Origin of the sequence: Halalkalibacter alkaliphilus, from assembly GCF_023555415.1 — a bacterium.
GTDB lineage: Bacteria > Bacillota > Bacilli > Bacillales > Bacillaceae_D > Halalkalibacter > Halalkalibacter alkaliphilus.
Genome location: NZ_JAKRYL010000018.1, coordinates 1 through 91,292, shown reverse-complemented (window position 1 = coordinate 91,292; position 91,292 = coordinate 1). Strand labels below are relative to the sequence as shown.

Below are 91,292 nucleotides of genomic sequence, written 5' to 3'. Positions count from 1 at the left end.
AAAGGGGTGTCTCAAAAGGTCTGTTTTTGACCATTTGAGACACCCCTCATCTTTGTTCCGGACTTTGGGACAGTTCTAAAAAAATGATTCAACTTTTAGTTAGGTAATCAGTTTTTCAATTTCCGCTTTAGAGTAGTTTCCATCTACCCCAGGTTTTAATAGTAAATAATCTATGATTTCTTCATTGCTTATTTTAACATATTGTTTTAACCCTTCAATAATCATACTTAGGTATTCATTAGAAGGTTTGGAAAATGGAACATCTAAATCCCAATCAGCTGTAAAAGTATAGATAGGTATCCCGTCTTCTTTTCCTAGAAATAAGATTGTCCCGTACCAAGAATCTCGAAGTGTTTCATATCTATTTGATTCTACTCTCTCTAGGTTAATGTCTAATTCAAGGCCGTTATTTTCTTGCTTTACCACATCCATAAATTGTTCTTCCGTAATTAAATACTTTCTGCTATATGTTTTGTATTGTGGGACTTTTGTTAATCCAATAAATCCAACCCCTTGATTTTGCCACCGCTTAGAGTTCTTAGCAAAATATAAAGGGTAATTCATAATAAATGTTGCCTCATCTAGTGGAAGTGACTTGTCTCTACACCCCACTTCCACTTTTTCTGAGCCTTCAGGTTTTCCACCTAGGATATAACATAAAAATCGTTCTCTACTTAAGTTAGAACCATAACTCGCGTACCAAACATATTTCTTACCATTACTCACTTCCATCACTTCCTGTTATGAAATCACTGTTTGCAACCCTGCACTCAGCGATAAAGTCTGTAAAAATTTGTTGCATTCTTACATCTTCAGTCGCCATTTCTTCCGGATGCCATTGAATCCCTAATAGTAAAGGATGTTTTCTTACTCCCTCTACTGCTTCAATGACACCATCTGCTGACATAGCTACTTGTGTAAGATCGGTTGATAGTTGATCGATTGACTGGTGATGCATACTGTTAACCCGGATGTTCTTAGTGTTGATCATTTTATATAGCCTGCTACTTTCAGAAATTGAAACTTCGTGAGTCGGCTCTGACCGTTCAGCTTGTTGGTAGTGATTCATTGCAGTTGGATTAAATTTTTCGATATCTTGAATAACAGTCCCGCCTAATGCGACATTTAACATAGTGATCCCTCTACAAATTCCTAAAATAGGCCTGTTATGTTTTAGCGCTTGTCTTACAATCTCTATTTCCAGTTGGTCGCGTCTTCCATATGTTTTTTGGATTTTAGGATCAGGGGCTGCACCGTACGAATGCGGATCAATATCTTCACCATTGCTTAATATAATGCCATCACATACAGATACCCACTCTTCTGCTAACTCAACTGTGCCTATTGGAATGACAATAGGCACCCCACCACCATCTATTACCGCACGAATAAACTTTTCATGTAAATTAATACTGCGAATTTGATTATGATTAACCACGGTACTGGTTATACCGATAATTGGTTTGGAGTTTCTCAATTGTAAATCTTCTCCCACTTTGTAATTCTTTTGTGTTAGTTTAAGCGATCTAGGATGAAACCATTCGTATTTGTGGAATAGAACATGCCGTATTACATTAGGGATTTTTCGCAAAAAAAGAAAGGGGGTGTCTCAAAAGGTCTGTTTTTGACCTTTTGAGACACCCCCGAAGCAATGAGCGAAGTCGCTACATCTTTTAAAAGCCTTGAGAGGAGTGGGTTTCTCCTTTCAAGGCGCGTAGCGAACGGAGCCATTGCCACCTCTGTTCCGGACTTTTAGGAAAACCCCATATCTATCATGCTATTTTCTCTCTATAACCTCTCTGCCTTCTGCTCCAACAGAGATGCCTGAGTTCGTTGAGGCATTTTGATCTTCTACACCTAGCTTTGGTTTTTTCGCACCTCCAAGATATGGGGTCTTATGCTTTTCTTGAATTTTACTGATTTTATCGTAATCTTGATTCATCAAATGACCTCTCTTCTTTTTGTAAATAATCATCTTCAGATCATTAGGTTTTATTATTTCGATTTATTTATACCCTCTATGCATCGTGATCCCAATAAAACTAAAGGTGCTCTCCCATAATATGAAAGAACACCTTGTATATATACAATTAAAACATTCCACTTTCTTTTAGTCTATCCACGGCCAATCTCAACACGTCTTCTTGTTGAACAAGAGAAATGCGTGTATAGCTTTCACCTTCAGATCCAAAGGCGACTCCAGGTATCGTTACAATTCCGGTTTTATCCATTAATTTATAACTAAACTCTTTTGAGCTATAGTTTTTCGGCGTTTTTGCCCAAATAAACATGGAAGCACTTGGTCGATCAACATTCCAGCCTAAAGAATGTAAGCCATCAACGAGAATGTCACGACGTTGTTTATAAATCTTTCTAAGTTCGTCGCTAAAATTATTGGTGTTTTCTAATGCCCGAATTGCTGCATATTGAATTGGCAAAAACACACCAAAATCGAGGTTTGATTTCAACCGATTTAATCCTTCAATGACAAACTCATTCCCTACAACATATCCAATTCTACATCCTGCCATATTAAAGCTTTTTGATAAAGAGTTAAATTCAATTCCTACCTCTTTCGCTCCATTAACAGATAAGAAACTAATTGGTTTTCTATCGTAATATAACTCAGAATAAGCAAAATCATGAAGGACAATAATGTTATATTTCCTAGCAAAATCAACAACCGTTTCAAAAAATTTCTTCGTCGCCATAGCCGGTACTGGATTTCCTGGGAAGTTTAAGATCATCATTTTTGCTTTGTGGCGAATTTCTTCAGGAATTGAATCCAAGTCTGGTAAAAATTGATTTTCCCGTCGAACTGGCATCGAATATGGAACAGCTTCGGCTAATGAAATTCCTGCATCATACGCTGTATAACCTGGATTTGGAACTAGGATTATATCCCCTGGGTCTGTAATGACTGATGGGAGATGTACGAGTCCATCTTGTGATCCCATGACCATCAAGGCTTCTTTTTTATGTTGAATAGAGACGTCATATTGTCTGTGGTAATAGTTTGTAACAGCAGTAAGAAACTCTGATGTTCCTTCTAGAGAATAACGGTACAAATTCGGGTCCTTTACTTTTGAAGCTAGCTCTTCCATCACAAAACTAGGAGGAGGCAGGTCGGGGCTACCAATACTTAAGTCAATCATTTGTTGACCCTCTTGTATTTTTTTATTTTTATATGTGTTTAGCTCATTAAAAATACTCGTCTGAAAAGCATTCATCTTTTTAGATAAAGCAATCGCCATGATACATTCCTCTCCCTTGGCAAATTCTATGTAATGTTTAATATTATATCAGTAATTGGAGAAACTGTAAGTCTTACCCGTTGAAAAAGAAAATGGGGATGTTCCAAAGGGTTCTGCATTTGACCTTTTTGCACATCCCCAAAGCCATTGCCAGCTCTGTTCCGGACTTTTAGAATTCCCTTAGATAAAATTACGACTCAGTAGATCAGGACGATTCTCCCTCAGGCTTTATGTCTAGCTCACTTTCACTTTTAATAGAACCTTCACTTTCTTTATATACAGTATGAGTATTTCCTCTTGACATAAACGTTTCAAGCATACTTTTTAAATCCATTCCCGTACTTTCTTTCAGGCTTTCTTGCAATCCAAGCATTGTCTTTGTAATATTGTTCGTAATTTTTGCAGCCCCACTAGAATCAGCGCCACCCATGTCGATGACTTTCATTTCTTCAATTTGAGAAAGAGGTTGTGCTACTTCATGTGCATATTTTGGTAGCATCTCAATGAACATTTCAAGAATTGCGGCTTCACCGTACTTTTCCATTGCTTGAGCCATAAGTTCCTTAGCTTCCGCTTCAGCACGTCCTCGTTCACGAATAACATCTGCCTCAGCAAGCCCCTTTTGTTTCTCAATGGCCGCTTTTGTCTCGCCATCAATTCGAGCTTTGTCTGCTTCCGCTTCTGCTTTTGCCTTAATATCGTAGGCGTTTGCGTCCGCAACTGTTTTCCGACGCTTTTGCTCTTCTACTTCAAGTTCTACTTGGCGCTGCCTCTCAATATACTGAATTTTCATTTCTTCTTCCTTCACTTGTTGAGCAAGTCTAGCTTTTTCTAATTCATAAGCCTGTTCTGACTTCGCTCTTGCACGCTCTGTTTCTTCTTTAATCTGTGCTTCTTTTATATCTTTTTCTTTTTGAGATTCCGCTATTGCAGTTAACCGTTTGTTTTCTTCGTCTTTTGCTATTTGATCATTTTTTGCTTTATACATACGTGTTTCTTTCTCAGCATCCGATTCAGCCATATCAGCCTTTTTCCGTATCTCTGCAATTCTAGGTCTTCCTAAATTATCAAGATAACCATTTTCTTCATCTGCATCCCGCAAATCGTCTAAGCCAAAAGAAGTAATCTTAAACCCCATGTTATCTAATTCTTGTTGGGCAATGTCTTGTACTTGATGATTAAATGATTCACGATCATTGTTAATCTCTTCAACCGTCATTTTTGAAAGAATCGCCCTTAGGTTTGTTCCTAACACCTTCGATACTTCCTCTTCAATTTCGTCTTGTTTCTTTCCTAGAAATTGCTCAGCATAATTAGCAATTCCAATTAGTGTATCAGCAATCTTCACAGATGTGATCGCATCAGCTATAACAGGAACACCTTGAGATGTATAGACCTTTGGTGTGGTCAATTTGATCTGAAATGAGTTTAAATCAACTGGAGTACATGTTTGGAATAACTTTAACCTGATTCCTCCGCCACGAACAATTTTTAAACTACGACCGTTTTCATCACCAAAGATGCGGGTATCCTCTTTTGGGTCCCCTAACTTAGGCCCTGTAATAATTAATGCTTGATTCGAACTTGCTGTTTTATAGCGTCTTTTATAAATAAAAAATGCTATGCCGCTCCCAACTAAAAGAATGAAAAGAAGCGCCCCGACCAAAATAAACCAAATAATGCTCATCATAAGTATCCCTCCTACAAAAAGTAATTGACTCCACCCCCATAAAAATTGGTGGGCACTGAAAAAGTCTTTTTTAGCAGATTCGAGGAAGCAACAATGGCTCCACACGTTGCGCGCCTGCTATGAGAAAACCACTCATAGCAAGCTTTAAGACAAAGCAACGGTTCCGCTCATTGCTTAAACGCCATTGAAAAAGGTCAAAACCATACCTTTTTCAATGGCCTCTAAAAATTGTCTAAGACTAGCTTCATGAAAAATAGTGAGTCACGTCTGTAATACCTACGAGTTTAAAGGAGAAAACTTGCACACTTTTTGAATCGTTTACCATAAAATTTCCAACTTATTTAGAGAAGGGTAATTTTTGTCAAAGAAGTAAAAAGACTGGTACAATATGAACGATACATACCTTTTCTCGGGGAGTGGTGACACATGCAATATAAAACGGTTGGAAAAAGTGGGTTAGTTGTGTCCGAATTATGTCTTGGTACTATGACATTCGGAAAAGCTACACCGGAAGATGAGTCTATTACAATGATTGCTCAATTTCTAGAAGATGGCGGGAACTTCATTGATACAGCAGATGTTTATGTTGGTGGAACATCTGAAGAGATCGTCGGTAAGGCAATTAAAGAAAAGCGCCAGGATATTATATTAGCCACAAAAGTACGTATGAAAGTAGGAGACCGTCCTAATGACGTTGGTTATTCACGTAAACGAGTAATGGATGGAATTGAAGCAAGTTTAAAACGATTACAAACAGATTATGTCGACCTGTACCAGCTTCATGTTTGGGATCAATTAACGCCTATTGAAGAAACATTGCGAACACTTGATGATTTAATTTCATCTGGAAAAGTACGGTATATTGGTTGTTCTAATTTCTTGGCTTGGCAATTAATGAAATCCTTATCAGTCAGTGAACAAAAAGGCTTTGCTAAGTTCATCTCCATACAACCGCAATACAGCTTAGTCAATCGAGAAATGGATCGAGAAGTTATGTCATTATGTATTGAAGAAGGAATTGGTGTTCTTCCGTGGGGACCTCTTGGAAGTGGCTTTTTATCGGGAAAATATGAAGGGTTAGAAACTCCAACTTTGGGTCGCTTGTCGCAAGGGCTCGAGGGAGAATCAAGCTGGGAAAACAAAGGACTTGCTCGTAACTTTCATATCGTTAACAAAGTAAAAGAAATTTCAAAACAAATAGGAAAAACGCCAGCGCAAGTCTCGTTAAATTGGCTATTAATGAAAGAAGGTGTTACGTCTCCAATATTTGGCGCTCGTACACTTGAACAATATAAAGAAAATATTGGTGCAACCGGATGGAGGCTTTCAGAAGAACATTTTAATGAACTTGATGAAGCGAGTGCCTTGCCTTCAGAATATCCAACTCGTTTTATTGAAAAATTTCGTAGGGAACTTTAACATGGCTGATCAAAAAGGTGCATAGTCTTGCCCTTTTTGATCTATTTTTTGTTATATTGAAATTGCTTTAAATCGACCTTGTTGCTAATAACCGAGACCCCTTCTCCTTCTAGTGCCATCGTTTGATTTATTTGTAACTCTTCATCATGAAAGCTTATTTCTCCTTTGGCGTTTATCACTCTGTGCCATGGCAGCTTATACTTCTTACTCATTGAATGAAGAATACGAGCAACCTGTCTAGCTGCTCTCGGATTACCAGCTAGTTTGGCAATTTGCCCATATGTCATCACTTTTCCTTTTGGAATGTGTACGATTATGTCAATTACACGCTCAGTAAATGGTTGCATCTTTTCTCTTCCTTTCCTTTAGAAAAAGAGCAATGGAAATTTGAACTTATTCCACCGCTCTTTCGAATGTTCGATCTTTATAAGCTTTATTTTTTCGTTAATTCAATTGCTTTTTTAATATCTTTAAATGAATTTGATTTTCCATACATTAATACCCCACCACGATAGATTCTGGCACCGAAAATAGCAAGGATGACGATTGATACAAGCAATACAACAATGCCTAAAATTGGTTCAACAGGAGGAATGTTTAACATGCCAACCCGAAGGAACATAACCATTGGTGTAAAGAATGGTATATATGAGGTAACTGTAACGAATGTCGACTCAGGCATTCCTAATCCAAACATGGCGATAAAGAATCCAATCATAACTAAGAACGTCATCGGTAAAATCATTTGCTGTACATCTTCAATTCGACTAACAAGTGAGCCTAATAATGCTGCAAGAGTAGCATATAGAAAATATCCCAACAAAAAGAAGACAATGGCATAAATTATTATCGCAGCTGATAGATCACCGAAACCAAACACATCAAAGAATCCTCCAACAAGTGCCTCTTGGTTTCTCATTATCGATAAGTAGCCAACTAAAAGCAATACCGTTAACTGTGTTAACCCAACAAATCCAATCCCAATTATTTTTGCAAACATTTGCTTAACGGGTGAGACACTTGAAATCAAGATTTCCATGACTCGTGAAGATTTTTCCGTAGCAACTTCAGTAGCAATCATGTTTGCGTACATGATGACTGAGAAATAAATAAAGAATAATAGAATGTATACAATTCCTCTTGCCTGATTTAACTCCTCTGCTGACCTAGCTCCTTCATCGAGAGACTCTTGGGTAAACATTACAGGTGCATTAAGAAGCGCTAATTCCTCCATTGATAGATCCAGTTGAGAAGCCGCAATAGTTGATTGGATATGCCCAAGTGCAGCTTGGAGAGTAGAAGTAATTACATTTCCAGATAATGAAGGAGATATATAGACCGCTGTTGGTAATTGATCTGAACCAAACGATAAGATTAAAAGTCCTGCATACGTTCCTGCTTCTACTTCCGTTTCTAATTCTACTCGTGAAGCTGTTGTTAATACCAAATCTATATTCTCATTTAACATATTCATTTCATCTTCAAGAACTGGAAATAATTGACCTGTTTCATCAATAATGGCAACTTGATCCGTTCTGTCTTCACCCTGAAAGGAATCTATGATTAGTCCAATATTCGCCATAATAGCGATTCCTGCCGCTAATAATATCGTTGTCACAATGAAAGATTTGGCCTTTAGTTTAGAAAGATACGCATGTCCAAGCATGATCCAAAAATTACTCATAAGAAGTCCCCACCTTTTCAATGAAAATATCATGCAAAGAAGGTTCCTCTAGTTCAAACTTCCTGACAAAGCCTTTTGAAACGACTTTTTTAAACACATCTTCTGCTATAGATTCCGATTCAACTTGTAAGTGGATACCTTCTGTTGTTTTTTTCGACTTTAAGACACCAGGTATTGCCTCTAACATGGATAAGTCGAAATCAGCATGGATAGAAATATTTTTCTTCCCAAACGAACGTTTAATAGACCTTAATTCGCCATGAACAACAGGTACACCGTGATGCATAATACAAAGGTTTTCACATAATTCTTCAACATGCTCCATTCGATGACTTGAGAAAACTATTGTCGTTCCACTTTCTTTTATTTCTTTTACCGCTTCTTTTAATAGTTCTACATTAACAGGATCTAAGCCACTGAATGGTTCATCTAAAATGAGAAGTTTTGGTTTATGTATAACGGCTGCAATAAATTGAATTTTTTGCTGATTACCTTTTGAAAGTTCTTCAACTTTTTTGTTCTTGTATTCCGGTACATTAAAACGCTCTAGCCAAAGGTCCAACTCTTTTACTATCTCTTGTTTTTTCATTCCTCGTAAGCGAGCAAGATAAATAATTTGGTCAATTACTTTCATTTTTGGATATAATCCGCGTTCTTCAGGGAGATAACCGATCTCTGGTGTTGTGGAATAATTAATTTCTTTTCCATCCCACGTAATCTTCCCCTCAGTCTGATCTAACAAACCTAATATCATACGAAATGTAGTGGTCTTTCCGGCACCATTTGCACCTAAGAAACCAAACATCTCTTTGGCTGGTACTTCAAGTGATAAATCATTCACTGCGGTGAAGGTGCCAAATCGTTTTGTGACGTTTTTTAATAATAAAGTCATCCTTACCCAATCCTTTCCCATTAATAGCTATAGCCATTCTACCATTATTTTGAAGTTATCGTAGATTCATATTTCTTTTTTACGTACAAGCAAAAGAAAAGTTTCAACTATTTTACCAATAGGAATAGGGATTGTCCTTAAAGAGGTAGTTTTCTTTGAGGACAATCCCTAAATTAATGAAAGGAATCGATTTCTTCTCTCGAAACGAAATAGAGAACGAACGGAGTCTTTATTTCATTACGAATTATTTTCATGTACCACAAAACGTACGATAAGGCCGATTTGAAGGCTCAGGCAGCTTCGAATATTCAACTTGCTCAGGGGAGTGAGCATATGGATCAGAAAGAACACTAAGAAGTCTCTCCATTACACCATAATCTCTTTTTTCCACCGCGACATTTAGTGCTTCTTCTACTCGGTGGTTTCTAGGAATGATCGCAGGGTTGCTTCGTTTCATCAATTGTTGAGAATCTTCTTTTGATTCCACTTGTCTGCTTCGTCTTTCCTGCAGTCTGTTATACCATTCATTAAATTCCTCTTTTCCAGATAGAATCGTATCCCCGAACTTTTCAAAAGTTAAAGCAACAAATGTATTCGTATAGTCAGCGCGATACGTATCCATGATGCTAAGGAGTTCATCAATTAAAGATTCATCCTGTTCCTCTTTAGTAAATAGCCCTAGTTTTGCCCTCATTCCATTGAGCCAATGAGTGCGATACAAATTAGCAAATTCTGAAATGGCATCTTGAGCTATTTCGACAGCCCGCTCTTGATCGTCATGTAACAACGGTAATAATGATTCAGCAAATCTTGCCAAATTCCATGCACCTATTTTGGGTTGATTGCCGTACGCATACCGGCCGTGAATATCAATCGAACTAAATACGGTTTCCGGATCATACGAATCCATGAAAGCACAAGGGCCATAGTCAATCGTCTCACCGCTTATTGTCATGTTATCTGTGTTCATCACCCCGTGAATAAAGCCAACTAGCTGCCATTTAGCAATAAGTGAAGCCTGACGTTTTATTACCTCCTTCAAAAGAGAAAGATAACGGTTATCATCCATTTCAACGTCTGGAAAGTGCCGTTGTAGTGTATAGTCGGCTAACATTTTTAGTTCATCGGTTGAACCCCATTTTGCGGCATATTGAAACGTACCAACACGTAGGTGACTCGCTCCGACACGAGTAAGAATGGCACCAGGAAGTTCCGTTTCCCGATATACAGACTCACCAGTTGTCACTACCGCTAGGCTCCGAGTTGTAGGAATGCCCAATGCATGCATTGCCTCACTCATAATATATTCCCGAAGCATCGGTCCTAAAGTCGCTCTGCCATCACCTCCGCGAGAGTAAGGCGTTCTTCCTGAACCCTTTAGTTGGATATCAAAACGCTCCCCTTGAGGAGTCATTTGTTCACCTATTAAGAGAGCTCTGCCATCACCTAACATGGTAAAATGTCCAAATTGATGCCCTCCATAAGCTTGGGCTAGTGGAATAGAACGATTTGGAGTCTGATTGCCAGCGAAAACTTCGACACCCGTATCACTCTGAAGGTCCTTGCTGTTCATTCCTAACGATTCTGATAAACGTTCATTAAAAATCACTAATTCTGGCGAACGTACTGGGTTTAAATCAATTGTAGAAAAAAACACTTTAGGAAGCTGAGCATAACTATTATCTAAATTCCATCCTGTTTCATTGTTTGAATTATTAGCTGTATCTGTCATTATATCTCCTTTAAAAAACTTATCTTTTGCCGTATGATTTACCTGTTTAAGGTTAGCTTTTATAGTCTTTGCTTCAGTTCTTTGATTATTCTAGCCTTGGTTACTATTAAAAGTCATGATGTAAGAGTTGATATTATGGAAAACGCCAGCTATGAGAAACAATTCATAGCTGGCGTAACGTATGTACTAGTTATATTTCGAAATCAACGCCAATGCTGTCCACTCTTCCAACTTCTCTAATAAAAGCTGCTACAGCTTGGTGTTCGGCGTTTTCCACATATGCATCAAGTGCAGCTTTGTCCTCAAATCGAACAGTTAGCACAACTTGATATTCCTTGCTTTTCTCAGCAATATTTAGCCCAGCTTGAAGGTCGACAATCCCTGTTAAATGGTTCTTTAACGCTTTAAAACGGTCTACTACTTCTTGTAACTGCTCTGGAGTTGTTGTGTCTCCAAATTTCACTAAAACGGTACGATTAATCATACTAATTCCTTCTTCCTGCTTTTCTTTTATTTGCCAAACTATATTTTAACGAACAATAGGTACAGATGCAATAATCATGCTTTAGGTATACTCGGCTCGATACCGATTAACAAAAAACCGATTATTTCGACAGGCGAAATGGCTGAGGGTATGGTATAATTTGTATATCCTTGTTTGTTTATAAAGGGGTTTAATTATATGTATACAACAAAGTTTTTACGTTTAATGGAAACATTTTTTATCGGTCTTATAGGCGGCTACTTATTTAATCTAGGTAATCTCCCTCTGCCTTGGGTGTTAGGGCCATTAACCTTTGTTATGCTTTGGCAAGGGTTCACAAAACGACAAGCCTATTGGCCAAGTACAGTTAAAAATAGTGGATTAATTGTTCTTGGTATTTATTTTGGAATGTACTTTACTGTCCAAACTTTCTCATCTATAGGTCCTTATCTGGTAACCTTTGTTGTGTTAACCGTTGCTCTTATCGCTGCAAGTATCTTTATTAGTTCTGTTATTACAAAGTGGATCGATGTTGATAAAATCACTAGTGCATTCGGCTCTATTCCTGGGGGTTTAACCGAAATGGTTATTGCTAGTGAATCCCTGAATGCGCGATCTTCGTTAGTTGTTATTTTTCAAACCGTACGTTTGATTACGGTCTTATTTGTTGTTCCAACAACGATTATCTTCTATTTCACTCAAGTTGGGGCATCTGTGTCAGGCCTCTTCCAATCAACCGAACCTGCGGTTGGTGGTTGGAGCTATGCTTGGTTTATCCTTCCTGTCCTTGCTGGATGGCTATGTCGAAATAAAATTCCAGCTGGGATCGTAATAGGTCCCCTTGCATTAACTGCAATTCTAAATATAAGTACGATTGACTTGCCATCTGTTCCTAACACCTTTTTAATCCTTGCCCAAATGGCTGTAGGAATCGGCCTTGGTAAAAACATCTCCTTTTCTGATTTAAAAATGGGCGGTAAATATAGCCTTGTTTATTTTGGGGTGTCTGTCAGTCTGATTACTATATCTTTTGGATTAGGTATCTTATTAGCTCAATTGACATCTTTAGATCTTGCGACAGCGATATTAAGCATTGCTCCAGGAGGGTTAATTGAAATGGTGTTAACTGCATCCATTGTAGGAGCAGATCCAGCCATTGTCAGTGCCTTTCAACTTGTTAGAATCCTCCTCATTATTACGTTCGTCCCGCCATTTTTAAAATGGTATTTTAGAAAAAATGTGAAACAAAATGCAGCGTAACAAAGAGGGAGTCTCAAAGGTCTGATTTTGACCAATTTGAGACTCCCTCTTTCATGTTTGAAAATATGTCAGTCTGAGATAAATAGAACCGTATATTCTCCATACCCCTCATTTTTTAAATTTTCCTTTGCTATAAAACGCAAGGCTGCAGAATTAATACAATATCTTCTTCCCCCTAATTCTTTTGGTCCATCCTCAAACACATGCCCAAGGTGCGAGTTCCCTATTTTGCTTCTTACTTCGGTCCTGATCATTCCGTGTGACTGATCTAGTCGTTCTATTATATGAAAAGATGCAAGCGGTTGGGAAAATGTTGGCCAACCGCACCCACAGTCATACTTATCCGTTGAAGAAAACAATGGTTCTCCTGAAATAATATCAACGAAGATCCCATCTTTTTTAAACTGGTCATATTTGTTTTCAAACGGAGGTTCCGTGGCACTTTTTTGTGTAACGTCATACTGAATAGGTGTTAATTTTTTAAGACGAGGATCCTCTTTTTTCACTTGCCAATATCGGTTGAAAAAAGCATTTCTACCAGAGCATTTGTAAAGGTGATAATAGTGAAATGGTATCTTTTTATAATAAAACTGATGCTTTTCTTCAGCGCGATAGAACGGTTTGGCTTCCAACAAACAGGTCACAATAGGTTTATCGAATAAATCGCTATTTTCTAATTTTTCTTTAGACTCTTGTGCTTGTGTTTTTTGTTTTAGGTTATGGTAAAAAATAGCTGTTTGAAATGGTTTTCCTTGATCCTTGAATTGCCCAGTCGCATCTGTAGGATCAATAGCCCTCCAAAATACATCTAGTAATTTAGAATACGGTAGGACTTCCGTATCAAAATAAATGCGAACAACAAGCCTGTGACCAGCTTCTCCTGACAAAACGTCGTTATGAGATGGATATTCTGTCTCTCCTCCAGAATATCCTGCTGTTATTTCCGTGACTCCTGGCAATTCAGCAAAAGGCTGCATCATAAACCAAAAGTGTCCCCCTGCAAATATTGCACATTCTTCCATAGAATTCTCACCTTTACCACTTTAATTTATTGATAGTTTCTTTTAATAATCCAGTATCATGATCATCAAGACCCCAATAATGAATCTCTTCATTTAGTTCTCCTAATGTTCCAAATTCACGAACAAACCCATTTAGGCGAGCAGCAATGGTTGATTTTACGAATGCATCATGCGATTGAAATAACTGAAGTACGGATTCATAAGCTTGTTTATATCGTTTCAGGTAATATTTTTGGTGTTTTTCCTCCGCAAGAAAAAAATGTTCAAAGGGTTTCAACTCTGTCTCTAATTCTGTTTTGAGACGTTTCTCGATCCTATTTTTTACAATAGTCGCTTGGTCTTTTTGTTTTTCGTTCCGATACAAGACAAGAGACATGTATTGACGTCCCCCATACCCATCTTTTCTCGGACGGTGGTGGCTCCAAAATACATCTAATAATTGTTCAAAGCTTACCAACGTAGGGTCAAAATCTAATTCAACAGTTTCTGTGTGGTCGCCCATTTGTCGATACGTTGGGTTATTTTTCGTACCTCCTGCATAACCGACACGCGTTTGAATGACACCTGAAAGATGCCCGAACCGAGCATCAGGTCCCCAAAATCAACCCATGCCAAGAGTTATGGTTTCAACAACAGGAGTGTTTCGAGAAAATTGACCATCGTTCATCTTTACACCTCATTTTCCTTTGTTTTATGAATGAATGTACATTGTTCCTCTCATACTAAATAAATCTATTGTTAGTAAAGTAGGTGAGAAGTTATGTACTTTGGGAGTCATGTCAGTATTCGAAATGGATACTATTCTGCCGCAAAAACGGCTCATAGTCTAGGAGCCACGGCCTTTCAATTTTTCCCTAAAAATCCACGGAGCATTACTGTCAAAGACTTTGATAAAGACGATGCACAACAGTGTGCAACTTTTTGTTCTAAGCATAACATAAAGTCTATAATACATACTCCTTATCCGACTAAACTGATTCCCGAGGATCAAGAACTAGAACAGCAGATTATTTTATCATTAATAAACGATTTAGAAATAGCTGAAGCCTGTGGTTCCATTGGAGTTGTTGTTCATTTTGGTACGACAAAAACGTTACCACCATTAGAGGGTTACAAGAAAAAAATTGATATACTTAATCAAGTGCTATCGCAGTTTAGTGGAGACGCACAATTGCTCATAGAAAATAACGCTGGGGCTGGTTCGGATATGGGAATCACGCTAGAAGAGTTATCTCAAGTTCGGAAGTTAACTGACTATCCAGAAAAGATAGGATTTTGTTTTGATACATGTCATGCATATGCAAGTGGGATATGGAACGGGGATAATTGGAAAGAACTTGAGGAAAAAGCCATAGACTTGGACTATCTCCCACATTTAAAAGCCATTCACTTTAATAATTCAAAATACCCATTCTCTTCACGAAAGGATCGACATGCCAATTTAGTATCTGGACACATAAAAGAGGAGCAGCTTCGCGAGCTCCTCACATCAAGCCAACTAACAAACATCCCCTTTATTATAGAAACGCCAAAAGATGAAGGGACTAAACATAAAACAGAAATTCAGTGGATGAAGGAAGAAGCATTATCTTGATTCTAGCTGTTAAGTTATTTCTCCACTTTATATTGAAAAGAGGGCACTGGAAAGGTTATTACCTTTGGAGCGCCCTCTAATCGACTAGTTTTCATTTACGTTGTTCGCTCGAAATGTAGTCGCACTTGTACGAATAATTGAAAAAACATTAACCAGTAAACAACCTGCTGCAAAAAGAGCTAACAAGATAAAACCTGAGCTATATGTTCCCGTCACTTCTTTTACCATCCCCATCACAAGTGGCGGGAAAAAACCTCCAATCCCACCGATCGCACTAATAATTCCAGTGACAGCTCCTGTATTATTAGGAGAAACAGCCGGAACAAGTTTGAAAACTGCACCATTCCCTGCTCCTAATAAAAGAGCCATCACTATACAGCTGATACTAAAAACAGAGAAATTGTCCAAGCTAATTGCCATGATAGAGGCACTTAGAATGATTCCGCTAAAGAGAACGATGATAACTTGATTAGCTCCTAATTTATCCGCCAAATACCCACCTATTGGCCTGATAAGCGTAGCTGCAACCACAAACACAGCTACATTTAAACCAGCATCTACTGGTGAAAAATGAAATGTTTCTTGCAATAAAGTCGGTAAATAAAAACTAAATGCGACAAAACCGCCAAAAGTTAAAAAGTAATATAAGGATAATACCCAAGTAGCCTTATATTTTGTAACAGAGAGTGCTTCTTTTAAAGTTTTAACTTCTTTTGGTTTTGGTAATTCTTTTGTTCCTATCCAAAAAACGACGGTCATGATACTAAGGGCAAACGCCAGTCCCCAAAATGCCCATTGTAATCCAAAAAAATTCACAATTGAAGGAACTGTAAAGGATGCAACGGCAGTTCCTAAATTACCAATACCAATAATCCCTAAAACCAACCCCTGTTTTTCAGCTGGAAACCATTTTGTCACATACGTTATCGCTATTGTAAAAGTTGTACCTGCCATCCCGATTAAAAACGCCCAAAAGAGTAAAGCACCATAGGAGTTTGCAAAGCCAGCAGCAAACATCGGAAGCACGCTAAAAAGCATTGTTAACGTATATACTTTTCTTGCCCCGTATTTATCTGCAATAATTCCCATTGGAATACGCATAACAGATCCTAATAAAATTGGTATGACAATAATAAAACTTCTTTGGGTCTCGGTTAATTGATATTGTTCTTGTAAAGTCGATGCCATTGGTGAAAATACCGACCAAACGGCAAATGAAATCACCATTGCAACGGTTGATAATACTAATGCAGCTGTTTGTCCACGAGCTTGCACCTAAAACCCTCCTCTAGCTGTTTAAAGAAATATTTGATTTATATGTTTATGATTAGCATAGAGTAAAGTCTAGTTTAAAAATTCTAAATTATCTATTATATTGTCAGATATTATTACAAACTATTTAATTTGGAGTTATTAACTTAATACCAATTTAAAACCGTATAAAGCTTGTTCTTTCTAGGGTTTGATTTTTAATTTATAGAGAAGTTTAATGCGTATGTTAACTTCTATAACACACATTAAAGCAATCCTTTTATGATTTTTTCCGAATCGGAAGTTTATAAAATAGAAAAAACAGTTAGCAAGGTAACCCTAACTAACTGCTTCTCTAAATCGTACAAATTTCAACTGGGCAATCGCCACATTGCAAAAAGTCTTTTAAATACTGAATATCACGGATAACAATGTGATTGTTCTCATAAAAAATGATTTCTTCTTTTTTTAACTCATTCATCATGCGGTTTACCCCTTCACGGGTAGTACCGATATAATTGGCAATTTCAACATTAGTTAAATTTACATTGATTAAGACGCCTTCATCATGCTCTACTCCATAAGAGTTACTAAAACGGATGAGCGTTGAGTACAAACCACCCTTTTTACCACACAAAATAAGATCACGAAACTTTGACTGTGTTGATTGATTTTGGATGGCTGACCACTTCATAAACGCTACAGCTAGTTCTCCATTCTCAATAAATAACTTCTCGATTATCGAACGATCGTAACGTATCAATTCAGCATCTTCTTCTACTGTTGCTGTTACAGCAACAGATAATTCATTAAATAAGCCTGCCTCACCCACTAATTCATCTCTTTGAAGAAGGCTCAAGGAGAATTCCTTTCCCTCTGAAGTCATCTTACTTAATCGAATCAAGCCTGACAACACTAAATACATGTATTTTGGGGCATCCCCTTCGGAAAAAAGAACAAAACCTGATTGCACCTTAATTTTCGTTCCTTTTGAAAGCATTAATTGTTTATTTTCTGCACTTAACTGTTCAAAAAAATGGACCATTTTTTGTTCTTTTTTTTCCATTGTTTCACCCTCACAATTTTAAGTTAACTTTATATATCCTAACACCTATAGAAAAGGAAGTAAATTGGATTATTATTATATAGTTAATATTAGGTATTAAGGGATTTTAGATCCATTAAAGTAAGTCCTGTTAAATCTTAACAGGACTTACTTTAATGTTTAAAACTTGTTAAAGTTTAATTTCGCCTATTCAACTATTTGTTAAAAAATTAAATAGGCATTTAAATTGTGAGTTAATATTAGATTTTCAGAATTATAAGGAAAGAGAGTATCACTTTACTATATATATCCAAGTAAGCTTGAAAAGGGGTATAAAATAAAAATCTATTTCCGAAAACTTGGAGGCAATTGGTCCCTCACTATCGACATCGGTAGTTCGGAGAAGACCTTTTCTTTTCTTGTTTAGTCCGTTTCACTTGTATGAACGAGTTTAAGCATTTTTTCTTTCAATTTTCCTTTTTGGATTTTCCCACTCGCTGTAACTGGAAACTCCTCCACAAACACCACTTTAGAAGGTACTTTGTACGTTGCAATAAATGTTTTGACGTATTCCTTTATTTCATCAGGAGTACAGCTTTCCCCTTTTTTCAGTTTAATAACGGCACAAACTAATTCACCTAATACTTCATTTGGATAACCGACAACAGCACATTCAAGTACTTTTGGATGTTTTGCTAATACCCCTTCAATTTCCTGTGGATAAATATTGTATCCACCACGGATAATCATTTCTTTTTTTCGTCCTACGAAACGAAGATAGCCTTTTTCATCTAAAGAGCCAAGGTCACCTGTATAGTACCATCCATCTTCATCAAATACTTTCTTCGTCTGTTCTTCCATTTTATAATATCCCTTCATCGTACCAAGACTTTTACAAGCAATTTCCCCAACTTCTCCTACTGGCAACATTTCTCGATGTTCATTCACAATTTTCAAATTAACCCCGTCAGTCAATGGCCTTGCCTACTGTTTCCAAATAATTGATCTCTTCCTCATCGTAATCAGTAATCGTTACTGTTCCCGTTTCAGAGATTCCAAATGAGATTAACAGATTCAGTCCCATCTTCTCCCGTATAGCTCTTATTGTATCAGGTGGACAAGGAGCTGCCCCTACCATTCCTGTTCGTAGTGTCGATAGATTATATTGATCAAAATCAGGTAGATTTAATTCCATAACAAACATCGTTGGAACGCCTTGATGAATTGTCACTTTCTCTTCTTCAATTAATTGTAGTGTTTGCTCTGGTTGGAATTTTTCTTGAAGGATAAGTTTTGATTGTGCTGCTATTGATGCCATTAAATTACATGCAATTCCAAAAATATGAAACAATGGTGCAGGTACAATGAATACATCATCTGTTGTACAACGTAAACTAGCAGCTAATGTATTTCCAGATTGAACGATACTCCGATGTGGCAACATGACTCCTTTTGGAGCACCTGTTGTGCCGGATGTATAGAGAATACAAAAAATATCATTATCTACATCGATTTCAGGTAGAGTAATACTAGTATTATTTCCGTTTGTTATCAGCAAGGAACTAAATGAGATGGTAAGTTCATGTTCAAAACGGACCGATATGATTCTTTCAACGTTTGACGTCAGTTTCTCTAAACTAACATTTCTCTTTACTTTTTCACAAACAAACAATAGTTTCGGTCTAGAATTCTCAAGAATATAATCGATTTCGTTCTGACGGTAGTTTGGATTAAATGGGACAACAATCCCACCAACTTTTGCAACTGCAAAGAAAATAATTGGTGTTTCATTCCAATTTGGTAAGCAAACACCCACTCTGTCTCCTTTTTTCACCCCAAGCTCTATCAACTTTCCAACAAGTTTCTCAACTCTTTCATGTAACTGTTTGTAAGTAATCCTTTCTTGTAAATCATAAAGAGCTTCACGATCAGGTTTTAATTCAACGGCTCGAGTTAACAGTTCCGATACGGACAATTTATTGTCTTTTACAATCATTCAAACCGTTCCTCCCTTTTACCATTCTTTTAACTGCTTAGTAAGTTCTACCATTAGTTCCATCTTATTAATTTTTCCACTTGCTGTTTTGGGGAGATCTTCTAGAAACACTAACTGGTCTGGGATTTTATAGTTTACTAGTTTTCCTTCCATATAATTTTTCAAAGAATATTCATCTTCTACTCGATCTGGCTTTAACTTAATCACCGCACAGATCATTTCTCCTAATTTAGAATCTTCCATCCCAATTACCGCTACCTCTAAAATGCTTGAATGTTTGTATAAAACATTTTCTACTTCCTCTGGAGAAATATTGTAGCCTCCACGAATAATCATCTCTTCTTGTCTACCAATGATCGTAATATAATCGTGATCATCCATCTTTGCTAAATCTCCAGTATATAGCCAACCCTCTTCATCGATTCTCATGATTGTTTCTGGTAAATGAAAGTATCCTTTCATAACCCCAAAACTTCTTACTGCCAACTCACCAGTTACACCTCTTAACACTTCATTTCTAAATAAATCAACTATTTTTACCTCCGTCCCAGGAAGTGGTTTTCCGACAGTAGCCGAACGCAAAAGATCATCATCATATAAACTCGTTGCTGTAACACCGGCTGATGTTTCAGTTAAACCATATGAAACGATAATATTGCACCCCATTAAGGTTCGAATTTTTCTAACAACCTCTTCTGGACATGGAGCTGCAGCTACAATTCCTGTTCGTAACGTAGATAAATCAAATGATTCGAGCATTGGATCATTTAATTCGAGGATGAACATCGTTGGCACTCCATGATGCACGGTAACCTGCTCCTGTTCAATTAGGTTAAGTGCCTCTCTCGCCTGAAACTTTTCTTGTAAAACCATTTTTGCTGAAATAATTGTTGCAGTTATCATACTTGGAATTAATCCAAATACATGAAACAGCGGGACCGATACAAGGAACACATCTTTGCTATTACACTCCATTGCTTCTGCTGTTACATTTGCTGTATATATGGCATTTTTATGAGTGAGCATAACACCTTTTGGTTTATCAGTCGTTCCTGAAGTATATAAAATAGCAAACAAATCTTTGTCTGGATCTATTTTCACGTTAAGAGTTTCTTTAGAGTCTTCTTTTTCTACTAACTCCTCAAACAAATAGAAGCTTTTGTTATGACCACGAACCATGATTATTCGTTCAAGAGTGACGTAATTGTATTGTCCTTTAACATAATGTTTAAATAATTCTGTATGAGTAAAGCAATCGGAAAGAAAGACCGTACTAGCTTGACTATTTTCAAGGATATAAATAAATTCCTCACGACTAGAACGTGGGTTACATGGAACCAAAACTGCCCCAAGCATTGCTAAACTAAAATAAATGACAACCGTCTCGTTCCAATTTGGTAAGCAAACCATCACTCGATCGCCTTTTGTCACACCTAGCTGAGACAATGATGAAGCTAGTCGTAGACTCTCTTCATAGAGAGTCCGATATGACTTTCTTTCAAAGCCGTCAAATAATGCCTCCTTGCTAGGATGTTTATTTACGGCTTGCTCTAACACTTGATGTAAAGAAAGACTTCCATTCATAAATGTCCTCCTCGCTTATACTCTCTCCCAAATGGCTGCAATTCCTTGACCGCCACCAATACAAAGAGATGAAACTCCGTATTTTTTCCCACGACGCTTTAACTCTTTTAACAATGATAATGTAATTCTTGTTCCTGATGCGGCCAATGGGTGACCTAATGCAACAGCACCGCCATTTACATTTCCAATTTCCGGATCAAACCCTAACTCTTTTTGACAAGCAATGTATTGTGCAGAAAAAGCTTCATTAATTTCGATTAAATCAAGATCTTCTATTTTCATCCCAGCATTTTTCAATGCTTGTTGAATAGCCGGAACCGGTCCGATGCCCATAACTTTGGGATCAACTCCAACTACTGCATAAGAAACGAGGCGCGCTAAAGGCTTTAACCCCCTTTTCTCAGCGTAGTGACTAGACGTAAGTATGGCTGCTGCTGCACCATCATTTATACCGCTAGCATTTCCCGCCGTAACAACACCATTTTCGACGAATCTTGCATCTAATTTTGCTAATTCTTCTAGAGTTGTGTTCCTAGGGTGTTCGTCAGTGTCAACCGTTACATTTCCTTTTCTCTTCTTCACAGTAACAGGTACAATTTCTTCTTTGAAATATCCTTTTTCCATTGCAGCTAGTGCACGCCCATGACTTAGGCATGCATGTTGATCTACTTCTTCACGAGATAGCTCATATTGTTTTGCTAAATTCTCAGCAGTGACAGCCATCGTGCAATCTCCGTACGAATCATAAAAAGATTCCCATAGCCAATCTTCGGCACCCGTTTGTCCTAAACCTAATCCCCATCTTGCACCACGAATGACATGTGGTACTTGACTTAAATTTTCCGCTCCTCCGGCTAACGCAACTTGTGATTCACCTATTTGAATCAACCTTGCAGCTTGCACTATAGACTCTAAACCAGATCCACACAAACGGTTGATCGTTAAGCATGGAGTTGGAATGGACACCCCAGCCTTTAGCCCAACGTGACGAGCTAATACATGTGCATCTGTACTAGATTGCATAACATTGCCGAAAAAGACTTGATCAACTTCCTCTGCATTTATTTCCGAACGCTTTATTGCTTCTTTGGCTGTCAATGCTCCTAAATCTGTTGCCGTAATTTCTCTAAACGAACCACAAAATCTTGTAAAGGCGGTACGTGCCCCTTCAACTAGTACAACATCATTTTGTTTCATCTCATCATCTCCTGTTTTTAAATTTTATTAATTTGTGAACGTCGCCAATAATACTTCTTCAAACAATACACTCAACAAACTCTTTTCTCACACATGATAACGCTTTCAATTAATAGACTAAGACTATCCTATTAATTGTTGACATAGTTATACAAACTGTTAATTTAATAGATTTAGTGGTTGTCAGCTCTTTCCGATATGCTAATTATAAATTGTTAACTTTCAGAAAAATACCTTCATGATGTAGGAATTAACATTTCTTATTCCAACTTCTTGTAGGAGTAAAAAGCAAGGAGAATCCCCCCTGCTTTTTAGCTGCTGCTTAACATGATTTATTTACAAATTCGCATAATATAAATCATATAACTTATAGGCCATCATTAAATCGAATCGATGTTCTGCGAAGGCTAAAGAAACTTCTAGTAAGTTCTCAATTTTCTCTAATCGATATAACAAAGAACTTCGATGTATAAAGAGTTCCTCAGACGTATCTTTAATGCTGCCATTATTATTTAAAAAAACTCGCAAAGTATGAAACAAATCCATACTCTTTCCTTCCGAATATTTAAGCAATGGTTCTAAATGCTTTTTAATAAATAACATCGCAATTGATGAATCTTTTAAATGATGGAGGAGAGTGTACGAGCCTAAATCCTCAAACATTGCAAAACCAACATTTGAAAAATGATGAGAAACAACGCTCAATGCCTGAACTGCTTGTTGATACATCGTGAAGTAATCTTGGATGAATTCCGTTTTGCCACCTATTCCAACCAAGATCGTACTTTTATCTCCTTGTAGCAACAACCATTTCTTAAGTTCCTCATGCAATTTTGCCCAAAATACTTTAGGATTTTCCTTCTCTTTTTCAATGGGAACAATTAAGATCAAATCTCCATCTTTATTTGCCAACAATATATCTTGATCGTAAAACAAAATTCTTGTTTTTAACTGGTCCCAAAGCAGAGCTTTTTTTGCTTGCTGTTCAAGGATATTGTCGTTTGATACTTCTTCCCCAAGGTCAAGTGATACTACAGCGACCCTATGCTTGTTAAACAAATTCCATTGAAATAAGTTTGCATATTGGATGATACTTTCCTTATCCTCCACATTCTCTACAAGCAACTTATGAATAAAACTATCCTTTACTTGTTCCTTTGCATCCAATACAATCTTTTGTTTAATAAATTGAATCGATGCTATATTTCTAGCTAAATCTATACTTAATTTATAAAAATCATCAATTTCTTCCCCTGTAATATCAATGGCTAAATACCCTAGCAAATCTCCTCCTCCATCAACAGGCCAAACACCCATCTTCCGATCATCGTCTATTGAAAACCATAAATCTCGATTTTTCTTTTGATATACTTCAAACGTTGCTAATTCAGTAAGAGTATGTAAGTGATCATTTGTTAAGCCGTATAATTCATAGGCGACCGGCCTCATAAACCGGTCGAAAATCAAAACCGATTTTGAGAAAAGTTTACTGAGTGTTAAAACAATGCCATCAAAATTATCTTTCTCAACCGTTTCTTTAACGAGCGCTTGCTGATAATCCAATAAGTAATGAAGTCTTTGTTTATGATCTTTTTCATTATGGTAAAGACGTGCATTTTCTAACATCGCAGCAACATGGTTGGAAAGAAGCTCAAGAATTTCTAAATCTTCATTCGTAAATACATTACTGCTATGTTCAACATGTATCACACCAATTGTTTTTAAATCAATGAGCAGAGGAACTGTAAGTTGGTTACCACCGAGTGTTTCTAAGTACGGAAAATATTCTTTTAAGACATAATTTTCTTCAATCTGAATAATATTCGCTCGGGTTTGACTACCATAGGAAGGTGATTGCAATACAAAAGAATTTTCTTTTTCATTGAATAAATAAATACAAGCAAATTGAGCATTTGTGGATTTCCCTGCCCTTTCCACCAGTCTTTCAACAACTTGATCAATTTCGACATCTAATGTAAGGTTTTGACTCATCCACTCAATGTCACTAATTTTGCTTTTTTGGATTTCCTTTCTTCTAGATAGCGAAATGGCGACTGCTACATCTTTACCAAACTCAACAAATACTTTATCCATTTCATGTAAGAGTGGAACATATTTGTTGAAACCAAATACACAAAACCCATAATTATTAGGTTCATCTTTTAAAGGAACTGTAAACCAAGTTGCTACTTTTTCTTGTAATAATAGTCTTGTAAAATTACACTCAGTCTCCCTGTCTACCTTTTCAAATGTGATGCTCTTACTCAATAGTGTTGGCAAACACTGATTGACCCGTAATGGAAATGCATTTGAAATAGACGTGGCACATCCGCTCCAAACTTTTGATGTTAACCACTCTCCTTCTTTCAGAACAATTCCAACAAAATCACATTTAATTTCAGAACGAGAGGAGTCAATTAAATACTGCAACGTTTCTTCTTCCGTGTCGAATTTCACAAGTTGACGAGCTGTCATTCGCAAATGATTTTCTAACCGATTTAGTAACTTTTCACGTTTTGTCAGTATCATTATTAGCTCTCCTTTCTTTTCTTTTAAATAGGCTGTTTTCGCATACTTAGTTGTTTTTATGGGTTAGGCGTTCTTCACATGTTCTATCTATCGCGCTCCAGGTACTCGCCCTTTAAATAAAACGCTTACATTTTTTGGTTACTCTTTTGCTGTTTATAGTTATCTCTATATAATATTCTTTGTTTTTCTACAAATTCCTTCTATTCCATAACAGCGAAAAGATAATTATAATGAATAGAAAGCTTTCAAGTCCCTGGACAAAAAGACCAGGGACTTGATTTGTAGATGTATAGCTTTCATTTTCTTTCTTACCATTCTTTTAAACTTTTCTATGTTCATAGACACAATCGGTCATTCTGTTTCCGCTAATCCAATTTTTAGTGTTTCAACCTCCCTTTATCCCATTGCATTTTCACGAAGTTTTGCAGGTACAGGGATAGCTTTTGGTGTTCCTTCAAAACTAGTCCACGCTCGAACTTCCTTGCCTATTGCAACGATCATATCGTCTCTTTTAAAGATATGTTCTAGAAATACAACCTTATTTCGAATCTCAGTAATAGTTGAATAGACTGTAACAATATCTTCAAACAACAATGGAGTCCTAAATTGACAATTCGCTTCTAATAAAGGCATACCAACCTTTTCCTCAGCAAATAGTTTTGAAGGTTTAAAACCAATTTGACCAAAATAATGATGAGATGCTTCATTCATCCATTTATAAAAATTAGGATAGAACACGATCGCAGCTGCATCCGTATCTCCCCACTTTACTTCAAATGTATACTCTATTGTTTTCATTCAAATCCCCTCCGTTTTTTCTATATCTTTGTTAACTTAGTAGCGGCAGTTAACAAAAAAATTGACCGGGGGTGTCTAAAAAGGTCTGTTTTTGACCTTTTTAGACACCCCCGCAGCAATGAGCGGAGTCGCTACATCTTTTAAAAGCTTTGAGAGGAGTGGGTTTCTCCTCTCAAAGCGCGTAGCGAACGGAGCCATTGCCTCCTCTGTTCCGGACTTTTGGGACAGCCCCTGGTCAGGAACCCAGCCATCTACTATCCCACTTTGACAATGATAGCTGCACCATTGTCTCCTGCGGCACACCCTGTTGCTAATGCATATCCTCCACCTTTAAGTACAGTTTCCTCAATCGCTTCGATCAGCATTCTTCCCACTGTCGGTGCTTGCGGATGACCGAATACCAAAGAGCTTCCATAATTATTGATATTCATTGGGTCAATTCCTAGCTCTTGAGCAAGATACATATCATTCACAATAAATGGATTGTGATTTTTGATCGTTGTCATATGATGAATAGATAACCCTGCTCTCTCTAATGCCATTTTAACAGCTGGTACAGGTGCTGCCGGCATTGTGGCTTTCTCTGCTCTTGCATAGCCGTAGGAAATGATTTGAATTGGAATTGCAGAATCGGTGCTTAAAATAGCAGCATTTTCTTGAGAAGTGACAATTATTCCTGCATTTCCATCCGCGGGATGTGTTTGACTGCCAAACGTCAGGATGCCATCTTCGGTCGTTGGCTTTAATTTATTTAAAGCTTCTTTCGATGTTTCATTAACACCTTCATCAGCTTCAAGCAGTATCGTTTTTCGCTTAGAAATCCTAACTTCAACTGGCATCATATATTTTTTTTGAAACGCCCGATCGTCTTTTAACGAATCGGCATACTGCTCGTAGCGACGAAAAGTTAGTTCATCCGCTTGTTCCTTAGTAAACCCATTTTCTTTCGCAACTCTCTCTGCTGTACATATCATCCCTATTCCGGTTGATGGGTCACCAGCCATATTGTCCATATTCCAATTTTCCGAAATGACCTCACCACCAGGCCCTTTCGGATTTGGCCATACGGTATGTGGCCCATTGGAGCAACGGTCGACTAACATACAATACGCTGTATTTGCGTTTCCTAATTGAATTGCAGCAGCTGCATTATAGAGAGTAGTTGTCGATGTTGCGCAAGCATGCATTAACGTTTGTCCTGGAATATCCGGAGCTCCCATTAATGTGGAAGCCCAGGAAGCACCGTAAAATACCCTTTTTTGTCCTATTGTAATCCCTAAATAAAGATAATCCAATTCTTCATTAGGATCTAAATTTCTTGACTCAAACCATGCTTTACTACTTTTGGCACCTAGTTCTATAGAATGTTCATTTTGCAAAGTGCCTTGCCATTTACTAAACGGTGTTGAGTAATAACCTCCATATGGAATAAAGGCCTTATCAAACATACTCATCAGTACTTATGCCCTCCCTACTAGTTTGGTTTTAAACACTGGATGCTTCCCTTTTGTTACAGCAATTAATCCAGTTAGAGCATCTTCCGTTTTAAAAATCGGTACTAAACCGTCTAGTTCAAGCTCAATCCCTTCATCAATTGAGAGATCTGTTTGTTTATTAATCAGTTCATTCATTGTCTCAAGTGCGATTAACCCTTTATTCGAAAGAACTTTTAACGCTTTCTCTGCTAATTCATTCCTAACCCCTTCTGGTTTTTCACCATTTAACATACGCTCCACATTTTCATCAGAAAAAGCCTTTTTGAATTCTTCAAATGATGCTGGAATTTCTCGCTCTCCATATTTATTAAACTTTCCATTCGCCACGATCTTTTCAATCGCTGCTTCAGTATCTTTCATATCTACTAATTCCGTAACAATCCCCAATTCTTTTAGCACTTTTGCTGGAATCGTCTTACCTGTAAATGTATAATATTTCGTCAGCTCTTTCCCAATATGATGATTCGTTCGAAGCATTCCACCTAAACCAGGATAGATCCCTAATCCACTTTCAGGGAAGCCCATTGATCCTTGATGTGTTGCGACAATTGCTTGACATGCTAGCGCAAGTTCACTTCCTCCACCAAGAGATAGTCCGTCTAGTACAGCAATGGTTAGCTTCTCTGACATTTCGAATCTTCTAAATAACTCATGACCCTTTCTAGTAAACGCTACATTTTCCTCGATTTGATTCGTTTGAATGCATTCAATAAAATGTTTTATATCAGCACCTGCTACAAATGCTTTTCCAGCGCCTTGAATCGCAATTCCTTTTACTTTTGGGTCTTTCTCCGCCTCTTCAAATGCTTTTTCAAGTTGATTTACAACTACTGGATTTAATGCATTCATAGCTTCAGGTCGGTTAATCGTAATATAGGCAATGTCATTTTTCACTTCTAAATCAACATATTTAAACTCAAATGGCAATCCCTTTTCTGCCTGTTTTTTTAACACCTCAGGGAAGTGGAAGCCTGGACGTGATGTATATAGTTCTTTTACCATTTGACACGCTTCTTGAACACCAACTTTATTTATTAATTCAAACGGTCCTAAGCTCCATCTTAAACCAATTTTTGCCCCTCTGTCCGTATCCTCAATTGAAGCTACACCTTCGTCAACCTGTGCACCTGCCACACCAAAAATGGTTGCGTATAGATGGCGATTAATGGTCTGAAATTTGGTTTCATCTATTTCACCACTAAGATCCCAATCTTGTTTTAACTCCACTTGTCTTCTAAGGATATCCGCTGGAGAATAAAATTCACTTACTTCCTGCCCCATATATTCTGAGACATGTAATGCAATTGGGATTCCTGTTACATTCATTAATTCAAAAGGACCCATTCCAATTTCAAAACCTTGTTTTGCTGCAGCATCAATCGTTGCCGTATTAGCTACCCCTTGATCCAATAAATAAATAGATTCTGTCAGAAACGTCGAAAAGTAGCGATTGACAGCAAAGCCAGGTGAATCTTTTACAACAATACATGTTTTATTATGAAGTTTTCCTATAAAAAGCGTCGTCTCGATCGTCTCTTTAGATGTTCCTTCGTGCGGGATTACCTCTACCAATCTATTTTTTGCAGGATGATAGAAATAGTGCATGCCAATGAATTTCTCTGGTCGGTTTGTATATTTAGCTAGATCTCTTATATATATACCTGAAGTATTAGTCGCAAAAATCGTTTTCTCATCACATATTTTATCTAACTTGGCAAAAAGATCCCCTTTCACTTTTTCATCTTCAAAAACTGCCTCAACGATTAAGTCTGCATCTTTTAAAGCTTCATAGTCCGATGTTGCCTGAACTCGAGCCAATGTGTCTGACACTTCCTTCTCACTAAATATCCTTCTTTCTATGCCCTCATTAAGCATTTTCTCTATAATGGAGATACCTCTTTGAACTTGCTCTTCTGTTACATCAACTAATGTTACATGCAAACCTTCTTGCGCCATTTTTTGCGCAATTCCAGATCCCATATTTCCTGCGCCAACTACCCCAACTTTTAATGAATTTGTCATTTTCATCTTCCTCTCCTATATTTTTTTCATTTCAATCATTATCGCAATTGTATTTGTTCCATTAAATGATTCTGTAATTCTACCTTTCTAATTTTCCCTGATGGTGTCATCGGAAAATCTTGCACTATAATCAATTTATCTGGAACTTTATAATCAGCTACTTTCTCTTTAATAAACTGAAGCAACTCTTCCTCTGTTCCTTCAACACCAGTTTTCAGCTGAATGCAAGCACATGAGATTTCACCGAGAACTGTATCTGGCAGGCCTATAATAGCAATATCATTAACCTTAGGATGGGTATAGAAATACTCCTCAACTTCCCGAGGGTAAATATTATATCCACCACGGATAATCATTTCTTTTTTACGACCGACAATGCGAATATAACCCTTTTCATCGATAGTGACTAAATCACCAGTATAATACCAACCATCTTCATCAATGACTTCATGAGTCTTTTCAGGCATATTATAGTAGCCTTTCATCAATCCAAAGCTTTTACATGCTAACTCTCCAACTTCCCCTGCAGGTAATTCATTTTTAAATTTATCGACAGCCTTTACCTCTACACCAGGTAGTGCTTTTCCAACTGTTTCAGCTCGTAATTGATCATCATCATCAAAGCTAGTTAAAGATAACGTTGGCGATGTTTCCGTCATTCCATATCCAATAAGTACATTACACCCCATCTGTTCTCTTATACGTCTAATGATTTCAACAGGCGCAGGAGCTCCCCCCATTTCACCTGTTCGTAACGATGAAAGATCATATTTATCGAAATTCGGATGGTTCAATTCTAAAATAAACATCGTTGGAACACCTGGTTTGATTGTGACTTTTTCTTGTTCAATCAGTGATAGCGCTTTCTCCGGCTTAAAGACTTCCATCAGAACCATTCGACCAGCTGAGGCGACCGTACGTAATACAAACATAAGGCCCATCACATGAAATACTGGAGTTGGGAGTAAAAATACATCCCGTGGTGAACATTTCATACATTCAGCACCAGCAACAGCTGTATGTATCAAATTTTTATGTGTAAGCATTGCTCCCTTTGGTCTACCCGTGGTCCCAGAAGTATAGAGAATCGCAAAAACGTCCTCAGCTGCGTCTATCTCTACAGCGGGTGCGTTTGTCAGTTTCCCATTCTTTAATAGATTTTCATAGCTTAGTATGTCTTCACTTTCAAAGCGTACTGAAATTAGATATTCTAATTGTGGAGCACTTTCTTTTATTTCTTGGTATTGTTGAAAATGATCTATTTTATCAAATTCCTTTGGGAAAAAGACAGCTTTCGCACCTGAATTATTTAAAATATAGGTGACTTCCTCCTTTCTAAAACGTGTATTAAACGGAATTAGTACGGCACCTAATTTAGCTAAGGCAAAGTTAATCACTATAAACTCATGCCAATTTGGTAAACTAACTGCGACACGATCCCCTTTACAAATTCCTAACTGATGTAACCCTGATGCTAAATCTCTGGCTTCCTGATTTAATTCTTTATAAGTGACTCTTCTTTTCCCATCGTATATTACTTCTTCATCTTGTTTTAGCGATAAGGCGGACTCCAATAGTTCAGGCAAAGACATATGATATCGCTCTGTAAACATACTTTTCATACCACTCCTTTAAATAGCTCATTATGCGAAACCGCTTACAATAAACCATTCATCATAACACACTATTAACATTTTCACCTCTTCTAGTTTGTTGTTATGCTCTAAATTCTTCCTTCCTCATTTTTAACTTTAATATGTTTTTTTTTCTTAAACCACCTACATCGTGTAGGGAAAAACTTTTTTCTTTCATTCATTTTAACGATAACGTAAAAATAAGAGAAATCGTCAAAAAAGATAACAGGGGTTGATTATTTTTTTATCTCATACGATTTTATAACCCTAACTGTAACAATCAAAAAGGTATAAAAAACTGCACCTCCATTTGTTAGATTAACAAATGGGGTGCAGTTCACATTTACCACCTTCATTTCAACATTAACTAAGTAAATTTGGTAAAAACGTAGCAATTTCTGGTACAGCCATCAATAAGGCTACGAGAACAATGATCATAATTAGAAACGGCCATATTCCCCGAAAGATTTCCTCAACGGATACGTCTTTGACGACTCCTTTAATAATATACACATTCACCCCAACTGGTGGTGTAATAACTCCCATTGCGGCAACTAGGACTATAATGACACCAAACCAAATAGGATCATACCCTAGTGTATTTACAACCACCGGGTAAAATATAGGAATAGACAATAAGATTAAAGCCAAAGCATCCATGAAAAACCCTAATATTAAATAAATGAGTAAGATCAGAGCCATAATAACAAATGAAGGGAGCATCAGACTCTCAACCCATCCACCTATTTCAAACGGGATTCGACTCATAGTAATTAGTCGGCCAAACACAACCGCAGACGCAATTAGCAGCATAATCATAGCAGTAGTTCGTAGTGTGTCAAAAAGGGAATTCTTAAGGCCTTCCCAGCTTAACTGTTTTGTTAAAAGTGTTAGGACCAACACTCCACCTGCCCCTATTGCACCTGCTTCTGTTGGTGTAAACCAACCAGCAAATAATCCTCCCATAGATAAAGCAAAAATAACAATAACTTCCCACAGACCACCTTTAAGAGATTGATACCTTTCACTCCAAGTCGATTTTTTACCAGCAGGAGCAAGTGCAGGATTTCTCACAGCAAGTATATAGACCATGACCATAAATAAAATCATTAATATTATTCCAGGTATAATTCCTGCTAAAAATAGTTTTCCGACCGATTGTTCTGAAGCAATTCCGTATATAATAAAAAGCGTACTTGGTGGAATCAACACACCTAATATCCCGCCCGCAGCGACACTTGCGGTTGAAAGAGAGTTATTATAATGATGCTTTCTCATTTCTGGGACGGCAAGCGAACCAATTGTTGCAGCTGTAGCTGTGTTCGAACCTGATATCGCCCCAAAAAGACCAGCAGCTCCTTGCGCTGCAATTGCCAATCCACCAGGAAGATGACCTACTGTTCTATAAGCAAAATGAAACAATTTGGCCCCAATTCCGCCATATAAAGCTAGAAATCCCATCCAAACAAACATGGGAATTGCACTTAGAGTATAAGTTGAAAAAGAGGTATATATCTCCGTTGCAGCAACTTTTAATGCTACTGTAGGTGAATTTAAGAAGCTAATCCCTATAATTCCTGTAATTAACATCGTATAAGATACTGGCATACGCAACAATAAAAAAATAAAAAAGATAATGATAGAAATAAGACCTATTGTAACCGGTGTCATCGTTGTTCACCTTCTTCTGTAAATAGAGATAATACTTGCCCAACCACTACCAAAGCTAGCGCCCCAAATCCAACAGCCAGTAATAAAATAAATGGGTAATGAGGCCATCGGAGGGTAAGTGATACATCCCCTGAAGAGTGAGAAGAAATTGCGTATAATACAAGTTGCCTAGATACGAGGACAAGAAAAAGTGCAGAAATCGTACCAATAACGACATTGATTACTTTTTGTACCCTTTTAGGTAAACGATCAACAAAGATGCTAATGGATATATGCCCACCTTCTACAGCACAGTATGCAATAGATAGAGCAATAAGAGCAGTAGTAAAAAATAGGACTAAATCTAGTGTACCAGTGATTGGCGTGTTAAAAACTCTTCTAGAGATTACATTAGCTATAACTAACATAGCTGAAAGAAACAGGATGACAGCAGCTATATTTTCCAGACCTTTGCTTGCTTTATTTACGATGTTCACATATCCTTTGATCACCTTATCAACTCCCTCTTTAAGTAATATGAAGGGGAGCTGTCTCATAAGGGTCTGCCCCCCATTCCGAGATACAACTACTATGCACATTCAACCATGCGCACTATATTGTATTCTCAGGGGTCAGAAACTTAGTTTTGAGACAGCCCCACAACAGATAGACTACTAGTTATTTCCGAATTCTTCGTTATACTTCTCGGATAATTCTACTATTTTATTCATGATTTCTTGTCCGTTAAGACCTGCGCTGTTTAACTCTTCAACATGGCTTTCTACTAAAGGTTTTAGTGTTTCTTCCCAACGTTGCTCTTCTTCTTCTGATAAATGAATTTCTTCTACCCCGTGCTCATCAATGGCATACTGTAAGCCACTCTCAACGACATCTGTAAATAATTGAGCAGCATCCTTAAATGTTTGCTCATTTACTTCCCGAATGGCTTCCTGAATATGAGTTGGAAGTGAATTCCATTTATCTTTATTCATGGTCACAAAATGAACCGTGTTATACATTAAGTTTGAATGAGTCACATAATTTGTTACTTCAGCTAAATTAAAGCTCTTTAGGGTATCTGCTGGTAATAAGCTTCCATCTACAACTCCTCTTGATAATGCTTCATACGTTTCAGTAACCGGCATTGCAACAGGAGTTGCACCCAACTTTTCTAAAGTAGCTACGTTTGTACCACTTGCACGAATCTGTTTACCCCTTAAATCGTCCAATGATTCCACAGGTTCAGTTGTCATCAATACCCCAGGAGAAATCCCATAAATAAACATCAGTTCCGTATCTTGTAATTCCTCAGGCTGCAACTCTGCCACAAGATCACGAGCTACATAACTAGATACTGCACTATTTTCATATTTAATCCCACCTAGATACAAGGCATTCAAAACAGGCAACCTACCCGGATATAATCCAGAAACATCATGCCCGATGTCTGCAATTCCATCAGCCACACCTGAATAAACATCTCCGCTTCCTAACAATGATCCTCCTGGGTAAAGTTCAATTTTAACTAAGCCATCAGTAGCTTCTTCTATCGCTTTAACCCACTCTGGAAACAATTTAGCTTGTATTGGATGAGTTGCTGGAGCAAAATCTGCTAGTGATAGTGTAATTGGTTCCATCGTTTCTACTGCTTCATTTTCATTATCCGTGGAACTTTCATCGTTTGTAGTACTAGCGCTTTCGTTAGTTTGACCTCCACAACCTACAACTACAACTGCACACATCATAGAAATTAATAACAAAACGAAATAATTTTTTCTCAATTTCATTTTTTGACCCTCCATTTTTAGAATATTCAGCAAACAAATATGAACTTAGTATCAATCCTAACTATGACTAAAACTCGATATCATTATTTCCCCCCTTTTTTTAGTGCTTACTTATCCTACTTGTTTCCACACCTTGAAAAACGCCAATTTACTAGGAAAAGAACCTTCTTTTCTAGTAATCCCTTATCGTAGCTTTACTAACGAAAGTGGCAACTCCTTTCTAAATTGACTGCAATATTTTTTTAAAACAGTTCATAACACTACAATTATGTTGTCTCTTCTCATCAAAAAAAGCGCCATTTGTAACCGTTTTCAATAATTGGTATTTAAGTATTTCAATATTACGTTATGTTGAGATTATTATAAATTTTAAATTGGTGGAAATCTACCTACACCGCATACGAAAACTATTAATTTTTTTCATTATTTTTGCGGAAAAATCTCCATAATCCCCCCTTTTTGATGTTACCCACGTAGGAGGTAGGTTAAAAGTATAATCGTACGATTGTCAGTAACATCCGAGAAAAAGAAGATTTAACGAAACGAAAAATTACTACTTATCGGCCTTGACCTAGTTCCTTTGTTATCAGGGATCTCGAAATAGCAGACAAATAGAAAAAGGAAGCCTAACTAATATAGCTGGCTTCCTTGACTTGCTATTTATATTCAATTTTTCTCCATTTAAACATCGTTAGTAAGGCTACAACTGAAGAGATGAGTGCAACGATGGTGTTACGAAATACAAGGTCAAATTCTAAACCTAGATACGCTTCTATGGTCCATTGTAACATCACAACATTTACAGCTAATGCAATGAAGATAATGGTCCAACAAATCGTTTTAGCCATGTCGAATCTTCCTTCCCGCTGCATATACGATACCATTTTGGACTTCAATTTCAATCAATGGCAGCTCTCTTTGTGGAGGTCCAGCTATTGGATGACCATTATTTAAGTCAAAGTATCCTTGGTGGCAAGGGCAAAGCAGTACTTCGCTTTCCTTTTCATAAAAAACGGGACACATTAAGTGAGTACAAGCACTGTTATATGCTTTTAATTCACCTGCTTTTGTATGAACTAAAAGCGCCGGATCTTTTTCAGTTGGGTAATTAAAGGTAATTGATGAGCCCTTTGGTACGTCATCTAACTTGGCAATTTCAACAAGTTCTCGGTCCTCTTCAAAATCTCCCAAAAACGCTTTTACGGAAAAAGGCAGGGTTGAAAGGCCTAGTGCTACCGTTGCTCCGACTGCCGTTTTCAAAAAGGCTCTTCGATTAAATTTCAAGTCATCATAACGACTAACATTATCCTTTAAATTAATCATATCGTCTTTGCTTTGGTGTTTTTCTCTTTTGCATTTTATTTTATCAGTCATTGTGGACCTCCTCTCTAGTCTGAATACACTCCGAAAAATTCAGGTACATATTTCCATTTGTCATTTTCACTCGGCTTCTTGCCTTCAATTAAATTCATTTGTGTACGACGTCTACGTAATGATTGCATCTCTTCAAAATCAATAAAACGAATCGCTTCACTCGGACAAACAGATGCGCACATTGGTGCAATATCATATTTTGAGCGGTCGTAACACATATCGCACTTATACATTTTGTTTTCCTCAAAATCAAACTTAGGAATTCCGAATGGACAAGCAAATGTACAGTTACGACAACCAATACATTTCTCATCCATCGCAGAAAGGACAACACCCTCTTCTGTAATTTGGATCGCATTGGCTGGACATACTCTCGCACAAGCGGGATCCCTACATTGCATACACATCATTGGAAATGTTTGTCTGCTTTCAGTAAAGTCAATGTACTCTACATAATTCCGTTCTTTGGCATCGTGATCTCCACACTCTCGGCATGCCGCTTGACATGCGCGGCAGCCGATACATCGTTCAAATTCAAGGTACATAATTTTATTCATTGGAAGTTCCCCCAGTTAGCTTCTGATTTATACTTTTTCTAATTTTACTGCAGCTACTTTGAATTCTGGCATTCTAGAAACAGGGTCTAGGGCCGGATTCGTTAATTGGTTCGCGGCAAGTTCTTTCCCCCAGTGATAAGGAATGAATACTGTATCTTTGCGAATTGCCTTTGTAATTCTAGCTTCAACTGTCATTTTGGAACGCGGGCTTGTGATTAACACTTTATCCTTATTTGAAATGTTGTACTCACTAGCAAGTTCAGGGTGTATTTCAATATATGGCAACGGGCATTGTTCCATTAAAAAGTCAACACGTCTCGTTTGAGTTCCTGATAGGTAGTGAAAGACGACCCGACCCGTTGTTAAAATGTGTGGGTACTCTTTCGTCGGTGTTTCACCAGGTTCTGCCCAATCAACAGCCGCTAAGTTTGCTTTTCCGTCTTCTGTTCCAAACTTTTCTTTAAACATCGTTGGTGTACCCGGATGATCTTCGGAAGGGCAAGGCCAAAACACTCCATCTTCTTTATCAATACGCTCCCATGTAATCCCATGGTAATCTGCCTTTCCACCTTTTGATGCAATCCGTAATTCTTCGAAAATTTGTCTAGGATTTTCATAATTAAAGAATTTTCCTTTTCCCATTCTCTTTGCGATATCACGCATAATTTCCCAATCGGTTTTTGCTTCACCTAAAGGCTCCGTAACTTTTCGTACACGAATAACACGGCCTTCTAAATTCGTCGTTGTTCCTTCGTCTTCTGCCCAAGTCGTCGTTGGCAAAATGACATCAGCAAATTCAGCTGTTTCTGATAAGAAGAAATCACTTACGACTAAAAACTCTAGCTTTTTTAAGCCACTCCAAATGTGCTCTAGATTTGGTGCAGATACAGCTGGATTACTGCACATAATATGCATCGCACGAATGTTTTCATTTTGAATTTCATCAAACATCTCGTAAGCAGACACACCCGCTTTTGGCATTTCTTCAGGTTTGATTCCCCATACGCCAGCTACATACTTAACATGTTCAGGATTATCAATTTTTCTGTATCCAGGTAGTGCATCAGCTTTTTGTCCATGCTCCCTGCCGCCTTGCCCATTTCCTTGACCTGTAATCGTTGCTACACCTGAGGCGAATTTCCCAATCTGTCCTCTGAGCAATGCCATAGATGTGTAAAGAGTAACGTTGTCTACCCCTTTATTTTGTTGTTCGATCCCTCGGCAAAACGTTACAATTGAGCGGGGAGATTTTCCGTATATACGAGCAGCTTTAATAATTTTATCTTTCGCTACTCCTGTAATTGATTCTGTTAATTCAGGGGTGAACTTTTTCACCATCGCTTTTAATTCTTCATAGTTATTACATCTTTCGTTTACATACTCTTCGTCAACATATCCTTCTTCTACAAGCAAATGCATGATGCCGTTTGCTAGGGCCGAATCAGATCCTGGTTTTAGATCTAAGTGAACGTCAGCTACACGAGCTGTTGGTGTTTCCCTTGGGTCGGCTACAATTAACTTTGCACCTTTATCTTTTGCTTTCCATAACCATTGGATCATTGTCGGGTGACATTCAGCTGTATTTGATCCAGCCATAAACAAACAATCTGTATGCTCGAATTCTGGTAACGGCAGGCTCGATCCACGGTCAACTCCTAACGTTTTCATTAATCCACCGGCCGCTGAAGACATACAGAAGCGACCATTGTAATCTAGAAATCTCGTTCCAATACCAACACGAGCATACTTCCCAACTAAATAGCATTTTTCGTTTGTCATTGATACTCCGCCGAACACTCCAACTGCATCTTTCCCGTGTTCATTTTGAAGTCGTTTGAAATTCTTCTCAATTAAGTCATACGCTTCTTCCCAACTTGACTCAACAAACTGACCATTCTTTTTTATGAGTGGTTTTAAAATTCGCTCCTTGTGGTTAACCGTTTGATAAGCGGTTACCCCTTTTGGACACATTTTCCCAAGTGTTACCGGCCAATCATATCTTGGTTCAACTCCTACGACCTTCCCTGACTTTTCATTTACTCTGATATGCATTCCGCACTGCATTCCACAATAACAACAATGAGTTGTGACAAGTTTTTCGCCTGGCTTTTGTAAGTTCTTTACACCGTCTTTAACAAGAAATTCACTCATTTATTCGTCCCCCATTTTCTCATAATAAGAATCATCTCTCTTTTGACCGAACCCTGGAATATGAATGCCATTATTTGTTTGAATCGGTCCATTTGGAGAAGGTAAGTTTGAATTGATATTTAATTGCTTCATCACACGAATTCTTCTACGGCAGCTTGGGCAGTAATCAGCTAAATACGAACCATCAGCAAGCTGCAAGTCAAAACTTTGTACTCCAAGTATTTCTTTTACATCATTAATTTGATCATCATTACTATAAGGTGATTGACATGATTTACACTTTCTCGTATCAACACCTACTACTTCTTGATAGTTCATTGGGACCGCTGTTGCTAACGGTCTTACCGGAAGATGGAACAGCTTACCAAATGGGAAATATACTAAGAAAATCACAACTGTAATTTGGTGTATGAGAGCTAAATAGTTGTGCATCCATCCGCCTAAAAACTTATAAGAGACCGTTAGTATTAGCCCAGATACTGTAACCCACAGAAGGATATATAATGGAAATAAGTCGAACTCAACACGTTGCGTCACTTTGACATCTTGATTTTTCGAACGTCTAATAAGCGCCATCGTCACACCAATTAATACCATCATCGCTGTAATGTTCAATCCGTTGTACACTAGTTCAGCAAATATTCCATTTGCAGCCATAGAAATAGTCGGAATTCCCATCACAACGATCTGATAAGTTTCTGGATCAATAAGTTTAAAGTGCATCCATCCAAACGTTAATCCAAATGTAATCGCAAACGATCCAATACAGCCCCATGCAATCAACCAGTGCATAATGCCTCTATAAATTCCACGTTTGAAAATAAACTTTTGAAGAATAATGTTGTCAAAGGCAGTTTTTGCTATAGCCCTCCAATTCCTTTTCACTCGTTTTTTCTTCTTCATATTGCTGAAACTTCTTTTTAATACTTGATGGGTAGCTGGCCTTACAGCCCATGCGCATAAACGAATGGTCATCCCAATCGCAAAAACAAAAGATGAAATTAGATAGCCAAACAACATCATATCAACATGAGAAAATTGTCCGGTACCAACCCACATTAAGAAAATTAAGATCATAACTACGACAAATGAATACATACTCGCTTTTGAATAAAATGATTTTTCAATCTCGCTCATGTTGCCACTCCTTATTTGTAACACTTAATTTGATATGTTCATTGTAGATTTTCTGACTACAATTAACTGTGACGTTGATCACATTTCAAAAATTCAAGATGACAAACTTATGAACAACTAGTCAAAAAAACAAAAAAACGAGATACCTTTTTTGATCTCTCCAGGTCTCTCGCTTTCTATCATATTAAATTAATAAGCATGATCTTTTCTCAACTGTAAAACCTTTTGATAGTCCTCACAATTTCGAATACGGAAAGAATAAGACATTTGATCATTAATTGGTTGATCACTTAATCCATCTAGATTCATAACTTTAAATGAAACCTTCTCTAAAATCTTCATTAGTCCGACTTGATTATTCTCTACTAATTCTTTTGTAACATCCAAACACGATCGGTCATAAACTCCATGATACAATTGCAAATTTCCATTCCATTCCGGTGCGATCAATTGAACCCCGCTGTTGTTTTTTAGTTCTACCATACTAGTTACAACATCTGATCTAAGTAATGGCATGTCTGATGTTACAAGCCACAAAGACTGATTCTTTGACAGGGATAACGCAGCATGCATACCACTTAATGTACCAGCTCCTTTAAAGTAATCTGTGATAATCCGGATACTGTTTCCGAACATAGGCAAATATACGTATGGATTATTTGTGACAAGAATCACTTCATTACAAACCTTTTTCATTTCTTTTACTTGTCTCTCGATTAACGTTTCCTCACCTAACTTTAGTAAACTAATTAATTGATCATTATCTATTTTGTAACTTTCACTGTCTAATATGACACCAGTTAGCTCCATAGGGTTTCACCTCCTTGTACATCCACTATAAAACGAATTGAAGATTAATACTGTTAAGTGTGTCACACTTTATTTTTTGAAAAATATACGCCTAGTTTTGTTTAAGTGTGATTTTTATCACATTTTTCATTTTCGTTTTCTTCTATAATGAAGCTAACAGTTGTTAGGAGGGGTTTTATTATGACAAAACTAACGTTAGATCGGACTATTAATCAAAATACATTTCATCTTTCAGATAAAACATTAACAGCACTTACTGAAATTATGTATGAACAACATGTTGAAGCAGGTACGTATTTATTTTGGGAAGGTGACACAGCTGATAAGCTGTTTTATATAAAAAAAGGTAATGTAAAATTAACAAAAGCTACTTCAGACGGAAAAGAATATATATTAAATATGTTTGATAATGGTGACTTATTTGGTGAACTAAGTAGCTTCATGTCTATCAATTATAGCTATAATGCAATGGCATTAACAGATTGTGTCATAGGAGTGATCCAACAGAAAGACTTGGAAATCCTTTTATGGCAACATGGGGAAATTGCTGTTGAATTCTTGAAATGGACTTCTTTATTAAACCAGATTACTCAGTCAAAACTTCGAGATCTCACGTTTCATGGCAAATTGGGTGCTCTTTGTTCAACATTAATCCGTATGGCCAATTCATATGGAGAATCTTTCAGTGGCGGAATTCGTCTTAAAAAGAAAGTGAAAAATGGTGAACTAGGAGAATACATTGGAGCAACAAGAGAAAGCGTTAATCGAATGCTTTCAGACTTACGAGGAAAGGATATTCTTGCTCAAGAAAAAGGGTATCTTATTATTCGGGATCTCGATACATTAAAAGATATTTGTCACTGCGAAAATTGCCCATTAGAGATTTGCAGAATGTAAGACAAAATGAGGTTGACAATATGTCAGTCTCATTTTTTTGTCTAAAATAATCATAGATGTGATCATCATCACAGTTTTGTAACTGGATATTCGCTACTCTATTACTAAAGGAGTGATTATATTGTTAAGCGGAAATGTTATTGCGATTACAAGTGGAAAAGGTGGCGTAGGTAAATCAACCGTCGCCGTTAACCTTGCATTATCTTTAGCGAACCTTGGAAAAAAAGTAGCTCTTATTGACTTAGATATTTATGGATATAGCGTACCTAAAATATTAAATATTGATTCGAAACCAAAGACAATGAATAATAAAATCATTCCAGTTGGACATGAAAATATTACCGTCATGTCCATGGGATTTTTATTAAAAGGCAATGACCCTGTCGTCTGGCGAGGTCCCATGCTTGGCAAAATGATTGATCATTTTTTTGACGATGTCATTTGGGGGAAACAAGATTACGTCATTTTAGATCTCCCTCCAGGTACAGGAGATGTAGCTCTAGACTTGCATCATAAATTACCTAAGTGCCAAGAAATTATCGTAACGACTCCCCACCCAAATGCCGTTCATGTAGCTGAACGCGCTGGGATGATGGCTAAACAAACGAATCATACGATCATAGGCGTGATAGAAAATATGTCTTACTTCACGCCGCCTCATTCAAATGAAAAGTATCATTTATTTGGGAAAGGAGGCGGAAGCACTCTCGCCTCAAATTTAGATACAGAATTATTGGCATCTATTCCACTTGCGAATCCGCAGGCTGATGGTGAACCTTCTGTACTAATAACACAAGATCCTACTTTAGCTGATGAATACCGCGCATTAGCTGAAAGGCTAATTGAAAAACTAACATTAGAAGAAGTGATGAACTAAATTGCTGCCTGTTGAGAACAAACTCAGCAGGCTTTTTTCTAGTTTCTAAATGGATTCAGCAATTTCCATTAGGCCTTCCAAATCATAATCTTTAGACTGCTTTATACTACCGGTAAGTAGATACCCCCACCCCTTTTTCTTAAACATTAACGTATGAATGTGATCCTTGCTTTGAAAATAAGCCTTCGTTCCGTCTTTTAGGGTTACGACCTTATCCTCCGAAAATATGTGTTTTTCAATTTTACTCTCTGGTGCCAAAACTGAAATGATAAAATCTTGATGTGGTTTATTGAAGACACGCAAGTAATGTAATCTTAAATCCCCTTCTATTGTCAACTGACCAAATTTATGAGTCGGGCGAAACGGTAACTTTTTCGGTAGACTTACTTCTTTTCCTTGCTCTTGTTCAAAACGATTAATTGCTTTCTTTGCTGGGAGATAATTATTTCCTTGAATGAATTCATCAATTTGCTTGTCATCGTGTGGCTTTGCTTCCATGGAAGCCTCATTACATATAATAAGAAAGCTAATTACTATAAGTGATAGGAATATTTTAGTCATGGTACGATACATCTTTTGAACCTCCAATATGGACTTAATGGTAGTATGTGTTTTTACTTAAATGAATATTTATCCATCTAAGGTTAGTTTAAGATACTTTCTAATAGAAAAAAGCAGAAGCTATGCCTTCGTATAAAAGGCATAGCTTCTGCTTTTACATATTTATATTAGCGATAATTAATAAATTGCACATCAATTGACAAGTCTGCTCCTCTTATAGCAGCAATGATAGCTTGTAGGTCATCACGTTTTTTTCCAGTCACTCGGATTTGATCATCTTGTATTTGACTTTTTACTTTTACACCGCTATTTTTTATAATCGTGTTAATTTTCTTCGCTTGTTCCTTATCAATTCCTTGGATTAACTTTGCTCGTTGACGTACGGTCCCACCTGATGCCCCCTCTATTTTCCCATAATCTAAATTTTTAATAGAGACATCACGCTTAATCAATTTACTAATCAATACATCTTTTAATTGCTCTAATTTGTATTCATCATCTGAAACTAAAACAAGTTCTTCATTTTCAAGGGCAATACTACTTTTACTACCTTTAAAATCATAACGATTTTGGATTTCTTTCGTTGCCATTGTAACAGCATTTGTCACTTCTGACATGTCAATTTTTGAAACAATATCGAATGAGCTTTCTTTTGACATCATTTACCTCCACATATGTATTTCCTTTATTATAGAGTAAAAGCGGTAAGCTCTTCAACTAAAAGGCAAGCTGACAGTAGGTTTGTTCCTAATCAGTTTCAATTGGGTAATCTTTGTGAGTGATCCAATCACTCCAGCTTCCGCTATAAAGCTTTACATTTGAAAATCCAGCTTTTTTTAGAGCTAATACATTCGGGCATGCCGATACTCCTGATCCACAATAAACGATGATTTCTTTTGACTTAGGGAGATCTGAAAAATGATTAGCTAGTTCCTCACTTTTTTTCCACGTTCCATCATGCGATAAAACATCTTTCCAAAAATAATTTATAGCCCCAGGTATGTGTCCTGCAATAGGATCAATGGGCTCTTCAATTCCTTTATACCTATTTAATTCTCTAGAATCTATTAAAATACGATCTTTATCATTTAATTTTTCCAATACTTCACTAGCATCTACGAATGAAAACTCCTCGTTCAATCGTATCTGAAATGCTTTGGGGTCCATTTCTGGGGTGTCGGTTGTCACTTCATAGCCTTCTTTTACCCATGCAGAGAATCCTCCATCAAGAAGAGCCACTTCCTTGTGGCCAAGATGTTTCAATAACCACCAAAAGCGTGATGCAACCATTCCACCTTGATCATCGTATACAACGACTTTTGTATCTTTGTCGATTCCTATATTGCTTAATTTTAATGCTAAATCCCCTACTTTTGGTAACGGATGTCTTCCGCCGTGTTCCCTAATTGGAGATGATAAATCCTGTTCGAGATCTACATAGAAAGCTCCTGGTACATGCCCTTTTTCATATGCTATTCTTCCTGCCTTTGGATCACCTAGCTGGAAACGAGTATCTACGATTACAAACTTTGCTTGGTTATTTCTCAATTCATTATGTAACCATTTCGCCTGAACGACATCTTCCATTTTGAACACCTTCCTTATCATCCTGTTGTTATATACTATCTCACACTCTTTCGTTCATGACTAGATAATAATGGGAAAAATAGAAAAATCCCTGATCTTTACCGAGTTGACGGTAGGACAGGGATTTTTTAAAAGAAATTAGATCATAATCTTACACACATCATTTGTGAATTCAACAGGATCAGTAATTGGTAAACCTTCAATAAGCAAGGCTTGGTTATACAAAAGATTTGTGTAAAGGTTTAGCTTTTCTTTATCTGTCTCAAATGCTCTCTTTAGTGATTGGAAGACTTCATGATTCATATTAATTTCTAACACTTTGCTTGCTTTAATGTTTTGATTGTCAGGCATAGCTTGAAGAATTTTTTCCATTTCGATCGATACTTCTCCCTCTGTTGCTAAACAAACTGGGTGGGTTTTCAATCGTTTGGACACTCTGACGTCGGTTACTTTCCCAGATAAAATTTCTTTCATGGAATCAAATAATTCCTTATGCTCGTTTTCTTCAGACTTCGTTGTTTCTTGATTTTCATCTTCTTCGATTCCTAAATCGCCACTTGAAACTGATTTAAATTCTTTCTCTTTGTAACTTGATAACATTCGAATGGCAAATTCGTCGATATCCTCTGTAAAGTATAATACTTCATAACCTTTATCTGTAACGAGCTCTAACTGTGGTAATTTTTCAATTCGTTCGTGTGTTTCACCAGCAGCATAGTAAATATACTTTTGATCCTCAGGCATCCTAGATACATATTCCTCTAATGTGACCATCTTCTTTTCTTTGGATGAGTAGAACATTAACAGATCCTGCAAAGCATCTTTGCTGCTGAAGTCCGTATATACACCGTATTTCAACTGTCTTCCAAAAGATTTGTAGAATTGCTCGTACTTTTCTCGTTCTTCTTTCAGCAAGCTTTGCAGTTGACTTTTAATTTTGCTTTTTATATTTTTTGCAATTAGTTTTAACTGACGATCATGCTGCAGGATCTCACGAGAAATGTTGAGAGATAAATCCTCAGAATCGACCATTCCTTTTACAAAGCTAAAATGATCAGGGAGCAGGTCTGCGCACTTGTCCATAATTAACACACCATTTGAATATAGCTCTAATCCCTTTTCGAATTCTTTAGAATAGTAGTCAAACGGAATGTTTTCCGGAATATATAAAATGGCGTTGTATCTTACCGCACCATCTACACTAATATGAATGTGCTTTAACGGTTTATCAAAACCATAATGTTTTTCTTGGTAAAAATTCTCGTAATCTTCTGTTGTAAGTTCATTTTTATTTTTTCTCCAAATTGGCACCATGCTGTTAATCGTTTGCTCTTCTGTATACTCATCCCACTCATCTTCCGTGCCTTCTTTACGATTCTTTTGAGTCACATCCATTTTAATTGGGTAGCGAATGAAATCAGAGTACTTTTTAATAATGGCTTTTAAACGATAGTCTTCTAGAAATTCATCATAACTTTCATCTTCTGTATTTTCTTTTACTTTAATCGTTATTTCTGTTCCGACTGAATCTTTCGTTGTTTCTTCGATCGTGTATCCATCAGCACCATCAGATTCCCACTTGTAAGCCTTATCACTGCCAACTGCTTTACTAGTGACTGTTACAACATCAGCTACCATAAACGCTGAATAAAAGCCTACTCCAAATTGACCGATAATATCGTGACCATCTTTAATCTCGTTTTCATTTTTAAATGTCAGTGAACCACTTTTGGCAATCGTTCCTAGATTTGTTTTCAAATCATCCTTCGTCATACCAATCCCAGTGTCAGAAATAGTCAGCGTTCTCTTTTCCTTGTCTGCGACCACTTTTATGTAATAATCGTCTTGATTAAAGGTAATCGTCTCATCTGTTAAAGCCTTGTAATACATTTTATCAATCGCATCACTCGCATTAGAAATCAATTCTCTTAGAAATATTTCTTTTTGCGTATAAATAGAGTTAATCATCATTTCTAATAATCGCTTTGATTCTGCTTTAAACTGTTTTTTTGCCATGATTGTTCTTTCTCCTTTCATGTACCTAAATATAAATCAATAGAGTGAATCAAGATATTTAGCACTCTAATAGACTGAGTGCTAACCTCTATTTTTATTTATCACACCAGAAATAAGATGTCAATCCATTTCAAAAAATAACAACAAAAAAACACCTCACCGTTTGATGAAATGTTAAAAGAGTAATTATGTATTGCCGCATGTGCCGCTAAGCATATATCTACAGATTGTTCATCATTCATACATAATTGGCATGAACTCCCTAATCAAAGAAATATAGTAGCGTACAACGCAGCATAACGTATGTACAACATTCTGTGTTCTAACGTTCGATAAGCCATGTTTTGTACCTTTGTACTGCAAACGGTTTTACCCTCGTACTCCGGTGGTAATCATCTATCTACAGATAACAATTGCTATCTGTCTATCTCTCCGTTACAATTCCTTCGAGATAGTTCCCCTACCAAATTTGGGTTTCTCGCTCGTGGGGTTTACCGCGTTCCACCTCTTTCGTTTCCAAAAGAGCTTCGTCACTGTGGCACTTTCAGGGGTACTCGACCATGGCAATACTGCTGTAGGTGCTTTTCCCCGCCGTCAATCCAGTGTATACCAGATTGCCCTAGCTTATTTATTCACTAGGCACGAACACTACGATCATTTCAGATCGTGCGAGCATGGACTTTCCTCTACATCAAATGATGCAGCGATTACCTGAACGTTATTTCAGATGTTGTATTTGTAGTATAGCACACCATTTAATTCCGCGCAACTATATATAGTGATTATCAGAAAAAAGGAATGATCTTTTATTAAGCGAGCACTTACATCTTCGTAAATGCTCGCTTATTTTATAATTCTTCCTGCAAAATTTCTACAATAATTTCCAATAAATAATCCGCCGCCCGTTCTACTTCCTCCATAGAATTATCAATTCCGCCTATTTCTAAAAGCACAGATTGTTCAAAAAGATCTTGATTGTACGTATTTTGATTAAATGTCTGATTTCCTTATAACAGAACCCCTCTTGAAAGGTTAGGATATCTTTCACCTAACCGCTCATGTAGTTGTTTTGCAAAAGCTAAATTTTCTTCGTAGTCAGAATGATATTCACTTAGAAGTTTCTTTAATTTTATTATTTAGTTATGGCTATGCCGTCGATATGTTTTGTGGATTATAAATAATCCACAACCAAGTTTAACAACTTCAAATAATTGTCCGCGACAAACTAGCAGGAATGATGCGATAATTAGTCAATTCGTATGGTATTGCAATAGTAGCAGAGTTTTTATTCTCCCGAGACAGTAATACTTAATAAAAAACCAAAATCCTTAGCTATCCCACCAGAAGTCTAGCCTCCGATTCCATGGATAAGGCTCCACCCTTCCTGCGATCGCCCTTGACACTAAGGAATCCGAGGCTATGAGGTGCCTTTAGTGTTATCACATTTCTCTAGCACAGCTTCGAAGTCATTCCCTAGAACCTGTATTTGGTTTATGTCAAGTTAGGATATATGAAGAAACCATTAACGCAGACAGTCTCTTAAAGAAAGACATCACATCCAGCCAACATGTGAAGGGACCTCTGGTGGTGATTATGATAGTTAACCCGGAATAAAGCCTCAGTAATATGGTCCACTTACTATATTCCATACCAAAGTAGTTTGATAATATGTATCAGTATTTGTATTATGCTGGCTTGGTGAATGACTGAACTTTAATGAATCGGCCCCAAAATCAATATGATAAGTCCCCATCCCTTCGCCCGGACTTGCAGAAAGGATTTTCGTCGGAACACTTTCACTAATTTCATATGTTCTGTTTCCGAACCATTGTGGAGATTCTGATGACCCTTCACCTGCTCGAATTTTTGCTTCTTGAGTTATTAATGACAAATCCCCTGGAGACCACTTACTACTTACTTCTTTAGGCAATCCAATTTCTATCATTGGCATGATTTTAAGTGATAGTCCCCAGCCAGAACCTGAACCAGTAGCATCAACGATAGTTAATGAACCTGCATTGCCATAAGCCTTATCTTCCCCTTTTTCCATTCTAAGGGTCACGACCTCTTGTGATGATTCTACGTTTAGAGTCCCGCTAGAAATAGCAAATTTCACAGAAGTATTTTGAGATTTTACTTGAGAAGAATTTGCATATAACAAAAATATAAAAACTATAGGTATTAAAGTTACCAAAACTCCCCTACTCTTGGTACTTAGTGGATACAATGGCAGCACCTCCAATTAATGCTATCATTATATCTCAAATAAATTGCCAAATTATACGGTAAAATAAGGAAATATTATTTACGTCTAGTTCCTAGCCAATAAAAGAAGCCTGCAATGATAATACCTCCAATCGCCCACACCCACCAAGGAATGCTTATTGGAACAGGTTCGGGCGCATCTTCTCGTATTTCTTCAAATTCATTTATTTGTTCTCCTTCAATTTCAAATGTTCTCTCTGCTATTATGTCTTCTCCAAGTACATTTGCTGTTATTAAAACATTATAAACACCTGGTTCAAATGTAGCATAATCCCATGTAACTGGGTATCTTATTGCTGTTTTTGGAACCATTGTAAACGATTCAATCTCACCCTTAAATAACTCTTCTCCACTATTATTTTCTACTCTATAATTACCATGAGTGCCTCTTAATATCATTTGAGCATCGTTGGTTAACTCCATAAACAACTCAGGTCCAGATGGACGAACATTAATTCCTACATTATCAATGCTAAAATTAGGGGCAGATATATTAGGCAAATCTAGTTGTACTGCCAAAGTATACGTTATTTCATTTCGAATAATAAATCCGATATCTCCTTCCTCGTGTGAATTTATCTCCTCCAGTGTATCTTCACCGATAGATGCAAATAAAAGACCTCCTAAAAAAGTACCTTTGTCTGTTTCAGGAACTGCAATATGTATTGGAACTTCTAATGATTCATTTGCATTTAATTCAATGAATGGATCCACCAGAAGCAACTCTGACATAATGATGGAGCCGTCCAAAATCTTAGTATCGTCTAATTCTAAACTCTCTTCATACAAAATTCCCCCAGTAGGGGCCGTGTAAGAGTTTATTGGAAGTATATGAACAGTAATATTATGATCACGTTTGTTTTTTATACGCGCATATATCGTTTGATCTTCACCTGGTTTCACTTGTATGTGATAGTAACCGCTTACCCCTTCTATTTGGTTATCTGGCAAAATGGGTTCTATGACAAAAGGCGAATCCATTTCTTCTTGAGCATGGATTCTATTTAAGAGTAGACTAGTGTTAAACACACTAAAAACAAGAGAAAAAGTTACTAATACAGATAAAATACGACCTGTCACACAATCACTCCTTTCCACCGATAGTCTATCCAAAATAATGTGCATTTTATTTATTATAAAAAAAACAACCATGTTTTTAACATGGCTGCTGTTTGGATATTATATTTATTAATTAGCTGGACCTGATACAACGTTCCAAGTAAGTGTAGTACTATACTCTCCAGCTAATGCCGTATCTGGGCTTAACGTTAAAGATAAAGCATTTTCAGCGAATGAAGTATTGAAAGTCCCTTTTCCTTCTGCTTCAGGGGCATTAAGTAGCAATACACCCAAGCTGTTATCAATCACTCCACCGTTTGTTACAATTGCACTTTCACTAGAAGACCCTTCACCAGCAGTTACAGTTGGTGCTAAAAGTCTCATTGAATTTTCTGGTAAAGTATACTGATCAGTTGTTCTTTGTAAAGGTGATGCAGTTACTTTGACATTCCAGCCGTTTCCAGACCCTGTAGAGTCTACTACTGTTAGGTTATCTAAGTTAGCAGTTGTCGTTTGAACTGTACCACTTAATTGCAAACTAGTAAAGGTTGTCGAAGCTGGCACCTCTATATTTAAACTTCCTCCAGAAAATTGAGCAGTTCCGGAAGTTTCTGATGCGGCGAATGAAGTACTAGCAAATACACCAAAAGACAGTGTGAATACAGATAGAACAGTTACTAATTTTTTCAATTGAAATATCCCCTTTGAAGGTAAATTTTTGAGATAATCTATACCTCACTCACCTTTATCCTCTTTTTAGGCATAAAAAAAATTCTCACCAAGAACTTTAAATCTAATTATGGTAAGAATTGAAAGGAAGTATAAAGTAACTACTCCTTTTCATTCTTTAGCAACCTGTCAACCTTAGTAATAAAACTTACCTTAGGCACATGGGCTTTGCGTCATCGTCTTTCAACGATTTTGCCGTTTATAAAGGAATGAACAGTATGAAATTGTTCTATCAGATGGTGTGTGATATATCTTACATTGTTATATTAACTAGAATGGTAATTTTAATCTAGACATCAAAAGTTACCAACGTTACCAAAGGAAGATTTGGAAAAATCTTAAACACACTAAAACCGCTTCGGTCCTTTTCATAAGACATTATATCTTGGCGGTAGCCTAAACTTATTACTTCATGTATCGATGTTTAATCACTCGGAAATGGATTTTAAGTTCCTAACTAAGTACATGAAATTGTTGAACTAATACGGTAAAGCCCAGTCAAGAGTGAGGTTAACAAATCAAAAATAGTTTCAACGATTACGGTGAAAGCAGCAGAATTATATGAAGAGAAAGTGAACTTTGAAATTGAAAATTTAGAAACACACGATTTCATTTTTGAAAACTCATATTATACAGGAGAGGCTCATTGGTCGTTTTCCCTTGGTTAACATGTTAACATTAAGAAATGTCCCCTGAGTAAAGGACTAACAATGAACAAATTTATTCTGACATCAATCTTAATAACGATTAACTAGTATACAGGCTGTAACATTGAAAATTATTTGGATAACCTGGGTAATTGTTCACTGGATAATATCTAGAGTTTCCACAAGTCATGAGAAGATCATCTCCTTATTATTTCATCTTTAAAACTCTGGGCAGTAGCCCGGATCAGCGACATAGAAGCATTGATTTTTGCAAAATTCTAACTGAGTCATAGGGGATCTTGGCATCGTAGGGGTACAAGGATCTCGGTATGTTTGCCCCGGCTTGGATTAAAAAACCACAAATTCATTTCTGGCTCGAGGATTCCTAAGTCCTTGTAACAAATTCCTGGCCCTTTGGAGGTCTTCTTCTGTGGGACGCTGTGTATACAATGATCCATTTAAAACAGGATCGAAGTGAGGAATTCCAGTTCCCGGTATGGTTTGATTGAAAGCATGTCTGATATTGCGCAAATTTTTGAAGTCCGGATCACAGTCTGGCTCAACCCGATTGGCCACAACTGTTCCTACCAACTCCATCCCTTCAGCTTCCTCACCGATTGCCTCCGCCAGCATGAGCCTTGCTAACTCCTCCACGTGACGTATGTTTGATTCGCCTACCCATTTTCTCACCCCCTTTTGGCTTATACAAGTAACTTATTGCCTGAAGTACTTTTGGTAGTTTGCCTATCCTCCCAAACCTTGGAAATTGATCTTAAAAGTAAAGAGTCTTGTCTTTTTCCCTAGATTTTCACTTCACAAAAATGATTTATTAGCTAAAAACGATTATGTTTTTGATACCGTTACTATAAGTGAAGAGTTTCACAATAAAAATAGAAGAGCAAGCGTTGAAAAATGATGATCAACACCTGCTCTTTAATCAATTTGAATAAATATTTTAGAATTATATTTAAAACCTGTGAAATCACTTCTATTGAAACATTTGTGCGAATTTTCTGCATCGTTGCTTCTTCGATGTCTTCCACTCGGACACCGCAGATCATACCATAGATCAAACCCTGCGAAGGATTAGTTTAGGAGCTTCCGAAAAGTGTAACTATTGATATGTTACACATATTCAACTACTGTGCTTTTTACAATAGTCAAATAATAAATGTTTTAAAGAATACGATGAGCTTAAAAATTGCCTAAAATTGATCGCTTAAATTTCATGGAAAGGGATAAGCACATTTTACATATATTTCAAATGATCGTTTATTAACTTAAGGAGGCGTACTGTAATGGACTATTTCACAACTAGAAAACAATATTACCCTTATGTAAGTCCATTTAACCCTTGCCCACCGATAACAGTTAAGACATTTGTAACTGCCCCCAACTTATACCTTACTTTTCAACCGCCTAACTTACCACAATTTTCTCCTCATGAGGCATTACAAAAAGGAACACTTTGGAAGTATTTTTATGATCCCTATTATGGTCCTTATGAAAAAAGGGAGGGCTATACAACATGAGTCAAAAACAATTGCCACCTCAGTTTTACAAGCTTATGGAAGAACTGCAAGCAGTTGATTTTGTTTTAGTCGATTTAACATTATATCTAGACACACATCCAAATGATATGGATGCAATACAACAATTTAATCAAATGTCCGAAGTCAGACAACGACTAAAAATAGAAATTGAAAAAATTTATGGTCCACTACAACAGTATGGGAACAGTTATAGCAGCTATCCATGGAATTGGAACGAGTCGCCCTGGCCATGGGAGTTATAACATCATCAGAGGGGGTAGGTTTTCTTGTGGATTTATGAAAAGAAATTGCAATATCCAGTGAAAGTTAGTACATGTAACCCAACTTTGGCCAAATACTTAATTGAACAGTATGGTGGCGCAGATGGTGAGTTAGCAGCTGCTTTACGTTATTTAAATCAAAGGTACACGATTCCTGAAAAAGTAATTGGTTTATTAACAGATATAGGTACGGAAGAATTTGCGCATTTAGAAATGATTGCAACAATGATTTATAAGTTAACCAAAGATGCTACTCCTGAACAAATGAAAGAAGCTGGATTAGCAGATCACTATGTAAATCATGACAAAGCCTTATTTTACCAAAATGCAGCAGGCTCCCCCTGGACTGCAACCTATATTCAAGCCAAAGGCGATCCAATCGCTGATTTGTACGAAGATATTGCGGCAGAAGAAAAAGCAAGGGCAACTTATCAATGGATTATTGATATGTCAGACGATCCGGATTTAAATGATGGATTAAGGTTTCTAAGAGAAAGAGAAATTGTTCACGCCCAACGTTTTAAAGAAGCTGTTGAGATATTAAAAGAGGATCGGGATAAAAAGAAAATATTCTAATTAGTTATGTGTAAGTATATACAGACACATATATGCGCTATTCTAAAGAAGAAGTGGAAAGGATTACTTCCATTTCTTCTCTAATCCCGTTTATCCGTTACTACCTGCTCTTTTTTACTTTGCTCAGTTTTAACAGACGCTCTAATCCATTAACATGGCCATCAGAACCGTTATGCTCATTAAACTGTTGATATGGAAGAAGAAGCTTCCCATCAGTTCAGCGAACTCATGAAAAGCTTGTTCTAAACTACTTTCAAAAAATGTGGTCAAGTACCTTATTCGCAATGAAAAAAGCCATTCTCGAATATTAAATTTGTTACTGACAAACAATAATCTCCCTAGAAAATGAGCCTTTTTTTGCAACACATCGATCAACGATCTCAAAGCCAGCCTCTTCAATCACCGAATCGATGGGCTCTATTGTAACGATCACTACTTTTTTTGAAAATGTACGAGCGCTTTGGATCAGTTCTAGTTTTTCTTCTGATGTTATGACTGAACAAAGGTTATAAGGCATATCAATAATCGCAACATCATAACTCTCTGTCACATCTTTTATGTCTCCAAGAGTTACTTCTGTATGAAAACCAAAATAAGCGATGTTTTCTCGAGTACCAGGCAGCACAAGTGGATTAATATCTCTTCCAACAATATGAATTCCCATTGATAGAGCCTCTACTAGTACGGTTCCAATTCCACAGCAAGGATCAATCGCTTTTATCCCAGTTGAATTAGGGACAGCGATATTTACTACAGCTCTTGCGACACGGGTACTTAACGCTGTTGAATACTGATGAGGCTTATTTTGTTGCTGTAACCACACGGCTTCACTTTTATAATATCTCCCAAAAATCCACTCTCCGTCTACTTTCACAATCCCAAATAACACAGTTGGATGAATAAGGTCCACTTCGCCTTTTATTAAAATACCTATTTTACGCTCTATTTCCCTCCTCATATCAAAGCGAACAGCCTCCTTATTTGAATGAGAAGGATTTTTCACAAAGATGACTTTGAATGACTCGTCTATTTTGAAACCATCTATTTGTTTTGCTAACTCTTCAACTGTTCTCCCTCTATAGATAATATCAAGTCGTTCCTTCATAAATGGACTTCTGCTTGGATCAATTTTCACTTTGCTTATCTTTATCGATTCATTTGTATCCGATCCGAAAAAAGACCTCATTTCCATGTTACATAAATCTCGTTCGTCTTCATGGCATGAATAGGTATAAAGATAGCTCATTGGCTTTATCACATTCATTTCTCATATTCATCCTTTACATCTCTTTCTTTTGCCTATCATTATAAACGAAAAACCATTTTGCAGCGCGATTAATCCTAAAATAAGTTCTTAACCATTAAAAACATTACAGCAATTTGCGCACGATAAAAGCCTAAACAAAACTGTTTAGGCTTTTATCAATCTCTATAAATCCAGTTGTGACCTTACTTCCACTTCCTGTATGTATTTTTCGCAGACCCTGCAAATGGATTTGTTTCGTATGTTAGGTCTTTTCTAGCTTCTTTTTCTTCAAAATGGATACGTTTTCCTAATGATGCGAAAAGCCAAGCAAAACAACCAAAAATGACCAAGCTACCAAGAATGGTAACGGCAAATACCAAGTCATCCACACTAAAACCTCCACTTTTTAATATTTTGGTTCATCTTACCATACTCAGAACTAAATTTGTAGAATTTTTTGTAAATTATACAGATCAACCAAATTCTGATGTTAGACATGTATGATTTCAATGTAAGATCCGAGTAATTGTTCTTACTCTGGTTATATTACCATTGAAAGGGGTGCTATCTTTGTATAAAGCTTTTTTCGTATTCTTAGTCATTATGTTACTAATTCCAATACACATTCATGCTAAAGAAGACAATATTGTAGAAGTTTATGACATTGAGCATGATAAAATTATAAGTACACTTCCAGTTAATACATCCATTTTATCAATAACAGAAATGTACCTTGAAAATATAAACGATATTTATAAGAAGTTCAAACCTATGCCCCAAAAAGGAAAGTTAGTCCGAGTACCACTTGAACAATCTATATCACTAACAAATGATTGGGTACAAACTTCAGTCAGTGAAGTGATATTTATCATTCCATCTAATGATTCTCCACTTTTGTTGATTTTTGATAAAAATAATACACCTTATTTTTTCACTTTTGATAAAAGTATTGATCATTTATTAGAGGAATTAGATCTAGAAGGAAAAAGCTGAATAATCCTTTCTAATAGTCAGGTGCCAAATGGTGGTGTCCTGACTATTTAAGTTACTATAGAGCCTGTTTCGTATAATGGATTATATTACCAGAATAAGATTTCTAACTTACAAACATACTATCATTACAAAACAAGAAAGAGGTGTTTTAAACATGGCAAGTAATAATAACAGTTCAAATCAATTATTAGTACCAGGTGTCCAGCAAGCATTGGATCAAATGAAGTATGAGATTGCTTCTGAATTTGGTGTTCAATTAGGGCCAGACACAACTTCCCGCGCAAACGGTTCAGTTGGTGGCGAGATAACAAAACGCCTTGTTCAAATGGCCGAACAACAATTAGGTGGCTCACGCTAAACACATTAACGCTTACACATTCGTGTAAGCGTTTCCTTTTTATTTGAATTTATCTAGGGTATGCACCGAATACTTAAAACTTACAAATACAAACCATGTAGCTGGAATCAATTGGTCCTTTTCTTTTTTACTATTCTTCCATATAATTTCCTGTTGGAGGGAGGGAAATTAATATGGCGGAATTAAAACAATATATCTTCTTTGATTTCGAGATGCTCTGTTCTGATAAAGGTATGACATTTGAATCAATGGAAGCTATACGAATTGGTGCAGTTAAATATGATCTTAAAACTGAAAAGGTATCAACATTTGACCAGTATATTAAACCTACATCAACGAAACCACTAAGTCTCTTTTGTAAAAATTTAACAGGAATAGAAGATAAGCAATTAGTTAATGCAAATGATTTTAAAACTGTTTTTGAAGACTTTTTAACTTGGGTAGGTGGAATTAAAAAGTCACGGTTTTTCTCATGGTCGCCTAGTGATTTAAACCGTTTAAGAATAGATGCTGCTGAACATGCAATACCCAATTCAACAATTACAAAGATCGAAAAACGATACGTTGATTTCCAAGAAATTTTCACGAAGCGAGTTTCACGAACGAACGCTTCAGTTGAATCGGCACTACAACTGTACGGATTACAGTTTATCGGCGAAAAGCATAACCCTATGTATGATTCGTACAATACACTTCGTATCTATTTAAATTTCTTGCATACTCCAGTCGAATCAGATTTACTAATGCTGAAGCACTTTATCTTTGAGGAAGAACCGTATTCGGTAGCTCGAATCAACCTACAACTGAAAGATAAACTAATCTGTGATCTCTCATCACTAATCGATCACCATGACATTTTTCAAATGAAAGAAGCTCGTAAGTTACTTAAAAGAACGCGAAATTTAGTAAAGAAATACAATAATATACTAATCAATCGTTCAGGATTATTTGATAAAGAAAATGTGTTGCTCGTTGAGAAATTAGTAGTGTTTTATCATGACTTCTTACAAATTTTTGAAGAACACGATACGTGTTCATCAAAAGTATTGATTTTAGATGATTATATAGTTAAGCCAGTCATGCAGTTACAATTGAAGCGAGGATGAGAATCTTCCTTCATACATAGAAATCATTTTAAAATCTTATTTACTAATCAATAGGGACAAAAAAAACGTGCAATGATATCCATTACACGTTACATTTTTCATTACTGCGGTAAGACTTTAAAATCAATTTGTGCATTCATCTGAAACCCTTTTTTCTTTTGACCTTCCTCATCAGCTAAAAAGAAGTCAGCAAATCCGCTCACCACATAGTATCCACTTGGGAATTGATTCTCAGCAATTTTTTGCACAAAGGCTACATATTGTTTATCATCTTCTGAACTGTAACCACCACTCCCCTTATATTCTTCTTGATAAGGCTCCCCTTTTTTTAGAACTGTACTTACCAATGGTTCATTCATAAAATAATCAACTTTATAGTTACGTACCTTTTCAACTATTGGAAAGTGGAACGGTGAAGCCGCATGATAAATTGTAACCTCGTCCTTTTCACCTATATACTCTAATTCTGCATAGAGCGTTACTCGATCTCCTTGATTATACTCACCTCTTTCTGTAACTAGCCGATAAATAAAATCTCCTTCTTCCAATTCAGCATGAGTATTTGTGACTTCATATTCAGCTAATTCACCCCTTCGAGCAGCATTGTGGACACTACAAGCTGAAATGATTGTTACTAATAGAAGAAATCCTAAAAGCATTACTTTTCTCATCTTTATCACCCCTATGTACAACGAAATAAAAAGGTAAAAAGTTACCGGGACTAAAAAGAAAAGTGACTACATCACCATTGCTATATAAAAGCTTGAAGATATGTTCATTACATAAAAGAGACTAGTTACGCAAAAAATATATCTTGTATTATACACAAATTAAAACGAGGTGATGATCAAATGAGTAAGCGTTCAAAGTCTAAACGCAATATGATCAAAAGTAAAGATGCGGTACAACCAAGTACAGGAGAAGAGCGTATCACGATCTCAAAAGTAAATAGAGAGTTGGAAGATCAAAAAGAGTAACAGTATTAAGCCCCTCCTAGTGAGGGCTTTTAATTTAAAGAGCTAACTGAAAGTGAAATTTACTTTTCTCATTAATATCCTCTTCTCTCCCCTAAACAAATAACCTTAGCGCATTCCCAATAAAGATTAAACTATCTACTTTTAATACTTCTTTTACTTATTTGTGATTATTTTCACATACAGAGTTGCTTTAGTTTAATAAAATGAAAAAGAAAAGTATCCGTTGGTTCTTAGTTATGGGGTAGCTGGATATACCAAATCATTAATGAGAGGAGTATTCCGATGAAATCGATCGTTGCACAATATCCGGCTATAAAAAGATCAATTAGAAAGTGAGTGATCATCATTGAACAAGAAAAAAAACAGATGGCTGATTGCCTTATCAGCTGTCGCAATTCATTTATCGATTGGATCTGCGTATGCCTATAGTGTTTATTCAAATCCAATAGGACAAACTGTCGGATGGAAAAGTACTCAAGTAACACTTGCATTTACCTTAGCGATTGCCTTCCTAGGAATATCAGCCGCTACGCTTGGTCGCCTAGTTGAAAAAAAGGGTCCACGTACATCAGCGACAATCGCAGCTATTTTATTTAGTTTAGGTCAGGTTGGAGCTGGGTTTGCAGTTTCAATTCAATCACTGCCTTTGTTTCTTTTTATGTATGGTGTCATTGGAGGAATTGGATTAGGTTTGGGCTACATTTCACCAGTATCGACTTTAGTAAAATGGTTCCCTGACCGAAGAGGATTAGCTACAGGTATAGCTGTATTTGGATTCGGTGCAGGCGCGCTCGTAACTAGCCCTATCGCAGCCAGATTAATTGAAAGTGTTGGTGTTACGAATACTTTCTACATTTTAGGAACAACATACCTTCTTTTAATGTTAGCTGGTGCATCCTATATTGTTCGACCACCTAAAGGGTGGCTGCCTAAAGGATCAAATGAAATCAAAGAAAATGGCAGAAACGCATTAAAAGAAGATTTATCTCAACTTACTGCAAATGAAGCTGTGAAAACGAAGCGATTCTGGATGCTGTGGACGATGATTTTCATTAACATTAGTTCAGGTATCATGATTATTTCTGTTGCGTCTCCATTATCACAAGAAATGGTCGGGTTAAGTGTTGCATCTGCTGCCTCTATGGTCGGACTTATGGGGATTTTCAACGGTGGAGGCAGGATTGGATGGTCAAGTGTATCCGATTATATAGGACGGCCTACTGTTTTTTCTATCTTTTTTGTAATCCAAATCATTGCTTTTTTAACTCTTCCTATCGTTTCAAATGTCATTTTGTTTCAGCTCTTAATTTTTCTTATTATGACAACGTATGGAGGAGGATTTGCTGCTCTCCCGGCTTTTATAGGAGATATATTTGGTACGAAGGAATTAGGAGCAATTCATGGATATATTTTAACAGCCTGGTCTTTAGCTGGTGTGGTCGGTCCAATTGCAGTGTCCTATATTCATGAAGCTACAGGTAGCTACACTCCGGCATTCTTTCTCATTACCATCATGTTAATTATTGCTTTAATCGTTTCTGTTATGATTAAGCTCGATATTAAGAGAATTAAAAAGAATCAAGCAAACAAATTTTTAAAAGCGGTCTAAGGATCAATCAGTGAAACGTGCTAATTTGCAGCACGTTTCATTTCTGTTTTATAAATAGTTGTATAACGAACATATATTCGTGTATTATATAAGTAAAAATGGTGGAGCTGGTAATGTATGTTCGATAAGGATGATGAACATTTAGCTAATCAATTTATTTATTTGCCATTAGTGAGAAAAGTACTTGAACGAGATCTGCATTTTTTACGAAATGCAAAATTAAAATTCAATGAACCTTATATAGATTTCGTCGAACAAGTCATCATACAAATTGGCAAAGATTTAGGTCAGGTCAAAAAAGAAATGTTTCAGAGAAGACTCAGTGTTTATAACCAAGGAAAAGTTGGAGAGTTATCAGTATATTTATTTGTGTGTAAAGGTTATCGTAGAGAAGTTAGATTGTTTCCACATTTAATGAAGCAATCAGTTGAAGAATATGTAAGGAAATATTTTAACGTCATGAAGAAAAATGCGTGAGAGGAATGGGTTTCTCCTCTCACAGTGAGTAAAAAACAGCGTCAATGTCGCTTAATATAGCTTGTTATTGATTATTTAGATTCTCTTTTTAACATCTTCTCTAATTGATTCAATAAGGTTGTCAGATAAATTGGCTGGCAAAGATGTTTCATCTTCAAAAACCCACGTATTAATGACTTCAAGGTCTGATTTATTAAAAGTAATACTATAATCTTTATTATTTTGAGAAAATGCTGCTGTCACTGACTCCTCACCATCGAATCCGTCGTCAATAATCATGTCTTTAATTTCATATGCCATAATGTACTATCTCCTTTTCAGCTGCAATTATGTGTATAGATTTTACTTATCCCAATTCTTTATACACTCTATTTCAGAAGACAGTATAATACGCCAACGCTTACAAATCTTACCTTAAACGAATCATATCTCGGAATAATGATCATTTATTTGCTATCTGGATACCTCTCTTGTAGAAATGTTACAGATTGTTTAATCAACGCAACCAAAACATCTGTATTGATATCGGCAACTTTATTTATATAAACACACGCCTTACCGGTTGTGTGCTTTCCAAAATCAGATAGCAACGCCTCCCTTTTTTGATCGCCCGTTGCAAAATACAAGCTTATTTTAGCTTTTCGAGGAGAAAATCCTACTAATGGTGCATCGCCTTCATGGCCAGATTCGTACTTATAATGGTAGGAGCCAAATCCAATAATACTCGGCCCCCACATCTTTGCTTCATATCCTGTAGCTTCAGTAAATAGTTCAAGTAATTGATAGGCATCTTGACGTTTTTTGACACTCTCGACTTTTTCAATAAATTCAATAACACTATTGTCAGTTTCTTTAGTCTTCTGTTCATACATAAAATGACACCTACCTTCTTCTTATTTGTTGTTTTTTTCCTTATTTTTCATTTTACCATAATTGTCATTTAGTTAATAAGTAGAAGAAACTCTTGTTAATCAATAGTAAAATAATTGGATAAAAGTTGTACAACAAGACAATCTAATGATAACAACAAATTTTGAAAGGTTGGTTAGGATACTGTTTTTATATGTTTTTATATGTTTTCTCCCATTACTGCTCGGTATAGGTATATGGATTATTTTACAAAAGAAATTTGGTTCTGGCTCGGATCATTTTTTGGCTGCATTTTCTGGGCTAACTATCATAATTGGATTATATGCTCTACTCATTATCTTTGGGTACGACCTTCTTCATTTGTTTTATTAAATAAATATAAATAGACCGAACGGACGACTTATCGAGGTCATTAGTTAAAATTACATTTTCTTTGGAGTTTATATAAAAAAATCGAGTCTGAATTATATTCAGACTCGACATTCAAACTCTATTCTAAATTCTCAGCCATTTCTAGAAACACTTCACTTGAAAGATCAGCTCCGCTACCAGCTAATTCAAACAATAAACCATCTTGTTCCCAACTAAGACTTATAAAAAAGCCCATATCGAGAAGAGTTGCTTCGTTTCCTTTTACTGTCACTTCTTCTCCTTCGATGAATGCCTGATCGAAAAATGGATCATTTTCTATTGGCATCACAGAGAACAGGAAGCTATTATCAAGATCCTTTTCATAACTGATCATTACCATTTCCATCGCTTCATCGTATAAGCTATCCGTTAATTCATATCCTTCAGGTAGTCCTTGTACTTCTGGAATATGGTATTCTACGATCTCTTGTATTTCTTCAATACTTAATTCTTGATACTCTCCAAATAGCTCAAGTCCTTCTCCATCGAAATCTAAAAATGCCGCATCTTCTTCTACAGCATTTTCCTTAACTTCTACAGGGATTTCGATTGGAGCAACACCATTCACATTGGACATTTTTACAGTGCCACTCATGCTTAATGGCATCGTAAAGCCGTCTTCTTCAATGAGTAAATCAGCATTAAAGATTTGTGTTGTTTGCATGAACGTGTTTTTATCAATATGAATTTCCATGCTAAAATCATTGACCTGGATAGCATTCATCATTTCTTCCTTAGTAGCATCGTCGTTGAATTCGCCCATACCTGATTTCAAATAATCCTCAATTAAAACGCTGTATTCGTCCCCTTCACCAGAAAGGGTTAATACATACACATTGTTTTCTTCCACCATTGTAAACTCTTCACTAAAATCTAATAATTTTCGCATTGCTTCTTCATTCAGTTGATCAAAATCTTCTAAGCCCATCTCACTTGCCTCGACCTTCATCCATTGGCCGAACATGCTCATGTAAACAGTCTCCTCGAGCGCATACGCCTCAATTTCCATCGACATTCCAGGCATGCCCATATTCATCACTAAATACATTGCGTCTGGATTGTGTGTCACATCGCCTGATAATGTCATGTTTGTTTCCATTTCCATCATGCTAATTGCCATATCCATTTCCACTGAATAACTCTCTAAATCTTCAACGGCTTCAATTGATTTTCCTAGAACATCAGTTTGACTAAACGTCTCCGTTCCACATGCCGTTAAAGCAAAAAACGAAAGAACAGTAAGTAAAATAGCAAGACTTCTCATAACCTGCCCCCTCCTCTCTAAATTGAGTTGCTACCAAAAATAACAACCTATTTATGATAACATAGATTACCATTTTTTTCTTGCAATGCATGTAAGTTACATCACAAAGTTAAATACAGGAACAAATCGGTGAAGAAGTTGTGCTGTTGCTATTATCTGCACCGTCCGCTATGGAATATCATCCTCGAATAGGCTTTAATACAGTTGATAATGGGTTTAAGATAGCTAGAAAACGAACATGATAGAGAATTAGTTGAACAGAGTAGCAATAACCCTTCGACCTCACACACCACCTCTAACAATTGATTTTATTTTCTTTAGCTTTTTTGGATTAAATTTTATTTTTAGCGAGGAAGTAGACCAATGATGTACTGTTCAAAAAAAAATGTATTTTTATACTTGGAAGTTCGTCCACTCATTCATATAACTAAAACATACTGTATAGTATCCTGTTGAAATGGAGGTGACGTATTTAATGGATCAGCTGGCAATGGCGTATCAAGGACAGATGGTTGAAGTTAGAGATGCTTATGGTGGAATTCATACTGGTATTATCGATGGTGTTAATCAACGAAGAGGATTATTTCTTCGAACATCCCCCTTTAGAAGGATATTTATTCCCTTCTTCTTAATCACTTCCCTTCTCCTTTTACGACGTTTTTTCTAAAAGATTAACTAAAAACTTCATTTAGAATCGGATACTACAATAACAAATATTTAGCAAAATGTAATATCACATTTTGCTTTTACAATTTAGAAGAGCAGAAAAATGCTCTTTTTCTTATTTCTTTTTTATTGTTTCTAACGGCGAAATGACTATATTTATTTAATCATAAATATAGTCATTTAACTAAAAATATATTATTTTTATCAACCATTGATTTATTTGAATTTATATTTAGTCTTTTTGCCCCCATATAACTCCCTATTAAACAGTCCACTTAGTTTCTAATTGCTCAACTTTAGGTTAACAGTTACATCGGCCCTGAATTCTTGCTATTTTACTTAAGATAAAATCATCTCTTACCTATATTTACTAACCGTTTTTCTCCATTTTCTATACATTTTGTAATCTATCTTTTTTACACTTAATAAAAAACTATCTAATAGGCCTAGTTTCTTTAAACCTTTAATTAGACGTTTAGGTTGAGGTCGAACTCTTGTAAACGACTTTACATGGTCGATAACCTTTATTTTTTCATTGTTAATAACGATAAAATGACGTAAATAGATATCACGATCAGTAAATTTTAAACGTTCCATTTCTTTATGGATTGCTATAATCTCTTTTGTAATTGATTCAGGCATTATTTTCTTTTTCTTTAAGTAATCTTCTAACGTAATTCCATCAACATATTCCATTACTAAATAATTCTTGTCTGATTCATAAATTTTAGGGAAATAGGATGAACTTTGGATTTTTTTCAGTACTTCTTCTTCCCAAACACGATGCTCGTCATCTGGATATAATTTTACACATTTTTTGTCTGATATTTTAAATACAGCACCTTGCATTCCCCTGCCGATTAATTCATACGGTGTAGGATTCTTAAGAACTTTTACTTTGTTCCACCCTTTAGGTTTGTAAACATCAATTAATGAATAATCATTCACCAGTTAACCCTCCTACTCTTTTGTATACCAATAGAATATGATGATGGTTTTTGAAGGGTTTGTGCTATTTGGTATCTGAATCTAACATGTTATATACATAAGCCTTACTTACGCTAAATTAAACGATTGAACTATCACCTTGTAAACCAACCACTCATACTTTATAGCAATGTTATTAAAATGTTTTTACTAGGAAGGTGATTTATGGTTACTACAGCAGTAATTTTAGCCGCTGGAAGAGGGAAACGGTTGAATGCTATTTCTCAACATATCCCTAAAGGACTACTAGTTATAGAGAAAAAATCCATTATTGAAGAATCGATAGATAAATTACTGGCTGCCGGAATCACAAATATTCAAATTGGAGCAGGCTATAAAGAAGAAAAGCTAAAGTTTTTAGAACAGAAATATCCCGGTACCCATTTTACTGTTAATCGTCACTTTTCTACTAGTGGGAATCTCTATACGTTGTTGTTGATGAAGGAGCAAATTAAAGAGGATTTTTTATTATTGGAGTCTGACATCATTTACGAGAAAAGGGCTTTACGAGAAATATTAGATGATTCACATCCAGATGTAATACTCGCAAGTGATTTATCTCAATCAGGGGATGAATTTTTCATAGAATCAAACGACAACCACTTATTCAAGAAAATGAAAAAACAATCCTCACTTCTTTCAAGAATTGATGGTGAATTTGTAGGTATTTCAAAAATATCCTATCCTTCTTTTAAACTTTTGTGCCAGTTAGGGAAGAAGATGTTCGAAAATGATCCAATGATTGATTATGAAGAAGTACTCAATCAAACAGCTAAACACTCCCCTTTTTTTATGAAAAAGGTTCAAGATTTGGCTTGGTGTGAGATTGATAATGAGGAACATTTAAAAAGAGCTACTTTGGATGTTTACCCGCGTATTAAAGAAAAAGACATATCTCTATAAGAAGGAGGGATGTATATGGAGATTCCTTATCATAAACTGTCGGCTGGTGCAATTATTCGTGATAAGTTTGATCACATATTGTTAATCAAAAATAAAACTAGGGGTTGGGAGTATCCTGGAGGATTTGTTAACAACAATGAATCGGTACAAGATGGTGCAATAAGAGAAGTTGAAGAAGAGACTGGAATTCAAGTAAAAATCATTGACTTGATTGGAATCTATCAAATTAAACAAGAAAGTAGCTGTCATTTCTTATTTTTAGCAAATCCCATTTCGGGTCAATTACAATCTGATGATGAGAGTGAAGATATTGGCTATTTTACGATGGAAGAAGCATTGAACATGATTAGCAACAAAATATTTTTAGAACGTGTCCTTCATAGTTCTAATGAAAATCAGTGGCCATATCTCTATATCAATAAATAATTTCTATATATGAAAGGAGTACTCTTAATGATACAACTTAAACAATTTACAAAAGAACACCTTGAAAAATGGAAGCAAGATGGGTGTCTTTATTTACCTCGTGAAGAGCTTTACAACTCAGAAATTAAGCAGAATCTAATCGATTGGGTAAATGAAGTACAAAACCTTCCTGAAGAAAAAGGAAAATGGATGAAATATTACGAGAAGAGTTTAAAAGATGGTTCGAGAATTTTAAATAGAGTAGAAAATTTCTTACCATACCATGAAAAGTTAAATAATCTATTAAATGGAGAATGGATGCTTCGGCTCGTTTCACAATTATTTGAAGAGCCTGCCACTCTTTTTAAAGACAAAATCAATTTTAAGCTTCCAGGTGGGGAAGGTTTTAAGCCGCACCAAGATGCTCAGGCAGGTTGGGATGGCTATGGGCAAACATTGCATATTTCTGTGGCTGTTTGTATCGATGAAGCAACTCCTGCTAACGGGTGCTTGGAATGTGTACTTGGAGAGCATAAAAAAGGGCTACAAGGCCCAATGTTTAAAGAGCTTCCGCAAGAGGTCGTAGAAAAATGGGATTGGGTATCTTTTAAAATGAAACCAGGAGATATAATTATCTTTGATTCTTATACCCCACATCGTTCAGGTCCCAATCTCACAGATACGACAAGAAGAATGGTATTTTTAACGTTTAGCAAACGTTCTGAAGGAGATTACCGAGCAAAATACTTTGAGGATAAACGAAAGACCTTTCCACCTGACATCGAAAGAAAACCAGGGGTAAATTACAGTTATAAAATTTAGTTTCCCTAAACCGTAACGCTCTATCGTTATCTCAGATTGGTTAGACGAGGAAGGCAATACTATTTGAAGTGGTGAGTGTTGTGCTATGTCTCTATGAAAGGAAGTGGAGAGATGAAAAAGAATAAACTGAAAGAATTTAGGTGGATGAAAAAGTCTGAATTATTAATTCCACATTTACCGGAAACTCGTCTGATGAAAGAAAGTACATTGTGGGAGATGATTGCCAAATATAAGGAAGTAATTTTAAAACCGGTTAAAGGTAAAAGAGGAAAAGGGATCATAATGGTATCCTCAAGTGAGATAGAAAAATACGAAATTCATATTGAAAACAAAATAGAAGTCGCATTAGGAAAAAAAGAAACGTTGTTAAAATTAAAAAAGCTTATGGGTACAACCCCTTATATTATTCAACAACGGATTCCTCTAGCTACCATTGATGGTTGCCCTATCGACTTTCGGGTTATTGTTCAACGTAAAAATGTTTCTACACCATGGAAGATAACAGGAAAAGTGGCAAAAATAGCGGGAAAAGGGTATATCGTTACAAATATTTCTCGAAGTCAAGGTAAGGTGATGCATGTTCGGGAAGCAATTCCTCAATCTACTATACAAACGATGTCAGTCGACACTTTGATTTCAGATATGGAAAAAATTGTATTAGAAGCTACAAAGATACTAACCGAACAATACCCAAAACATCGTATGTATGGATTTGATATGGGGATAGATTCAAATGGTAAGCTATGGATTATTGAAGCGAATTATTGGCCAATGCTTGCTCAATTCCGAATGCTAGGAGATAAACAAATGTTACGACGAATCCTTCGGTATAAAAAGGGGAGTAAACTCTAATTATTTCAACCTATAAAGGGGGTGCCAGAAATCATAAAAATGACTTTCTGGCACCCCTTTTTTATCAATGAGTTTAAAAATAGCACACAAATTCTCTTTTTCGCCTTGATATGTGTGGGCGGACTGTGCTCCATTACTCAGGAGATAGATTTCTAAGATTCTTATTTAATCTACCCATTCTACTCTATAATCCAACAATTTCATTTCAGGCAATTTGAAGTTCATCGTTTCTTTAGCATAAGGTGGATTATGAGCGCCTTCAACAGTAGTAACTCTAATTGTAACAGTATATGAGGTAATATGATGAGGATCAGGTCTTCTAATTTCTATAATTTCTTCGTTTCCACGATACCATAAGCGGCCAGTACCATGTTCATTGACAGCATCAGTAATGTGATCAAGCATGGATTCAATAAAAGCACCCTTAAGTAATTCTTGCTCGGCCTCTTCTGCTTGAACTGGTTGGCAGCAAATGAATATTAGGAGAATGAATAAGGATGCAATCATTCTTTTCATAGTAACACCTACTATATTTTATTTTTTAGGTTCTCCTTTAAGAAAAAAATTATTATAGTCATTCAACTGATATATTACTCATTCTCTATGACTTCAATCTCTTAACTCAAAATTCCGTATCTTATTAATTTAGCGCATAATCAAAAGGAGAACACCAACTAGATGTTCTCCTCCTTAGCCCCTACCTTAAGTCAATTTCAACTACTTGATCAAAGAACTTTGTTTTTGTATATCCATTAATTTCAAACCCTGTTGGTTTTACAATCTCAACATCATCATCACCATACACGGTAACGGAGCTTCCCGTTGTGAAAAACCTCGGTTGGTCGAGTTCCTTTATTCTAAAGAAATACTCTTCAAGATCATATACTTTTCCAGCCGCATCCATGATAAAACCAGTTCCATTGCTAGAGCTTGCGAAACCTGGTTGATTGTTATCATTAAGGTATGAAATAAATAAACTTTCGTACTCCCTATTTGGTTGGAATTCCTCTTTTAATTCAAACGTAGTAGGATTTCCAAGTTCAATATCTTCTATTGTAATTGTTGTATCAAGATATTCAAATGTCTCATTTTGATCAAAATCAAATATAAAATGTTTGTTGTCGTTTACTTCTACATGTGAACCTTCAATCATTATTTGAATGACATCTGGTTGTGAAAGATACATTGATTCAAAGCCGACTTCAACGTAACTGGGCCCGTATGAAGTACTGCCAGCCCCACCAACAGAGAAATTATCAGGTTCATATAGTACACCATCGCCTATAATACCTTTAATACGGTATTGAAGAATTTGTTCATCACGCCCACTATTATTAAATTGATATTGTAATGTTGTTACAGTAGGAGCTATTGTTAATTTTGAAAACGTTACAGATTTTCCATCTATTTCTGTTTCTACATTAAGATCTTTAACAATCGCTGAATGTTTTTTTATTGGAATGTCAAATTCCCAATCTCCTGCATACAGTTCTCTTTCCTCAATTGGTACGATTTCTTGAGATTTACCTTCTTCAAAAAGAGATGGAACTTTTTCAAGCTCACTAAGTTGTAGCGAGATCGTTCCTTCCTCTACAGCTAAAGGAGTAATCCCAATTCGACCTTTGACCACATAATCTTGTTCAGAATATAAGCGCATATGACTTCGTAACTCGTTTTCCTGGTAATGATCATCTTTCCAATTCTCATTTGCACTTCTTATTTTTGTCCCACCAAAATAATCCAACATATAGTGCTGTTCTCTTGAAAGGTCTTCAATCTCATAATAAATATGTGTTTGAAGATCATCTGCCACCACATCTGTAATCGTAACTTTGACATTGTTACTTAGTTCTTCCATATTCACTCTTTCGCCTAGTCCATGATTAATATTTTGATCAACTCTTTGTTGTTGCACTTCAGTTATATGTTTCCACCAATCAAGAACATCATTAAATCCATTCGTTGCAACAGCTGTACTAATAAATAAAAAGCTAAGAACGATAGCCGCAGCCCATGCCCCTGGCCGGTAGAAACTAAATCGTTTACGCTTCGTTCTCTTACCTTTTTCACGTACTCCTTCCATTAGATCTGCAGGAACATTAATGTGTTGACTCTCACGTGCTAAAGAGGAAGTTACCTGCAAAATAGCATGATACTCACTTCTACAATCATCACTTTTATTTAAATGTTCTTCCATTTGTTTTAATTCTTTCGCATCTAGCTTATTATCGATATAATCGATTAAATGACTTTCACAATATTTACAACTCATAATACTCTCCTTTCTGTAGTTCTTTTCTTAGCAACTTTAGGCCTCTAAATAATCTAGACTTAACTGTTCCAATAGGTATGTGCAGAAGTTCAGCTATCTCTTCTTGAGAATAGTCACTTATGTATTTTAAAATAATAACTGATCTGTACTGATCTTTTAAATGCTTAACACCATCAAGTAATTCAATCCTTGTTTTATCTTGGCTCATGTCAGCTACAGGCTCTGTAACCTTATAAACTACTTTCTTTGTTTTCCGATTAATACTTTTACATTCATTTATAAGAATTGATGTCACCCATTTTTCAAAGTACTGTGGCTTTTTTAGCTGGTGAGAGGGAGCGGTATCTTTCTAAATTGCTCCCTCCTCTCTGTTATTTCACCATATGTCCAAATATTAGTTTTTCCTGTAATAATTTGTCTTTTTATTTTCTTTTAAATTGCACATATTAAAACCATGATCGTTCGAAAGCGAGGTGGAATCAATAATGTCTAAACAAGGAGTACAAAGCAAGGATCAAACTAGAGAACAAATTGAGAAACAAGATAAAAGAAATGATGTTGAATTAGGTAATGAATTTCAAATCGGAAACACAAGTTCACAAAGCCAAAAGAAAAGTGGATCCCAAGTTAATAAAAAATAACTTCTATACTTTAATAACCCATTTACACAATTGGTTAACCATATTGTCCATTTTTAAAATTCCTCTTTATCTAAACAATAGAAAGGTTAGCGAATGCTGCCCTTCTATTGTTTCGCTTTATGAATAATCATCATGGAATTTGCATTCTTTTGAAATTCATAAGGGACTTCTTTCTCTTCAACAAAATATCCCTTGCCCACAAGTTCTCTTTTTAAAGGATTCAAGTGTTCATAACGTTTCCCTTCCAAATTTACTAAAGGAAAAATCCGTATTTCCTTTTTAGTAACTCGAAGCAACTCATTTACCGTTTCTAAATGAAACTCGTAATCTAAGCGATCTCCATACATAAATAGAAAATGTGCAGACAACACAACGTCGAATTCATCATCATGAAATGGTAAGAAAGGCAAAGTAACGGGAATATACCGTTCATTATTTTGTTTCATGTCATCCGAACAATCATGTAACGCATTTAGTCTATGATTTCTTAGTGCATTCACATCGTTAAAATAATCCCATACGTAGTTCCCCTTCGCTTGTTCCATATGCTTGATCGCATATTCAATGTCTCTAATCCCTTTACTTTTTAGGTCCTCACTTGCATGATCATAAGCAATGTCACAAGCAGTTATATCCAACCCTTGCTTATTTCCCACTGCCGTAAAAGAGCAGGCACCAGCTGGACAATCAAGTACCTTTTTTCCCTTTAACTCATCACTGGAAAGGAGAAACATCGCCATATACTCTTCAAATGTTCTCCCAATAAACACAATTCTTTCTAAATCTAATTTTGTACCCTGCTCAACTTTTCTCATCTCAACTCACCTCTATAAAAAAATATACTTCATGTTGATCGTAACATGGAAATTTATTTGCTGGAAGGATTTCTCAATCAAATAACGCGAATAAGAAACTCAAATGACTCCCTCTTTAAGATTGATTATTGTACAACTTCAGCTATGTAGTAAGCTTAAGAAAGAAATTTTTTATTTATGTGAAACCTAACATCTCACTTATGTATCTAACAAATAGAACACCAGGGAAGGAGCGCAGGTATTGGATCATATAAAGGAAATCAAGAAAGCCAAAAAGGGGAATGTTTCCTCTTTCGAAAAGCTGATTGTGACGTATAAGGTTATGATGTATTGAGTCGCCAAGACGATTTTATCTCGTGATGAAGACTGTGCAGATGCAATTCAAGAAGCCATTCTCAAAGCCTATCAAAAAATTCATACATTAAGAGAGCCAGCTTATTTCAAAACTTGGTTGGTACGAATTGTCATGAATGAGTGTCATCAGTTAAATAGAAATCGGAAGAATCTTGTTTCGATAGAAGAATCAACGGAGCCATATTCAAAGGATCACGGATATGAAAAAATTGACCTTGAACAAATGCTCGACTCTCTTCCAAAAGAGCAAAAGCAACTGCTTAAGCTCTATCATCTCGACGACATTTCCATTCATGAATTGTCACTTATCTTTGAAGTACCCGAGAATACGATCAAAACAAGGTTACGTCGCGCAAGAGAAAAAATGCGGGAAGAGCTAACAAAACATGAGGAGGTTTCGACATGGAAAAATGGGAAAAACAATTAAAAGAAGACGTTAACCCCCCCCTCTCAAAAAGTGTCGATGAGCGTATTGAACGAACACTTCAACAATTACCTCGTAGAAAGAAAAGATCGAAATATTTTATTGCATTAACTGCTGCAATAGTTATCCTTTCGATTTCTTTCGGAGCTTCCTTTCTCTCACCAGCTTTTGCTAACACAATGAAAAGTCTCCCGTTCTTTGGCTCTGCATTTGAATTTGTTGGCGACAAAGGTGTAAAAAAAGGGACACAAGAAGGTCTAACAACAGAACTTGGAGAGCAAATTGAAGTCGATGGTCAAGTGATTACATTTACTGAAACACTATATGATGGTGGTGAAATTCATATAGGTTATGTAATGGAAACAATAGAAACGGAAGAAAGACCTTATTATCTACAAGATTTTGAAATATTAATTGATGGAAGCTATATTGGAAACGTAGGCATGGGAGGAAATGTAAGAAAAATTGAACAAGGCCTTTATGCAGGCACTTTTAATATAAGTGTTCGCGATCATATACCAGATTCATTTGTGCTAGGGATCCGACCTCGTGAAGGAAGATCTTGGTCAGTTGAACTTCCGGTTACATTGCAGGGAAATCATAAAATGTTTATCATAAACGATGCGAAAAAACGAGATGATCTTACTATTCTTTATGATAAAGTAACATTCTTTCCAACATCTACAGAGATAGATCTTCGCTTAATAATGGAGGAAGAAACTTTTTTTAATGATAAATACATGATGTTAGATTACCAAATAGTCGACGATCAAGGTCGCGTACTGGAACCCTTTTAGTGGCGGCGGTGGTGGTGGCGGCCCACAAGACGGGAAAGTGATTCATACTTTTAAACACTATTTTGAACCACTCGATCCCCTGCCAAATTCAATTACAATTAAGCCATTTCTCCGTGAAAGAGATGAATCCATTCCAAACATTATAAAGAGAAAATGGCAGGGAGAAAAGCTCATCCTCCCTCAAGGAGATATAGGAGAAGTGACTGTATTGGACGTAGTTGAAACAGATGGGGTTTTGACATTAATCTATACGGTAGATGGGGATCATTTATACAAACAAGCAAACGCTATATGGATTGAAGATTCTAAAGGTACCAGATATGACTCTGACCAATCAGCGACACGAGTTGACGGTACGAACAATAAATTTCAACTTACATTCTCTCATTCACTTCATCAAGAAGAATTCGTTTTAAATACAGTTTTGATGAACTCGCCTAACTTTCTGAAGCAGTTGGAAGTAACGATTGATCTAAACGAAGATCAATAATATTCAATAAAAATATTGTGCAAAAAAGCTCGGTGTACCCGAGCTTTTTGTTGCTCTAATCGAACAAACTATTGACACATAATAATTCTGTAACAATGATTGTCATTCCCCCATACATAAAAACAATTAATCAAATTTTTAGTAACTGATGGATATAAGTTCCAAATAACTCTTTATCAATGATAAAATAAGAAATGATATTTTCATTTCTTATTTAAGGTGGTGTTCTTCTATGAGTGGTTATGGGATTGGGTTACTTTTATACTTATCTATAATTGGTTTTATCATTTATTTCTTAATTAGCATTCTACGCTTTATGCGAGCAAAAAATCATAATGATATATTACTTCTGAAAAAACTAGACGAGATTTCTAATAAAATTGATAAACTAAATAATAAGTAATTAGTTACTTAGTTACTCGGTATGAATTTCATATTTACAGAGGCTCTACTTGCGATTCATGCAGGAGTTCGTACTTATCAAATTAACTTACATATACTTTAATTATTTCGAAGGGGGAATTTATTATGTTATTTTGGATTAGCATTGCAGTATTAGGAGTAGTCTCTGCGATATGGGCTGCGATATACTTTGCAAAAAACAACGCTCAAAGAAAGCGCACCTTAATTCAAATTTGCGGAATAAGTTCAACTATCTTTATTCTTCTATGGTTGTTTACTAAAGTTAATTTTTAGCTGTGTTGAGATGATTTTTCGCATATGCGGGTAAAAAACATAATAAAAAACGCTCAATCCAAGCGTTTTTATGATAATTGTACTGTGAAATAGTCGTAGATGAGCCCTATGTTGTTTAGCTATATAACTAAAAATTTCCCTCTTGGAATGTCACAAGTAAAAATTAAGCTGTTCCTCTTTTAAAAATTCAGATTATGAATTACTCAAAATACGTTAAAATCAAAGCAGTTAATAACCCTAAAGCAGACACATACCCCACAATCGGGCCTCCTTCTTCGAAAGCCTCGGGAAGCATGGTTGATGACACCATTGCAAAAATCCCACCTGCGGCAAAAGCGCCAATTGTTGTAATGACTTTTGTTGAAGCAGGATCAATTAACGCATATCCTAAAAGGGCACTTACAGAAGACAAAACCATAACAACTAACCAAAGAAATAAAATTCTCCCTTTTTTATAGCCATCCTTTTTGAAACCTATACTACTTGATAATCCCTCTGGAAAATTACTTATGAAAATGGCAATAACAATGACCCAGCTTACAGACTGATTTTCAAGCAAACTTACTCCTATAATGACAGACTCAGGAATGGCATCAATAATCGTTCCTATAAAAATAGCCATTCCTGAGTGACTTGATGGATTTTCTTTTGAGCGTTTCCGCTCCTGTCCTCCTTTTTTGCTTATGATGAGTTCTGCAACAATGAACAATGTTGCGCCAATTAGAAAGCCAAGAGATGGATAAATAATGCCGCCATCTCGAACTGCATCGGACAATAGTTCAAAGGTTGCTGCTCCAATGAGTACACCTGTTCCAAATGCCATCACAAAGGCCGACACTTTGTTAGGAATATCCTTATAAATTCCAAGTAATGCACCTAATACGAGGGATGAACCTGCTACAGCTCCCCACATTGCTGCCGAAAACATAGTTACTCTCCTATTCCTTATTGATATAGATTAGAGTAACCAATTTTTCTCATTTATTTCTTTCTTCTTACTGCCTTTTTTAATTTGTTATGAGATCTTTTTCATTTAATATCGAAAGCCCTAGATCGTTTAGTCTTCATCCATTCCGTTCAGATATAAGACAAAAGAGACTTGAATCTATAAAGGTTCAAGTCTCCAAAAAAATATGCCGTTTAGAATTTAGTAATAAATCCTAAAGGCTCAATAAATAAAAAATTTGTCTAGGAAACTACTATAAAGTTCCTATAACTCCAATGAGAATTCCAGCAATAATACCAATTAATATAGACTTCATTTTAAGAAAGTCAAATAACATCTGCCTTCCCCCTCCTTAAGTATTATGAATCTTACACTTCCGACTATAATATCTTTTCAGACTATTGTAAATATCTATACACAATTGGATAATATTACCTTGGAATTTTACATTTCTAGTTATTCTATTGTGCTACTTCAATTACTATAATGCTAGATTTTTTTATTCACGCTTTTTAAAAAACAGGAAATAACTTTAATATAGCATTTGTGAAAAAACCACACCTTTTATAAAAAAGAGGAATTAAATGTTATGACACTTCGTTATACTAAAGTTCACCTTTTAAGTTTAGCCCAATAGCAGTCTTCTATAATGTTCAAATAAAGAAAAGAGTCAACACAAAAAATGTTGACTCTTTTCTCCTTACTTAGTAAGTTCTAACAAACGCTGCTCCAACAATGATTAATAAAATAAACAACACTACAATTAACGCAAAGTTGCTTCCGTAAGACATGTCGTGTCCCTCCTTTCAATAAAAGATATCCTTCTTACTAGATAGTTTATGTTGCAAGATTTTGAGAGACACGGTATTTGTCGAGGGCAATTACTCTATTTTAAATCTATTATTTTGTTGACTATAAACTTGTTCTACCACGATATTTGTGTCTGTGTGGGGTGGGACCATCAATGGAAGTAACTCCACTGAATTCATGATAATGCCCTCCACTAGGGAGAAAAATAGCGGGGCCAGTGACACCTTTAATCATATGCTTATGTTCAGCATCAAAGCTTGTAAAGGTAAAGTAGCGATGGGTATGTTGTACTCCACTTGGAGCAGGTTCTGTTGTTCCTGCATATCGATGATCATGACCTACATCAAACGATGTCACACCTTTAAACTCATGAGTATGAACAGGCTTACCATCCCATTTTGTTATATATAGATTATGTGAGTGTTGAGATTCACTTCCATCAGAGTGGTACAAAAATCCAGATACTTCTATATTCATTCATTATCAACCCTTTCGTTTTTATTATATATTTATGATATAACAACGAAAAAGGGTGGGATTTTTATACCGGAAACAGTAATTAGGTCAATAATCGGGTATAGTGAATGTTGTATCAGAATCCCCCTGAAATTTGTAAGAATCATTTGTCTATAAGTAATAACGAGAATGATGAACTAATCTAGAAAGTCTTCTACTTTAAATAATACAGCTTATCCTTAGAATATGAAAAACCGACAGCCTCAGCTGACGGTTCATTGTTTATCTCGCAAATGGAACATTCAATAATTCAGGCACTGTGACAAATTCGTAGCCTTGTTCTTGTAAAGTTGGGATAATTTGATGAAGCGATTCAATAGTATTCGTTCTATCTCCATCCCAATCTGCACCGTCATGCATAAGAATAATCGCTCCTGGATGAACATTATCTAACACATTTGAAGCAATAACTTCAGGTGGATCTTCCTCCCAATCCAACGAATCGACTGTCCAGCCGATAATTAAATATTGCATCTCAGCGAGCTTCTCGACTAATTCATTATATAAAAAGCCATATGGTGGTCGAAATAAGCTAGTTCGGTAACCAATAATGTCATTCAGAACATCTTCCGTTCTTGTTACTTCCCTTTCAAGTGTTGGGATATCGGCTTTTTTAACAAGGTTAGGATGGAAATATGTGTGGTTAGCAATGACATGACCTTCATTATTAATACGCTGTACAATTTCTGGATAAGCAATAGCCCTTGACCCCATCAAGAAAAACGTACTCGGTACATTATACTGATTTAAAACATTTAATACTTCCTCAGTAAAACGTGGATCAGGACCATCATCGAAGGTTAAAGCGATTCTGTTTTGATCAGTAGGACCTTGTAAGATAAACGTATCTGGATATCGTTGCTGTAAGATCGTCATATCAACAGGTTGCTGACGAACTCGCTCTGGATTTTCTGGACCTCCTCTAAGGTCTGGAAAATCTTCCTTAGGTTTATCTGCCTTGTCTTTTTTCCACCAGAACTGTTGCGACATATCGCCTAACCCTGACTCATTCGCATAAACAGTCATGTTATCAAAAGTTTGGAAACTAGATAAAAGAACTACAACAAACAACAACTGCAACATTTTCTTTTTCATCAATTCATCTCCTATTAAATAGTATTACAATGTTATTTTTGATAAAAAAGGAAGGATTATTCAAACAAAAAAGAAAGCAGCTTTATTTTTTTGTTTGATCTAAATAAAAGGTACAGTTGATGTAATATGTTGTGATAAGATGAATATTGTTAACTAATTACGTTTATAAGTTTACATAGTTAACCTAATTGTACTGAGGACCAAGGGGGCAAATGATGTATAAACTACGAGGTCATCACCTTTTTTGTCTTTTGGGCTATAGGGGGATGGGCTATTCCCGAGAATACGTGGAAAACATGACTCAACTGCATCAAACACTGAGAGAAAACCCCGACACGTGGATCCAGCTTGTAGAAGGTCCAGACGACTTGTGTGATAAGTATCCCAACTCAGGTGAATATCACTGTCATAGCAAAAATATTTATGAAAAAGACATCGCTATCTTAGCAAAGATGGAGCTTAAAATCGGCCAAATTGTAAAATGGAAGTATATCGAGTCCTGTATTAGAAAACATACCATTCCAACTGATATTAAAATAATCTGCGAAACTTGTTCCTGGCGTTCTTTTGGTTATTGTGAAGAAGGGGTTCAAGAGATTCATGAGGGGAAGGGATTAAGGGAAGTGAAATAATTTCTTCCCTTTCTTGGTAAAATATAATCAGGCTACTGAGTAATTGATCTTAAAGCCCTATTAGAACGTGTCTAGCCTCCTTCCATTAACATTCATTTTTCCAATTGCCTAATATGGTTTTAATTGAGTACTCTTTTGCTTCTTCTTCTGTTAATTGCTTTGCCCAACGTACTCTTCTATCCATATTCCCACCCGGTCCATAACTGTTATATTCTGCATAGCACGTTGTTTTTTCTGCTTCAGGCTTATTCCAATTATGCCAGCCCTCTTCTTTTATGTGCGATCCCATCCAGCAATTTATAAATGCTGTTTTCGCATAATTTCTCCACGGTCGTCCTAAATAAACTGTGTTTGGCGCAGCGTTACTTGTTAAATGACAATCAATAAAAACATAACCAAATTTGGTGTCTTCGGGTGTAGATGCAGCAGTGAGATAACCGTTCACATCCATCGATCGATCAAGACAAAAGATCTCACACTGATGGAAAACACTAGTAGCCGAACCAAAAATAAAGTCAACATCCACTTCGATATAACAGTTTTTGAAGTAGCTTCTACCTACTGTTCTTACCAGCCCATCTCTAGGACCACCAAAACGATCACCCTTCATTGGTTTAGGTGGCAATGGGCCCGTGAACACTGTATCTTGATTACCTAAAAAAGAGCAATTTTCAAATGAAATTCGATCCGCGTCTACATATACAGCTAAAGCTTGTCCAACTATAGATCCGGGACCTGCATGATTTTGAAACGTCACATTCTTTGCTGAAAAATTATCCCCTGTTATTAGGCTAGTATAAGATCCGAACGTCCCCATTTCCTCTCCATTCTTTTGTATTCTCCTAGCATAATCTCCAAATGTAATTATGACCTTGTCTCGTCCAATACTTTCAATTGTAATATTCGGTTTATCAATAACCAGTTTTTCTTCATAAATCCCTTCTTTTATCTGAATTGTAATTGTTTGTCTATTATTTTTTGGTAAGCTATCTACTGCTGCTTGAATTGTTGTAAATTGGCCGGTACTGTCTTGTGCAACGATCATTATCTCATCTCCAAATTTTAGCTTGTTGCTTGTCATTCTATAAAGACACTAGGAAATTCCTTATGTAATAACACTATTATAGTTCAACCATACCATTTATACATAAAATTCCCTTCCTTACCAGGATATCGAGCAACCATACACATTCTATCTCCCCTAAAAAAGCCATAAAAAAAGAAGGCTTATACCTTCAATAGATTTGTTTCCTCTCCTTTCCTCACTTTACCGAACTTCGTGAAGTATATTATTTCTTATCTAACATTCTTGCAATCGTATTAAAGTCCATAGACTGTGATCCGTTTATAATAGCATGGACTATTTGGTCTTCTGTTTCTTTTCTTACAGGTTTGTTTGCCAATCTTCCAACTTGTTTAATTAACCTTCTAACTGTTGCTTCATCCTTGAAATTAGCATGTTGAAAAGAATTAGCTAACCTCATCACATCATTCATCTTTACACCTGTTTTTTTCTCAATGTTATGAAAAAGTGGATTTTGGTTCATATTCTCATTCACCTCCTGTTAATTATTCACTTTCTATATACAGTTCTACCAATTACACCCATTGGTATTTTTCTCCTGTATACAACTCTAGTATATGCAATCAATTTATGATTGGTTGGACAAGTTAACTAGTAAATCTATGGAATTACCTAGCTACATCATGGTTACTACTTCATATTTCTTTCTCCAAAAAAAATCAACGTTCCAAGATCCTCTTGGACGTCGATCTATTATTCTCTTATTTGCGGATTTGTATGTTGGTTTGAATAATCTCATCATACCTAGATTGTTATTTCTTTCCCCTACCAATTATTACTCTTAACCTTGCAGGATGAATTTCGTTTTAAAAAACGGCTAGTTCAAATACCTAAAAATCAGGCTTGTATTTAGGTAGAAGTCTATAAACATTACAATCGATAATCATATAGTGTAATTGTATTAAACAAATCAACAAATTGAAATTTAAGGAGAGATTATTTTGAATCATCAATTTGGAATGGTACCAAACGGACAGCTTGTTAATGACCAAAACTTATTGAATACTCAACAGTTTGAAGCACAACGTTATGCCCAACCTTATGGACAGCCTTTCTATCCACCTTTCCCACCTCGTCCACCGCGCCCACCCAGATGCCGTTGGGTCCGAGAATGTAGATGGGTATACCGTTGTTTTCCTGAAGACCATTTCACACCTTATGATTACGGTGGAGACGTCTACTAAGTAAAGTAGTATAGAACAATTAGTAACGTAATTGATAAGAAAATTATCAATCATCTGTATAGATGCATTTGTACAAAAAGGCAGATTCAATAACATTGTTATCAAATCTGCCTATCTGATTAGTAGCCGTAACCTACTGCTGAAGCCCCTACAATGATTAAAAGAATAAATAGAACTACAATTAACGTAAATCCATTTGCATATCCATATCCAGACATGATTTGCCCCCATCTTACGACATAGTATAAGAAATGATCTTATCTACTAATTACTTTATGTAGTAAACGCAGTAGTTGTTTGGATAATAGCTTATTTACAAAAAAATAGCCTGTTTGATCAGACAGATCTAATGAATTAATTTATCTCATTAATAAAATGCCTCCGTTTGGACAAACTTACTTTGTCAGAAATAAATCAAGGAGGAATTTAAATTGGTTAATAGTATTAAACAAGAAATGGAACGAATTTGGGCTGAAACATGTGGTTCATGGGAAAATTGCACGGAGCAAAACATTCAGTCTTTTTTAGAACAATGCCAACAAAACAGCATAGACTCACAATATTGTATGAGTTGGGTAGAAGGTCATAGCAACCAAATCCCTAATTGGTCAGCCGTTTCTAAGGTATCTCTTGATTGGATAAATGAACATACTTCAACTGGTTCGCCAATTAACGGGCAAGAATAGCAGTAACAAGGAGAGAACACTCTCCTATTTTTTTTGCCTTGTATACTCCTCGTAATTCATAATAGTGGAACTACGATATGTATACACATCAGCCTGCTAATTATCAGAAAAAGCTTTTCACCAATTTCATTTAATTGATGAAAAGCTTTTATAGACTACTAATAAAGGTAAGACAAAACGTCTCGTTATGTGGTTTATAATGCTTTAGTGAGACTGAGATTTTTGATACATAAGCCTCATGTTAGTTCAACGCTAGCATATCTCTCATATCCTCTTTTGCATTAGTAATCAGCTTCAAATCAAATGCCTCCTGTAACACGTTTAGAACTCCTGGAGTAATCCACTCAGGTGGTTTCGGTCCAATTCGAATGTCTTTGATTCCTAAACTGAATAAACCAAGTAAGATCGCAACAGCTTTTTGCTCAAACCATGATAAGACAATGCTTACAGGTAACTCATTTACTTCACAGTCAAATGCTTCTGCTAAAGCGAGTGCAATTTTCACTGTTGATACAGAGTTGTTACACTGCCCTAGATCAATATAACGAGGAATGCCCGTATCAGCTACCGTTCCAAAATCATAATCATTGAATCGAAACTTTCCACAGGAAGTCGTTAAAATGACCGTATCGTTTGGTAGGGATGTTGCCAGTTCACGGTAGTATTTGCCTCCAGGTCCTGGCGCGTCACATCCTGCGATAACGAAAAAACGTTGAATTTTTCCTGCTTTGACAGCATCGACAATTTCTGGAGCAATTCCAATTACAGTATTATGGTGGAATCCGGTAGTTAATACTTCTTCACTCTCCATATTTGCATCAGGTAGGGATAGTGCTTTTTCGATTAAAGGTGTAAAGTCGTCATTCAAGATTTTTTCTACGCCTTCTAGCCCTGCAATATCATACGAGAAGAATCGGTGCGAATAGCTTCCTTTAATTGGCATAACACAGTTAGTCGTTGCAAGAATGGCTCCAGGAAATTTCTCAAACAAGCGACGTTGATCGAACCATGCTTTCCCAATGTTTCCTTTTAAATGCGGATATTTCTTTAGTTCAGGGTATCCATGAGCTGGAAGCATTTCCGAGTGTGTATAAATATTAATTCCTTTTCCATCTGTTTGCTTAAGCAATTCTTCTAATGCAAATAAATTGTGTCCTGTTACAATAATCGCTTTTCCTTCAACTTTGTTCTGGGAAACGGTGATTGGTTCCGGAACACCTAATCTACTTGTATGGGCTTGATCTAACAGTTCCATCACTTTGACTGCAGAGCTTCCGACTTTCATCGCCATATCAATATGTTCTTGCATATTAAAATTTGAGTTTGTTAACGTCATATACAATGCTTCATGTGTTGTAGCATCTACCTCTGGGTCAGAGAAGCCTAATTGTCTTGCGTGAGTTGCATAAGCAGCAATTCCTTTTAACGCAAAAACAAGTGTATCTTGCAAACTGGCAATATCTTCATTTTTTCCACAAACGCCTATGATGTTGCATCCCCCTGTTGGTGTTTGCTCACATTGATGACAAAACATCTACATCCCCTCCAAATTTGCAATAAAATTTAATTCTTCTATAACATGTATTTTACATGCACCTTTAGGGGGTTGCTGTGACATTGATCACTATTTGGAAATCTTAGCTAATTAAAGTACTGACTTCTAATACACTAGAAGTTGAACGTATTAAACCATGTTAAAAGCACTCGAACATTTATATTCGAGCGCTTAAACATCTACTTATTTCTTCTTTTGTCTACCATGTGCTTCACATATTATCTACTTCTCAGTAACGTTTTTGCTTCCAATACAGATTCTTCAGTCGGAGGCTCGACATCTTCTAATGCATAGTCTAAACCCAGCTCTTTCCATTTATAAACACCTAATTTGTGATAAGGCAACACTTCGACTCTTTCCACATTTTCTAACTCATCAATAAATTGTCGTAAGTTCTTTAAGTCTTTGACATCATCAGAAATACCTGGTACTAATACATGTCGAACCCAAATTGGGATGTTTTTATTGGACAAAAACTTAGCAAACTTTAAAATGTGATCATTTTTCATTCCTGTCAATGCATGATGCTTTTTTGTATCAATATGCTTAATATCTAACAAAATTAAATCTGTCAATGATAATAGTTTATCTAGTTTTCGTAAAAATTCGGGATGCTCTTGGAAACAGCCACCAGATGAATCAATTGTCGTGTGAATCCCTAATTCCTTGCATTTCGTAAATAGTTCGATAAGGAAATCGAGGTGAAGCAATGGTTCTCCCCCTGATACTGTAATTCCCCCTCCACTACTCTCAAAGTAAGGCAAATAAGACTTCAGGTCATTAACGATTTCATCTACGGTGATATCTTTTCCTTCACCAATTTTCCACGTATCTGGATTATGACAATATTGACAGCGCAGCAAGCAGCCTTGCATGAAAACAATATATCGTAATCCTGGACCATCAACGGTTCCACAAGTTTCTATTGAATGAATTTTTCCAATCATCATTTATCCCTCATTTTCCTAGATAACCAAGGTGACGAAAATTGCCCCCGCTAGTTACTATCATTTTTTGTTTCTTAGCTGGGGGCACAATTATATTACAGCGATTCGTGGAATGTACGATTAATGACGTCAATTTGTTGGTCACGTGTTAACTTTATGAAGTTAACAGCATAACCTGATACCCGAATCGTTAATTGTGGATACTCTTCTGGATGTTCCATCGCATCAATCAATGTATCACGGTTGAACACATTAATATTTAAATGATGGCCCCCTTGTTTTGCATAACCATCTAGAATTCCCACTAGATTTGCTGTTTGATCTTGATCTTCTTTTCCTAGCGCCTTTGGTACAATACTAAATGTATTTGATACACCATCTAGTGAATACTCATATGGAATTTTCGCAACCGATGTTAGTGACGCAAGAGCACCCTTTTGATCGCGTCCATGCAGCGGGTTTGCTCCTGGTGCAAATGGCTCACCAGCTTTTCTTCCATCAGGTGTGTTTCCTGTTTTCTTACCATATACAACGTTACTTGTAATCGTTAAAACGGACATCGTCGGAATTGCATTGCGATACGTTTTATGTTTTTTCAATTTATTCATAAACGTTTTCACTAATGAAACAGCAATGTCGTCTACACGATCATCATTGTTTCCATACTTTGGATAATCGCCTTCAATTTCGTAATCAACAGCAATGCCTTGTTCGTCACGAATGACTTTTACTTTCGTATGTTTAATAGCACTTAAACTATCAGCCGTAACAGATAAACCAGCAATACCACACGCCATTGTGCGAATCACTTCTTTGTCATGAAGAGCCATTTCAATCCGCTCATAACTATACTTATCATGCATGTAGTGGATGATGTTAAGCGTATTCATATATAACTCTGCCAACCAATCCATTACTTTATCAAAGTTCGCAACAACTTTATTGTAATCTAAATATTCATCTGTAATAGGCGCTATTGCAGGCCCCACTTGCATTTTTAACTTTTCATCAATTCCACCATTGATAGCATACAATAGTGCTTTAGCTAAGTTCGCACGTGCCCCGAAAAACTGCATTTGTTTACCAATTTTCATCGCACTTACACAACAAGCAATTCCATAATCATCTCCGTAACTTGCTCTCATTAGATCATCATTTTCGTATTGGATCGAACTTGTTTTAATCGACATATTTGAGCAATACTCTTTAAACCCTTTTGGTAACTGATTGGACCACAATACAGTTAAGTTTGGTTCTGGTGCCGGTCCTAAGTTGTCTAATGTATGCAAGAATCTAAACGAGTTCTTCGTTACAAGCGGTCTGCCGTCTACACCAACACCGCCAATTGATTCTGTCACCCACGTTGGGTCCCCACTGAATAACTCATTGTAATCAGGTGTTCGTGCAAATTTTACAAGACGTAGTTTCATAACGAAATGATCAACAAGCTCTTGAGCTTCCACTTCTGTTAAAGTACCTTCCTGTAAGTCACGCTCAATATAAATATCTAGGAACGTGGAGACACGGCCTAAGCTCATTGCTGCTCCATTTTGCTCTTTGATCGCTGCTAAGTAAGAAAAGTACAACCATTGGAACGCTTCTTTCGCCGTCGTGGCTGGTTGTGAAATATCAAAACCATATGACGCTGCCATTTCCTTTAATTCCTTAAGTGCTCTAATTTGTTCAGCTATTTCTTCGCGGTCACGTATCACATCTTCCGACATGATCGAACCTGTTGTATTTAAATCATCTTGTTTTTGTTTCATTAAGAAATCTACTCCGTAAAGGGCTACTCTACGGTAATCTCCAATGATTCTTCCTCGTCCGTAAGCATCCGGAAGACCTGTAACAATTCCTGCCTTACGAGCCATTCTCATCTCTGGAGTGTAGGCATCAAACACGCCTTGGTTATGTGTTTTGCGATATTTCGTAAAAATCTCTTCTACTTCAGGGGATAATGTATATCCGTATGCGTTGCACGAATCAGCAGCCATTCGAATGCCGCCAAATGGTTGCATCGATCTTTTAAAAGGTTCATCCGTTTGCAAGCCGACAACTTGTTCTATTTCTTGATTTAAGTATCCTGGCCCATGAGATACAATCGTTGAAACGATCGATGTATCCATGCTTAACACGCCACCGTTTTCACGTTCTTTTTTACTTAGATCCATAATTTGATCCCATAGCTTTCGTGAATGATCGGTTGCTTTTTCTAAAAACTCGTCATTTCCTTCATATAAAACGTAGTTACTTTGAATAAAATCTCTTACATCTACATCCGATTGCCATTTTCCTTGATTGAATGTTCTCCAGTGGTTCATTTACATTCACCCTCACTCTCTACATCTAAAGGTTAATTTTCACTAAAATAATGTGAATTCATTCACAAGGTCAGGTGCATAACCATTCACTTAATTACAATCTCTCATCATACACCTAACCAGTTGACTAGCTGAAATAACTTTTATTACCTTACACTTATAAGATTAATAGATATTCGAATAAAACAATGTGATTTTTATCACAAATACCACTTTTATTCGTGACAAATTATTGAATACGTAACGTGATGTTAAACAATGAGATAAACATCTTCTCCGTCTATTTCAATTGGAAAAGTTTTGACAAGTCCTCTATCAGGAGCTTGAACTTTCCCATCGACAAGTGAAATTTTCCAATCATGAATCGGACAATAGACAAATTCACCACTTATTAGACCATCAGCTAATTTTCCCCCCTTTGGATGCGGACTTTTGTTTTCGATTGCTCGTACCTCTCCATTTGAAAGTCGAAACACAGCAATTTCTTCATGATCTACGACAAAAACTTGTCCAATTATACTTGGCAGTTGATTATAATTACAAATATTGATTCGAGTTCCAGTAGAAATCATTAGATTCCTCTCCCTTCTATTTTATAATTTTAATAATTCACGTTTTGAATAATAAGCATTACGGATTTGCTCTTCTTCTACTGCTTTTTGCCAAGGCTCTTCATAACGTGCAAGCGTTTGGTTTAATCTCTCATTTAACTCATTTCTTGTCTTTTCATTAGCTAAGACTTCCTTGACATGATCTAACCCAACACGCTCAACCCATGTAGATGTTCTTTCTAAATATAGAGCTGTTTCACGATAATATTGTAAATATGCTCCTGTAATTTCATAAACTTCTTCTTCTGTTTTCACTTTGCATAATAGATCTCCAGCTCTGAGGTCTGTTCCGCCGTTTCCTGCTACGTAAATTTCCCAGCCTCCGTCAAGACCGACAATTCCCACATCTTTAATCCCTGCTTCTGCACAGTTTCGTGGACAAGCGGACACACCCATTTTTACTTTGTGTGGCGTATCAAGACGTTCAAAACGTTTCTCTAATTCTATTCCTAGACTCATAGAATCTTGAGTACCAAAGCGGCAGAATTGCGCTCCAACACATGTTTTTACTGTCCGTAGCGTTTTTCCGTATGCATAACCAGAAGGCATACCTAAGTCTTCCCAAACAGCTGGCAGTTTCTCTTTTTCTAGACCATATAACCCAATGCGCTGTCCACCCGTTATTTTTAGTAATTGGACATCATACTTCTCTGCAATATCCGCTAATTTGCGTAAATCTTTTGCTGTTGTGACTCCACCGTACATTCTCGGAATGACTGAATACGTACCGTCTTTTTGAATGTTTGCATGCATTTTTTCATTTACTAGACGTGAATCTCTTTCATCCGCATAATCAGGGTAAATCATCCCTAAGAAATAATTAAGCGCAGGTCGGCATTTTGAACAACCTTCTTCATTTTCCCAATGTAATACATTCATAACTTCTTTGATCGTTGTTAATCCTTTTTCGCGGATTTCTTCCACTACTTCATCACGGCTTAATGTTGTACATCCACATACGGTCTTTTTCTCGGCTGTTTGCGCAAATTCATCTCCAAGAGTATAGGCAATAATGTCTTGAATGACAGGTTTGCATCGTCCACATGAACGCCCCGCATTCGTGCATCCTCCTACTTGCTCTACCGTTGTGACTCCTTCCTCTTGGATTGCGTTAACAATCGTTTCTTTACTAATCCCATTACATCCACAAACAACCTCATCATTTGGCATACTAGCCACATCATTTGTGTTAGAAGATTCTTGAGATTGAAGGAATGAAATAGAAGTAAAGTCTGACACATCTTGTTTCTCATTCAGCATTTTAAACAATCGGTTGCTATCTTTTGTATCACCGTATAACACAATCCCTACAATACGATCATCACGAACTAATACCTTTTTATAGATTCCTTCGTATTCATTGTGAACAACAATTGCTTTAGACGTGTTATCATCGTAAATTTCCCCAGCTGAGAAAAGGTCAACCCCTGAAACTTTTAATTGTGTTCCAGTTATAGAGCCTTCATATCCTTTATCTTTCTGATTGCAAAGTACTTGTGCCAATACTTTTCCCTGTTCATAGAGTGGAGCAACTAGACCGTAAACAATCTCTCTATGTTCCGCACATTCACCAACTGCATATACATGCGGAATGTTAGTTTCCATAAAGTCATTAACAACAATCCCTCTGTTTACATAGATTCCGCTTTCTTTTGCAAGACTAACATTTGGTTTGATCCCTGCAGCCATTACAACTAAATCTGCTTTAGTCTCTGTACCGTCTTTGAATCGGATGCCTTCAACTCGATCTGTACCAGTAAGTTCGACCGTTGCTTTTTCCATTAGGAAGTTCATTCCTTGCTCTTCCAATTCTCTCTTCAACATTGATGAAGCAACCGCATCAAGTTGTCGTTCCATTAAATGTTCCATTAAATGTACAACATCTACTTTCATTCCTAAATGAATCAATCCTTTTGCAGCTTCTAAGCCTAACAATCCTCCACCAATGACGACGGCCTTTTTGTATTGTTTTGCTGTTTGAATCATATCCTCACAATCTTTAATATCGCGAAAACCGATGACACCTTCTTTATCTGCACCGGGTACAGGCAAAATAAATGGCAACGATCCTGTTGCTAGAATCAATTCATCGTAAGCTACTTCTCGCCCTTTATCTGAGATGACAAGTTTTTTATTGGTGTCTATTCCGGTTACTGTCTCACCTGTAAAGAGTTGAATGAGATTCGACGCGTACCAACTCAGATCATTAATTATTGTTTCTTCAAATGTCGTGTTTCCTTGAAGCACATTTGATAACTGAATACGATTGTAGTTAGGATGAGGCTCATTCCCGAAGATTGTAATCTCATATAAATCGTGGTTCAGCTTTAAAATCTCCTCTATGACGCGAACGCCTGCCATTCCATTTCCTATCATAACTAACTTTCTCTTTGCCATTATTTATCCCTCCAAGTTGTTCAGTAATTCACATTGTTTATCTACTGCTCATTGTAGGACAAAAATTCCAGCATTTATGTGAGATAGATCACATTCTTTTAAAAAATGTTCAACTTTTCACAAGTTGTCAGGCCCTTTTCTTTCTTTAACAATTGATTCATATTTAATATTTATTTTTTTCAACCTGTCTCCCCCTGTTTTTTTCCTATTATATATAAAACATGAAACAAGCTTTTGCGCTTTGTAAAACATTCGCGAATGTGACATTCATCACTTTCATGCGGATGGTAACTTTGTATGATTTGAGTATGAAAAAAAGATGTATTTCAAATATATTAATCCATTATTGGGGGAAATCGACATGGGAAGAATTAAAGAATGGAATCCAGAGAACAAAGAATTCTGGGAAAGGGAAGGAAAAAGGCACGCCAAAAGAAATCTATGGATCTCAGTTCCAACACTAATGCTCGCCTTTATCGTTTGGCAAATTTGGTCGGTTGTAGCAGTTAGGTTGAATGACATTGGCTTTGCCTTTACTGATGAACAATTATTTACGTTAGCGGCTATTCCAGGACTTGTTGGTGCTTCACTACGTTTTGTATACACATTTGCTGTCGGGAAATTCGGTGGTAGAAACTGGGTCGTATTCTCAACAGGGGTTCTATTAATCCCTACGATAGGGATCGGTTTTGCTGTACAAAACCCAGATACACCTTACTGGGTCATGTTGCTGTTAGCAGCATTATGTGGACTTGGTGGAGGAAACTTCTCTTCTGCATTAGCAAACATTAGTTTCTTTTTCCCGAAAAAAGAAAAAGGAACGGCGCTTGGTATTAATGGTGGTTTAGGAAATATGGGGGTTTCTGTTGTTCAATTCGTGACACCACTTATCATTGCAGTAAGTACATTCGCTTTCATTGGTGGCGAAGGTCAATTGTTAGCAAATGGCCAGGAAATTTGGTTACAAAATGCGGCATTCATTTGGGTCATACCAATTGCTGTGATGACAATTGTTGCGTATTTCGGAATGGATAACTTACCAACTGCTCAGCAGTCAGTGAAAGACCAATTTGTTATTGTCAAACGGAAGCATACGTGGATCATGACTATTTTATATGTAGCTACATTCGGATCATTTATTGGGTACGGTGCAGCATTTCCATTATTATTACGCTCACAATTCCCTGACTATGTGGCATTAGCCTTTCTAGGTGCCTTTTTAGCCGCAGCATTCAGACCTGTTGGCGGATGGGTTTCTGATAAATTTGGTGGTGCGAGAGTTACGGCTTATGTACTTGTTGCTATGTCACTTGGAGCCCTTTCTGTTATTTACTTTATCGGCCAACAAAACTTTGCTGGGTTCTTAGTATCGTTCTTACTATTATTTATTGCTGCAGGAATGGGTTCTGGTTCAACATTCCAAATGATCCCGATCATCTTTCCAGTTAAAGAAGCAGCTCCTGTTTTAGGATTTACAGCAGCTTTTGCTGCATATGGATCTTTCTTTATTCCGCAGTTATTTGGTTGGTCTGTATCAACAACAGGCACACCGATTTCAGCATTGTATTACTTCATTGCATTTTATGTGATCTCTATTGGGCTTAACTGGTATTACTACCAAAGAAAAAATGCAGAAATCCGTTGTGATGATTACAGCAAGAAAGCGGCATAAACAAATAGTAAAGCAATGCCTCACTCACGAGAGCATTGCTTTTTTACTAATATTTAACTCTGTACGTTAATATGTTGATCCATATAATCCCAATTTTGAGGGAACGGCAATCGAGTTTCCCAGTAGGTTGCTCCAAGTAACCCATAAAAATCAATCAGTTTGTATTTTTCTTCGTAACTACGAACATCTTCATACCAAACGATATGCCCTTCTGCCCCTACCCAATATAAAAAGTTCGGTGACATTGCTGTCGGATCAAAATTAATCACAGCACCTGAATTAATAGCTAGGTTTTGGGCAGCATTCAGCGACCATCCTCTTGTTACATTTGTTCCTAGAATCCAGTCATATCCATACATCGGCAAGGCAATTTGCAGTTTGTTTCGATCGATTTCTGTTAAAGAATAACGAATCACCTCTTCTACCCACCAAATTGGACTAACCGGATCAGGCGGTCCACCTGGATAACCATAATCCATTGTCATAACTGCAACAATATCAGACACTTCAGCTATCCCCCGATAATCATGGCCTCCGATAATTGGATTGGTTGGAATATCAACCGTTTTCGCATGAACGTTTACATGTAAAACCAAATCTCCTAATGCCGTTTTCAATTCAGTTAAAAAGGTAACAAAATCATTTCGCCTTGGTGGTGGAATAAATTCAAAATCAATACTTATCCCTCCATATCCCCTTTCCTCGACAAAATTCATTAAACTCCGAATTAGATTTCCGCGGAAGGTTGGATTTTCAAGTACTGTTCCGACTAACTCTGCACTAAACACTCCTCCAGCTGTAATGTTTCGAATCATTAATAATGGCACAACATTTAATTGCCGAGCTCTTTCAGGAATTTGATCATCGGGAAGATCTACATACGCCCTTCCTTCTTCCGTAAAAGAATAGGAAACAACGGCTAAATATGTTAATTGATTTGCAAACTGATCAAATACAGATAAGAAAAATGGAATAGAATACGGGACGAAAAATCCCAATGTTGTCATATTCATTTTTAACGGTGTTGGCACAGTAATTCTTTGACCAATTTGAAGAAAATAGACGTTTATTTGCGGATTCGCTGCTAAAATCGCTTCGACCGTTGTTTGATACCTTCTAGCTATGGACCAAAGCGTATCCCCAGCACTTATTTCATAGAAGCGATTGGTTAGCGTATTAGCAGGAATATATAGTGATAATCCTGGGACAAGTAAAGGTGATTCTAACCCATTGATTTCCATTAAGGTTGGTATGGGAACATTATAAAGTTGTGAGATTCTCCACAATGAATCGCCGGACTGTACGACATGAATAGCCATTTTCTC

87 protein-coding genes, 1 other RNA gene, 5 pseudogenes and 1 riboswitch are annotated in these 91,292 nt (G+C 36.5%); of the genes and pseudogenes, 27 read left to right on the top strand and 66 right to left on the bottom strand.

Annotated elements, in window-relative coordinates:
• Positions 1-99: 99 nt before the first annotated feature.
• The 5 genes from MF646_RS16545 to MF646_RS16525 form a co-directional block, all read right to left on the bottom strand.
• A complete protein-coding gene (locus MF646_RS16545; RefSeq protein ID WP_250097620.1) occupies positions 100-726 on the bottom strand; it encodes a hypothetical protein in 627 nt (208 codons plus the stop codon).
• Complete coding sequence (locus tag MF646_RS16540; RefSeq protein ID WP_250097619.1) at positions 719-1,477, bottom strand: gamma-glutamyl-gamma-aminobutyrate hydrolase family protein; 759 nt, start codon at positions 1,475-1,477, stop codon at positions 719-721. The genes MF646_RS16545 and MF646_RS16540 overlap by 8 nt, the downstream gene beginning before the upstream one ends.
• A 300-nt stretch (positions 1,478-1,777) precedes the next feature.
• Positions 1,778-1,942 carry a hypothetical protein gene (locus MF646_RS16535; RefSeq protein WP_250097618.1) on the bottom strand — a complete coding sequence of 55 codons (165 nt, stop codon included), beginning with the start codon at positions 1,940-1,942 and terminating at the stop codon, positions 1,778-1,780.
• Between the two features lie 148 nt (positions 1,943-2,090).
• Positions 2,091-3,254 carry an LL-diaminopimelate aminotransferase gene (locus MF646_RS16530; RefSeq protein WP_250097617.1) on the bottom strand — a complete coding sequence of 388 codons (1,164 nt, stop codon included), beginning with the start codon at positions 3,252-3,254 and terminating at the stop codon, positions 2,091-2,093.
• Positions 3,255-3,459: 205 nt separating this feature from the next.
• Positions 3,460-4,944, bottom strand: a complete 1,485-nt coding sequence (locus tag MF646_RS16525) for a flotillin family protein (protein ID WP_420842527.1) — start codon at positions 4,942-4,944, stop codon at positions 3,460-3,462.
• A gap of 426 nt (positions 4,945-5,370) precedes the next feature.
• On the opposite strand from MF646_RS16525, the gene MF646_RS16520 reads away from it, so the two are divergent.
• Positions 5,371-6,363, top strand: a complete 993-nt coding sequence (locus MF646_RS16520) for an aldo/keto reductase (protein WP_250097616.1) — start codon at positions 5,371-5,373, stop codon at positions 6,361-6,363.
• A gap of 41 nt (positions 6,364-6,404) precedes the next feature.
• Here the strand turns inward: MF646_RS16520 and MF646_RS16515 are convergent, their stop codons facing one another.
• From MF646_RS16515 to MF646_RS16495, 5 genes are all read right to left on the bottom strand, one after another.
• Positions 6,405-6,710 carry an MGMT family protein gene (locus MF646_RS16515; RefSeq protein ID WP_250097615.1) on the bottom strand — a complete coding sequence of 102 codons (306 nt, stop codon included), beginning with the start codon at positions 6,708-6,710 and terminating at the stop codon, positions 6,405-6,407.
• A gap of 86 nt (positions 6,711-6,796) precedes the next feature.
• On the bottom strand, positions 6,797-8,047 hold the full coding sequence (locus tag MF646_RS16510) for an ABC transporter permease (RefSeq protein WP_250097614.1): 1,251 nt from the start codon (positions 8,045-8,047) through the stop codon (positions 6,797-6,799).
• Complete coding sequence (locus tag MF646_RS16505) at positions 8,040-8,939, bottom strand: ABC transporter ATP-binding protein (protein ID WP_250097613.1); 900 nt, start codon at positions 8,937-8,939, stop codon at positions 8,040-8,042. The genes MF646_RS16510 and MF646_RS16505 overlap by 8 nt, the downstream gene beginning before the upstream one ends.
• A gap of 250 nt (positions 8,940-9,189) precedes the next feature.
• Positions 9,190-10,671, bottom strand: coding sequence for a protein adenylyltransferase SelO (locus MF646_RS16500; RefSeq protein ID WP_250097612.1), 1,482 nt, complete (start codon positions 10,669-10,671; stop codon positions 9,190-9,192).
• Between the two features lie 190 nt (positions 10,672-10,861).
• Positions 10,862-11,155: a Dabb family protein gene (locus MF646_RS16495; protein WP_250097611.1), complete on the bottom strand. Its 294-nt coding sequence runs from the start codon at positions 11,153-11,155 to the stop codon at positions 10,862-10,864.
• A gap of 198 nt (positions 11,156-11,353) precedes the next feature.
• Here MF646_RS16495 and MF646_RS16490 point away from each other — a divergent pair, with 198 nt between their 5' ends.
• Positions 11,354-12,415, top strand: a complete 1,062-nt coding sequence (locus MF646_RS16490; protein ID WP_250097610.1) for an AbrB family transcriptional regulator — start codon at positions 11,354-11,356, stop codon at positions 12,413-12,415.
• A 68-nt stretch (positions 12,416-12,483) separates the two neighbouring features.
• On the opposite strand, the gene msrB is transcribed toward MF646_RS16490, so the two are convergent.
• A complete protein-coding gene (gene msrB / locus MF646_RS16485; RefSeq protein ID WP_250097609.1) occupies positions 12,484-13,437 on the bottom strand; it encodes a peptide-methionine (R)-S-oxide reductase MsrB in 954 nt (317 codons plus the stop codon).
• Between the two features lie 13 nt (positions 13,438-13,450).
• A pseudogene (locus tag MF646_RS16480) lies at positions 13,451-14,026 on the bottom strand (peptide-methionine (S)-S-oxide reductase MsrA); the annotation flags it as partial.
• Positions 14,027-14,197: 171 nt separating this feature from the next.
• On the opposite strand from MF646_RS16480, the gene MF646_RS16475 reads away from it, so the two are divergent.
• Positions 14,198-15,031 (top strand): deoxyribonuclease IV, encoded by an 834-nt coding sequence (locus MF646_RS16475; protein ID WP_250097608.1) that lies wholly within the window; start codon positions 14,198-14,200, stop codon positions 15,029-15,031.
• A gap of 84 nt (positions 15,032-15,115) precedes the next feature.
• Here MF646_RS16475 and MF646_RS16470 read toward each other — a convergent pair whose 3' ends face one another.
• The 19 genes and pseudogenes from MF646_RS16470 to MF646_RS16380 form a co-directional block, all read right to left on the bottom strand.
• Positions 15,116-16,306 (bottom strand): MFS transporter, encoded by a 1,191-nt coding sequence (locus MF646_RS16470; RefSeq protein WP_420842526.1) that lies wholly within the window; start codon positions 16,304-16,306, stop codon positions 15,116-15,118.
• A gap of 331 nt (positions 16,307-16,637) precedes the next feature.
• Positions 16,638-17,348: a Crp/Fnr family transcriptional regulator gene (locus MF646_RS16465; protein ID WP_250097607.1), complete on the bottom strand. Its 711-nt coding sequence runs from the start codon at positions 17,346-17,348 to the stop codon at positions 16,638-16,640.
• 402 nt (positions 17,349-17,750) lie between these two features.
• Positions 17,751-19,323, bottom strand: a pseudogene (locus MF646_RS16460) (class I adenylate-forming enzyme family protein).
• Between the two features lie 18 nt (positions 19,324-19,341).
• Positions 19,342-20,907, bottom strand: a complete 1,566-nt coding sequence (locus MF646_RS16455; protein WP_250097606.1) for a class I adenylate-forming enzyme family protein — start codon at positions 20,905-20,907, stop codon at positions 19,342-19,344.
• Between the two features lie 15 nt (positions 20,908-20,922).
• On the bottom strand, positions 20,923-22,104 hold the full coding sequence (locus tag MF646_RS16450) for an acetyl-CoA C-acetyltransferase (RefSeq protein ID WP_250097605.1): 1,182 nt from the start codon (positions 22,102-22,104) through the stop codon (positions 20,923-20,925).
• 336 nt (positions 22,105-22,440) lie between these two features.
• Positions 22,441-24,633 carry a helix-turn-helix domain-containing protein gene (locus tag MF646_RS16445; RefSeq protein WP_250097604.1) on the bottom strand — a complete coding sequence of 731 codons (2,193 nt, stop codon included), beginning with the start codon at positions 24,631-24,633 and terminating at the stop codon, positions 22,441-22,443.
• Between the two features lie 396 nt (positions 24,634-25,029).
• On the bottom strand, positions 25,030-25,431 hold the full coding sequence (locus MF646_RS16440; RefSeq protein WP_250097603.1) for an acyl-CoA thioesterase: 402 nt from the start codon (positions 25,429-25,431) through the stop codon (positions 25,030-25,032).
• Between the two features lie 254 nt (positions 25,432-25,685).
• Entirely contained in the window at positions 25,686-26,885 is a 1,200-nt protein-coding gene (locus MF646_RS16435) for a thiolase family protein (protein WP_250097602.1), read from the bottom strand.
• A gap of 6 nt (positions 26,886-26,891) precedes the next feature.
• Positions 26,892-28,955 carry a 3-hydroxyacyl-CoA dehydrogenase/enoyl-CoA hydratase family protein gene (locus MF646_RS16430; protein ID WP_250097601.1) on the bottom strand — a complete coding sequence of 688 codons (2,064 nt, stop codon included), beginning with the start codon at positions 28,953-28,955 and terminating at the stop codon, positions 26,892-26,894.
• 32 nt (positions 28,956-28,987) lie between these two features.
• Positions 28,988-30,562, bottom strand: coding sequence for a long-chain-fatty-acid--CoA ligase (locus MF646_RS16425; RefSeq protein WP_250097600.1), 1,575 nt, complete (start codon positions 30,560-30,562; stop codon positions 28,988-28,990).
• Positions 30,563-30,946: 384 nt separating this feature from the next.
• Positions 30,947-32,254: a TRAP transporter large permease gene (locus tag MF646_RS16420; RefSeq protein ID WP_250097599.1), complete on the bottom strand. Its 1,308-nt coding sequence runs from the start codon at positions 32,252-32,254 to the stop codon at positions 30,947-30,949.
• Positions 32,251-32,745, bottom strand: coding sequence for a TRAP transporter small permease (locus MF646_RS16415; RefSeq protein WP_250097598.1), 495 nt, complete (start codon positions 32,743-32,745; stop codon positions 32,251-32,253). Before MF646_RS16415 ends, MF646_RS16420 begins: the two co-directional genes overlap by 4 nt.
• Before the next feature lie 162 nt (positions 32,746-32,907).
• On the bottom strand, positions 32,908-34,020 hold the full coding sequence (locus MF646_RS16410; RefSeq protein WP_250097597.1) for a TRAP transporter substrate-binding protein: 1,113 nt from the start codon (positions 34,018-34,020) through the stop codon (positions 32,908-32,910).
• A gap of 656 nt (positions 34,021-34,676) precedes the next feature.
• Complete coding sequence (locus MF646_RS16405) at positions 34,677-34,868, bottom strand: hypothetical protein (RefSeq protein ID WP_250097596.1); 192 nt, start codon at positions 34,866-34,868, stop codon at positions 34,677-34,679.
• Entirely contained in the window at positions 34,861-35,394 is a 534-nt protein-coding gene (locus tag MF646_RS16400) for a QcrA and Rieske domain-containing protein (protein ID WP_250097595.1), read from the bottom strand. Before MF646_RS16400 ends, MF646_RS16405 begins: the two co-directional genes overlap by 8 nt.
• 14 nt (positions 35,395-35,408) lie before the next feature.
• The gene (locus MF646_RS16395; protein ID WP_250097594.1) at positions 35,409-35,951 is read right to left on the bottom strand and encodes a 4Fe-4S dicluster domain-containing protein; all 543 of its coding nucleotides are present in this window, start codon (positions 35,949-35,951) and stop codon (positions 35,409-35,411) included.
• 27 nt (positions 35,952-35,978) lie between these two features.
• On the bottom strand, positions 35,979-38,102 hold the full coding sequence (gene fdhF, locus MF646_RS16390) for a formate dehydrogenase subunit alpha (RefSeq protein WP_250097593.1): 2,124 nt from the start codon (positions 38,100-38,102) through the stop codon (positions 35,979-35,981).
• Positions 38,103-39,239, bottom strand: a complete 1,137-nt coding sequence (locus MF646_RS16385; protein ID WP_250097592.1) for an MFS transporter — start codon at positions 39,237-39,239, stop codon at positions 38,103-38,105.
• A 189-nt stretch (positions 39,240-39,428) separates the two neighbouring features.
• Positions 39,429-40,049, bottom strand: a complete 621-nt coding sequence (locus MF646_RS16380; protein ID WP_250097591.1) for an NTP transferase domain-containing protein — start codon at positions 40,047-40,049, stop codon at positions 39,429-39,431.
• Positions 40,050-40,229: 180 nt separating this feature from the next.
• Here MF646_RS16380 and MF646_RS16375 point away from each other — a divergent pair, with 180 nt between their 5' ends.
• Positions 40,230-40,946 (top strand): Crp/Fnr family transcriptional regulator, encoded by a 717-nt coding sequence (locus MF646_RS16375; RefSeq protein WP_250097590.1) that lies wholly within the window; start codon positions 40,230-40,232, stop codon positions 40,944-40,946.
• Between the two features lie 121 nt (positions 40,947-41,067).
• A complete protein-coding gene (locus MF646_RS16370) occupies positions 41,068-41,823 on the top strand; it encodes an Mrp/NBP35 family ATP-binding protein (protein ID WP_275980345.1) in 756 nt (251 codons plus the stop codon).
• Positions 41,824-41,868: 45 nt separating this feature from the next.
• Here the strand turns inward: MF646_RS16370 and MF646_RS16365 are convergent, their stop codons facing one another.
• From MF646_RS16365 to MF646_RS16320, 11 genes and pseudogenes are all read right to left on the bottom strand, one after another.
• Entirely contained in the window at positions 41,869-42,321 is a 453-nt protein-coding gene (locus MF646_RS16365) for an autoinducer (protein WP_250097588.1), read from the bottom strand.
• A gap of 230 nt (positions 42,322-42,551) precedes the next feature.
• On the bottom strand, positions 42,552-43,043 hold the full coding sequence (locus MF646_RS16360; protein ID WP_250097587.1) for a YajQ family cyclic di-GMP-binding protein: 492 nt from the start codon (positions 43,041-43,043) through the stop codon (positions 42,552-42,554).
• An 88-nt stretch (positions 43,044-43,131) separates the two neighbouring features.
• Complete coding sequence (locus MF646_RS16355; RefSeq protein ID WP_250097586.1) at positions 43,132-43,971, bottom strand: sulfurtransferase; 840 nt, start codon at positions 43,969-43,971, stop codon at positions 43,132-43,134.
• A gap of 138 nt (positions 43,972-44,109) precedes the next feature.
• Positions 44,110-45,987 carry a molecular chaperone HtpG gene (htpG, locus tag MF646_RS16350; protein WP_250097585.1) on the bottom strand — a complete coding sequence of 626 codons (1,878 nt, stop codon included), beginning with the start codon at positions 45,985-45,987 and terminating at the stop codon, positions 44,110-44,112.
• 328 nt (positions 45,988-46,315) lie between these two features.
• Positions 46,316-46,706: RNase P RNA component class B (gene rnpB, locus MF646_RS16345), an RNA gene on the bottom strand.
• 129 nt (positions 46,707-46,835) lie between these two features.
• Positions 46,836-47,120, bottom strand: a pseudogene (locus MF646_RS23515) (stage II sporulation protein P).
• A gap of 485 nt (positions 47,121-47,605) precedes the next feature.
• A complete protein-coding gene (locus MF646_RS16340) occupies positions 47,606-48,103 on the bottom strand; it encodes a WxL domain-containing protein (RefSeq protein WP_338035512.1) in 498 nt (165 codons plus the stop codon).
• A 185-nt stretch (positions 48,104-48,288) separates the two neighbouring features.
• Positions 48,289-49,332 carry a WxL protein peptidoglycan domain-containing protein gene (locus MF646_RS16335; RefSeq protein ID WP_250097583.1) on the bottom strand — a complete coding sequence of 348 codons (1,044 nt, stop codon included), beginning with the start codon at positions 49,330-49,332 and terminating at the stop codon, positions 48,289-48,291.
• A gap of 108 nt (positions 49,333-49,440) precedes the next feature.
• Positions 49,441-50,001, bottom strand: coding sequence for a WxL domain-containing protein (locus tag MF646_RS16330; RefSeq protein WP_250097582.1), 561 nt, complete (start codon positions 49,999-50,001; stop codon positions 49,441-49,443).
• Between the two features lie 156 nt (positions 50,002-50,157).
• Positions 50,158-50,247, bottom strand: a riboswitch (cyclic di-GMP riboswitch).
• A gap of 788 nt (positions 50,248-51,035) precedes the next feature.
• Complete coding sequence (locus MF646_RS16325; RefSeq protein ID WP_250097581.1) at positions 51,036-51,320, bottom strand: cell wall hydrolase; 285 nt, start codon at positions 51,318-51,320, stop codon at positions 51,036-51,038.
• Between the two features lie 371 nt (positions 51,321-51,691).
• Positions 51,692-51,795 (bottom strand): annotated as a pseudogene (locus MF646_RS16320) (DUF2200 family protein); the annotation flags it as partial.
• Positions 51,796-51,985: 190 nt separating this feature from the next.
• On the opposite strand from MF646_RS16320, the gene MF646_RS16315 reads away from it, so the two are divergent.
• From MF646_RS16315 to cotJC, 3 genes are read left to right on the top strand one after another with little or no spacing between them, the layout of a single operon-like run.
• Entirely contained in the window at positions 51,986-52,219 is a 234-nt protein-coding gene (locus MF646_RS16315) for a spore coat associated protein CotJA (protein WP_250097580.1), read from the top strand.
• The gene (locus MF646_RS16310) at positions 52,216-52,482 is read left to right on the top strand and encodes a spore coat protein CotJB (protein ID WP_250097579.1); all 267 of its coding nucleotides are present in this window, start codon (positions 52,216-52,218) and stop codon (positions 52,480-52,482) included. Before MF646_RS16315 ends, MF646_RS16310 begins: the two co-directional genes overlap by 4 nt.
• A 24-nt stretch (positions 52,483-52,506) precedes the next feature.
• The gene (cotJC, locus tag MF646_RS16305) at positions 52,507-53,076 is read left to right on the top strand and encodes a spore coat protein CotJC (protein WP_250097578.1); all 570 of its coding nucleotides are present in this window, start codon (positions 52,507-52,509) and stop codon (positions 53,074-53,076) included.
• A 316-nt stretch (positions 53,077-53,392) separates the two neighbouring features.
• Here the strand turns inward: cotJC and MF646_RS16300 are convergent, their stop codons facing one another.
• Positions 53,393-54,340, bottom strand: a complete 948-nt coding sequence (locus MF646_RS16300) for a TRM11 family SAM-dependent methyltransferase (protein ID WP_250097577.1) — start codon at positions 54,338-54,340, stop codon at positions 53,393-53,395.
• 185 nt (positions 54,341-54,525) lie between these two features.
• Entirely contained in the window at positions 54,526-54,711 is a 186-nt protein-coding gene (locus tag MF646_RS16295; RefSeq protein ID WP_250097576.1) for a hypothetical protein, read from the bottom strand.
• Between the two features lie 181 nt (positions 54,712-54,892).
• Here MF646_RS16295 and MF646_RS16290 point away from each other — a divergent pair, with 181 nt between their 5' ends.
• The 3 genes from MF646_RS16290 (at position 54,893) to MF646_RS16280 (ending at position 56,779) form a co-directional block, all read left to right on the top strand.
• Positions 54,893-55,315 carry a hypothetical protein gene (locus MF646_RS16290; RefSeq protein WP_250097575.1) on the top strand — a complete coding sequence of 141 codons (423 nt, stop codon included), beginning with the start codon at positions 54,893-54,895 and terminating at the stop codon, positions 55,313-55,315.
• Positions 55,316-55,469: 154 nt separating this feature from the next.
• A complete protein-coding gene (locus tag MF646_RS16285; RefSeq protein ID WP_250097574.1) occupies positions 55,470-55,673 on the top strand; it encodes an alpha/beta-type small acid-soluble spore protein in 204 nt (67 codons plus the stop codon).
• Positions 55,674-55,846: 173 nt separating this feature from the next.
• Positions 55,847-56,779 (top strand): 3'-5' exonuclease, encoded by a 933-nt coding sequence (locus MF646_RS16280; RefSeq protein WP_250097573.1) that lies wholly within the window; start codon positions 55,847-55,849, stop codon positions 56,777-56,779.
• 101 nt (positions 56,780-56,880) lie between these two features.
• Here the strand turns inward: MF646_RS16280 and MF646_RS16275 are convergent, their stop codons facing one another.
• Positions 56,881-57,450, bottom strand: coding sequence for a hypothetical protein (locus tag MF646_RS16275; protein WP_250097572.1), 570 nt, complete (start codon positions 57,448-57,450; stop codon positions 56,881-56,883).
• A 180-nt stretch (positions 57,451-57,630) separates the two neighbouring features.
• Here MF646_RS16275 and MF646_RS23305 point away from each other — a divergent pair, with 180 nt between their 5' ends.
• The 3 genes from MF646_RS23305 (at position 57,631) to MF646_RS16265 (ending at position 59,842) form a co-directional block, all read left to right on the top strand.
• A complete protein-coding gene (locus tag MF646_RS23305) occupies positions 57,631-57,756 on the top strand; it encodes a hypothetical protein (protein WP_275980344.1) in 126 nt (41 codons plus the stop codon).
• A 346-nt stretch (positions 57,757-58,102) separates the two neighbouring features.
• A complete protein-coding gene (locus MF646_RS16270; RefSeq protein ID WP_250097571.1) occupies positions 58,103-59,365 on the top strand; it encodes an L-lactate MFS transporter in 1,263 nt (420 codons plus the stop codon).
• Positions 59,366-59,482: 117 nt separating this feature from the next.
• Positions 59,483-59,842: a YhjD family protein gene (locus MF646_RS16265; protein ID WP_250097570.1), complete on the top strand. Its 360-nt coding sequence runs from the start codon at positions 59,483-59,485 to the stop codon at positions 59,840-59,842.
• A gap of 75 nt (positions 59,843-59,917) precedes the next feature.
• Here MF646_RS16265 and MF646_RS16260 read toward each other — a convergent pair whose 3' ends face one another.
• The 3 genes from MF646_RS16260 to MF646_RS16250 all read right to left on the bottom strand — a co-directional run bounded on the left by MF646_RS16260 (position 59,918) and on the right by MF646_RS16250 (position 62,387).
• Entirely contained in the window at positions 59,918-60,142 is a 225-nt protein-coding gene (locus MF646_RS16260) for a hypothetical protein (protein ID WP_250097569.1), read from the bottom strand.
• A gap of 146 nt (positions 60,143-60,288) precedes the next feature.
• Complete coding sequence (locus MF646_RS16255) at positions 60,289-60,714, bottom strand: DUF1801 domain-containing protein (protein ID WP_250097568.1); 426 nt, start codon at positions 60,712-60,714, stop codon at positions 60,289-60,291.
• Positions 60,715-61,202: 488 nt separating this feature from the next.
• Positions 61,203-62,387, bottom strand: coding sequence for a DUF4367 domain-containing protein (locus MF646_RS16250; protein ID WP_250097567.1), 1,185 nt, complete (start codon positions 62,385-62,387; stop codon positions 61,203-61,205).
• A 475-nt stretch (positions 62,388-62,862) separates the two neighbouring features.
• On the opposite strand from MF646_RS16250, the gene MF646_RS16240 reads away from it, so the two are divergent.
• Entirely contained in the window at positions 62,863-63,054 is a 192-nt protein-coding gene (locus MF646_RS16240) for a hypothetical protein (protein ID WP_250097566.1), read from the top strand.
• 356 nt (positions 63,055-63,410) lie between these two features.
• Here MF646_RS16240 and MF646_RS16235 read toward each other — a convergent pair whose 3' ends face one another.
• Positions 63,411-64,001 (bottom strand): AarF/UbiB family protein, encoded by a 591-nt coding sequence (locus tag MF646_RS16235; RefSeq protein WP_250097565.1) that lies wholly within the window; start codon positions 63,999-64,001, stop codon positions 63,411-63,413.
• Positions 64,002-64,205: 204 nt separating this feature from the next.
• On the opposite strand from MF646_RS16235, the gene MF646_RS16230 reads away from it, so the two are divergent.
• The 4 genes from MF646_RS16230 to MF646_RS16215 all read left to right on the top strand — a co-directional run bounded on the left by MF646_RS16230 (position 64,206) and on the right by MF646_RS16215 (position 67,022).
• Positions 64,206-64,943, top strand: coding sequence for a phosphocholine cytidylyltransferase family protein (locus MF646_RS16230; RefSeq protein WP_250097564.1), 738 nt, complete (start codon positions 64,206-64,208; stop codon positions 64,941-64,943).
• A 15-nt stretch (positions 64,944-64,958) separates the two neighbouring features.
• Positions 64,959-65,369, top strand: a complete 411-nt coding sequence (locus MF646_RS16225) for an NUDIX hydrolase (RefSeq protein WP_250097563.1) — start codon at positions 64,959-64,961, stop codon at positions 65,367-65,369.
• A 27-nt stretch (positions 65,370-65,396) separates the two neighbouring features.
• A complete protein-coding gene (locus tag MF646_RS16220) occupies positions 65,397-66,170 on the top strand; it encodes a phytanoyl-CoA dioxygenase family protein (protein WP_250097562.1) in 774 nt (257 codons plus the stop codon).
• 111 nt (positions 66,171-66,281) lie between these two features.
• The gene (locus MF646_RS16215) at positions 66,282-67,022 is read left to right on the top strand and encodes a YheC/YheD family protein (RefSeq protein ID WP_250097561.1); all 741 of its coding nucleotides are present in this window, start codon (positions 66,282-66,284) and stop codon (positions 67,020-67,022) included.
• Between the two features lie 165 nt (positions 67,023-67,187).
• Here MF646_RS16215 and MF646_RS16210 read toward each other — a convergent pair whose 3' ends face one another.
• The 3 genes and pseudogenes from MF646_RS16210 to MF646_RS23510 form a co-directional block, all read right to left on the bottom strand.
• Entirely contained in the window at positions 67,188-67,529 is a 342-nt protein-coding gene (locus MF646_RS16210; protein WP_250097560.1) for a DUF3888 domain-containing protein, read from the bottom strand.
• A 190-nt stretch (positions 67,530-67,719) separates the two neighbouring features.
• A complete protein-coding gene (locus MF646_RS16205; protein ID WP_250097559.1) occupies positions 67,720-69,294 on the bottom strand; it encodes a DUF4179 domain-containing protein in 1,575 nt (524 codons plus the stop codon).
• Positions 69,284-69,595: pseudogene (locus MF646_RS23510) on the bottom strand (RNA polymerase sigma factor); the annotation flags it as partial. The gene MF646_RS16205 and the pseudogene MF646_RS23510, both read right to left, overlap by 11 nt.
• A gap of 184 nt (positions 69,596-69,779) precedes the next feature.
• Here MF646_RS23510 and MF646_RS16200 point away from each other — a divergent pair.
• Entirely contained in the window at positions 69,780-69,935 is a 156-nt protein-coding gene (locus tag MF646_RS16200) for a hypothetical protein (protein WP_250097558.1), read from the top strand.
• Positions 69,936-70,039: 104 nt separating this feature from the next.
• Here the strand turns inward: MF646_RS16200 and MF646_RS16195 are convergent, their stop codons facing one another.
• Positions 70,040-70,750, bottom strand: coding sequence for an SAM-dependent methyltransferase (locus tag MF646_RS16195; protein WP_250097557.1), 711 nt, complete (start codon positions 70,748-70,750; stop codon positions 70,040-70,042).
• Positions 70,751-71,096: 346 nt separating this feature from the next.
• Here MF646_RS16195 and MF646_RS16190 point away from each other — a divergent pair, with 346 nt between their 5' ends.
• The 3 genes from MF646_RS16190 to MF646_RS16180 are packed head-to-tail and all read left to right on the top strand — an operon-like array spanning position 71,097 to position 72,815.
• Positions 71,097-71,531 carry a sigma-70 family RNA polymerase sigma factor gene (locus MF646_RS16190; RefSeq protein ID WP_338035511.1) on the top strand — a complete coding sequence of 145 codons (435 nt, stop codon included), beginning with the start codon at positions 71,097-71,099 and terminating at the stop codon, positions 71,529-71,531.
• A complete protein-coding gene (locus MF646_RS16185; protein WP_250097556.1) occupies positions 71,507-72,325 on the top strand; it encodes a DUF4179 domain-containing protein in 819 nt (272 codons plus the stop codon). The genes MF646_RS16190 and MF646_RS16185 overlap by 25 nt, the downstream gene beginning before the upstream one ends.
• Positions 72,326-72,362: 37 nt before the next feature.
• Positions 72,363-72,815 (top strand): hypothetical protein, encoded by a 453-nt coding sequence (locus tag MF646_RS16180; RefSeq protein ID WP_250097555.1) that lies wholly within the window; start codon positions 72,363-72,365, stop codon positions 72,813-72,815.
• 895 nt (positions 72,816-73,710) lie between these two features.
• Here the strand turns inward: MF646_RS16180 and MF646_RS16175 are convergent.
• The 4 genes from MF646_RS16175 to MF646_RS16160 all read right to left on the bottom strand — a co-directional run bounded on the left by MF646_RS16175 (position 73,711) and on the right by MF646_RS16160 (position 76,878).
• Positions 73,711-74,439: a ZIP family metal transporter gene (locus tag MF646_RS16175; RefSeq protein WP_250097554.1), complete on the bottom strand. Its 729-nt coding sequence runs from the start codon at positions 74,437-74,439 to the stop codon at positions 73,711-73,713.
• Between the two features lie 722 nt (positions 74,440-75,161).
• Positions 75,162-75,248 carry a YjcZ family sporulation protein gene (locus MF646_RS16170; RefSeq protein ID WP_250097621.1) on the bottom strand — a complete coding sequence of 29 codons (87 nt, stop codon included), beginning with the start codon at positions 75,246-75,248 and terminating at the stop codon, positions 75,162-75,164.
• A 121-nt stretch (positions 75,249-75,369) separates the two neighbouring features.
• Positions 75,370-75,744: a YmaF family protein gene (locus tag MF646_RS16165; protein WP_250097553.1), complete on the bottom strand. Its 375-nt coding sequence runs from the start codon at positions 75,742-75,744 to the stop codon at positions 75,370-75,372.
• A gap of 261 nt (positions 75,745-76,005) precedes the next feature.
• Complete coding sequence (locus MF646_RS16160; RefSeq protein ID WP_250097552.1) at positions 76,006-76,878, bottom strand: polysaccharide deacetylase family protein; 873 nt, start codon at positions 76,876-76,878, stop codon at positions 76,006-76,008.
• Between the two features lie 215 nt (positions 76,879-77,093).
• Between MF646_RS16160 and MF646_RS16155 the strand changes: the two genes are divergently transcribed.
• A complete protein-coding gene (locus MF646_RS16155; protein ID WP_250097551.1) occupies positions 77,094-77,510 on the top strand; it encodes a DUF1284 domain-containing protein in 417 nt (138 codons plus the stop codon).
• A gap of 85 nt (positions 77,511-77,595) precedes the next feature.
• Here MF646_RS16155 and MF646_RS16150 read toward each other — a convergent pair whose 3' ends face one another.
• Both MF646_RS16150 and spoVIF read right to left on the bottom strand, forming a co-directional pair.
• On the bottom strand, positions 77,596-78,555 hold the full coding sequence (locus MF646_RS16150) for a pectinesterase family protein (RefSeq protein ID WP_250097550.1): 960 nt from the start codon (positions 78,553-78,555) through the stop codon (positions 77,596-77,598).
• 244 nt (positions 78,556-78,799) lie between these two features.
• A complete protein-coding gene (spoVIF, locus tag MF646_RS16145) occupies positions 78,800-79,057 on the bottom strand; it encodes a sporulation-specific transcription regulator SpoVIF (protein WP_250097549.1) in 258 nt (85 codons plus the stop codon).
• Between the two features lie 478 nt (positions 79,058-79,535).
• Between spoVIF and MF646_RS16140 the strand changes: the two genes are divergently transcribed.
• Entirely contained in the window at positions 79,536-79,778 is a 243-nt protein-coding gene (locus MF646_RS16140; RefSeq protein ID WP_250097548.1) for a hypothetical protein, read from the top strand.
• 119 nt (positions 79,779-79,897) lie between these two features.
• Here MF646_RS16140 and MF646_RS16135 read toward each other — a convergent pair whose 3' ends face one another.
• A complete protein-coding gene (locus MF646_RS16135; RefSeq protein ID WP_250097547.1) occupies positions 79,898-79,996 on the bottom strand; it encodes a YjcZ family sporulation protein in 99 nt (32 codons plus the stop codon).
• A 213-nt stretch (positions 79,997-80,209) separates the two neighbouring features.
• Here MF646_RS16135 and MF646_RS16130 point away from each other — a divergent pair, with 213 nt between their 5' ends.
• On the top strand, positions 80,210-80,464 hold the full coding sequence (locus MF646_RS16130; protein ID WP_250097546.1) for a hypothetical protein: 255 nt from the start codon (positions 80,210-80,212) through the stop codon (positions 80,462-80,464).
• A 241-nt stretch (positions 80,465-80,705) separates the two neighbouring features.
• On the opposite strand, the gene hcp is transcribed toward MF646_RS16130, so the two are convergent.
• The 5 genes from hcp to nirB all read right to left on the bottom strand — a co-directional run bounded on the left by hcp (position 80,706) and on the right by nirB (position 88,295).
• Positions 80,706-81,998 carry a hydroxylamine reductase gene (gene hcp, locus MF646_RS16125; protein WP_250097545.1) on the bottom strand — a complete coding sequence of 431 codons (1,293 nt, stop codon included), beginning with the start codon at positions 81,996-81,998 and terminating at the stop codon, positions 80,706-80,708.
• A 239-nt stretch (positions 81,999-82,237) separates the two neighbouring features.
• Positions 82,238-82,969: a pyruvate formate-lyase-activating protein gene (gene pflA, locus MF646_RS16120; protein WP_250097544.1), complete on the bottom strand. Its 732-nt coding sequence runs from the start codon at positions 82,967-82,969 to the stop codon at positions 82,238-82,240.
• Positions 82,970-83,061: 92 nt separating this feature from the next.
• The gene (gene pflB, locus MF646_RS16115; RefSeq protein ID WP_250097543.1) at positions 83,062-85,287 is read right to left on the bottom strand and encodes a formate C-acetyltransferase; all 2,226 of its coding nucleotides are present in this window, start codon (positions 85,285-85,287) and stop codon (positions 83,062-83,064) included.
• Between the two features lie 251 nt (positions 85,288-85,538).
• Positions 85,539-85,859 carry a nitrite reductase small subunit NirD gene (nirD, locus tag MF646_RS16110; protein ID WP_250097542.1) on the bottom strand — a complete coding sequence of 107 codons (321 nt, stop codon included), beginning with the start codon at positions 85,857-85,859 and terminating at the stop codon, positions 85,539-85,541.
• A gap of 21 nt (positions 85,860-85,880) precedes the next feature.
• Positions 85,881-88,295 (bottom strand): nitrite reductase large subunit NirB, encoded by a 2,415-nt coding sequence (gene nirB, locus MF646_RS16105; protein ID WP_250097541.1) that lies wholly within the window; start codon positions 88,293-88,295, stop codon positions 85,881-85,883.
• Positions 88,296-88,656: 361 nt separating this feature from the next.
• Here nirB and MF646_RS16100 point away from each other — a divergent pair, with 361 nt between their 5' ends.
• Complete coding sequence (locus MF646_RS16100) at positions 88,657-89,967, top strand: NarK family nitrate/nitrite MFS transporter (protein WP_250097540.1); 1,311 nt, start codon at positions 88,657-88,659, stop codon at positions 89,965-89,967.
• A 53-nt stretch (positions 89,968-90,020) separates the two neighbouring features.
• Here MF646_RS16100 and MF646_RS16095 read toward each other — a convergent pair.
• Positions 90,021-91,292: LysM peptidoglycan-binding domain-containing protein (locus MF646_RS16095; RefSeq protein ID WP_250097539.1), on the bottom strand; the 1,272-nt coding region annotated here is incomplete at its 5' end.

Coding starts and splice junctions, on each gene's coding strand:
- MF646_RS16535 (WP_250097618.1), bottom strand. CDS start 1,942: ATGAATCAAGATTACGATAAAATCAGTAAAATTCAAGAAAAGCATAAG.
- MF646_RS16530 (WP_250097617.1), bottom strand. CDS start 3,254: ATGGCGATTGCTTTATCTAAAAAGATGAATGCTTTTCAGACGAGTATT.
- MF646_RS16525 (WP_420842527.1), bottom strand. CDS start 4,944: ATGATGAGCATTATTTGGTTTATTTTGGTCGGGGCGCTTCTTTTCATT.
- MF646_RS16520 (WP_250097616.1), top strand. CDS start 5,371: ATGCAATATAAAACGGTTGGAAAAAGTGGGTTAGTTGTGTCCGAATTA.
- MF646_RS16515 (WP_250097615.1), bottom strand. CDS start 6,710: ATGCAACCATTTACTGAGCGTGTAATTGACATAATCGTACACATTCCA.
- MF646_RS16510 (WP_250097614.1), bottom strand. CDS start 8,047: ATGAGTAATTTTTGGATCATGCTTGGACATGCGTATCTTTCTAAACTA.
- MF646_RS16505 (WP_250097613.1), bottom strand. CDS start 8,939: ATGACTTTATTATTAAAAAACGTCACAAAACGATTTGGCACCTTCACC.
- MF646_RS16500 (WP_250097612.1), bottom strand. CDS start 10,671: ATGACAGATACAGCTAATAATTCAAACAATGAAACAGGATGGAATTTA.
- MF646_RS16495 (WP_250097611.1), bottom strand. CDS start 11,155: ATGATTAATCGTACCGTTTTAGTGAAATTTGGAGACACAACAACTCCA.
- MF646_RS16490 (WP_250097610.1), top strand. CDS start 11,354: ATGTATACAACAAAGTTTTTACGTTTAATGGAAACATTTTTTATCGGT.
- msrB (WP_250097609.1), bottom strand. CDS start 13,437: ATGGAAGAATGTGCAATATTTGCAGGGGGACACTTTTGGTTTATGATG.
- MF646_RS16475 (WP_250097608.1), top strand. CDS start 14,198: ATGTACTTTGGGAGTCATGTCAGTATTCGAAATGGATACTATTCTGCC.
- MF646_RS16465 (WP_250097607.1), bottom strand. CDS start 17,348: ATGGAAAAAAAAGAACAAAAAATGGTCCATTTTTTTGAACAGTTAAGT.
- MF646_RS16455 (WP_250097606.1), bottom strand. CDS start 20,907: ATGAATGGAAGTCTTTCTTTACATCAAGTGTTAGAGCAAGCCGTAAAT.
- MF646_RS16450 (WP_250097605.1), bottom strand. CDS start 22,104: ATGAAACAAAATGATGTTGTACTAGTTGAAGGGGCACGTACCGCCTTT.
- MF646_RS16445 (WP_250097604.1), bottom strand. CDS start 24,633: ATGATACTGACAAAACGTGAAAAGTTACTAAATCGGTTAGAAAATCAT.
- MF646_RS16440 (WP_250097603.1), bottom strand. CDS start 25,431: ATGAAAACAATAGAGTATACATTTGAAGTAAAGTGGGGAGATACGGAT.
- MF646_RS16435 (WP_250097602.1), bottom strand. CDS start 26,885: ATGAGTATGTTTGATAAGGCCTTTATTCCATATGGAGGTTATTACTCA.
- MF646_RS16430 (WP_250097601.1), bottom strand. CDS start 28,955: ATGAAAATGACAAATTCATTAAAAGTTGGGGTAGTTGGCGCAGGAAAT.
- MF646_RS16425 (WP_250097600.1), bottom strand. CDS start 30,562: ATGTTTACAGAGCGATATCATATGTCTTTGCCTGAACTATTGGAGTCC.
- MF646_RS16420 (WP_250097599.1), bottom strand. CDS start 32,254: ATGACACCGGTTACAATAGGTCTTATTTCTATCATTATCTTTTTTATT.
- MF646_RS16410 (WP_250097597.1), bottom strand. CDS start 34,020: ATGAAATTGAGAAAAAATTATTTCGTTTTGTTATTAATTTCTATGATG.
- MF646_RS16405 (WP_250097596.1), bottom strand. CDS start 34,868: ATGGCTAAAACGATTTGTTGGACCATTATCTTCATTGCATTAGCTGTA.
- MF646_RS16400 (WP_250097595.1), bottom strand. CDS start 35,394: ATGACTGATAAAATAAAATGCAAAAGAGAAAAACACCAAAGCAAAGAC.
- MF646_RS16395 (WP_250097594.1), bottom strand. CDS start 35,951: ATGAATAAAATTATGTACCTTGAATTTGAACGATGTATCGGCTGCCGC.
- fdhF (WP_250097593.1), bottom strand. CDS start 38,102: ATGAGTGAATTTCTTGTTAAAGACGGTGTAAAGAACTTACAAAAGCCA.
- MF646_RS16385 (WP_250097592.1), bottom strand. CDS start 39,239: ATGAGCGAGATTGAAAAATCATTTTATTCAAAAGCGAGTATGTATTCA.
- MF646_RS16380 (WP_250097591.1), bottom strand. CDS start 40,049: ATGGAGCTAACTGGTGTCATATTAGACAGTGAAAGTTACAAAATAGAT.
- MF646_RS16375 (WP_250097590.1), top strand. CDS start 40,230: ATGACAAAACTAACGTTAGATCGGACTATTAATCAAAATACATTTCAT.
- MF646_RS16365 (WP_250097588.1), bottom strand. CDS start 42,321: ATGGAAGCAAAGCCACACGATGACAAGCAAATTGATGAATTCATTCAA.
- MF646_RS16360 (WP_250097587.1), bottom strand. CDS start 43,043: ATGTCAAAAGAAAGCTCATTCGATATTGTTTCAAAAATTGACATGTCA.
- MF646_RS16355 (WP_250097586.1), bottom strand. CDS start 43,971: ATGGAAGATGTCGTTCAGGCGAAATGGTTACATAATGAATTGAGAAAT.
- htpG (WP_250097585.1), bottom strand. CDS start 45,987: ATGGCAAAAAAACAGTTTAAAGCAGAATCAAAGCGATTATTAGAAATG.
- MF646_RS16325 (WP_250097581.1), bottom strand. CDS start 51,320: ATGCTGGCGGAGGCAATCGGTGAGGAAGCTGAAGGGATGGAGTTGGTA.
- MF646_RS16315 (WP_250097580.1), top strand. CDS start 51,986: ATGGACTATTTCACAACTAGAAAACAATATTACCCTTATGTAAGTCCA.
- MF646_RS16310 (WP_250097579.1), top strand. CDS start 52,216: ATGAGTCAAAAACAATTGCCACCTCAGTTTTACAAGCTTATGGAAGAA.
- MF646_RS16300 (WP_250097577.1), bottom strand. CDS start 54,340: ATGAATGTGATAAAGCCAATGAGCTATCTTTATACCTATTCATGCCAT.
- MF646_RS16285 (WP_250097574.1), top strand. CDS start 55,470: ATGGCAAGTAATAATAACAGTTCAAATCAATTATTAGTACCAGGTGTC.
- MF646_RS16280 (WP_250097573.1), top strand. CDS start 55,847: ATGGCGGAATTAAAACAATATATCTTCTTTGATTTCGAGATGCTCTGT.
- MF646_RS16275 (WP_250097572.1), bottom strand. CDS start 57,450: ATGAGAAAAGTAATGCTTTTAGGATTTCTTCTATTAGTAACAATCATT.
- MF646_RS23305 (WP_275980344.1), top strand. CDS start 57,631: ATGAGTAAGCGTTCAAAGTCTAAACGCAATATGATCAAAAGTAAAGAT.
- MF646_RS16265 (WP_250097570.1), top strand. CDS start 59,483: ATGTTCGATAAGGATGATGAACATTTAGCTAATCAATTTATTTATTTG.
- MF646_RS16260 (WP_250097569.1), bottom strand. CDS start 60,142: ATGGCATATGAAATTAAAGACATGATTATTGACGACGGATTCGATGGT.
- MF646_RS16255 (WP_250097568.1), bottom strand. CDS start 60,714: ATGTATGAACAGAAGACTAAAGAAACTGACAATAGTGTTATTGAATTT.
- MF646_RS16250 (WP_250097567.1), bottom strand. CDS start 62,387: ATGAGAAGTCTTGCTATTTTACTTACTGTTCTTTCGTTTTTTGCTTTA.
- MF646_RS16240 (WP_250097566.1), top strand. CDS start 62,863: ATGGATCAGCTGGCAATGGCGTATCAAGGACAGATGGTTGAAGTTAGA.
- MF646_RS16230 (WP_250097564.1), top strand. CDS start 64,206: ATGGTTACTACAGCAGTAATTTTAGCCGCTGGAAGAGGGAAACGGTTG.
- MF646_RS16225 (WP_250097563.1), top strand. CDS start 64,959: ATGGAGATTCCTTATCATAAACTGTCGGCTGGTGCAATTATTCGTGAT.
- MF646_RS16220 (WP_250097562.1), top strand. CDS start 65,397: ATGATACAACTTAAACAATTTACAAAAGAACACCTTGAAAAATGGAAG.
- MF646_RS16215 (WP_250097561.1), top strand. CDS start 66,282: ATGAAAAAGAATAAACTGAAAGAATTTAGGTGGATGAAAAAGTCTGAA.
- MF646_RS16210 (WP_250097560.1), bottom strand. CDS start 67,529: ATGATTGCATCCTTATTCATTCTCCTAATATTCATTTGCTGCCAACCA.
- MF646_RS16205 (WP_250097559.1), bottom strand. CDS start 69,294: ATGAGTTGTAAATATTGTGAAAGTCATTTAATCGATTATATCGATAAT.
- MF646_RS16200 (WP_250097558.1), top strand. CDS start 69,780: ATGTCTAAACAAGGAGTACAAAGCAAGGATCAAACTAGAGAACAAATT.
- MF646_RS16195 (WP_250097557.1), bottom strand. CDS start 70,750: ATGAGAAAAGTTGAGCAGGGTACAAAATTAGATTTAGAAAGAATTGTG.
- MF646_RS16185 (WP_250097556.1), top strand. CDS start 71,507: ATGGAAAAATGGGAAAAACAATTAAAAGAAGACGTTAACCCCCCCCTC.
- MF646_RS16175 (WP_250097554.1), bottom strand. CDS start 74,439: ATGTTTTCGGCAGCAATGTGGGGAGCTGTAGCAGGTTCATCCCTCGTA.
- MF646_RS16170 (WP_250097621.1), bottom strand. CDS start 75,248: ATGTCTTACGGAAGCAACTTTGCGTTAATTGTAGTGTTGTTTATTTTA.
- MF646_RS16165 (WP_250097553.1), bottom strand. CDS start 75,744: ATGAATATAGAAGTATCTGGATTTTTGTACCACTCTGATGGAAGTGAA.
- MF646_RS16160 (WP_250097552.1), bottom strand. CDS start 76,878: ATGAAAAAGAAAATGTTGCAGTTGTTGTTTGTTGTAGTTCTTTTATCT.
- MF646_RS16155 (WP_250097551.1), top strand. CDS start 77,094: ATGTATAAACTACGAGGTCATCACCTTTTTTGTCTTTTGGGCTATAGG.
- MF646_RS16150 (WP_250097550.1), bottom strand. CDS start 78,555: ATGATCGTTGCACAAGACAGTACCGGCCAATTTACAACAATTCAAGCA.
- spoVIF (WP_250097549.1), bottom strand. CDS start 79,057: ATGAACCAAAATCCACTTTTTCATAACATTGAGAAAAAAACAGGTGTA.
- MF646_RS16135 (WP_250097547.1), bottom strand. CDS start 79,996: ATGTCTGGATATGGATATGCAAATGGATTTACGTTAATTGTAGTTCTA.
- hcp (WP_250097545.1), bottom strand. CDS start 81,998: ATGTTTTGTCATCAATGTGAGCAAACACCAACAGGGGGATGCAACATC.
- pflA (WP_250097544.1), bottom strand. CDS start 82,969: ATGATGATTGGAAAAATTCATTCAATAGAAACTTGTGGAACCGTTGAT.
- pflB (WP_250097543.1), bottom strand. CDS start 85,287: ATGAACCACTGGAGAACATTCAATCAAGGAAAATGGCAATCGGATGTA.
- nirD (WP_250097542.1), bottom strand. CDS start 85,859: ATGATTTCTACTGGAACTCGAATCAATATTTGTAATTATAATCAACTG.
- nirB (WP_250097541.1), bottom strand. CDS start 88,295: ATGGCAAAGAGAAAGTTAGTTATGATAGGAAATGGAATGGCAGGCGTT.
- MF646_RS16100 (WP_250097540.1), top strand. CDS start 88,657: ATGGGAAGAATTAAAGAATGGAATCCAGAGAACAAAGAATTCTGGGAA.